The 110,439-nt window shown below is 72.0% G+C and carries 118 protein-coding genes, 4 tRNA genes, 2 pseudogenes and 1 riboswitch (1 of these 125 only partly in view); of the genes and pseudogenes, 102 read left to right on the plus strand and 22 right to left on the minus strand.

The annotated features are described in order from the left end of the window. The 6 genes and pseudogenes from C8054_RS14745 to C8054_RS14770 form a co-directional block, all read left to right on the plus strand. Positions 1-1,541: pseudogene (locus C8054_RS14745) on the plus strand (hypothetical protein); the annotation flags it as partial. A 42-nt stretch (positions 1,542-1,583) separates the two neighbouring features. Continuing rightward, entirely contained in the window at positions 1,584-2,639 is a 1,056-nt protein-coding gene (locus C8054_RS14750) for an alpha/beta fold hydrolase (protein WP_107157386.1), read from the plus strand. 5 nt (positions 2,640-2,644) lie between these two features. Beyond that, on the plus strand, positions 2,645-3,505 hold the full coding sequence (locus C8054_RS14755) for a DUF3152 domain-containing protein (protein ID WP_107157387.1): 861 nt from the start codon (positions 2,645-2,647) through the stop codon (positions 3,503-3,505). Positions 3,506-3,580: 75 nt separating this feature from the next. Then, positions 3,581-4,378 (plus strand): DUF3152 domain-containing protein, encoded by a 798-nt coding sequence (locus C8054_RS14760; protein ID WP_107157388.1) that lies wholly within the window; start codon positions 3,581-3,583, stop codon positions 4,376-4,378. 41 nt (positions 4,379-4,419) lie between these two features. Further along, on the plus strand, positions 4,420-5,667 hold the full coding sequence (moeZ, locus tag C8054_RS14765) for an adenylyltransferase/sulfurtransferase MoeZ (RefSeq protein ID WP_199199759.1): 1,248 nt from the start codon (positions 4,420-4,422) through the stop codon (positions 5,665-5,667). Positions 5,668-5,777: 110 nt separating this feature from the next. Then, complete coding sequence (locus C8054_RS14770) at positions 5,778-6,947, plus strand: hypothetical protein (RefSeq protein ID WP_233219649.1); 1,170 nt, start codon at positions 5,778-5,780, stop codon at positions 6,945-6,947. A 40-nt stretch (positions 6,948-6,987) separates the two neighbouring features. Here C8054_RS14770 and C8054_RS14780 read toward each other — a convergent pair whose 3' ends face one another. Together C8054_RS14780 and proB are read right to left on the minus strand one after the other, a co-directional pair. After that, a complete protein-coding gene (locus tag C8054_RS14780) occupies positions 6,988-8,229 on the minus strand; it encodes a glutamate-5-semialdehyde dehydrogenase (protein WP_107157390.1) in 1,242 nt (413 codons plus the stop codon). Between the two features lie 73 nt (positions 8,230-8,302). Further along, the gene (gene proB / locus C8054_RS14785; protein WP_199199761.1) at positions 8,303-9,412 is read right to left on the minus strand and encodes a glutamate 5-kinase; all 1,110 of its coding nucleotides are present in this window, start codon (positions 9,410-9,412) and stop codon (positions 8,303-8,305) included. Positions 9,413-9,473: 61 nt separating this feature from the next. Between proB and C8054_RS14790 the strand changes: the two genes are divergently transcribed. From C8054_RS14790 to C8054_RS14800, 3 genes are read left to right on the plus strand one after another with little or no spacing between them, the layout of a single operon-like run. Beyond that, positions 9,474-9,788 carry an MGMT family protein gene (locus C8054_RS14790; protein WP_107157392.1) on the plus strand — a complete coding sequence of 105 codons (315 nt, stop codon included), beginning with the start codon at positions 9,474-9,476 and terminating at the stop codon, positions 9,786-9,788. 32 nt (positions 9,789-9,820) lie between these two features. Continuing rightward, positions 9,821-11,206: an MFS transporter gene (locus tag C8054_RS14795; protein ID WP_107157393.1), complete on the plus strand. Its 1,386-nt coding sequence runs from the start codon at positions 9,821-9,823 to the stop codon at positions 11,204-11,206. A 52-nt stretch (positions 11,207-11,258) separates the two neighbouring features. Beyond that, entirely contained in the window at positions 11,259-12,731 is a 1,473-nt protein-coding gene (locus C8054_RS14800; RefSeq protein ID WP_107157394.1) for an aminotransferase class V-fold PLP-dependent enzyme, read from the plus strand. Positions 12,732-12,791: 60 nt separating this feature from the next. Here C8054_RS14800 and C8054_RS14805 read toward each other — a convergent pair whose 3' ends face one another. The 3 genes from C8054_RS14805 to C8054_RS14820 all read right to left on the minus strand — a co-directional run bounded on the left by C8054_RS14805 (position 12,792) and on the right by C8054_RS14820 (position 15,611). Then, positions 12,792-13,742, minus strand: a complete 951-nt coding sequence (locus C8054_RS14805) for a hypothetical protein (RefSeq protein WP_107157395.1) — start codon at positions 13,740-13,742, stop codon at positions 12,792-12,794. A 116-nt stretch (positions 13,743-13,858) separates the two neighbouring features. Next, positions 13,859-15,058 carry a hypothetical protein gene (locus C8054_RS32035; RefSeq protein ID WP_158273852.1) on the minus strand — a complete coding sequence of 400 codons (1,200 nt, stop codon included), beginning with the start codon at positions 15,056-15,058 and terminating at the stop codon, positions 13,859-13,861. Beyond that, positions 15,051-15,611 (minus strand): SigE family RNA polymerase sigma factor, encoded by a 561-nt coding sequence (locus tag C8054_RS14820; protein WP_107157398.1) that lies wholly within the window; start codon positions 15,609-15,611, stop codon positions 15,051-15,053. Before C8054_RS14820 ends, C8054_RS32035 begins: the two co-directional genes overlap by 8 nt. Before the next feature lie 194 nt (positions 15,612-15,805). On the opposite strand from C8054_RS14820, the gene C8054_RS14825 reads away from it, so the two are divergent. Next, a complete protein-coding gene (locus C8054_RS14825) occupies positions 15,806-16,366 on the plus strand; it encodes an NADH-quinone oxidoreductase subunit B (RefSeq protein ID WP_107157399.1) in 561 nt (186 codons plus the stop codon). 37 nt (positions 16,367-16,403) lie between these two features. Beyond that, on the plus strand, positions 16,404-17,720 hold the full coding sequence (locus tag C8054_RS14830) for a DUF2252 domain-containing protein (RefSeq protein WP_107157400.1): 1,317 nt from the start codon (positions 16,404-16,406) through the stop codon (positions 17,718-17,720). Positions 17,721-17,733: 13 nt separating this feature from the next. Here C8054_RS14830 and C8054_RS14835 read toward each other — a convergent pair whose 3' ends face one another. Next, positions 17,734-18,780, minus strand: coding sequence for a glucose 1-dehydrogenase (locus tag C8054_RS14835; protein ID WP_199199763.1), 1,047 nt, complete (start codon positions 18,778-18,780; stop codon positions 17,734-17,736). Between the two features lie 103 nt (positions 18,781-18,883). Here C8054_RS14835 and C8054_RS14840 point away from each other — a divergent pair, with 103 nt between their 5' ends. Together C8054_RS14840 and nuoH are read left to right on the plus strand one after the other, a co-directional pair. Further along, positions 18,884-19,726 carry an NADH-quinone oxidoreductase subunit C gene (locus C8054_RS14840; protein ID WP_233219650.1) on the plus strand — a complete coding sequence of 281 codons (843 nt, stop codon included), beginning with the start codon at positions 18,884-18,886 and terminating at the stop codon, positions 19,724-19,726. Beyond that, complete coding sequence (gene nuoH / locus C8054_RS14845) at positions 19,726-20,688, plus strand: NADH-quinone oxidoreductase subunit NuoH (protein WP_107157402.1); 963 nt, start codon at positions 19,726-19,728, stop codon at positions 20,686-20,688. The genes C8054_RS14840 and nuoH overlap by 1 nt, the downstream gene beginning before the upstream one ends. A gap of 135 nt (positions 20,689-20,823) precedes the next feature. Here the strand turns inward: nuoH and C8054_RS14850 are convergent, their stop codons facing one another. Next, positions 20,824-21,876 (minus strand): glutathione S-transferase family protein, encoded by a 1,053-nt coding sequence (locus C8054_RS14850; RefSeq protein ID WP_107157403.1) that lies wholly within the window; start codon positions 21,874-21,876, stop codon positions 20,824-20,826. A 187-nt stretch (positions 21,877-22,063) separates the two neighbouring features. On the opposite strand from C8054_RS14850, the gene C8054_RS14855 reads away from it, so the two are divergent. Continuing rightward, positions 22,064-22,486, plus strand: coding sequence for an ester cyclase (locus C8054_RS14855; protein WP_107157404.1), 423 nt, complete (start codon positions 22,064-22,066; stop codon positions 22,484-22,486). Here the strand turns inward: C8054_RS14855 and C8054_RS14860 are convergent. Then, a complete protein-coding gene (locus tag C8054_RS14860) occupies positions 22,467-23,042 on the minus strand; it encodes a Uma2 family endonuclease (RefSeq protein WP_107157405.1) in 576 nt (191 codons plus the stop codon). The two genes, C8054_RS14855 and C8054_RS14860, sit on opposite strands and share 20 nt — an antisense overlap. A 104-nt stretch (positions 23,043-23,146) precedes the next feature. On the opposite strand from C8054_RS14860, the gene C8054_RS14865 reads away from it, so the two are divergent. The 7 genes from C8054_RS14865 (at position 23,147) to htpX (ending at position 30,527) form a co-directional block, all read left to right on the plus strand. Next, positions 23,147-23,737, plus strand: a complete 591-nt coding sequence (locus tag C8054_RS14865) for an NADH-quinone oxidoreductase subunit I (RefSeq protein ID WP_107157406.1) — start codon at positions 23,147-23,149, stop codon at positions 23,735-23,737. Then, a complete protein-coding gene (locus C8054_RS14870; RefSeq protein ID WP_107157407.1) occupies positions 23,734-24,285 on the plus strand; it encodes an NADH-quinone oxidoreductase subunit J in 552 nt (183 codons plus the stop codon). Before C8054_RS14865 ends, C8054_RS14870 begins: the two co-directional genes overlap by 4 nt. Continuing rightward, the gene (gene nuoK / locus C8054_RS14875; RefSeq protein WP_107157408.1) at positions 24,282-24,611 is read left to right on the plus strand and encodes an NADH-quinone oxidoreductase subunit NuoK; all 330 of its coding nucleotides are present in this window, start codon (positions 24,282-24,284) and stop codon (positions 24,609-24,611) included. Before C8054_RS14870 ends, nuoK begins: the two co-directional genes overlap by 4 nt. Next, positions 24,608-26,533 carry an NADH-quinone oxidoreductase subunit L gene (locus C8054_RS14880; RefSeq protein ID WP_107157409.1) on the plus strand — a complete coding sequence of 642 codons (1,926 nt, stop codon included), beginning with the start codon at positions 24,608-24,610 and terminating at the stop codon, positions 26,531-26,533. Before nuoK ends, C8054_RS14880 begins: the two co-directional genes overlap by 4 nt. Then, positions 26,530-28,035: a NuoM family protein gene (locus C8054_RS14885; protein ID WP_107157410.1), complete on the plus strand. Its 1,506-nt coding sequence runs from the start codon at positions 26,530-26,532 to the stop codon at positions 28,033-28,035. Before C8054_RS14880 ends, C8054_RS14885 begins: the two co-directional genes overlap by 4 nt. Next, positions 28,032-29,498, plus strand: coding sequence for an NADH-quinone oxidoreductase subunit N (locus C8054_RS14890; RefSeq protein WP_107157411.1), 1,467 nt, complete (start codon positions 28,032-28,034; stop codon positions 29,496-29,498). Before C8054_RS14885 ends, C8054_RS14890 begins: the two co-directional genes overlap by 4 nt. Before the next feature lie 150 nt (positions 29,499-29,648). Next, a complete protein-coding gene (gene htpX / locus C8054_RS14895) occupies positions 29,649-30,527 on the plus strand; it encodes a zinc metalloprotease HtpX (protein ID WP_107157412.1) in 879 nt (292 codons plus the stop codon). An 85-nt stretch (positions 30,528-30,612) separates the two neighbouring features. On the opposite strand, the gene C8054_RS14900 is transcribed toward htpX, so the two are convergent. After that, complete coding sequence (locus C8054_RS14900; protein ID WP_107157413.1) at positions 30,613-31,791, minus strand: hypothetical protein; 1,179 nt, start codon at positions 31,789-31,791, stop codon at positions 30,613-30,615. Positions 31,792-31,985: 194 nt separating this feature from the next. Continuing rightward, positions 31,986-33,626: a hypothetical protein gene (locus tag C8054_RS14905; RefSeq protein WP_107157414.1), complete on the minus strand. Its 1,641-nt coding sequence runs from the start codon at positions 33,624-33,626 to the stop codon at positions 31,986-31,988. 191 nt (positions 33,627-33,817) lie between these two features. Here C8054_RS14905 and C8054_RS14910 point away from each other — a divergent pair, with 191 nt between their 5' ends. After that, a complete protein-coding gene (locus C8054_RS14910; RefSeq protein ID WP_107157415.1) occupies positions 33,818-35,077 on the plus strand; it encodes an MFS transporter in 1,260 nt (419 codons plus the stop codon). A 226-nt stretch (positions 35,078-35,303) separates the two neighbouring features. On the opposite strand, the gene C8054_RS14915 is transcribed toward C8054_RS14910, so the two are convergent. Together C8054_RS14915 and C8054_RS14920 are read right to left on the minus strand one after the other, a co-directional pair. Beyond that, entirely contained in the window at positions 35,304-36,641 is a 1,338-nt protein-coding gene (locus C8054_RS14915; protein WP_107157416.1) for an MFS transporter, read from the minus strand. An 88-nt stretch (positions 36,642-36,729) separates the two neighbouring features. Then, positions 36,730-37,554, minus strand: coding sequence for a MarR family transcriptional regulator (locus C8054_RS14920; protein WP_107157417.1), 825 nt, complete (start codon positions 37,552-37,554; stop codon positions 36,730-36,732). A 143-nt stretch (positions 37,555-37,697) separates the two neighbouring features. Here C8054_RS14920 and C8054_RS14925 point away from each other — a divergent pair, with 143 nt between their 5' ends. Genes C8054_RS14925 through C8054_RS14935 form a run of 3 tightly spaced genes read left to right on the plus strand, consistent with a single transcriptional unit; the run spans position 37,698 to position 39,747 of the window. Continuing rightward, on the plus strand, positions 37,698-38,360 hold the full coding sequence (locus C8054_RS14925; RefSeq protein ID WP_158273853.1) for a TMEM175 family protein: 663 nt from the start codon (positions 37,698-37,700) through the stop codon (positions 38,358-38,360). Then, positions 38,357-38,956: an NADPH-dependent F420 reductase gene (locus C8054_RS32040; protein ID WP_158273854.1), complete on the plus strand. Its 600-nt coding sequence runs from the start codon at positions 38,357-38,359 to the stop codon at positions 38,954-38,956. The genes C8054_RS14925 and C8054_RS32040 overlap by 4 nt, the downstream gene beginning before the upstream one ends. Before the next feature lie 20 nt (positions 38,957-38,976). After that, positions 38,977-39,747 carry a type 1 glutamine amidotransferase domain-containing protein gene (locus tag C8054_RS14935; protein WP_107157419.1) on the plus strand — a complete coding sequence of 257 codons (771 nt, stop codon included), beginning with the start codon at positions 38,977-38,979 and terminating at the stop codon, positions 39,745-39,747. A gap of 57 nt (positions 39,748-39,804) precedes the next feature. Here C8054_RS14935 and C8054_RS14940 read toward each other — a convergent pair whose 3' ends face one another. Further along, positions 39,805-40,299 carry a YajQ family cyclic di-GMP-binding protein gene (locus tag C8054_RS14940; RefSeq protein ID WP_107157492.1) on the minus strand — a complete coding sequence of 165 codons (495 nt, stop codon included), beginning with the start codon at positions 40,297-40,299 and terminating at the stop codon, positions 39,805-39,807. A gap of 146 nt (positions 40,300-40,445) precedes the next feature. Here C8054_RS14940 and C8054_RS14945 point away from each other — a divergent pair. Then, positions 40,446-40,529, plus strand: a tRNA-Tyr gene (locus tag C8054_RS14945). A gap of 184 nt (positions 40,530-40,713) precedes the next feature. Beyond that, a complete protein-coding gene (locus tag C8054_RS14950; RefSeq protein ID WP_107157420.1) occupies positions 40,714-41,097 on the plus strand; it encodes a hypothetical protein in 384 nt (127 codons plus the stop codon). Here the strand turns inward: C8054_RS14950 and C8054_RS14955 are convergent. Next, positions 41,094-41,972, minus strand: a complete 879-nt coding sequence (locus C8054_RS14955) for a tyrosine-type recombinase/integrase (protein WP_233219651.1) — start codon at positions 41,970-41,972, stop codon at positions 41,094-41,096. The genes C8054_RS14950 and C8054_RS14955 overlap by 4 nt on opposite strands. Between C8054_RS14955 and C8054_RS14960 the strand changes: the two are divergent. Continuing rightward, positions 41,917-42,348, plus strand: a pseudogene (locus C8054_RS14960) (HAD family hydrolase); the annotation flags it as partial. The gene C8054_RS14955 and the pseudogene C8054_RS14960 overlap by 56 nt on opposite strands. Positions 42,349-42,378: 30 nt before the next feature. Next, on the plus strand, positions 42,379-43,779 hold the full coding sequence (locus C8054_RS14965; RefSeq protein ID WP_146179918.1) for a pentapeptide repeat-containing protein: 1,401 nt from the start codon (positions 42,379-42,381) through the stop codon (positions 43,777-43,779). A gap of 209 nt (positions 43,780-43,988) precedes the next feature. On the opposite strand, the gene C8054_RS14970 is transcribed toward C8054_RS14965, so the two are convergent. Both C8054_RS14970 and C8054_RS14975 read right to left on the minus strand, forming a co-directional pair. Continuing rightward, on the minus strand, positions 43,989-44,186 hold the full coding sequence (locus C8054_RS14970) for a DUF397 domain-containing protein (protein WP_107157422.1): 198 nt from the start codon (positions 44,184-44,186) through the stop codon (positions 43,989-43,991). After that, positions 44,179-45,057: a helix-turn-helix transcriptional regulator gene (locus C8054_RS14975; RefSeq protein WP_107157423.1), complete on the minus strand. Its 879-nt coding sequence runs from the start codon at positions 45,055-45,057 to the stop codon at positions 44,179-44,181. Before C8054_RS14975 ends, C8054_RS14970 begins: the two co-directional genes overlap by 8 nt. A 403-nt stretch (positions 45,058-45,460) precedes the next feature. On the opposite strand from C8054_RS14975, the gene C8054_RS33100 reads away from it, so the two are divergent. The 60 genes from C8054_RS33100 to truA all read left to right on the plus strand — a co-directional run bounded on the left by C8054_RS33100 (position 45,461) and on the right by truA (position 90,547). Continuing rightward, positions 45,461-45,595: a hypothetical protein gene (locus tag C8054_RS33100; protein ID WP_255563037.1), complete on the plus strand. Its 135-nt coding sequence runs from the start codon at positions 45,461-45,463 to the stop codon at positions 45,593-45,595. Then, positions 45,592-45,945: a hypothetical protein gene (locus tag C8054_RS32760; protein ID WP_233219652.1), complete on the plus strand. Its 354-nt coding sequence runs from the start codon at positions 45,592-45,594 to the stop codon at positions 45,943-45,945. The genes C8054_RS33100 and C8054_RS32760 overlap by 4 nt, the downstream gene beginning before the upstream one ends. A 233-nt stretch (positions 45,946-46,178) precedes the next feature. Further along, complete coding sequence (locus tag C8054_RS32295; RefSeq protein ID WP_199199764.1) at positions 46,179-46,352, plus strand: hypothetical protein; 174 nt, start codon at positions 46,179-46,181, stop codon at positions 46,350-46,352. A 44-nt stretch (positions 46,353-46,396) separates the two neighbouring features. Continuing rightward, positions 46,397-46,633 (plus strand): hypothetical protein, encoded by a 237-nt coding sequence (locus tag C8054_RS14990; RefSeq protein WP_107157425.1) that lies wholly within the window; start codon positions 46,397-46,399, stop codon positions 46,631-46,633. A 591-nt stretch (positions 46,634-47,224) separates the two neighbouring features. Beyond that, complete coding sequence (locus C8054_RS14995) at positions 47,225-49,753, plus strand: bifunctional diguanylate cyclase/phosphodiesterase (RefSeq protein WP_107157426.1); 2,529 nt, start codon at positions 47,225-47,227, stop codon at positions 49,751-49,753. A gap of 95 nt (positions 49,754-49,848) precedes the next feature. After that, positions 49,849-49,921: transfer RNA gene (locus tag C8054_RS15000), tRNA-Thr, on the plus strand. Between the two features lie 25 nt (positions 49,922-49,946). Next, positions 49,947-50,019 (plus strand) — tRNA-Met (locus C8054_RS15005). A 131-nt stretch (positions 50,020-50,150) separates the two neighbouring features. Continuing rightward, positions 50,151-50,318 carry a 50S ribosomal protein L33 gene (rpmG, locus tag C8054_RS15010; RefSeq protein WP_013288652.1) on the plus strand — a complete coding sequence of 56 codons (168 nt, stop codon included), beginning with the start codon at positions 50,151-50,153 and terminating at the stop codon, positions 50,316-50,318. A gap of 119 nt (positions 50,319-50,437) precedes the next feature. Continuing rightward, the gene (locus C8054_RS15015) at positions 50,438-50,887 is read left to right on the plus strand and encodes a MaoC family dehydratase N-terminal domain-containing protein (RefSeq protein ID WP_107157427.1); all 450 of its coding nucleotides are present in this window, start codon (positions 50,438-50,440) and stop codon (positions 50,885-50,887) included. Positions 50,888-50,889: 2 nt separating this feature from the next. Further along, a complete protein-coding gene (locus tag C8054_RS15020; RefSeq protein ID WP_107157428.1) occupies positions 50,890-51,282 on the plus strand; it encodes a MaoC family dehydratase in 393 nt (130 codons plus the stop codon). A gap of 127 nt (positions 51,283-51,409) precedes the next feature. Then, a tRNA-Trp gene (locus C8054_RS15025) sits at positions 51,410-51,482 on the plus strand. A 215-nt stretch (positions 51,483-51,697) separates the two neighbouring features. After that, entirely contained in the window at positions 51,698-52,102 is a 405-nt protein-coding gene (secE, locus tag C8054_RS15030) for a preprotein translocase subunit SecE (RefSeq protein ID WP_107157494.1), read from the plus strand. 35 nt (positions 52,103-52,137) lie between these two features. Continuing rightward, complete coding sequence (gene nusG / locus C8054_RS15035; RefSeq protein ID WP_089155269.1) at positions 52,138-52,860, plus strand: transcription termination/antitermination protein NusG; 723 nt, start codon at positions 52,138-52,140, stop codon at positions 52,858-52,860. Between the two features lie 186 nt (positions 52,861-53,046). Further along, entirely contained in the window at positions 53,047-53,478 is a 432-nt protein-coding gene (gene rplK, locus C8054_RS15040; RefSeq protein WP_107157429.1) for a 50S ribosomal protein L11, read from the plus strand. An 85-nt stretch (positions 53,479-53,563) separates the two neighbouring features. Next, on the plus strand, positions 53,564-54,280 hold the full coding sequence (gene rplA, locus C8054_RS15045) for a 50S ribosomal protein L1 (protein WP_107157430.1): 717 nt from the start codon (positions 53,564-53,566) through the stop codon (positions 54,278-54,280). Between the two features lie 79 nt (positions 54,281-54,359). Next, positions 54,360-55,445, plus strand: coding sequence for an ATP-binding cassette domain-containing protein (locus tag C8054_RS15050; protein WP_233219653.1), 1,086 nt, complete (start codon positions 54,360-54,362; stop codon positions 55,443-55,445). After that, positions 55,442-56,134: a hypothetical protein gene (locus C8054_RS15055; protein ID WP_107157431.1), complete on the plus strand. Its 693-nt coding sequence runs from the start codon at positions 55,442-55,444 to the stop codon at positions 56,132-56,134. Before C8054_RS15050 ends, C8054_RS15055 begins: the two co-directional genes overlap by 4 nt. A gap of 314 nt (positions 56,135-56,448) precedes the next feature. Then, a complete protein-coding gene (rplJ, locus tag C8054_RS15060; RefSeq protein WP_107157432.1) occupies positions 56,449-56,997 on the plus strand; it encodes a 50S ribosomal protein L10 in 549 nt (182 codons plus the stop codon). Between the two features lie 53 nt (positions 56,998-57,050). Then, entirely contained in the window at positions 57,051-57,440 is a 390-nt protein-coding gene (gene rplL, locus C8054_RS15065; RefSeq protein ID WP_089155263.1) for a 50S ribosomal protein L7/L12, read from the plus strand. 575 nt (positions 57,441-58,015) lie between these two features. Further along, on the plus strand, positions 58,016-61,447 hold the full coding sequence (locus C8054_RS15070; RefSeq protein WP_107157433.1) for a DNA-directed RNA polymerase subunit beta: 3,432 nt from the start codon (positions 58,016-58,018) through the stop codon (positions 61,445-61,447). Between the two features lie 80 nt (positions 61,448-61,527). Next, a complete protein-coding gene (locus C8054_RS15075) occupies positions 61,528-65,415 on the plus strand; it encodes a DNA-directed RNA polymerase subunit beta' (protein WP_107157434.1) in 3,888 nt (1,295 codons plus the stop codon). A gap of 90 nt (positions 65,416-65,505) precedes the next feature. Then, on the plus strand, positions 65,506-65,874 hold the full coding sequence (locus C8054_RS15080) for a hypothetical protein (protein ID WP_107157435.1): 369 nt from the start codon (positions 65,506-65,508) through the stop codon (positions 65,872-65,874). Between the two features lie 621 nt (positions 65,875-66,495). Next, complete coding sequence (locus C8054_RS15085) at positions 66,496-66,867, plus strand: hypothetical protein (RefSeq protein ID WP_107157495.1); 372 nt, start codon at positions 66,496-66,498, stop codon at positions 66,865-66,867. A 489-nt stretch (positions 66,868-67,356) separates the two neighbouring features. Further along, positions 67,357-67,731 carry a 30S ribosomal protein S12 gene (gene rpsL, locus C8054_RS15090; protein ID WP_007465318.1) on the plus strand — a complete coding sequence of 125 codons (375 nt, stop codon included), beginning with the start codon at positions 67,357-67,359 and terminating at the stop codon, positions 67,729-67,731. Between the two features lies 1 nt (position 67,732). Next, on the plus strand, positions 67,733-68,203 hold the full coding sequence (gene rpsG / locus C8054_RS15095) for a 30S ribosomal protein S7 (protein ID WP_077938296.1): 471 nt from the start codon (positions 67,733-67,735) through the stop codon (positions 68,201-68,203). A gap of 78 nt (positions 68,204-68,281) precedes the next feature. After that, positions 68,282-70,378: an elongation factor G gene (gene fusA / locus C8054_RS15100; protein ID WP_107157436.1), complete on the plus strand. Its 2,097-nt coding sequence runs from the start codon at positions 68,282-68,284 to the stop codon at positions 70,376-70,378. Positions 70,379-70,602: 224 nt separating this feature from the next. After that, complete coding sequence (tuf, locus tag C8054_RS15105; protein ID WP_089155259.1) at positions 70,603-71,796, plus strand: elongation factor Tu; 1,194 nt, start codon at positions 70,603-70,605, stop codon at positions 71,794-71,796. A gap of 355 nt (positions 71,797-72,151) precedes the next feature. Continuing rightward, on the plus strand, positions 72,152-72,460 hold the full coding sequence (rpsJ, locus tag C8054_RS15110) for a 30S ribosomal protein S10 (RefSeq protein ID WP_007073037.1): 309 nt from the start codon (positions 72,152-72,154) through the stop codon (positions 72,458-72,460). Positions 72,461-72,471: 11 nt separating this feature from the next. Next, the gene (rplC, locus tag C8054_RS15115; RefSeq protein WP_107157437.1) at positions 72,472-73,137 is read left to right on the plus strand and encodes a 50S ribosomal protein L3; all 666 of its coding nucleotides are present in this window, start codon (positions 72,472-72,474) and stop codon (positions 73,135-73,137) included. After that, positions 73,134-73,799 (plus strand): 50S ribosomal protein L4, encoded by a 666-nt coding sequence (gene rplD / locus C8054_RS15120; protein WP_107157438.1) that lies wholly within the window; start codon positions 73,134-73,136, stop codon positions 73,797-73,799. Before rplC ends, rplD begins: the two co-directional genes overlap by 4 nt. After that, positions 73,796-74,098: a 50S ribosomal protein L23 gene (rplW, locus tag C8054_RS15125; protein WP_107157439.1), complete on the plus strand. Its 303-nt coding sequence runs from the start codon at positions 73,796-73,798 to the stop codon at positions 74,096-74,098. The genes rplD and rplW overlap by 4 nt, the downstream gene beginning before the upstream one ends. Positions 74,099-74,110: 12 nt before the next feature. Beyond that, the gene (gene rplB, locus C8054_RS15130) at positions 74,111-74,950 is read left to right on the plus strand and encodes a 50S ribosomal protein L2 (RefSeq protein WP_091065788.1); all 840 of its coding nucleotides are present in this window, start codon (positions 74,111-74,113) and stop codon (positions 74,948-74,950) included. Positions 74,951-74,962: 12 nt separating this feature from the next. Continuing rightward, a complete protein-coding gene (gene rpsS / locus C8054_RS15135) occupies positions 74,963-75,244 on the plus strand; it encodes a 30S ribosomal protein S19 (protein WP_007073032.1) in 282 nt (93 codons plus the stop codon). A 40-nt stretch (positions 75,245-75,284) separates the two neighbouring features. After that, positions 75,285-75,740, plus strand: a complete 456-nt coding sequence (gene rplV / locus C8054_RS15140) for a 50S ribosomal protein L22 (protein ID WP_107157440.1) — start codon at positions 75,285-75,287, stop codon at positions 75,738-75,740. Beyond that, positions 75,740-76,621 carry a 30S ribosomal protein S3 gene (gene rpsC / locus C8054_RS15145; RefSeq protein ID WP_107157441.1) on the plus strand — a complete coding sequence of 294 codons (882 nt, stop codon included), beginning with the start codon at positions 75,740-75,742 and terminating at the stop codon, positions 76,619-76,621. The genes rplV and rpsC overlap by 1 nt, the downstream gene beginning before the upstream one ends. Before the next feature lie 3 nt (positions 76,622-76,624). Next, positions 76,625-77,050, plus strand: coding sequence for a 50S ribosomal protein L16 (rplP, locus tag C8054_RS15150; RefSeq protein WP_007465292.1), 426 nt, complete (start codon positions 76,625-76,627; stop codon positions 77,048-77,050). Then, positions 77,050-77,286, plus strand: a complete 237-nt coding sequence (rpmC, locus tag C8054_RS15155) for a 50S ribosomal protein L29 (protein WP_107157442.1) — start codon at positions 77,050-77,052, stop codon at positions 77,284-77,286. Before rplP ends, rpmC begins: the two co-directional genes overlap by 1 nt. Beyond that, entirely contained in the window at positions 77,283-77,564 is a 282-nt protein-coding gene (gene rpsQ, locus C8054_RS15160) for a 30S ribosomal protein S17 (protein WP_091570077.1), read from the plus strand. The genes rpmC and rpsQ overlap by 4 nt, the downstream gene beginning before the upstream one ends. A 97-nt stretch (positions 77,565-77,661) precedes the next feature. Then, positions 77,662-78,030 carry a 50S ribosomal protein L14 gene (gene rplN, locus C8054_RS15165; protein WP_007465279.1) on the plus strand — a complete coding sequence of 123 codons (369 nt, stop codon included), beginning with the start codon at positions 77,662-77,664 and terminating at the stop codon, positions 78,028-78,030. After that, positions 78,027-78,347 carry a 50S ribosomal protein L24 gene (gene rplX, locus C8054_RS15170; protein WP_018217055.1) on the plus strand — a complete coding sequence of 107 codons (321 nt, stop codon included), beginning with the start codon at positions 78,027-78,029 and terminating at the stop codon, positions 78,345-78,347. The genes rplN and rplX overlap by 4 nt, the downstream gene beginning before the upstream one ends. Then, complete coding sequence (gene rplE / locus C8054_RS15175; RefSeq protein WP_107157443.1) at positions 78,347-78,916, plus strand: 50S ribosomal protein L5; 570 nt, start codon at positions 78,347-78,349, stop codon at positions 78,914-78,916. The genes rplX and rplE overlap by 1 nt, the downstream gene beginning before the upstream one ends. 1 nt (position 78,917) lies before the next feature. Further along, positions 78,918-79,103: a type Z 30S ribosomal protein S14 gene (locus C8054_RS15180; protein ID WP_007073023.1), complete on the plus strand. Its 186-nt coding sequence runs from the start codon at positions 78,918-78,920 to the stop codon at positions 79,101-79,103. A gap of 98 nt (positions 79,104-79,201) precedes the next feature. After that, positions 79,202-79,609, plus strand: coding sequence for a 30S ribosomal protein S8 (rpsH, locus tag C8054_RS15185; protein ID WP_107157444.1), 408 nt, complete (start codon positions 79,202-79,204; stop codon positions 79,607-79,609). A gap of 16 nt (positions 79,610-79,625) precedes the next feature. After that, a complete protein-coding gene (gene rplF, locus C8054_RS15190) occupies positions 79,626-80,168 on the plus strand; it encodes a 50S ribosomal protein L6 (RefSeq protein WP_107157445.1) in 543 nt (180 codons plus the stop codon). Continuing rightward, entirely contained in the window at positions 80,165-80,554 is a 390-nt protein-coding gene (gene rplR, locus C8054_RS15195) for a 50S ribosomal protein L18 (RefSeq protein WP_107157446.1), read from the plus strand. The genes rplF and rplR overlap by 4 nt, the downstream gene beginning before the upstream one ends. 33 nt (positions 80,555-80,587) lie before the next feature. Further along, on the plus strand, positions 80,588-81,202 hold the full coding sequence (rpsE, locus tag C8054_RS15200) for a 30S ribosomal protein S5 (RefSeq protein WP_013288621.1): 615 nt from the start codon (positions 80,588-80,590) through the stop codon (positions 81,200-81,202). Continuing rightward, on the plus strand, positions 81,202-81,384 hold the full coding sequence (rpmD, locus tag C8054_RS15205) for a 50S ribosomal protein L30 (RefSeq protein WP_107157447.1): 183 nt from the start codon (positions 81,202-81,204) through the stop codon (positions 81,382-81,384). Before rpsE ends, rpmD begins: the two co-directional genes overlap by 1 nt. Continuing rightward, a complete protein-coding gene (gene rplO, locus C8054_RS15210; protein ID WP_018784561.1) occupies positions 81,384-81,827 on the plus strand; it encodes a 50S ribosomal protein L15 in 444 nt (147 codons plus the stop codon). The genes rpmD and rplO overlap by 1 nt, the downstream gene beginning before the upstream one ends. A gap of 236 nt (positions 81,828-82,063) precedes the next feature. Continuing rightward, positions 82,064-83,392 (plus strand): preprotein translocase subunit SecY, encoded by a 1,329-nt coding sequence (secY, locus tag C8054_RS15215; protein ID WP_107157448.1) that lies wholly within the window; start codon positions 82,064-82,066, stop codon positions 83,390-83,392. After that, complete coding sequence (locus C8054_RS15220; protein WP_107157449.1) at positions 83,393-84,046, plus strand: adenylate kinase; 654 nt, start codon at positions 83,393-83,395, stop codon at positions 84,044-84,046. A gap of 90 nt (positions 84,047-84,136) precedes the next feature. Beyond that, on the plus strand, positions 84,137-84,988 hold the full coding sequence (map, locus tag C8054_RS15225) for a type I methionyl aminopeptidase (protein WP_107157496.1): 852 nt from the start codon (positions 84,137-84,139) through the stop codon (positions 84,986-84,988). Positions 84,989-85,117: 129 nt separating this feature from the next. After that, entirely contained in the window at positions 85,118-85,651 is a 534-nt protein-coding gene (locus tag C8054_RS15230) for a DUF1707 domain-containing protein (RefSeq protein WP_233219654.1), read from the plus strand. A 249-nt stretch (positions 85,652-85,900) separates the two neighbouring features. Continuing rightward, a complete protein-coding gene (infA, locus tag C8054_RS15235) occupies positions 85,901-86,122 on the plus strand; it encodes a translation initiation factor IF-1 (RefSeq protein ID WP_007073013.1) in 222 nt (73 codons plus the stop codon). A gap of 91 nt (positions 86,123-86,213) precedes the next feature. Next, positions 86,214-86,327 (plus strand): 50S ribosomal protein L36, encoded by a 114-nt coding sequence (gene rpmJ, locus C8054_RS15240; RefSeq protein ID WP_043965539.1) that lies wholly within the window; start codon positions 86,214-86,216, stop codon positions 86,325-86,327. A gap of 155 nt (positions 86,328-86,482) precedes the next feature. Continuing rightward, the gene (gene rpsM / locus C8054_RS15245) at positions 86,483-86,863 is read left to right on the plus strand and encodes a 30S ribosomal protein S13 (RefSeq protein WP_013288614.1); all 381 of its coding nucleotides are present in this window, start codon (positions 86,483-86,485) and stop codon (positions 86,861-86,863) included. Between the two features lie 18 nt (positions 86,864-86,881). Next, positions 86,882-87,289, plus strand: coding sequence for a 30S ribosomal protein S11 (gene rpsK / locus C8054_RS15250; RefSeq protein ID WP_014440747.1), 408 nt, complete (start codon positions 86,882-86,884; stop codon positions 87,287-87,289). 14 nt (positions 87,290-87,303) lie between these two features. Further along, on the plus strand, positions 87,304-87,930 hold the full coding sequence (gene rpsD, locus C8054_RS15255; protein WP_089155247.1) for a 30S ribosomal protein S4: 627 nt from the start codon (positions 87,304-87,306) through the stop codon (positions 87,928-87,930). Between the two features lie 95 nt (positions 87,931-88,025). Next, positions 88,026-89,048: a DNA-directed RNA polymerase subunit alpha gene (locus C8054_RS15260; protein WP_107157450.1), complete on the plus strand. Its 1,023-nt coding sequence runs from the start codon at positions 88,026-88,028 to the stop codon at positions 89,046-89,048. Positions 89,049-89,082: 34 nt separating this feature from the next. Beyond that, complete coding sequence (gene rplQ / locus C8054_RS15265; protein WP_107157451.1) at positions 89,083-89,643, plus strand: 50S ribosomal protein L17; 561 nt, start codon at positions 89,083-89,085, stop codon at positions 89,641-89,643. 70 nt (positions 89,644-89,713) lie between these two features. Next, a complete protein-coding gene (truA, locus tag C8054_RS15270; RefSeq protein ID WP_107157452.1) occupies positions 89,714-90,547 on the plus strand; it encodes a tRNA pseudouridine(38-40) synthase TruA in 834 nt (277 codons plus the stop codon). 89 nt (positions 90,548-90,636) lie between these two features. Here the strand turns inward: truA and C8054_RS15275 are convergent, their stop codons facing one another. Then, on the minus strand, positions 90,637-91,794 hold the full coding sequence (locus tag C8054_RS15275) for a hypothetical protein (protein WP_233219655.1): 1,158 nt from the start codon (positions 91,792-91,794) through the stop codon (positions 90,637-90,639). A gap of 125 nt (positions 91,795-91,919) precedes the next feature. Here C8054_RS15275 and C8054_RS15280 point away from each other — a divergent pair, with 125 nt between their 5' ends. The 11 genes from C8054_RS15280 (at position 91,920) to thiC (ending at position 102,240) form a co-directional block, all read left to right on the plus strand. Beyond that, positions 91,920-92,525 carry a class I SAM-dependent methyltransferase gene (locus C8054_RS15280; RefSeq protein WP_107157453.1) on the plus strand — a complete coding sequence of 202 codons (606 nt, stop codon included), beginning with the start codon at positions 91,920-91,922 and terminating at the stop codon, positions 92,523-92,525. A 41-nt stretch (positions 92,526-92,566) separates the two neighbouring features. Beyond that, a complete protein-coding gene (locus C8054_RS15285) occupies positions 92,567-94,246 on the plus strand; it encodes an ABC-F family ATP-binding cassette domain-containing protein (protein WP_107157454.1) in 1,680 nt (559 codons plus the stop codon). Further along, on the plus strand, positions 94,243-95,040 hold the full coding sequence (locus tag C8054_RS15290; protein ID WP_107157455.1) for a nucleotidyltransferase family protein: 798 nt from the start codon (positions 94,243-94,245) through the stop codon (positions 95,038-95,040). Before C8054_RS15285 ends, C8054_RS15290 begins: the two co-directional genes overlap by 4 nt. A gap of 93 nt (positions 95,041-95,133) precedes the next feature. After that, positions 95,134-96,078, plus strand: coding sequence for an aldo/keto reductase (locus tag C8054_RS15295; protein ID WP_107157456.1), 945 nt, complete (start codon positions 95,134-95,136; stop codon positions 96,076-96,078). 143 nt (positions 96,079-96,221) lie between these two features. Further along, positions 96,222-96,333: riboswitch (TPP riboswitch) on the plus strand. Beyond that, positions 96,328-96,954: a thiamine phosphate synthase gene (gene thiE, locus C8054_RS15300; protein ID WP_107157457.1), complete on the plus strand. Its 627-nt coding sequence runs from the start codon at positions 96,328-96,330 to the stop codon at positions 96,952-96,954. (Overlaps the previous riboswitch by 6 nt.) Then, positions 96,948-98,078, plus strand: coding sequence for a glycine oxidase ThiO (gene thiO, locus C8054_RS15305; RefSeq protein ID WP_199199765.1), 1,131 nt, complete (start codon positions 96,948-96,950; stop codon positions 98,076-98,078). Before thiE ends, thiO begins: the two co-directional genes overlap by 7 nt. After that, complete coding sequence (thiS, locus tag C8054_RS15310; RefSeq protein WP_107157459.1) at positions 98,069-98,269, plus strand: sulfur carrier protein ThiS; 201 nt, start codon at positions 98,069-98,071, stop codon at positions 98,267-98,269. Before thiO ends, thiS begins: the two co-directional genes overlap by 10 nt. After that, positions 98,266-99,045 (plus strand): thiazole synthase, encoded by a 780-nt coding sequence (locus C8054_RS15315; protein WP_306766819.1) that lies wholly within the window; start codon positions 98,266-98,268, stop codon positions 99,043-99,045. Before thiS ends, C8054_RS15315 begins: the two co-directional genes overlap by 4 nt. A 65-nt stretch (positions 99,046-99,110) precedes the next feature. After that, positions 99,111-99,854 carry a thiamine phosphate synthase gene (locus C8054_RS15320; protein WP_107157500.1) on the plus strand — a complete coding sequence of 248 codons (744 nt, stop codon included), beginning with the start codon at positions 99,111-99,113 and terminating at the stop codon, positions 99,852-99,854. Beyond that, positions 99,851-100,639: a bifunctional hydroxymethylpyrimidine kinase/phosphomethylpyrimidine kinase gene (thiD, locus tag C8054_RS15325; RefSeq protein WP_107157460.1), complete on the plus strand. Its 789-nt coding sequence runs from the start codon at positions 99,851-99,853 to the stop codon at positions 100,637-100,639. The genes C8054_RS15320 and thiD overlap by 4 nt, the downstream gene beginning before the upstream one ends. A 17-nt stretch (positions 100,640-100,656) precedes the next feature. After that, positions 100,657-102,240: a phosphomethylpyrimidine synthase ThiC gene (thiC, locus tag C8054_RS15330; protein WP_107157461.1), complete on the plus strand. Its 1,584-nt coding sequence runs from the start codon at positions 100,657-100,659 to the stop codon at positions 102,238-102,240. A gap of 39 nt (positions 102,241-102,279) precedes the next feature. On the opposite strand, the gene C8054_RS15335 is transcribed toward thiC, so the two are convergent. The 4 genes from C8054_RS15335 to C8054_RS15350 form a co-directional block, all read right to left on the minus strand. After that, complete coding sequence (locus tag C8054_RS15335; RefSeq protein ID WP_107157462.1) at positions 102,280-105,045, minus strand: hypothetical protein; 2,766 nt, start codon at positions 105,043-105,045, stop codon at positions 102,280-102,282. Positions 105,046-105,121: 76 nt separating this feature from the next. Continuing rightward, on the minus strand, positions 105,122-105,430 hold the full coding sequence (locus C8054_RS15340) for a cupin (protein ID WP_107157463.1): 309 nt from the start codon (positions 105,428-105,430) through the stop codon (positions 105,122-105,124). Continuing rightward, positions 105,427-106,377 carry an LLM class F420-dependent oxidoreductase gene (locus C8054_RS15345; protein ID WP_107157464.1) on the minus strand — a complete coding sequence of 317 codons (951 nt, stop codon included), beginning with the start codon at positions 106,375-106,377 and terminating at the stop codon, positions 105,427-105,429. Before C8054_RS15345 ends, C8054_RS15340 begins: the two co-directional genes overlap by 4 nt. Before the next feature lie 2 nt (positions 106,378-106,379). Beyond that, on the minus strand, positions 106,380-107,225 hold the full coding sequence (locus tag C8054_RS15350) for an ABC transporter ATP-binding protein (RefSeq protein ID WP_107157465.1): 846 nt from the start codon (positions 107,223-107,225) through the stop codon (positions 106,380-106,382). Between the two features lie 282 nt (positions 107,226-107,507). On the opposite strand from C8054_RS15350, the gene C8054_RS15355 reads away from it, so the two are divergent. Beyond that, a complete protein-coding gene (locus C8054_RS15355; protein ID WP_107157466.1) occupies positions 107,508-108,536 on the plus strand; it encodes an ABC transporter substrate-binding protein in 1,029 nt (342 codons plus the stop codon). A 101-nt stretch (positions 108,537-108,637) separates the two neighbouring features. Beyond that, the gene (locus tag C8054_RS15360; RefSeq protein WP_107157467.1) at positions 108,638-109,471 is read left to right on the plus strand and encodes an ABC transporter permease; all 834 of its coding nucleotides are present in this window, start codon (positions 108,638-108,640) and stop codon (positions 109,469-109,471) included. A 160-nt stretch (positions 109,472-109,631) separates the two neighbouring features. Here the strand turns inward: C8054_RS15360 and C8054_RS15365 are convergent, their stop codons facing one another. Next, a protein-coding gene (locus C8054_RS15365; protein WP_107157468.1) for an ABC transporter substrate-binding protein crosses the window boundary here: on the minus strand, positions 109,632-110,439 show its 3' portion. 374 nt of this gene lie beyond the right edge of the window; the window shows 808 of its 1,182 coding nt (coding positions 375-1,182); the start codon falls outside the window, past its right edge; the stop codon is at positions 109,632-109,634.

The following is a 110,439-nucleotide window of genomic DNA, read 5'->3' on the forward strand; positions in this document are numbered from 1 at the left end:
GATACCCCGCACCGGACCCGTCGCACGGCGAGCCGGCCGGCGTCCCCGCGCCGGGCGGGACGGCGCGGTTCGACCCGCCGCCCGCGCCCCGCCCGACGAGCGCCCCGCCCTACGCGGCCCGCCGGTCCGCCCCGGAGCCGAGGCCGGCCGCCGAGGCGGCTGCCGGGCCGGAGCCGACCGAGTCGGCCCCGGCGGTGCTGCCGCAACGCGTCCCCGCCGAGCCGGACGTGCCGGTGGTGCCGGAGCCGCCGGCCGTGGAACCGTCCGCCGAGACCCCGGAGCTGGCCCGCATCGCCACCCACCTGCGTCGGGACGACGAACCGGCGCCGCTGCGCGAGCGGCCGGAGGGCTTCGACGTCAACGCGATCCTGGACGCCGTGCGCGAGGTGGCCGGCGTCCGGGACGCCGCGCTCCGCCGCACCCCGGCCGGTGCGCACAGCCTCCGGCTGGACCTGGCCGACGGCGCGGATCCGGCCGAGGTGAGCCGGCTGGTGGCCCGACTGCTCCAGGATCGGATGGGTCTGGCCGCAGCCCCGCAGAACCTCCCCGGCGCGCCGCCCGTGCCGCCGCCGCCGGTCCGTCGCCGGTCCGCCACCGCGCGCACGGACCGCCTGGCCGAGGCCGCGGCCGGCCGGGACCGGCCGGTGGAGGTCCCACCGGGCCTCGCCGAGGTCCCGCCGGTCGCGGAGGTCCCGCCGGGCCGCGCTGCCGACCGCCGCGCCGAGGCCGCGTCGGCCGAGTCCCGGTCCGGTCCGCCGCGCGCCGACGACGAGCCGGGCGCTCTGGCGCGGGGCGGGGTCTCGGCCGAGGCGGACGTGCCGGCGCGGGTCGGCGTGGTGCGGCCGGCGTCGAACCGGCCGGCCGAGAACCGCTCCGGCGAGGGCCGGTTCGGCGGCGTGGAGTCGCGTGCCGGCCGGCTGGTCGACGTGCCGGGGGAGGACGCCGACGAGCCGCCGCGCCGCCGCCGGCAGGCCACCCACCGGGGCCGGGCCACCGTCGACGAGACGTCACTGGCCGCCGCGCCCACCGGCATGTCCACCGGCAGTCCGGTCACGCTCGGCACCTCGTACTCCGGTGGGCAGATGACCACGACGGAGACCGCGCCGTCGCGACCGCTGGATCCGGGCGGCGTGCCCGGGCCCCGGGTGGTGATCGACCACGTCCTGGTGAGCACGTTGGGGCTGGACGCCACCACCGAGGTCCGCCTGCTCGCCGGGGACCGGATGGCCGAGGGGCACGCGACCGGGCCGGCCGTCGACGGGTACGTGCTGCGGCTCTGCGCGGTGGCCGCGGCCGCCGCGGTGGACGAACTGCTCGGCCCGGCCCTGCCGGCGGGCGAGCGGGGCCGGTGCTTCGTCGAGCACGCCGCCGTGGTGCCGTTCGGCAACTGCGAGGTGGCGACCGTGGTGGTGCTGCTGGTCTGCGACGGATGGGTGGAGCAGTTGGCCGGTTCCGCCCTGGTCGCGGGCGATCCGCGGCAGGCTGTGGTGCGCGCCACGCTGGCCGCGGTGAACCGGCGTCTGGAGGCGCTGCTCGCCTAGGGGACTGTGCGGACGGGGCCGGCGCGGGGAAGACTGGACGCCATGAAGCGTGCCGCGCTCGGGCCCGAGCATCTCCTCCCCGCGCATCATCTCCCGCCGCCCTGGCCGGGCCGGCACGTGCGGCTCGACGGCACGCTCGTGCACGTCCGGGACACGCCGGCCACCGGGCCCGACGCCGAGCCGGCGCTGTACGTGCACGGGCTCGGCGGCTCCGCGCAGAACTGGACCGACCTGGCCGGCCTGTTGGCGCCCCGGCTCGACGGCCAGGCGATCGACCTGCCCGGCTTCGGGCGCAGCGAGCCCGGCCGGCGGTACACGATCCCGGCGTTCGCGGACCGGGTGGTCCGCTGGATCGAGCACAGTGACCGGGGCCCGGTGCACCTGTTCGGCAACTCGCTGGGCGGGGCGGTCGCGGTCCGGGTGGCGGCGCTGCGGCCGGATCTGGTCCGCACGCTCACGCTGATCTCCCCGGCCCTGCCGTTCCTGGACTTCCGGCGCTCGTTGCAGGGGCGGATGCTGCCGGTGCTGGTGATCCCCCGGGGCGAGCGGCTGGCCGCCTGGCGGTTGGCCCAGCTCGCTCCGGAGGCGATGGCGCAGCAGGTGATGGAGTCGTGCGTGGCGGACCTGACCCGGATCAGCGAGCAGCGCCGGCAGGAGGCGATCGAGGAGATCCGGATCCGGTACGAGGCGGCGCACTACGCCGCCGCGTACGTCCGGACGTTCCGGGGCCTGGTCGGCAGTTTCCTGCGGTCGTACCTGCCGGGGGAGGGCGCGCTCTGGCGGCAGGCCGCGGCGGTGCGGGTCCCGACGCTGGTGGTGGGCGGGCGGCAGGACCGGCTGGTCGACGTGCGGGTCGCTCCGCAGACCGCCCGGGTGATCCCGGACAGCCGGCTGCTGATGCTGGACGGCGTCGGGCACGTGGCCCAGTTGGAGGTGCCCCGGACGGTGGCCCGGGCGGTGCTGGCACTGCTCGACGAGGCGACGTCGGCCGGGTCGCCGGAAGCCGCCACGCCGGGGCCGGACGGTCGGAAGGCGCAGGTCACGGCGCTGGTGAGCGGAACGGGGGAGAGCGGCGGCGTCCGCGACATGGCAGGCTGAGCGGGATGCCCAGCTCCCGCCGTCCGCGTTTGCCGCGGTCCCCGTCCGCTGCCCGTCGTTGGCGCTCCGTCGTCGTGGTCTGCGCGTTCCTGGCCACCGCCGGGGCCGGCGTGGGCGTGGCGCTGCACCTGCCGCCGGCCGGCGCGCGGGAGGTGGTCGCCGACGGGTTCGCGGCCCAGCCGCCCGCACCGAGCGCCCCGTCGCCGCCGCCGTCGCCCGCGCCAACGCTGCCCGCGCCGCCTCGCTCGCCGGTCCCCGTGCTGAGTCTGCCCGGTCCGGTGCCCGCGCGGGGCACGGGCGGTTTCGGGTACGACGACCGGGCCGGCGGCGTGCTGGGCCGGGGCGGTGAGCTGCGTCGCTTCCGGGTGGCGGTGGAGCGGGGCGTCGGTGAGGACGTCCGGGCGTTCGGGGACGCGGTGCAGCGGGCCCTGGCCGGGCCGGGGAGCTGGGTGGACAGCGGCCGGCTGCGGTTGCAGCGGGTCACGCCGGGCAGCCGGTACGACTTCACGATCTATCTGGCGAGTCGGGACACCGCCGGCCGGCTGTGTGGGGCGGGCGGGATCGACATCCGCAAGGGCGGCGTGCCGTACACGTCCTGCCGGGTGCCGGGCAAGGTCGTGCTCAACCTGGACCGGTGGCGGATGTCCGCGCCGCACCTGGTGGCCGCCGGGATGCCGCTGGACTCGTACCGGCTCTACGTGGTCAACCACGAGGTGGGGCACCAGCTCGGGCACCACCACGAGGCGTGTCCGGGGGCCGGGCGGGCCGCGCCGGTGATGCAGCAGCAGACGCTCTTCCTCGACGGTTGCCGGCCGAACCCGTGGCCGTACCTGGGCGGGAAGCGGTACACCGGGCCGGCATTGTGACCGAGTTGTGAGCAATTCTCAGGACTTGCGCCGCAAAAGCAGCTAAATGCCCGAATTGCGTGGCACGCTGTCCGCATGACGTCGTACTCGCCCGAACGCCCCGGGCTGCGCCGGATGCGCCGCCGACGCCGACGCGCGGTGCTGCTGCTGACGATGCTGCTCGCGGCCGTCGGTGGCGCGGCGGGCATTACCCGGCTGAGCGAGCCGCCGCGTCCCGTGCGGGTCCCGCTCGCCGCCGAGCCGACGCTGATGCCGGACGCCGACACCGACACCGCCGCGTCGGCGTCGCCGACCGGCTACCCCACCGCCGGCCCCGGCACCTTCGCGGTGGCCGACGGGCGGTCACCGGTACGCGGTCAAGCCGGCCCGCTGCGTCGCTACCGGATCGAGGTCGAGCACGGTACGGGGCAGGACGCCGACGCGTTCGCCGCGACCGTGGACGCGGTGCTCGGCGACCCGCGTAGCTGGATCGCCTCCGGGGAGCTGCGGGTGCAGCGGGTGCCCGAGGCCGCCGCCGCCGACTTCACCGTCTACCTGGCCACGCCGGCCACCTCCGAGCGGATGTGCGCCGAGGGCGGTCTGCACACCGAGCGCTACACGTCCTGCCGGCTGCCCGGCCGGGTGGTGCTCAACCTGGCGCGCTGGATGACCGCGGTGCCCGACTACGGCGCCCCGCTCGACGTCTACCGGACGTACGTCATCAACCACGAGGTCGGGCACGAGTTCGGTGAGCTGCACCAGGCGTGCCCGCGCCCCGGCGCCCCGGCCCCGGTGATGCAGCAGCAGACGTACGGGCTGGACGGCTGCCTGCCGAACGCGTGGCCGTACGTCGATGGGGCGCGGTACTCCGGCGAGCCCACCGACGGCGTCTGAGATATTCCCGGTCCCGCAGTTCGGGCCGGGTGTCCCTCGTCATGGCCGATCCGCACTCCGGCGAGCGACAATGGCGCTTTCCCACAGCCGATTCCGGGGAGTCCACCGTGTCGTTGCCCCCGCTCGTCGAGCCCGCCGCCGAGCTGACCGTTGACGAGATCCGTCGCTACTCGCGCCACCTGATCATCCCGGACGTCGGGGTCGAGGGGCAGAAGCGGCTGAAGAACGCCCGGGTGCTCTGCGTGGGCGCCGGCGGTCTCGGCTCGCCGGCCCTGCTGTACCTCGCCGCCGCCGGCGTCGGCACGCTCGGCATCATCGACTTCGACACCGTCGACGAGTCGAACCTCCAGCGGCAGATCATCCACGGCGTCTCCGACGTCGGCCGATCCAAGGCCGAGTCCGCCGCCGCCTCGATCCGCGAGATCAACCCGCTGGTCAACGTGGAGATCCACGACACCGCGCTGGACCGGGAGAACGTCCGGGACATCTTCTCCCGGTACGACCTGATCGTCGACGGCACCGACAACTTCGCCACCCGCTACATGGTCAACGACGCGGCCGTGCTGCTCGGCAAGCCGTACGTCTGGGGTTCGATCTACCGCTTCGACGGCCAGGCGTCGGTGTTCTGGGCCGAGCACGGCCCCTGCTACCGCTGCCTCTACCCGGAGCCCCCGCCGCCCGGCATGGTCCCCTCCTGCGCCGAGGGCGGCGTGCTCGGCGTGCTCTGCGCGTCCATCGGGTCGATCCAGGTCAACGAGGCGATCAAGCTGCTCGCCGGCATCGGCGAGCCGCTCGTCGGCCGGCTGATGGTCTACGACGCCCTGGAGATGAGCTACCGCAAGATCAAGGTGCGCAAGGACCCGAACTGCGCGCTCTGCGGCGAGAACCCCACGGTCACCGACCTGCTGGAGGACTACGAGGACTTCTGCGGCGCGGTCTCCGAGGAGGCGCAGGAGGCGGTGGTCGACTCCACCATCACCGCGCGGGAACTGAAGGAGTGGCAGGACGCCGGCAAGGACATCTTCCTGGTCGACGTGCGCGAGCCCGCCGAGTACGAGATCGTCCGCATCCCCGGCTCCACGCTGATCCCGAAGGGGGAGATCCTCTCCGGCGAGGCGCTGGCGAAGTTCCCGCAGGACCGGCAGATCGTGCTGCACTGCAAGTCCGGCGTCCGGTCCGCCGAGGCGCTGGCCGCGCTCAAGGCGGCCGGGTTCAAGGACTCCGTCCACGTGCAGGGTGGCGTGCTCTCCTGGGTCAAGCAGGTCGACCCGTCGCTGCCCGCGTACTGACGTCGATGTGGTGAGGGCCTTTCCGGTGCGCCGGGAGGGCCCTCGGCGTCTGCCGCTTTCTGGCCGAGCTACCGAGGCGTGACCGCGTCCGCGCAGGTAGCGTCACGACCGTGGTCGATCTGGAAGCGGCGATCGGGTTCGTCGTGGCACACGGGGACGCGGTGGACCGCGCCCGCCTGTCCCGGCTGCGTTCCGGCACGCCGGTGCCGCCGGCGGTGCTCGACGCGGCGGAGTCCGGTCAGGCTCCCGGCGGTGGCTGGCCCGCCGTGCTCGGCGGCGACGTCGCCTCCGTCGACGCGACCTGCTTCCGCCTCGCCGAGCTGGACGACCTCGGCGCGCTGGGCCGCCCCGCCGCCCGGCACGCGCTGGACTGGCTGGCCGCCGGCCAGCTCGCTGACGGTGGCTGGGACGAGCACCGGTCGCTGGCCGGGTTCGCGCCGGAGTGGGCCACCCCCGGCGACCCGGAGGCGCGGTTCTACCTGACCGCCGGCGCCGGGTTCTGGCTCACCGTGGCCGGGCTGGACGCCCGTGCCGCCGGCCCGCTCGACCACCGCGTCGGCGGGGCGTACGCCGGGGTGGTGCAGGCGGCGGCCCACACGCTCGCCGCGCAGCTCGCCCCGGACGGGAGCTGGCCGTCGTTCCTGCCCGCCGGCTGGCTCGCCGCGGCGGTGCTGCACCGCCAGCGGATGTACCACGAGTCGGCCCGGATCCAGGCGGTGCTCGCCGACCGGATCCCGGAGATGTCCCCGGCCGACGTGGCGTGGCTCGCCGCCACGCTGCGCCGGGTGGAGGTGGGCGAGGAGCAGTGGCTGCTGGTCTCGGCGCGGCGTCGGCTGGCCGGGACGCAACGCAGCGACGGCGGCTGGGACAGCGACGACGGTCACCAGTTCGACGTGCACACCACGCTGCGCGCGATCCGGGCCTGCCGGCCGACCGAGCCCGAGGTCGCGGCGTCCGGGGCTCCGTTCGTGGCGCCGCGCGCCGCCGCGCTGCCCGAGCCGCCGTCCCGCCGCCGCGCGCCCGAGCCGCCGCCCGCACCGCCCGCACCGGCCGCACCGCCCGCTCCGGCCGCGTCGCTCGCGCAGCCCGCGCCGGCCGTTCCCGACCCGGCCGCGCCCCCGGCCCTGCTCCCGGCCCCGGCCGCACCCCCGAACCGGCTTCCGGCCGCCTCCCCGGCTCCGGTGGTGGTCCCGGCTCCGGTGGTGGTCCCGGCTCCGGCCGTGGTCCCGGTCGGGACGCCGGGTCCGGCTCCGGCCCCGAATCCGCTCCGGGTGGCGTAGCCCGCCGCCGCGAGGGGCGCGAGCCGGGGCCGGGTGCGGCTCAGCGCAGGTGGCCGTCGCCGGTGACCACGTACTTCGTGCTGGTCAGCTCCGGCAGGCCCATCGGGCCGCGGGCGTGCAGCTTCTGGGTGGAGATGCCGATCTCGGCGCCGAACCCGAACTCGCCGCCGTCGGTGAACCGGGTGGACGCGTTCACCATCACGGCGGCGGCGTCCACCCGGGCCACGAACTCCCGCGCCGCCCGCTGCGAGTCGGTGACGATCGCCTCGGTGTGGCCGGTGCCGTAGCGCCGGATGTGCGCGACCGCCGCGTCGAGCGAGTCGACCACGGCGACCGAGATGTCGGCGGACAGATATTCGGTGGCGAAGTCCTCCTCGGTCGCCGCGACCACCGCGTCGGAGTGGGCGGCCACCTCCGGGCTGCCGTGCACTGTCACCCCGGCCTCGGCGAACGCGGCCAGCACGGCCGGCAGGAACGCGTCCGCGACGGCCCGGTGGACCAGCAGCGACTCGGCGGTGTTACAGGTGGACAGCCGCTGCGTCTTGGCGTTCAGCGTGATCGCCACCGCCTTGTCGAGGTCGGCGGCGGCGTCCACGTACACGTGGCAGTTGCCCACCCCGGTCTCGATCACCGGCACTGTCGACTCCTCGACCACGGCGCGGATCAGCGACGCGCCGCCGCGGGGGATCAGCACGTCGACCAGGCCCCGGGCGCGCATCAGCTCCTTGACCGAGTCGCGCGTGCTGGCGTCGAGCAGTTGCACCGCGTCCGCCGGCAGGCCGGCGCCCGCGACCGCGTCGCGCAGCACCGTGACCAGGGCGGCGTTGGAGTACGCCGCCGACGAGGAGCCGCGCAGCAGCGCCGCGTTGCCCGACTTCAGGCAGATGCCGGCCGCGTCGACCGTCACGTTCGGCCGGCCCTCGTAGACGATGCCGACCACCCCGAACGGCACCCGCACCTGGCGCAGCTCCAGACCGTTCGGCAGCGTGGACCCGCGGACCACCTCGCCGACCGGGTCGGGCAGCGCGGCCATCTCGCGCAACGCGTCCGCGATGGCGGCGACCCGGCCCTCGTCGAGCGCGAGCCGGTCCAGCACGGCCGCGGTCAGTCCGGCGTCGCGCCCGGCCGCCAGGTCCGTCGCGTTCGCGGTCAGGATCTCTGGCGTACGCGCCACCAGCGCGTCGGCCATCGCGTGCAGCGCGGCGTCCTTGGTCGTACGGGTGGCCGCCGCCAGGGCCTCCGCCGCGTCCCGGGCCCGGCGGGCCTGCTCGACGACGCTCATGGTGCGCTCTCCTTCACAGAGGTGTTAGGCGGGGGCCCTTCTTATGCAGAATGCGTTAAGAAGGGCCCCCTCCTTACAACAGGACGAGGTCGTCTCGGTGGACGACCTCGCGTTCGTAGGCCGGGCCCAGGGCCGCGGCGAGTTCCGCGGTGGAGCGGCCGAGCAGGCCGGGCAGCTCCACCGCGTCGTAGTTGACCAGGCCACGGGCCACCGGCGCGCCGGCGGTGTCGACCAGGTCCACCGGGTCCCCGGCGGTGAACGCGCCGTCGACGGCGGTGATGCCGGCCGGCAGCAGCGACTTGCGCCGACCCACCACGGCCTGCACCGCGCCCGGGTCGAGGTGCAGCCGGCCGCGCGGCGCGGTGGCGTGCGCCAGCCAGAACAGCCGGGCGGCCGGGCGTCGGCTGCTGGCGTGGAAGAACGTGCCGGCCGGCTCGCCGGCCAGCGCCGGGCCGGCCAGCGGCGCGGCGGTGAGCACCACCGGGATGCCGAAGCCGGTGGCGATGCGCGCCGCCTCCACCTTGGTGACCATGCCGCCGGTGCCCACCCCGGCCCGGCCGGCCCCGCCGACGTCGATGCCGGCCAGGTCGCCCTCGCCGTGCACCTCGGTGACCCGGGTGCTGCCCGGACGGGTCGGGTCGCCCGTCCAGAGCGCGTCCACGTCGGAGAGCAGCACCAGCAGGTCGGCGTCGACGAGCGCGGCGACGAGCGCGGCGAGCCGGTCGTTGTCGCCGAACCGGATCTCGTCGGTGGCCACCGTGTCGTTCTCGTTGACGATCGGCACGGCCCGCAGGTCGAGCAGCTTGCGCAGCGTGCGGTACGCGTTGCGGTAGTGCGCCCGCCGGGTCACGTCGTCGACCGTGAGCAGCACCTGCCCGACGGGGTGACCGTGCCGGGCGAACGCGCTCGCGTACCGGCCGATGAGCAGCCCTTGGCCGACGCTGGCGGCGGCCTGCTGGGTGGCCAGGCCGCGCGGGCGTCGGGGCAGCCGGAGCGGGGCGAGGCCGGCGGCGATCGCACCGGAGGAGACCAGCACCACCTCGCGTCCCGCGCCGATCAGGGCGGCGAGCGTGTCGACGAGCGCGTCGACCCGGGCGTCGTCGAGGCCGCCCGTCGCGGTGGTCAACGAGGACGATCCGATCTTGACCACGATCCGGCGGGCCGAGGCGACTGCTTCACGCACCCGACCATTCTGCGGGTCGCGGTCCGCGCGATCGTGGCGCGTTCCCATATCGTGGCAGCTCGTGACACCTGACGAGTACGTCGAGGCGGTGCTGACGCTGGTCGAGCGCATCCCGCCCGGGCGGGCGATGTCGTACGGGGCGGTGGCCGACGCGCTGGCCGAGCGGTCGGGGCGGGCGTCGGCGCGGCTGGTCGGCTCGATCATGGCGCGGCACGGGGGCGGGGTGCCGTGGCACCGGGTGGTGAACGCGGCCGGCCGGCTGCCGCCGGGGCACGAGCTTCAGGCGCGGGCCCGGCTGCGCGCCGAGGGCTGCCCGCTGCGCGGGGATCGGGTCGACCTGGCGGTGGCCGCCTGGTCGCCGGAGGAGGGGATGTGACCGCGACCATAACGTGAGTAGCATTCGGCTCCATGACAGCTTCGGGCCTGCCCCGCCGGGTGCACCTCGGGTACGCGTCGGGCTCGCTCGTCACCGGCGCGTTCGGGACCGTGCCCGGGCTGCTCCTGCTGCCGTACCTGACCGACACGCTGGGCGTCGCGGCCGGGCTCGCCGCGCTGCTGGTGCTCCTGCCGAAGGCGTGGGACGTGCTGGTCAACCCGGTCGCCGGCCGCGTCTCGGACCGGACCCGCTCGCGCTGGGGCGCCCGCCGGCCCTACCTGCTCGGCGGCGGGCTGGCGCTGGCCGTGCTGTTCGCCGCGATCTTCGCCGCCCCGTTCGGGCGCGGCCCGGCCGCCGCCGGATACGTGGCGCTGGCGTTCCTCGCCACCGCGACCGCGTTCGCGTTCTTCCAGGTGCCCTACGTGGCCATGCCGGCCGAGCTGACCGCCGACCCGGCGGAGCGTACCCGGCTGATGACCTGGCGGATCGCGGTGCTGGCGCTGGCCATCCTGGTCTCCGGCGCGGTGGCCCCGGCGGTGGTGGCCGCCGGCGGCGACGGCGTGCCCGGTCACCGCTGGATGGGCCTGTTCGTCGCCGCGCTGATCGTGGTGGGTGCGGTCGGCGCGTTCCTCGGCACCCGCTCCGCGCCGGCCGGGACGGTCGGGGAGAGCGAGCCGAGCCTGCGCGCCCAGCTCGCGGTCGCCGGCCGCAACCGGCCGTTCCGGGTGCTGCTGGTCTGTTTCGTGCTCCAGTCCGCCGGGGTGGCGACCGTGCTGGCCGGCGTGAAGTACTTCGCCGACCAGGTGCTGCGCGCGCCGGACAGCGGGCCCACCCTGCTCTTCGCCTGCTTCGTCGCGCCCGCGCTGCTGGTCATGCCGCTCTGGCGCCGCGCCGGCGACCGGCTCGGCAAGCGCACCTCGCTGGTCGCCGCGTCGCTGCTCTTCGCGGCCGGCGCGCTGGCCCTGGTCGCCGCGCCCGCGCTGCCGGCCGCCGGGGTGTACGCGGTGGTCGCGCTGATCGGCGTCGGCTACGCCGGCCAGCAGGTGTTCGCGCTGGCCATGCTGCCGGACTGCATCGCGTACGACACGGAGCGCACCGGCCGTCGGCAGGCCGGCGTGTTCACCGGCCTGTGGACCGCCGGGGAGACGTTCGGCCTGGCGCTCGGGCCCGGCATCTACGGCCTGGTGCTCCAGCTCTCCGGGTACGTCTCCTCGTCGACCGGCGCCGCCGCCGTCCAGCCGGACTCCGCCCGGCTCGGGGTGCTGCTCGGGTTCACCGTGCTGCCGGCCCTGCTGGTGGCCGCCCCGGTGGCGCTGCTGCGCGGCTACACGCTCACCCCGGCCGACCTGACCACCGCGTCCGGCGGCACCGCGTCCGGGTCCGGCGGCACCGCTGCCGCGCCGGTGGCCCGGGCGTGAGGCACCGCACCCGTCCGCCGCTCGACGCGGACCGTCACGAGAGGAACACCCGATGAGCGACACGGCGGGGACGGGCGCGCTGCCCACGCGAGGAGTGCCGGCGGCGCGGGTGCTCGACGAGATCCGGGCGCTGCGGTCGGCCGACCGCCCGACGCACGGCGGCCGGCTGTTCGCCTACGTCTACGACCCGGGCGTGGCCGGCCTGGACGAGCTGGCCCAGGCCGCGTACGCGGCGAGCGCACACGTCAACGGCCTCGACCCGACCGCCTTCCCGTCGCTGCTGGCGATGGAGAACGCGCTTGTCGCCGCCGCCGCCCGGCTGCTCGGCGGCGGCCCCGGCACCGCCGCGCCGGACGTGGTGGGCAGCGTCACCGGCGGCGGCACCGAGTCGCTCCTGCTCGCCGTCAAGGCCGCCCGGGACGCCCGCCCCGAGCTGACCGCACCGCGGCTCGTGGTGCCGGCCAGCGCGCACGCCGCGTTCGCCAAGGCCGCCCACTACCTGCGGGTCGAGCTGGACACGGTGCCGGTCGACCCGGTGACGTTGCGTCCGGCGGTGGCCGACGTGGCCGCCGCGATCCGGCCGGAGACCGTGCTGGTGGTCGCGTCCGCCCCGTCGTACGCGCACGGCGTGGTCGACCCGGTGGCCGGGATCGCCGAGGTGGCGGCCGGGGCCGGGGTGCGCTGCCACGTGGACGCCTGCTTCGGCGGTTGGGCGCTGCCCTGGCTGCGTCGGCTCGGCGCGCCGGTGCCGGCGTTCGACTTCGCCGTGCCCGGCGTCACCTCGATCTCGGTCGACCTGCACAAGTACGCGTACGCGCCGAAGGGCGTGTCGGTGCTGCTGCACCGCGATCGGGCGCTGCGCGCCCCGCAGTTCTTCGCGTACGCGGACTGGCCCGGCTACACGATGGTCAACCCGGTGATCGCTTCCACCCGGTCCGGCGGGCCGATCGCCGCCGCGTACGCCACGCTGCGGCACCTCGGTGAGGACGGCTACCTGCGGCTGGCCGCGTCCACCCGGGACGCGGTCGCCGGGCTGGCCGACGCGGTGCGGGCGTCGGACGGGCTGCGGCTGATGGCCGAGCCGGAGTCCACAGTGGTGTGCTTCACCGCCGACGACCCGAAGCTGGACCTGTTCGTGCTGGTCGACGAGTTGACCGCGCGTGGCTGGCACACCCAGCCCCAGCTCCGGTACGCCGACCTGCCGGCCAGTGTGCATCTCACGGTGACCGCCGCGGTGGCGTCCCGGGTGGCCGAGTTCGCACCGGCGCTGGCCGACGCGGTCGCCGCGGCGCGGGCCACCGGCCCGGTCGTGCTGCCACCGGAGCTGCGGGCGCTGGCCGCCGGCCTCGCCCCGGAGGAGCTCACGCCGGAGCTGGTGGCCGGGCTGGCCGAGGGGCTCGGCCTGGCCGGCGGCGTCCCGGACCGGATGGCGGTGGTCAACACGCTGCTCGACGCCGCCCCGGCGGCGGTCCGGGAACGCCTGCTGGCGGAGTTCGTCGGGCTGCTCCAGCGACCGGCCTGGTGAGCCCGGCCAGCCGCCGGAGCAGCCCGGCCGGCGCGTGGGCGCCGGCCGGGCGAAGGGGTGTCAGCCCGCGTCGGCCACCGTCACGGTGAACGAGGCGGTGTTGTCCGCCGGGGTGGCGTCCGGCACCGTGATGGCGTCCCACTGGGTGTTGAGCTGGAGCGTGGCGGCACCGAGGTCACCCGGCGCGGTGCCCGGCTCGGCGTAGAGCAGCACGTCGAAGCTCCGCTGCTCACCGGCCATGAAACGCCCGCCCGGCACCACGAAGCTGGTGAAGGAGGCCGGTGCGTCCTGCGGGTCGGTGCCCCAGATCTCCACGCCCGCCGGCAGCCCGGCCGCCTGGCCCCAGAGATAGTCGTGCCCGGCGTCGCCGGCCCACCCGACGGTCACCGGCAGTCGGCCCCGGTAGCTGCCGTCCTCCTGGCGGGTCAGCGTCGCCGCCCCGGCCGTGATGATCGAGGCGCGGGCCTGGGTGTCCTGCACGTAGGGCACCGGGTCGCGCAGCGACCCGGTGGTGGAGCGGAACCGCGCCGCGTAGCTGGCCCGGTCGGCGACCTCGTTCCGGCCGTCGCCGACGTTCACCGAGATCTTGCCGCCCTTCGCGATCATCGCGACGTCGCGGTTCGCCGTGAGCACCTCGAACGTGACGGTGAACTGCCGGCTCTCGCCCGGCTCGATGTCGCCGCCGGGCACGCCGCAGGTGGCGGTCCGCCGGTTGTCCTGGAGCGCCCCGAAGCCGCACGCCTCCTCCGGGTTCACGCCGCGGAACGAACCGGCCACCGGCTCCCGCAGGAAGACGCTGAAGTAGGTGGCGACCGGGCCGTTGTTGGTCACCGTGACCGGCAGGCTGCCGTGGTAGCCGCGCGCGCCCGGTTCGAGCACCAGCCGACCCACCGAGATGTCGGCTGCCGGGTCGGCGGTGGGCGCGGCGGCGGCCGGAGCGGTGAGCGCCAGCAACGCGGCGGCCGAGCCGAGCAGGACGCCGGCGAGCCGGCCTCCGATACGTGTCCTCATCTGGAAGGTCCTCCCAAGGTCCCCGTCACCGCGCGGCGGTCCGCGCGGCGTCACCGGTAGCACGCGACGGGCACCGATCCGGTTGCGATCTTTTCTGCAGGGAATCCGACAGCGGTTCAGCGGTACGTGTAGCGGTCCTCGTCGTTCTCGTGGTTCGGGTCCATCAGCGGGTCGGCGTCGGTGCCGACCGGGGTCACCTCGGCGATGCCGGTGCCGCTGGCGCTGTTCGTGTTGCGCAGGCCGAACCGGAAGGTCCGTTCCGCGCCGGGTCCGAGCGGGCCGAAACGGCAGATGATCGGTCCCTTCGGCGGTGCCCCGTCCCGGCAGGCCGACCAGGCGTCACCGTCCGCGACGGTGCCCACCTGCATCCGCAGGTGCAGTTGGACCAGGTCGGCCGGGACCGCGCTGAGGTTCCGGACCCGGACCGAGATCGTCCCGGTCCGCGTCCCGTCGGCGTCCGGCGCGCTCCACGTCACGTCGCCGGCGGACACCGTCAGGTCGGCCAGGTGCGGGTTCGGGCCGAACGAGGTGGGCCCGTCCACCTGGTCGAAGCGCTTCCCGGTCCACCGGTAGCCGCGCCACTGACGTTGCGACCAGTCCAGCGACCAGCCGCCGCCGGGCGCGATGTCCGCCATCTCCACCCGGATCGTGCCGTGGTCGGTGACCTGCGTGTCCAGCAACCACTCGGGAGCCGTCTTCGCGGACCGGGCGACCTGGCCGAGGACCACGATCCGGCCGTCGGCGTCCCGGTCGAGCGCCACCACCTGGGACGGGCCGTGCTGGAAGATCTGGCAGCGGAGCAGGGCGACCGTCTCCACCGTGCCGTCGCCGTCCACGTCGCCGTGGACGATCTCCTCCAGCAGCACGTCGCCCTCCTTCCGGTAGGTGGCGGCGATCCGGGTCGGACCCGCCGCGCAGTCCGGGTCGGGCGTCCACGCCGGCAGGTCGACCCGGGCAGCGAGCAGTTGGGACCGGCTGATCCGTCCGTCCGGTGCGGCCCGGCTCGGGCTCGCGGTGCTCGGCGCGGGCGTCGTCGGCGGTGGTGGTGGCGACGACGTGGTCTCGGACGGGCTCGGGGTGACGGTCTGGGCCGGCGTCGGGGGCGGCCCGGTGCGCCGGTGCAACGCCCCACTGGCACCCACCGGGACCGCCACCGCGAGCACCACCGCCGCAGCGGTCACCACCGTGGTCCGCCGGCGACGCCGGCGCACGGTCCGCCGGACCGCCGCCGTCCCGGCCGGGTGCACCACCGGCACGTACGCCGCGCGGAACTCGGCGAACTCGCCGCCGACCAGGATGTCGTCGGGCTCAGTCATGGTGGTTCACCTCGTTCGTGGTGGTGAGTTTCGCCGCCAGCGCGGCCCGCCCCCGGTGCAGCCAGGACTTGACGGTGCCCTCCGGCACGTCCTCCTGGGCCGCGATCTGCGCGACGCTGAGATCGGCCAGGTAGTGCAGAACCACCGCGCGACGCTGGTTGGCGGGCAGGTCGGCCAGCGCCGCGGTCAACGCGACGCGGTCCGGTCCGGGCCCCGGCACGTGCTCCTCACGCTGCCGGTGCAGCCACGCCTGGGCCGTCCGCACCCGCCGCCACCGGCTGGTCGCCAGGTTCCAGGCCACCCGACGTATCCAGGCCACCGGATCGTCGTAGCGGGACACCCGGGACCAGCGCGCGAACGCCCGGCAGAACGCCTCCTGCACCATGTCCTGCGCCTGGGCCAGGTCACCGCAGTAGGCGGTGAGCTGAACGGTCAGCGACCGGAAATGCGCATGGTAGAGACCGTCGAAGTCGACCGGCCCCGATCCGGCCGGGCGCCTCGTGGTCTCCCCGGGCGGCGGCTCGTCGAGCCGCGGCTCCCTCGTCACTGTCATCCGGTCCTCCCCGTGAGCATGCCGCCGGCGCGGTCACACCGGTCACACGTCCGGACGCCGGTACGGGTTGCGGCCGTTGCCGTACCGGCGGGTGGCCGACTGTCCGGTCGGGGACAGCGGCGGTGGCCGGCGGCCGGTCCGGGCCCCGGGCGCTGTGGTTGACTGTCGGTTCGGGGACGTGGAGGGAGAGTCAGGTGCAGGTGCCGGCCGTGCTCGGTGAGCCGATCCGGTTCGTGCTGAACTGGGGCCGTCGCTACTCGCTCTGGGTGTTCAACTTCGGCCTGGCCTGCTGCGCCATCGAGTTCATCGCGACCAGTATGGGCCGGCACGACTTCATGCGGCTCGGCGTGATCCCGTTCGCCCACGGCCCTCGGCAGGCCGACCTCATGGTGGTCAGTGGCACGGTCACCGACAAGATGGCCCCGGCGGTCAAGCGGCTCTACGACCAGATGCCCGAGCCGAAGTACGTGATCTCGTTCGGCGCCTGCTCCAACTGCGGCGGCCCGTACTGGGACTCCTACTCGGTGACCAAGGGCGTCGACCAGCTCATCCCGGTCGACGTCTACGTGCCCGGCTGCCCGCCCCGCCCGGAGGCGCTGCTGCACGGCATCCTCCGCCTTCAGGAGAAGATCGCCGCCGAGCAGTCCGGCCTCGGTGGCGTGCCCCGCCCGGACCGGCTCGCCTCCCCGGCGGACGTGGTCCCGCGTCCGGTCGAGGCGCTGACCGCGCCCCCGGTGCGTCCCCCGATCGGCTGACCCGCTCCGGTGGCGCGGCGGGGCTAGCCTGCGGACCATGACCGACTCTGCGGAGAAGCGTTCCGCCTACATCGTCGACGTGCTGACCGAGGAGTTCGGTGCGTCCATGGCGATCGACCCGGCGGCGTTCCGCCGGAAGTTCCGCAAGATGGCCGCCTCGCCGTTCGCGTTCTACCGCGGCAGCGCCTCGCTGTTCTACGCCGACCAGCGCGGCGACTTCGCCAGCGACCGGTTCCTCGACGACCGGACCAGCCGGGTGTGGATCCACGGCGACCTGCACGCCGAGAACTTCGGCACCTACATGAACGCCTCCGGCCGGCTCGTGTTCAACGTCAACGACTTCGACGAGGCGTACGTCGGGCCGTTCACCTGGGACCTGAAGCGGCTGGCCGCCAGCGTGGCCCTGCTCGGCTACGCCAAGGCGCTCTCCGACCGGGTGATCGGCGAGCTGGTGACCGGCTTCGCCCGGTCGTACCTGACCGAGCTGCGGGCGATCGCCACCGGTGGGGACGACGCGATCGGCTCGATCACGTTGGAGAACGCCGACGGCGTGCTGCGTCGGGTGCTCCAGCAGGCCCGACTGAGCACCCGGGTGGACCTGCTCGCCGCGCAGACCACCGTCGACAACTACGAGCGGCGGTTCTCGCTCGGCGACGGCGTGCACGAGATCGACGCCGCCACCCGGGAACGGGTCTGCGCCGCGTTCGGCGACTACCTGCACACGCTGCCGGAGTCGAGCGCCCGACTGCGCCCGGTGGCGACCACCATCAAGGACGTGGTGCTGCGCAAGGGCGTCGGCATCGGCTCGGCCGGGCTGCCGTCGTACAACCTGTTGCTGGAGGGGCACACCGAGGCGCTGGAGAACGACGTCGTCATCTACATGAAGCAGGCCCAGGTGCCGGCCGTGGCGCGGCACATCGACGACGAGCGGGTCCGGTCGTACTTCCGGCACCAGGGGCACCGCACCGCCGAGTCGCAGCGGGCGTTGCAGGCGCACGCCGACCCGTGGCTGGGCTTCACCGAGCTGGACGGCGTCGGCCAGCTCGTCGCCGAGGTCTCCCCGTACGCGGCGGACCTCGACTGGGCCGACGTCAACGAGCCCGAGGACCTGGCCGGGGTGCTCACCGACCTGGGCCGGGCGGTGGCCCGGATGCACTCGGTGGCCGACGACGAGTCCAGCCACGACCTGGTCGACTACTCCACCGAGGAGTCGATCGTCGCGGCCGTGGACGCCGACGCCGACGGCTTCGTCGACTACCTGGTCGACTTCGCCCACCGGTACGGCATCCGGGCCCGCGAGGACCACCAGCTCTTCGTGGACCTGTTCCGCAACGGCCGGCTGCCCGGCATCTGAGCCGGCGCCCGGCTCACTGCGCGAAGTCCAGCACCACCTTGATGTCGTCGCCGGTCGACGCGTACGCCTCCCGGTACGCGGAGACCGGCACCCGGCGGGTGATCAGCGCGTTCAGCCAGGACCGGTCGGCGCGGGCGAGCGCCTCGGCGGCCAGTTCCCAGTGCCGGCGACCCGCGTTGACCGACCCGAACACCACGTTGTTCTCCAGCACCAGCTCCCGGTTGAGCGCGCCGGCGTCGAAGTCGATGGTCCGGCCGCCGCTGGACACCCCGGTCAGGCAGACGATGCCGTTCGGCGCGGCCTTGCACATCGCGTCCAGCACCACCGGCGGCGCGCCGGTGCACTCGACCACCACGTCCGGTGCGAGGTCCAGCTCGGCCACCGTCGACGTGTGGTACGTCGCGCCGAGCGCGCGGACCAGGTCCGGCTTCGGGCCGGTGGTGTTGCGGTCCAGCACGTGCACGGCCAGCTCACGCTGGCTGGCCAGCAGCGCGGCCAGCAGACCGATCGGCCCGGCGCCGGTGATCAGCGCGGTCTTCGGCTTCCACTCGGCCCGGCGGCCGATCCGCTCGATGTGGTCCCACGCCTTCGCCACCACGCTCGTCGGCTCCAGCAGCATGCCCACCGACTCCAGCGCCGGGTCCAGCCCGACGGCGAACTTGGGCGGCAGCCGCCAGCGTTCCCGGGCGAAGCCGGGCAACCCCTTGATGCCGTGCTCGGTGTACCGCCCGTTGCGGCACATGTCCCACTCGTCCACCGCGCAGTTCGCGCAGGGCACCGGGTCGGGGCGGCGGACCACGCCGGCCACCAGGTCACCGGGGTGCAACGTGCCGGTCGGGTCCTCCAGCACCCGGCCCAGCGACTCGTGCCCGAGCACCAGGCGCTCCTGACCGGGCGGCGCCTCGCCGTACTCCCCGGCGATGATCTCCTGGTCGGTGCCGCAGACGCCCACGGCCAGCGCCTCGACCAGGATCGCGCCCTCCTCGGGCGCCGGCTCGGGCCAGTCCTCGGTGAGTCGCAGCGAGTCCGGGACACCGGGGGTCACAGTGACAGCGCGCACGGCCCTCATCTTTCCCCGTCGGCCGCCGACCCGCTCGGCAATGCGACGAACCGGGCCCGGACGGCCCGACCCGGCCGGGAGCTGCCGGCCATAGGATCAGCGCATGACTCCGGAAGAGGTCGGCCGCCGCGTGGTCGCGTTGCTCGCGCCCGTCGAGGCCGCCGCGTCGGTCTCCGGCGGTCAGGGGTACGCCCGCGCCACCGTCGACGTACCGCCGGCGAGCTGGGCGGACGCGGTGCGCGCGGCACGCGACGACGCCGAGCTGGGCTGCGACTTCCTCGACTGGCTGTCGGCGGTGGACGAGCTGGCTGACGGCTTCGACGTGGTGGCGCACCTCTGGTCGGTGCGGCACCGGCACGGGCTGCTGCTGCGCACCCGGGTCCCCCGGGACACCCCGGTCGTGGCCTCGGTGGTCGACATCTTCCCGGGCGCGGCCTGGCACGAGCGGGAGACCCACGAGATGTTCGGCATCGACTTCGCCGGGCACGGCGAACTGCGGCCACTGCTGCTGCCGCCGGAGTTCGAGGGGCACCCGCTGCGCAAGGAGTTCGTGCTGGCCTCCCGGGTGGCGAAGCCGTGGCCGGGCGCGAAGGAGCCGGGCGAGTCGGAGGCGGGCGGCGGTCGCCGGCCGGTCCGGCCGCCGGGGGTGCCGGCGCCGGGGGAGTGGGGGACGACGCCGACGCCGGCCGGCGCGGCCGGTGTCGGCGAGGGCCCCCGCGGCGGCACGCCGGCCCGCCCGGCCCGCGAGCGCCCCGCGCGCCCGGCCCCGGGTGAACGCCCGGCCCGGCGGGAACCCGCCCCGCCGCCGGCGGAACCCGGCCCGCTCGGGCGCCCGCTGCCGGGGGAGCGACCGACCGGCCCCGCACGGCAGGAACCGGCGGACGACCGGCCCGACGGCCCGGCCCGGCCCGACGCGGGCTCCGGCGTCGAGGCGGGGGAGGACTGATGCCGGACTGGTTGGAGCTGGTCCTGCGGGTGGCCGGCGTGCTGGTCGCGTTCCTCACCCTGCCGTTGATCGTCGGCCAGGCCGAACACAAGGTGATGGCGCACATGCAGGGCCGGCTCGGCCCGATGTACGCGGGCGGCTTCCACGGCTGGGCGCAGCTCGTCGCGGACGGCATCAAGTTCGTGCAGAAGGAGGACGTGACCCCGCGCGAGGCGGACCGGCCGGTGTTCCGGCTGGCGCCGGCGGTGGCACTGGTGCCGTACCTGCTGGTACTGCTGGTCATCCCGCTCGGCCCCGCGGGCCTGGTCGCCCAGCCGCTGGACATCGGCCTGTTCTTCGTGCTCGCCGTGGTGGGCATCGGAGTGCTGGCGGTGCTCATGTCGGCCTGGGCGTCGGCCAACAAGTACAGCCTGCTCGGCGGGCTGCGCGGCGCGGCCCAGTTGCTCGGCTACGAGCTGCCGCTGGTGTTGGCCGCCGCCTCGGTGGCGATGGCGGCCGGCACGCTGAGCCTGAGCGGCATCGTCGAGGCGTGGCGTCCCTGGTGGTTGCTCTGGCAGGCGCCGGCGATGGTGATCTTCTTCGTGGCCGGGCTGGCCGAGATCCGCCGCCCGCCGTTCGACATGCCGATCGCCGACTCGGAGCTGGTCTTCGGCTACATGACCGAGTACACCGGCCTGCGTTTCGCGTTCTTCCTGCTCGCCGAGTACGTCGGCATCGTGGTGATCGCGGCGCTGACCACGGTGCTGTTCCTCGGCGGCTGGCAGGGCCCGTTCGCCGACGCGCAGCTCGGCTGGCTGTGGACGCTGCTCAAGGTGTTCGCCGTGGCGTTCGTGATCATCTGGCTGCGGGTGAGCTACCCCCGGCTCCGCGAGGACCAGCTCCAACGCCTCTGCTGGCTGGTCCTGGTCCCCCTCGCGCTGGCCCAGCTCGTCCTCACCGTAGCCGTCCGCCTGGCGCTGTAGCCCCGCGCCCGCGCCCGCCGCGTCCCGCGCCCCGGGCGGGCCGCGCGCACTTTTACGGAAAGAGTGGCTAACGGGGCCCGAATAGCCACTCTTTCCGTGAAAGTGCAAGATCGCGGGGCGGGGCGGGCGAGGTGGTCAGCGGAGGGGGGTGTGGGCGGGGTCCACGCGCTCGGCCGGGGGCGGAGGCGGGGGTGGGGTGCCGTCGCCGAAGGGGCGGCCGCCCAGGTCCTCGCGGCCGTGCGGGGTCAGCCAGTTCGACAGGTCGGGGCCGAGCGGCACGATGCCGGTCGGGTTGATGTCCCGGTGGACCTCGTAGTAGTGCCGCTTGATGTGGTCGAAGTCGATCGTGTCGCCGAAGCCAGGCGTCTGGAACAGGTCCCGGGCGTACGCCCACAGCACCGGCATCTCGGCGAGCTTCTGCCGGTTGCACTTGAAGTGCCCGTGGTAGACCGGGTCGAACCGGACCAGCGTGGTGAACAGCCGCACGTCCGCCTCGGTGATCGTGTCGCCGACCAGGTAACGCTGGCCGGTCAGCCGCTCGCTCAGCCAGTCCAGCCGGTCGAAGAGCCGGTGGTACGCCTTGTCGTACGCCTCCTGGCTGCCGGCGAAGCCGCACCGGTAGACACCGTTGTTGACGTCGGCGAAGACGACCTTGTTGACCTCGTCGATCTCGGCGCGCAGCGGCTCCGGGTACAGCTCGGGCGCGCCCGGCCGGTGGTACGCGGTCCACTCGGTGGACAGGTCCAGGCTCATCTGCGCGTAGTCGTTTGTCACCACCTGGCCGGTGGCCACGTCGACCAGCGCCGGCACGGTGATGCCCCGCTCGTAGCCGGGGAAGCGGGCGAAGTAGGCGTCGGCGAGCCGCTCGATGCCGAGCACCGGGTCCTTGCCGCCGGGGTCGAGGTCGAACGTCCAGCTCCGCTTGTCGTGCGTGGGGCCGGCCACGGCCTGCGAGATGGCGTCCTCCAGCCCGAGCAGCCGGCGCACGATGATCAGCCGGTTCGCCCACGGGCAGGCCCGGCTGACCGCCAGCCGGTAGCGGCCCGGTTCCGCCGGCCAGCCGTCCCGCCCGTCGGCGGTGATCCGGGTGGCGATGTACCGCTGGTCACGGGTGAACTCGCCGCCCGGTTCCACGTACTTGCCGCCGGTCCGGTCGAGGATCTCGTCGTCGCTGCCGCCCACGCCCACCTCCCAGGTTGTCGTCACCTCCCATCATGGTCGCTCGCACCGGTCCCGGCAGTTCGAGCGGCGGAGACGGCCGCCACGACCGTGCGAGCGGCGGAGACGGCTGCCACGACCGTGCGAGCGGCGGAGACCGTCGCGCCGGCCCGTCCCGGCGGGCCGGGTGCCGCCGGGCCGGCATAGGCTGCCGGCCGTGACCGATCTGGAGGCGGCGGCCCGACGCTTCATCGCCGACGTGTGGAACGCCGGCCGCGAGGAGAGCGCGTACGAGCTGGTGGCCCCGGAGTGCCCCGGGCTGGGCGGCGCCGGGCCGGCGGCGGTGCTGGCCGGGCACCGGGACCGGCGGGCGTCCTTCCCGGACCTGCGCTACAAGATCGTCGAGCTGGTGGCCGGCGACGGGCGGGTCGCGGTGCACTGGCGGGCGGCCGGCACCCAGGCCGGGCAGTTCGGCCCGGTGCCGCCGACCGGGCGGGTGGTCAGCTACTCCGGGGCGTCGTTCCTGCGTTTCGACGACGCCGGGCGGATCGTGGACGTGTGGAGCGTCAACGAGTTGTTCCAGGTGCTCCAGCAGCTCGGCGTGGAGATGTTGCCGCCGCTCACACCCGGCGGGGCGTGATCCGGCTGATCGGCAGGTTCACCGGGAACGGCTCGCCGGTGTCGACGAACTTGGTCCACCGACCGGTCTCCGTGTAGACCTCGTGCACCGGATCGATCTTGTAGGTGTGGACGACGAGGCCCTCGTCCTCGATCTCGATCCGCCAGTAGAACGGGATGCCGGCCTGCGCGTAGAGCGCCGGCTTGAGCACCCGGTCGATGGACCGCGTGCTGGGCGAGACGATCTCCACGGCGAGCACCACCTCGTGCGGCTCGTACCGGGACGGCTCGCGGGCGGCGGCTGCCGCGGTGGTGACCAGCACGTCCGGGATGAAGGAGCGGGTGCGGTTGATCCGCACGCCGACCGCCTGGGTCACGTCGTACCCGTCGGGGCAGTCCTCGTCTAGGGCCACCATGAGCAGGGCAGCGATGCTCTGGTGCATCCGGGTGGGGGAGGGGGACATGAGCAGCACTCCATCGAGCAGTTCACGGCGGCGACCGTCATCCGGCAGCGCGTCCAGATCGTCGGTCGTCCACTCGCGCTCCTGCGGGTGGTCGCTCTCCAGCGCGGCGGTCATCGGTAGGCCCTTCCCGGTGTGTCGTTCTCCCCGCGCTCACGATACCGCCGCCAAGAGTCGGGTGGTGGTCGCGCGCGCCGGGGGCACAGGGCAGGATGGGCGGCATGAGCGAGCACGGTGGAGTGCCCGGCGGCGGGCTGGTGAAGGGCCTGGCGGTCACGTTGAAGACGATGACCCGCCGGTCGACCACCCAGCAGTACCCGGACGTGGCGCCCGAGCTGCCGCCCCGCTCCCGTGGCGTGATCGCGCTGCTGGAGGAGAACTGCACCGTCTGCATGCTGTGCGCCCGCGAGTGCCCGGACTGGTGCATCTACATCGACTCGCACAAGGAGGAGGTGGCGGTGCCCGGCGCCGCCCGCCCCCGGCAGCGCAATGTGCTCGACAAGTTCGACATCGACTTCTCGCTCTGCATGTACTGCGGCATCTGCATCGAGGTCTGCCCGTTCGACGCGCTCTACTGGTCGCCCGAGTTCGAGTACGCCGAGTACGACATCAAGGACCTGCTGCACGACAAGGACCACCTGGGCGAGTGGATGGGCACCGTACCGCCGCCGCCGGCCCACGACCCGCTCGGCGACCCCTCGAAGGAGGAGACCACCGCCGCCCGCAAGGCCGCCGCGCCCGCCGCCCGTCCGGCCCCGACCCGGGTACGCTCCGACGACGCCGACTCCCCGGGCGGAGGCGCGGCCTCATGACCGGTGCGGACGTGCTGCTGCTCGCGCTCGGCGCGGTGGCGGTGGGCGCGGGCGCGCTGGTGGTGGGCACCCGCCACCTGGTCCGGGCCGGGCTGTGGCTGGTGGTGTGCCTGGGCGCCCTGGCCGGCGACTACCTGGTGCTCACGGCCGAGTTGGTGGCCTGGGTGCAGGTGCTGATCTACGTGGGCGCGGTGGTGGTGCTGCTGTTGTTCGCGGTGATGCTGACCCGGGCCCCGATCGGCCCCTCGGACGACCTGGACCGGCCCGGCTGGCCGGCCGCGTTGGTCGGCGCCGGCAGCGGCCTCGGCCTGGCCGTGCTGCTTGTCGACGCGTTCCGGTGGTCGCGGGTGGAGCTGCCGGCGGCGGGGACCGCGGAGCGCCTCGGCGAGCAGGTGTTCCGCTCCTGGGTGCTGCCGTTCGAGGTGCTCTCGGTGCTGCTGCTGGCGGCGCTGGTCGGCGCGATCGTGCTCTCCCGCCCGGACATCGGCCGCCTGACCGAGCGGACCGAGCCGGCCGCCGCAGCCGGCGACGAGGGCGGACGCCGGTGAGGCCGGTCATCCCGTACGTCACCGCCGCGCTGCTGTTCGGCCTCGGTGGGTACGGCGTGCTGCGTCGCCGCAACGCGGTGCTGGTGCTGATGGCGGTGGAGCTGATGCTGAACGCGGTCAACCTGGTGCTGGTCACCGCGGACACCACGGTCCGGGCCGTGTTGCCGCACTCCGGGCAGGTGTTCGCGCTGTTCGTGATCGTGCTGGCCGCCGCCGAGATCGGGGTCGGGCTGGCCATCGTGCTCCAGCTCTACCGGCTGCGGGCCAGCGTCACGGTCGACGACGTCCCGCTGGCCGAGCGGTCCTCGGAAGGCGCGGCCCGATGAGCGCGTCGACGGTCTGGCTGGCGGCGGTGCTGCCGGCCGCGCCGCTGGTCGCCGGCCTGCTCGGGCTGCTGTTGCCGCCCGCGTCGCACGGGGACCGGGCGCCGGCCCGGAAGCTGGCGGTCGGGCTGGGTGTGACCGGCGCGGCGGTGGCGTTGCTGGCCGCGCTGGCGTTGCTGGTCCGCGTGGACGGGCCGGTGGAGGCGGCCACCACCTGGGTCGAGGTGGGCGGGCTGCGGGTCACGCTGGGCCTGCGGCTGGACGGCGTGGCCGTGCTGGTCGCCACCGCGGTCACCGTGGTGGCGCTGGCCGTGCAGGTCTACTCGACCGGTTACCTGCGTCGCGGGCCGCACGACGACGTGGACGTGGACCACCGCTACCCGCCGTACGCGGCGCAGCTCAGCCTCTTCACCGCCGCCATGCTGACCGTGGTGGTCTCCGGCGACCTGATCATGCTGCTGGTCGGCTGGGAGGTGATGGGCATCTGCTCGTACCTGCTCATCGCCCACGACCGGCGGCTGCCGGAGGCGCCCGGCGCGGCGGTGAAGGCGTTCCTGGTCACCCGCGTGGGTGATGTGGGCTTCCTGCTCGGCATCGCGCTGCTCGGCGTGGGCGCGGGCAGTTTCCGGATCGCCGACGTGCTGGCGCACGACTACGGCACCGGCACGCTGACCGCGGCCTGTCTGCTGCTGCTGGCCGGCGTGGCCGGCAAGAGCGCCCAGTTCCCGCTGCACACCTGGCTGCCGGACGCGATGGCCGGCCCGACGCCGGTCTCCGCGCTGATCCACGCCGCGACCATGGTGGCCGCCGGCGTCTACGCGGTGGCCCGGCTGTTCCCGCTGTTCGAACGGGCCCCGGCCGCGCTCGCCGTACTGGGCGTGATGGCGGCGGTCACGATGCTGCTGGGCGCGTTCGCGGCCACCGCCCAGGACGACCTCAAGCGGGTGCTGGCCTGGTCGACGGTCTCCCAGATCGGGTACATGACCGGCGCGCTGGCGGTCGGCGCGCCGGCCGCCGCGCTGTTCCACCTGCTCACCCACGCCGCGTTCAAGGCGCTGCTGTTCCTCGCCGCCGGTGCGGTGATCCACGCGGTGGGCACCACGCTGATGTCCCGGATGGGTGGCCTGCGCGCCGGCATGCCGGTGACGTTCTGGTGCATGGTGGTGGGGCTCGGCGCGTTGGCCGGGGTGCCGCCGCTGTCCGGTTTCTGGAGCAAGGACGGCGTGCTGGCCGCCGCCGAGGCCGCCGCGCTCGACGACGCCGGCCCGACCGCGCCGTGGGTGGGCTGGCTGGTCTGGCTGGCCGGGCTGCTGGGGGTGGCGGTCACCGCCTGGTACGCGACCCGCCTGCTGCTGCGCGTGTTCTTCGGCGCGACCCGTACGCCGCTGCTCCGACCGCACGATCCACCGGTGTCGCTGCGCTTGCCGGTGCTGCTGCTGGCGGTGCCGGCGGCGCTGCTCGGGCTGGCCGCGTTCGCGCCCTGGTTCGCCGACCGCCTGCGGGTGCCGGGTGACACCTCCGGCGAGGCGGTCGAGCTGGTGCACCTGGCGCCGAACCTGATCCTGCCGTTCCTGCTGCTGGTGGTCGGCGCGGGCGGGGCCTGGGCCGGCTGGCGTCGGGACCCGGCCGCCGACCCGGCCCGCTTCCTGGGTCCGCTGCGGCCGGTGTTCGCCCGGGCGTTCCGGCTCGACGACGTCCAGCACGCCCTGGTCGTACGCCCGACCGGCGCGTTGGCGCGCGCCGTGCGGGCCGGCGACGAGCTGGGCGTGGACGGCCTGGTCGAGGGCACCGGCCGGGCGGCGCTGGAGGCGGGCGGCGGGCTGGCCGCGCTGCACCGGGCGGCGCTGCCCCGCGCGGCGGCCGGGGTGCTGGCCGGCGCGTTGCTGATCGGCCTGGCGGTCGCCCTGATCGGAGTCACCTCATGACGTTCGGGCAGGTCTTGCTGGTGGCCGTGGTCGCGGTCCCGGCGCTGGGCGCGGTGGCGACCGCGACCGTGCCGGGTGACCGGGCCGGCCGGCTGGTCGGCACCGCCGCCGCCGCGTTGACGCTGCTGGCGACGTTGCCGCTGGTCGGCGGCGAGCACGGCTGGTTCGGGTACGGTCCGCGCCCGGCGGTGCAGCCGTGGCACCGGCTCGACGTGCCCTGGGTGCCGGGCCTCGACCTGCGCTTCCATCTGGGCGTGGACGGCATCTCCTGGCCGCTGGTGGGGCTGACCGCGCTGCTCACGTTGCTGTGCTGCGGCTACACGGTGTGGCGGGTGCCGGCCGGTGGCGGCAGCGGGCGGGCGCTGGTGGCGTTGCTGCTGGTGGTCGAGGTGGGCATCCTCGGCACGTTCCTGGCGCTGGACCTGGTGCTGTTCTTCCTCTTCTTCGAGGTCGTGCTGCTGCCGATGTACGCGATCATCGCCGGCTGGGGTGGTGACGACCGGCGGCGGGCGGCCCGCAAGTTCGCGCTCTACACGCTGTTCGGCTCGGTGCTGCTGCTGGTCGGCGTCTACGTCGTGGTGGCCGCCGCGGGCACCGCCGACCTGGTCACGTTGACCGGCGGCGCCGGCCTGTCGCGGAGCACCCAGCTCGCCGCGTTCACGCTGCTGGCGTTGGCGTTCGCGGTGAAGAGCCCGCTGTGGCCGCTGCACTCGTGGCTGCCCGACGCGCACACCCAGGCGCCGACCGTGGGCAGCGTGATCCTGGCCGGGGTGCTGCTGAAGATGGGCACGTACGGGTTGATCCGGGTAGCGGTGGGGGTGGCCCCGGAGGGGGCCCGCTGGGCGTCGCCGGTGCTCGGCGCGCTCGCCGTCGCGGCCATTCTGATCGGTGGCCTGGTCTGCCTGGCGCAGGACGAGCTGAAGCGGCTGATCGCGTATTCGAGCGTGGGCCACATGGGCTTCGTGCTGCTGGGGGTGGCCACGCTCACCGCGACCGGTCTCCAGGCGGCGCTGATCGGCAACATCGCCCACGGGGTCATCACCGGCCTGCTGTTCTTCCTGGCCGGGGCGGTCAAGGACCGGACGCACACCGGTTCGTTGGCCGAGCTGTCCGGGTTGCGGGAGACCGCGCCCCGGCTGGCCGGGCTGCTGGGCTTCGCCGCGGTCGCCTCGCTGGGGCTGCCCGGCCTGGCCGGCTTCTGGGGTGAGGCGTTCGCGGTGGTGGCGGCCGTGCGGCGGGGCGGGCCGCTGTGGCTGACGCTGGCGGTGCTGGCCGCGCTGGGCGGCGCGCTGGCCGCCGCGTACCTGTTGCGGTTGTTGCGCCGGGTCACCCACGGCCGGCCCTCCCCGGCGGTGGCCCCGCTCGGGCCGGGGCTGGCCGGCGCGGAGGTGACCGCGTGGGCGCCGCTGGTGCTGCTGGCGCTGGCGGTCGGCCTGGCCCCGGCGTTGGTCCTGTCCTACGCTTCCGGCCCGGTGGAGGCGCTGCTGGGGGTCGTGCCATGAGTCTGGTGCAGAGCGTGGACAACGTGGCGTTGCTGCCGGGTTACCTGGCCGCCGGCACCGCGATCCTGGTGCTCCTGGTGGACCTGCTGGTGGCCCGTCCGACGATCACCACGGTCGTGGCGGCGCTCGGCGCGGTCGGCACCGCGGCCGGTGCGGCGCTGGTGGGCGCGACCGGCACCCGGCGCACGTTCTGCGTCGGCGCCGACTGCTCCTGGGTGTGGAACGGTCGGGCCGCGGTGGCGGCGGTGGTGATCGCGCTGCTCACGCTCGGCGTGCTGGCGATCTCCGGTCCGCTGCTGCGCGCCGGGCGTACGCCGGCCGGGGAATACTGCTTCCTGCTCGCCTGCGCGATGACCGGCGGCGTGGTGCTCGGCGCGGCCGGGGACCTGATCACGCTGATCGTGGCGTTGGAGACGTTGACGCTGCCGTTGTACGTGCTGGTCGGGCTGCGCCGGGCCAGCCTGGCCGGGGCCGAGGCGGCGGTGACGTTCTTCGTGGTCAGCGTGGTCGCCACCACGGTGACGCTGCTCGGCGCCGCGTTGCTCTACGCGGTCACCGGCAGCCTGCACCTGGACCGGCTCGGCGCGACCCTGGCCGCCCGGGACGACCTGACCGACCTGCCGCTGACCACTGTCGCGGTGGCGCTGGTGGTGGCCGGGCTGGCGTTCAAGGTGGCCGCGGTGCCATTCCACGCCTGGGCGCCGGCCACCTACGACGGGGCGCCGCTGCCGGTGGCCGCGTACCTGTCGACCGCGTCGAAGCTGGGCGGCGTGGTGGCGTTGCTGGCGGTGGTGCAGCGGGCGCTGCCGGGCGGGGTGACCGGTCCGGTGCTGGCGTTGCTGGCGGTGCTGACGATGACGGTGGGCAATCTGGTGGCGCTGCGCCAGCGGCGTACCGTGCGGTTGTTGGCCTGGTCGTCGGTGGCCCAGGCGGGCTACGTTCTGGCCCCGCTGGGCGCGTTGGCGCTGGCCGCCGGGCGCACCCCGGACGCCCGCGCCGGGGCGTACGCGGCGGCGGTCGCGTACGCCGTGTTCTTCGTGCTGCTGGAGTTGGCCGCGTTCGCCGCGGTGGTGGCGTTGCGGCCGGCGGACGGTGACGGCGGCACGCTCGCCGACCTGCGCGGCGCGGCGCGGCGGCACCCGTGGGTGGGTGGCGCGTTCGCGTTGGCGTTGATCGGGTTGGCCGGGCTGCCGCCGGGGCTGGCCGGGCTGTTCGCCAAGGTGACGGTGGTGCGGTCGCTGCTGGCCGGGCACGCCGGCTGGTTGGCCCTGGTGGTGGCGTTGAACGCGGTGCTGGGCCTGGCGTACTACCTGCGGGTGACGGCGTCGCTCTACGCGGTGCCCAGCGGCGCCGCCGCGGCCCGACCGGCCCGCGCGGTGGCGGTCGCGCTCGGGGTGGCCACCGTGGCGGCCGTGGTGATCGGGCTCGCACCGCAGCTCGTGCTGGACGTGGCGGCCCGCTGACCGGTTCCTGCCCGGGTGGGCGGTCGGTTCAGCGGTCGCACAGGAATCCCCAGTCAACTTTCAGCCATGAGCCGGATGGTTGACGGGTACCGGTGTGTTGGACCGGTCAGCGGGTTCCCCGCGTGGGCCCGCGGCACCGAAGGAGCGATCGTGCATCACAACCGTCTCAAGACCGCAGCGCTGCTCGGCCTGTTGACCTCGCTGATCCTCGCGGTCGGCTACTGGTTCGGTGGGAGCGGCGGTCTCGTCATCGCCGTGCTCGTCTCGTTGGTGATGAACGGCGTGACCTACTTCTACTCCGACAAGCTGGCCCTGCGCTCGATGAAGGCGCAGCCGGTCAGCGAGGCCCAGTTCCCCGAGCTCTACCGCATGGTGCGGGAGTTGTCCACGCAGGCCGGCAAGCCGATGCCCCGGCTCTACGTGAGCCCGACGTCGCAGCCGAACGCGTTCGCCACCGGCCGTAACCCGGAGCACGCGGCGGTCTGCGTCACCCAGGGCATCGTGGAGGTCCTGGACTACCGGGAGTTGCGCGGCGTGATCGGGCACGAGCTGTCGCACGTCTACAACCGCGACATCCTGATCTCCAGCGTGGCGGCCGGTCTGGCCGGCATCATCACCATGCTGGCGAACATCGCCTGGTTCATCCCGTTGGGCTCCTCGGACGACGAGGACGGCCCGAACCCGGCGGTGCTGCTGCTCACCCTGATCCTCGGCCCGATCGCGGCCACCGTGATCCAGTTGGCGATCAGCCGCAGCCGGGAGTACCAGGCCGACCAGTCCGGCGCGGAGCTGAGCCGCGACCCGCTGGCCCTGGCCAGCGCGCTGAAGAAGATCCACATGGGTACGCAGGCCCGCCCGCTCGCACCGCAGGGCCAGCTCGCCAGCACCGCGCACCTGATGATCGACAACCCGTTCAAGCGGGGCGGCGGCATCGCCGCGATGTTCGCCACCCACCCGCCGATGGAACAGCGGGTGGCCCGGCTGGAACAGATGGCCCGCAACTCCGGGCCGGTGCAGTTCCAGCGCTGACCCGTCCGTCCGCCACCCTCTGCCCGCGTCCGACCCCGGACGCGGGCGGAGTCGTGTTCCGGCCGCCGTCCGAGGGGGGCCGGTCTCAGACCGGTTCGGGAATCCGGTCCAGCCGGGTGAACAGCCCCACGACGAGCAGCAGCAGCCCCGCCGCCAGGTAGGCCGCGGCCGGGCCGAACAGCGCAGCGGTGCCGCCGAGCAGGAAGATCCCGACGCCGGAGAGCATGATGTTGCCGGCCACCATGGTCGCCTCCACCTGCCCCATCCGTTCCCGGGGCGCCAACCGCGCGAACGTCGCCTGCGCGCCGATCAGCCAGCCGCCACCGGCGCCGACCAGCGCGTTCGCCACGGCCAGCGCCCAGAGCGGGGCACCGGTCACCACCAGCAGGGCGGCCAGCAGGAACGCGGTGCCGAGCGCGCGGGTGGCCAGGACCTGCCCGGCGATCCGGGCCAGCCAGCTCCGACGCCCGACCACAAGCACGAACACGGCCCCACCGAACGACGAGGCGGCCAGCAGCACCGGTCGCCAGGCCCCGCCGGTCAGGTCCGGGGCGAGCGTCTCCGGCAGCGCCCCGGACAGCGCGGTGGTCACTGTCAGCAGGGCCACCCCGCGCAGGACCGGATGGCCGGCGATGATCCGCAGGCCGGCGGTGGCGGGCGGTCGGGGACCCCGGTGCTCCTGCCGACCGACCGGCAGGCCGGCGAGCACCACGGCCGCGAGCAGGAACGACACCAGGTCGATCACCAGTGCCGTCCGGGGGCCGAGCGCCACCGTCATGCTCGCGCCGGCGAGCAGGCCGACGACCTGGCCGCTCTGGTTCGCGAACGCGGAGAGCCCGAACAGCGGCAACCGCAGCGGCGCCGCCACCGCCTCGGCGGCGACCGCCACGTGCACGCTCGAATACCCGGCCCGGACCGCGCCGAGCAGCCCGGCGGCCACGATCGCCGGCAGCGGTTCGGGCACCACCACCGGCACGGCGATGAGCACCGCGCCGGCCAGCGACAGCCCGACCAGCATGGTGCGTCGGCCCGGCACGTCCAGCCAGCCGCTGAACACGGTCGCGACCAGCAGCGCGGGCAGCGTCCGGGCGGCGTAGACGGCGGCCGGCCCGAGCACCGAGTCGGTCTGGTCGTAGGCGAGCAGCAGCAGCGCGGCGAGCCCGACGAAGTCACCCAGCTCGGAGATGCCCCGGGCGATCAGCAGCCGGGACGCCACCGAATGCCGGAAGAGCGCCCGGTAGCCGGGCGTCGCGGGGTCGGTCATCGGGCTGACGGGTCCGCTGCCTCGACCCGCGACGGCGCACCCGCCGTGCCGCTCATCCGACCTCCGTAGACGCCGGCGGCGACCCTGCCGCCGTTGGCATGGACTCAATTCGATGAGGAACCTACCCCGTACCGATCGGTACGGCAGCCCCTGTCCTCCGGCCGGATGTGCGGTGGCGGGGCCCGGCCCGGGCGTCAGCGCTGCTGCCCGCAGAGCCGGGCGGTGGAGAACGGCGGGCCCGGCGTCACCTGACCCCGCCAGACCGGGTTGATGGTGACCGCCAGCGCCGGGGCCTGCCAGGCCGCGCCGAGCAGTTGCAGCGTGGGGTACTCGGACCGCCGCTGCTGGACGTCCCGGCCCGCCAGGAAGTCGATCGCCCGCTCGGTGACGTCCGGCTGGCCCAGCAGCCCGCCGTGCAGGGCGGGCACCTCGTAGACCGGGATCTGGGTGAACGGGCCGGGCGGGAGTTCCGTCGCGCTGACCGTCGGCAGGAAGGCGATCATCCGTACGCCGGGGACCGGGCACATGGTCTGGAAGCGGTAGAACGGCGCGTTCGCCAGCAGCGAGCGGATGAACGGCTCGTCCGGGCTGTCCCCGCCCCCGCTGACGCGGGCCACCAGCGCGAAGATCCCGCGCAACTGCCAGCCCGGGGCGATCCCCCAGCCCGCCGCCGCGTCCTCCGGCGGATAGTAGACGCGGGCGGCGCGGACCAGTGGGCTGAACATCAGCAGCGCCTTGACCGGCGAATCCGGGTGGTCGCGCAGGTAGGTCCGTCCCACCATCGCACCCTCGCTCTCGCCGAGCAGCGCCACCGGCCGGCCGGTCCGCGCGTGCAACGCGTCCACCTGCCGGGCGAGCAGGGCCGCGCTCGAATCCAGCGAGCGGTGCGTGTCCTGCGGGCCGTACGGCAGCGGCCGTCCGGCGGCGTCCTGGCCGGCGTAGGAGAACGTCTCCGCCGCCGGGTCGGCGGCGGGCCGACCGTCGTACCGCGAATCGTGCGTGCCGAGCACGATCACCGCGTACCGGACCGAGGCGGGCAGCGGCCGGTCGAGCAGCGGCGGCCGGAACGTCCTCACCTGGTGGGCCGGACGCGACGTCACCACCTGGGCCGCCAGCGGGATGGCCAGCGCGAGCACCACCACGATCGGGGCCACCGGGACCCGGGGCCAGTGGACCCGGGTCGGCAGCAGCGCCGCGCGGACCGACCGGTTCCACAGCAGCCCGTTGGCGGCTCCGGCGAGCGCCGCCACCAGCAGCGTCCACCAGCCGGGCACCCGCCAGACGACCGCCCCGGCCACGGTGATCACCACGAAGTCGAGCAGCGACCAGCCGACCAGCGCCGCTGACGGCAGCCCACGCCACCCGTGGACGTTGACCGCCGCCCGTTGCAGGAACGGCGCGAGCAGCAGCATCGGCCCCACCGCGGCGAACACGAACCAGGAGAGCGACACCACGCCGGCGGCGACGGCGAGCGCGGCGAACGGGGTGACGATCACCGCGGTCAACGCCGCGATCCCCAGATTGCGCCGCAGGATCCGCCGCCGGTCCGGCCGGGGCGCCTCGGCCGGCCAGGCGAGGCTCACCAGGCCGGCACAGAGCAGCCCGCGCAGCCCGATGGCGACCACCAGCCCGAGCGCGTACTCCTGCCAGGAGTCGTGGTAGACCAGCAGCCACCGCATGTCGTTGTACGAGTCGTACGGCCAGACCGCCGAGCCCTGCGGGGAGAGGCCCTCCGCGCTGCGGAAGTCAAGCGCCAGGAACAGCACGTTCTGCAGCACCGGGACGGCCGCGGCGAGCGCGGCGAGCCCGAGCAGCCTGCCCCTCGGGTGGCTCACCGTTCCTCCTCGACCCCGGTCTCCCTCCCCGACTCTCCGACGCCGGGTGGTCGCGGCGGGACGGAATGCCGGAAATCGTTGGCGCGATCCGGGTGGGCCGGGCCACTGTGAGGCAGCCGACCGTTCCGCCCATCCTCGGTCGGCGTTAGGGTCGAAGCGCTTCTGACTCGTTACATCCCTGGAGGTGGACAGTGGCCGCGCTGCGCCAGTACCTGGGTGTCTGGCGGATCCCCGGCGCGCCGATGCTGTTGATCCTCGGCATCATCGGGCGGCTCGGGATCGGCATGACCCCGCTGGCGCTGCTGCTGGTGGTCGAGCAGGTCACCGGCCGCTACTCGCTCGCCGCCGTCGCCGGCGGCATCTACGCGCTCTCCGGTGCCGCGCTCAGCCCGATCGCCGGCCGGATCGCCGACCGGGTCGGCCCCACCCCGGTGCTGCTGGCCACCGCGCTGGCCCACCCGCTGGCGCTGCTCGGGCTGCTCGGCGCCAGCCGCTCCGACGCCGGCAACCTCGCCCTGATCTACCTCGCGGCGGGCGTCGCCGGCGGCACGTATCCGCCGCTGACCGCCGCCATCCGGGGCGCCTGGAACGACCTGACCACGCCGGCCAGCGGGCGCGGGCACCTGCGCAACACCGCGCTCGCGGCCGAGACCTCCCTGTTCGAGGTCGTCTTCGTGCTCGGCCCGCTGCTGGTGGCCGGCTTCGTGCTGTTCGCCGACGCGTCCACCGCGCTGCTCGGCGCCGCCGTGGTCACCCTGGTCGGCACCGGATCGGTCGCGCTCGGCCGGGTGATGCGCGCTTGGCGCCCGCACCCGCGTGAACACCACGCCCGGGGGCTCGGCCCGCTGCGCGTCGGTGGCTTCCCCGCGTTGCTGCTCTGCGTGGCCAGCCTCGGCATCGCGTTCGGCGCGTCCGGCGTGATCGTCCCGGCCTTCGCCGGCAGCAGCGGCGCCGCCGACCCGGAGAGCCTGGCCGGCGTGCTGCTCGCCGTCTGGGGCATCGGCAGCGCCGCCGGTGGCTTCACCTTCGGGGTACGCAAGCCGGCCGCCAACATGACCCGCCAGTTCGCCTGGCTGCTCGGCGCGGTGGCGGCCAGCTTCGCCGTCTTCGCGGTCATGCCCGGCCCGGTCGCGCTCGGCGTCGCGTTGATGCTCGGCGGCGCCGCCATCGCGCCCGCGCTCACGCTGGAGAACACGCTCGTCGGGCGGATCGCCCCGGCCGGCATGCTCAACGAGGCGTACACCTGGGTGGTGACCATGTCGGTCGCGGCGAGCGCGGCCGGCGGCGCGGTCGCCGGCCTGATCGTCGACCACGCCGGCGGCGTGCCGTGGGCGTTCCTCTTCGCCGGCGCGGCCGTCGCCGTCGGGGCCGTGGTCGCCGCGCTGCCCACCGGCCCGATCGCCCGCGCCGAGGCGTCCGCGGTCCGCGCCGAGCAGTCGCTCGCCGCCTGAGCCCCTCCCACCCTCTCCCGCGCGCCGCTCCCGCGCGCCGCTCCCGCGCGCCGCTCCCGCGCGCCTCTCCCGCGCGCCGCTCCCGCGCTGCTTCCTCGCGTTGATCATTAAGGTGGCGGCCGCGAGAGGGCTCCGGCAGCGGTGTGGGTGCACTTGTGGTCGCCTGAGCGACAACAAGTGCACCCACACCGGACGGCGCCGTGGCCGCGGCGGGTGCGCGATGGGCTCACGCGGGATGAACCGTGACACGGTCTGACCCACCCGAGTCGACCAAGGAGGTCGCGTCCGCGGCCGTCCGGCAGGGTTGTCGCGGTCCGGGCGGCGGCTCCGGCTCGGCCGGCGGACCGGCACCGGGGCGGCGCAGCGCGCCCGTCCCGGCCGCCAGCAGACCCAGCGTTACGGTCCCGACCGCGCACACCAGCAGCGTGGGCCGCGCCCCCAGCGCTGCCGTCGCCGGGCCGCCCACCATCGTGCCCAGCGGCACCGCCAGCACCGTCACCGCGCCGTTGGCGGCCAGCACCCGGGACAGCTCCGCCGCGCCGGCCCGCCGCTGGAACAACGCGGTCGCGGTCGGCAGGTAGGGCGCCCAGACCAGGCCGGCCACGGCGAACGCCGGCAACGACACCACGACCGGCGCGCCCAGACCCAGGGGCAGCAACGCGGCCCCGAACGCCATCACGATGCCGAGCAGCACGGGTCGCAGCGGCCGGTCCCGCAGCCGACCGGTGAGCAGCCCACCGACCAGCGACCCGACGCCGAACGCGGTGTAGTAGCCGCCCAGCGTCGCGGCCGACGCGTGCAGGTCTTCGGTCACGTGCACCGGCATGGCCACGTAGAACGGCCCGAACAGGAAGAAGAACCCGCAGCTCACCGCCAGCAGGCCGCGCAGCGACCGGTCCCGGCCGATGACCCGGAAACCGGAGGTACGCGACGGGCCGGCGCCCGCCGCCCGACCCGCGCGCCGACGCCCGGCCGGGACCACGAGCCGGTAGCTGACCGCCAGCACCGCGAAACTGGCCGCGTCGATCGCGATCACCCACACCGCGCCCGCCCCGGCGATGAGCAGCCCGGCCAGCGGCGGGCCGACGATGGTGGCCGCCTGCCCGAACAGCCCGAGCAGCGCGTTGCCGGCCAGGTGGTCCCGCTCCGGCAGCAGCTCGGCCACCAGCGTGAACCGACCGGCCGACCCCCACGGGTGCAGCAGCGAGGAGGCGGCGAGCAGCGCCATGTACAGCCCGACGTCCAGCACCCCGGCGAGGTGCGCGACCGGGATCGCCCCCAACGCCAGCGCCCGCAGCGTCGCGTCCCAGCCGGCGAGCTGCGCCCCGCTGCGCCCGCCCAGCACGCGCCCCAACAGCACCGCGCCGGCCGCGCCCGGCAACGTGTACGCGGCCACCGCGAACGCCGTCCAGGTGCCGCGCTGCCCGGCCGGCGCGAGTTCCAGCGCCAGCCACGTCACCGCGACCAGGGCCAGGCCGTCGCCGAGCGCGGAGGCCGCGAGCCCGGGGAGCAGCCGGCGCAGCACGGGTTGGGCGAGGACCGGGCGGTAGGGGAGGAGCGGCATGGCTCCCACCCGACCGCATCCGGGGGTCTCCGCTCAACGAAGTTGCCTCAGGGCAGAAGAACCGCCGTCGGGTGGAGCGTCCTCCGGGTCAGCCCGGCGCGAGGTGCGCCTGGTGCTGGTCCGTGCCGCGCAGGTAGCTGATGGTGACGTCGGACGTGCCGTCCAGCGCCTCGGCGAGGGTGACGCAGGAGCGCAGTTCCGTGCCGTCCACGCTGGTGAGCAGGTCGCCCGGTCGTAGCCCGGCAGTGTCGGCGCGGCTCTGCGGGGTGACGTCGGTGATCAGCAGGCCGGGGGTGTCGGGCAATCCGACGGCGCTGCGCATCCGCCGGGCGAGATGGGCCGGGGCGAGCGTCATGCCGAGCGGGCTGGTCGAACTCTGGTGCTCGAAGCCGACGAGCAGCTTGCGCAACAGGTCGGCCAGTTGCTGCTGCTCGGGCGCGGTGAGCGCGGAGAGCAGCACCTCCTCGTTGGTGAGGTGGACCGGGGCGATGTCGTCGAACAACGCCACGCCCCGTTCGGTGAGGGTCACGACGGTGCCCCGGGCGTCCTCCGGGCTGGGCCGGCGGTCGACGATGCCCTTCTTGACGAGGCGCGTGAGCCGGACGCTGACCGTGCCACTGGTCAGGCCGAGCCGGTTCATGAGCACGCTCTGCGGAAGCGTGTAGGGGACGCCGGCGCGGCGCAGGGCGGCGATGACGGTGAAGTCGGCGGCCGACAGGTCGTAGCGGGCGAACACTGTCGACAGTTCCTCGTCGAAGCGGGTCCGGAGCCGGTTGAGCCGGGTGACGACCCCGATCGGTGTGACCGGGAGGTCGGGGCGCTCGGTGGCCCACTCGGCGAGGATCCGGTCGACGGAGTCCGGCACGGCCGGGCGGGGTGGCGTCCGGTCGGTGGGCGGGCTCTTGCGGGGCACCCGGTCAGCCTAGTAAACCGCTCGAACTCAAGCAATTGCGATAAGTAGATCGGATGCATTGCTTGCATTCAAGCAATGCACTCATGCATAGTGGCCGAGGTGAGTGGCGGCGTGCGGAGCGTCGCAGCCAGGGAGGAACGACCGTGAGAGACGGAGTTGTCGGCACCGACGGTGCCGGCCATCAGGTGTCCGGGGAGCCGGCCGGGCCGGGCGGCGCGCGGGTCGAGGCGTTCAGCGACGCCATCATCGCCATCGCCGCCACGCTGCTCGTCATCGAGTTGGCCGTGCCCGCGGCCGGAGCCGACGTGGGGCACGCGCTGCGCGAGGAGGTGCCGGCGTTCCTCACCTACGCCGTCAGCTTCCTCACCATCCTGATCTTCTGGGTCAACCACCACGCGCTGTTCGGGCTGATCCGGCAGGTGGACCGACCGCTGCTGTTCCTCAACGGCCTCGTGCTGCTGGGCATCAGCTTCATCAGCTATCCGACGGCGACGCTGGGACGGGCGCTGCAGGGAGGCGTGCACGACCGGGCCGCCGCCGTCTTCTACGCGGCGGCGCTGTGCGGCACCGCGTCGGCGTTCACCGGCATCTGGTGCTACCTGCGGGCCCGGCCCCACCTCCTGCGCGAGGCGGCCCGTGGCGGCGTCCGGGGAGCGCTGCGGCGCAGCCTCGCCGGCCCGACGGCGTACGCGATCGCGATCGTGGTGGGTGCGGTCCACGCCGCCGCCGGCCTCGCGGTCTGCGCGCTGGTCGCGGTCTACTTCACGCTGGCGCCGCGCGGGCTCGGTCGGGGAGGCGCGGCGTGAGGCTCGCGGTGCTCGGCGCCGGTGGGGTCGGCCGCGCCGTCGGCGCGGCGTGGCGGGCGGCCGGGCACGACGTCACCTTCGGGGTACGCGACAGCGACCGGCACCGCGACCTGCCCGGTGTCGCGCCGATCGAGGCGGCCGTGGACGGGGCGGCGGCCGTGCTCGTCGCCGTGCCCGGCGCGGCCCTGGCGGACCTGCTCGACGCCCACGCCGGCAGCCTCGACGGCCACCTGATCGTCGACGCGACGAACGTCCTCGGCGGGACGACGATGCACCAGCTCCCGCTCCTGCTGGCCCGGGTGCCACGCGCCCGCGTCTTCCGTGCCTTCTGCACGGTCGGCGTCGAGGTCATGGCCGAGCCGGTCATCGACGGGGCCCGCGCCGACCTGGTGTTCTGCGGCCCCGACGGGCCGGACCGGGTCCGGGTGGCGGACCTGATCACCGATGTCGGTCTCCGACCGATCCACCTGGGCGGGCTCGACGCGGCCGACCTGGTCGACGGCGTCACCCGACTCTGGTTCGCCCTGGCCTTCCGCCAGGGCCTCGGCCGACACCACGGCATCCGGGTGTTGGCCGATCCCGGACGCCCCTCGTGAGAAAGACGGAAAGGAACAGCATGAGCCACAAGGATCTCAACCCAGTCAGCGCCGAGCGGCCGAAGCGCGTCGCGATCGTCATCTCGAACCCGGCCGTGTCCACCACGACCGGATGGCCGGTCGGCTTCTGGTGGAGCGAACTCACCCACCCCTACTTCCAGATGACCGAGCTGGGTTACCGGGTGGACATCTTCAGCCCGGACGGCGGCCCGTGCGTGGCCGACGCGATGAGCGACCCCGAGGACGCCAGCCGGTGGCAGGCCGAGGACGTGATCAGCCGCGGCTACCGGCACGACCCGGAGTTCGTCAAGCTCGTCGAGAACACCCGGCCGGTCGGCGACATCTCGGTGGACGACTACGACGCGCTCGTCGTCGCCGGCGGCCAGGGGCCGATGTTCACGTTCGACACGGCCGAGGGCCTGCACCGCACGTTCGCCGAGTTCTACGAGGCCGGCAAGGTCACGGCCGCGCTGTGCCACGGCACGGCGATCCTGCGGTACGCCCGGTTGTCCAACGGGGAGCCGCTGGTGAAGGGCCGGACGGTGACCGGGTTCGCCAACGTCGAGGAGGACTTCGCGGACCGGGCGGTGTGGGACGCCGGCGGATTGCCTCGGGGCACGCACGTCATGCCGTGGCGGATCGAGGACGAGCTGCGCCGGCTCGGGGCGAACTTCATCCAGGCCGGGCTGTGGAAGGGCTTCGCGATCCGGGACGGCAACCTCGTCACCGGTCAGCAGAACTTCAGCGGCACCGAGACCGCAAAGGTGATCATCGAGGCGCTGGGTCGGTGATCCGTCCGTCGTCCCGCGCGGTGCGACCACGCGCGGGACGACGGCGACCGCGGCTCACTACCGGTAGTTGGTGAACTGGAGCGCCACCCCGAAGTCCTCGCCCTTGAGCAGCGAGATGACGGCCTGAAGGTCGTCCTTCTTCTTGCCGGTGACGCGGAGCTGATCGCCCTGGATCTGCGCCTGCACGCCCTTCGGGCCCTCGTCGCGGATCTTCTTGCTGATCGCCTTCGCCTTCTCCGTGTCGATGCCCTGGATCACCTTGGCGTCGATCTTGAAGATCTTGCCGGACGACCGCGGGTCGCCCGCGTCCAGCGACTTCATGGAGATGTTCCGCTTGATCAGCTTCTCCTTGAAGACGTCCAGCGCGGCACGCACCCGCTCCTCGGTCTCCGCCTGGAGGCTGATCGCCTCCTCGCCCGACCAGGAGATCTCGGCGCCGGTGCCACGGAAGTCGAACCGCGTCGCGAGCTCCTTCTCCGCCTGGCGGAGGGCGTTGTCGACCTCCTGCCGGTCAACCTTGCTCACGATGTCGAACGACGGGTTCGCTGCCATGATCATGCTCCTGCTGTCCGGCGGTGTGTCCTGATCCGTCCCGCGCTGACCAGCGTGGGACCCCCTGACGGTACCCCGTTGCGCAGGGGCCGGGGGCAACCGCTATCCTTGCTTCCGCTGCCGCGTCACGACGCGGTGGGTGCCCTGGCGGGTTGCCCGAGCGGCCAATGGGAGCGGACTGTAAATCCGTCGCGAAAGCTTCAGAGGTTCGAATCCTCTACCCGCCACCAGGCTCACAGAAGAGGCCCCTGACCAGCGAGAACGCTGGTCAGGGGCCTCTTCTGTGAGTCTCACTCAGTCCCGCTCCGGCCCGCTCGATCTCGCTGGCTGTGTCGTATACGTGTCGCCGATGCCGGGCAGGATGCCGGGCGGCCTAGCCTTTGCTGGTCATGGCGGCAGTCCAAGGAGCAGTAGATGTCGGACGTGTTGATCATTCGTCTCCAGCAGCCCGTCTGGGATCCGACGTGGGGAGAGCTGCAAGTCTCTCCCGCCTACTACGACGAACTCCGGGCGGCGCTCGACGCGGCCAACGTCCCCAACTCGCGGGTCATTAAGGCGAGTGCCGGGGAGGTCTTGGCTTGCATCGGGCTATCTGCGGCTGCGACTGCACCCCTCTGGAGGGCGTTGACTCCTGCCCTTGAAGCATTTCTGAGCAGGCACGATAACAAGCGCATCGAAATCACATCGGGTGATAAATCCATCGTTATGGATGGTTACTCGGCAAATCAAGTGAAGGCCTTGCTAGCGGAGACTGACGCATTGCGTGACGAGCGGCGTGAGGTTGGCGGGTCAAGCTAGGCCTTCCAGTCGTGCAGGGCCGCCTCGATCCTCCGACGTGACGCTTCCTGTTGACCGTATATGCACTTCGCGTAGACCCGCATGAGGACGTGCACGCTGTGTCCGGCCCACTCGGCGACCTGGGTAGCCGGCACTCCCGCGTTAAGCCAGAGCGACACGGCGGCGTGCCGCAGGTCGTACGGTCGCCGGGCTAGCGGGGAGCGCTGCTGCGCCGGGGTGAGCACCTTTGCCCGCGCGTCGCGCCACGCCTTCCCGTAGGTGTTGTTCGGGATCGGTTGGCCAGCGGTGGGCACGTACCGCCCGCCGGGGCCGCGCCGGGTGACGAACAGCTTGCCGTTCGATCCCGGCGGATACTCCTTGACGTGGTGGTCGAGCAGCCGCACAAGCGGCGGCGGCACTGGCACATCCCGAGTGGCGGCCTTCGCTCGGTGCTTCAACTCCCGATCCTCGGCCGTGTCGTCCCCGTCGCCCCAGCCCCGACCCACGGCCACCGTCGAGCCGGTCAGGTGCAGTACGCCCCACCCGTCAGGCTGGGCGGGCCGTTCGTACTCGTCTTCGCGCAGGTGAAGCACCTCTTCGGGGCGTAGGGCGGCGTAGTACATGCATCCGAAGAATGCTTCCAACTCGGGCACCGTTCGGCCGACCTCGGCGAGCAGCGCTCGCGCTTGATCGGGGTTGACCACCGCTCCCCGGTCGATCTCGTCGGCCGTCTTCGGGGCGGTCCAGCTCACCAGGGTCATCGGGTGCGTGTCGAGTAGTCGCAGCTCAACGGCGTACTTGAGAGCGCCGGAGAAGACTGCCCGCTTACGGGCGATCGAGGCCGAGCGCCGAGCCGTCGAGACTGCGGCGCCGACGCCGTACGGCCGGGAAGTCATCGTGGCTGCGCGGCAGGCCGGAATGCCGGTGGCGGCGGTCAGCAACAACTCGGCCGGCGCGGTGACGGCCTACCTCGCGGCGCACCGGCTCGCCGAGCACGTCTCGCCGGTCATCGGCCGGGCGTACGCCGAGCCGGGCCGCATGAAACCCAACCCGGAACCGATCCTGCAAGCCGTGCGCTCGCTCGGTGAGTTGCCGCCCCGCTGCGTGCTGGTGGGCGACTCTCTCTCGGACATCGAAGGGGGCCAGGCCGCAGGGGTGCGAGTCATTGGCTATGCCAATCGGCGACCGAAGGTCGAGGCCTTCCGCGCCGCTGGCGCAGACTTCGTGATCACGAGCATGGGGGAGCTTGCTCGCGTCTTGCTCGGGCAGTGAAGGTGGACAAGATGCGCTAGAAGGTAGGGGGTGGAGTTGCCCGTAGTCCAGCCCTCGCACGGTCCCGATGTTGTCGTTGCCGTGGATGCCCTTCCTGCTGCCGATAATCCAGTGCCAGCACTGCGCCTTTGGGGTATCCGCCGGTCAATCGCATTAGTGGTGGCAGCGTCGCTGCTGCTGGTCGTACTTATGGTGGCGGTCGCTCTCTGGTATGCAGGATGGCCTAGTATTAGGCGAGACGCGACCGTCACGGCGGCCACATACTTCGACCTCCTTAAGCTTGTCTTCGCTGTTGTGGCAGGAGTTGGCGGGGTCGCGGCTCTGGTGGTTGCGTATCGCCGTCAGCGGGTCGCAGAGCATACAAGTAAATTGGCTGAGTTTGCTCATCGTTTAGCGCATGCTGCGGATCTGCGGGCCGAAGTCACAAAAGCGCTTGCTGAGGCGGCCGACCAGCGGGCAAATATTGAAACCGACCGTAACGGCGTGCGGTTGTTAAACGAGCGCTTCGCTAAAGCGGCTGAGCAATTAGGATCAGACAAGGCGGCAGTACGGCTTGCCGGCGTTTATGCGATGGCTGGCCTTGCGGACGACTGGACCGATGGTCGCCAGACGTGTGTGGATGTCCTCTGTGCTTACCTGCGGATGCCATATGTTCCACCGAAAGCACCCACTGCAGATGCGGAGCCACTTGATGCAGATGCTGGTGCGCAAGACAGCGTTGAGGGTGACTCCGTGGCGCGTGAGGAGCGCGAGGTCCGGCACACTGTGCTCCGGTCGATTACTCGCCACTTGCGCCTTCCGTCCGAAGACCCTACATCGTGGCAAGGGCTAGACTTCGACTTCACCGGCGCAGTGCTTGATGGCGGCGACTTCTCCGGCGCAATTTTTAGCGATGGAACCGTTTCCTTCAGTGGCGCGAATTTCTGCGGCTCCGTGTATTTCATGGGGGCAAAGTTTACTGGCGCGCATATTACCTTCTCCGGGGCAACCTTTAGTAGTGGAAGGGTCTATCTTCTGGAATCAGAATTTATCAAGGGTCACGTTTCCTTTGATAGGGCAAAAATTCGAGGCGGCGAAGTTTTTCTAGCCGCATCGGATTTCAAGGGTGCGGGCGTCTCGTTCGATGATGCGCATATCAACGGAGGGGGCCTCTATTTCAACCTCTCAAGGTTTACCGAGGGTAAAGTCACCTTCGCTGGCGCGACAATCTCGGATGGAAAAGTCGAATTCAAGGCAGCGAAGTTCAACGGCGGAACAGTAGCCTTTGACTGGACGGTCTTTGCGGGCGGCGAGGTCAGCTTTCGTGACGCAGTCTTCGATGGCGGGGAGGTGGATCTTCGAAAAGCGCGGATCGTCGTGGGGGCTGATCCCGTCTTTGACTCCTGGCCGGGAGAGGGGCCTCCGGGCGGGTTGCACCTCCCGGCGGCATGACGCTGAGTCGCATACGTGTCGCCGCTGGGGAGGAGATGGCCGAATTCCCTGGTCAGCGCTTTGTCTGTGGCTCACTGTAAATCCGTCGCGAAAGCTTCAGAGGTTCGAATCCTCTACCCGCCACCAGGTGCAGATGCGGCCCCTGAACAGCAGAGATGCTGATCGGGGGCCGCTTTCGTGATTCGCAGGCCCCTTTCGGATGCCGAAGCTCAGCTAGGGGAGCTGTCCTTAACGAACTCGACGAAGGAAACCCAGTGGGCCGCGCTGAACATCAGCGACGGACCGGCGACGTCCTTGCTGTCCCGCACGCCCACGACGCCCGGAAGGTTGTCGGCGACCTCGACGCATGCGCCCTCGTTGCCGCTGTGGGTGCTCTTGCGCCAGCGGGCCGTGGTCAGCTCAGTCATCGTAAGTCTCCTTGATCAGGGCGCCCACCAGATCCTCGGAGGCGCGTTCTTCCAGGGCAAGGTTCCACAGAGTCTGCCAAGCCGAAGCGTATGTCTCTACCTCCCCGGGGCGATCGAGGTAGAGACTGCCGGTCAGGGACTCGCTGTAGACGGTGCTGGGCTCTGCGGGACGAGTGCCCTTCGCGGGAAAGTCGAGGATCATGAACGCCCCAGCGAAAGACGCCCGGTGTGGGCCGACGCTCGCGGGTAGCACCCGAACCTTGATGTTGCCTGCCTGGGCCCCGTTGACCAGGTGGGCCAACTGAGCCCGCCACGCCTCTATGTCGTTGATGGGGCGACGAAGAACTGCCTCGTCGATGATCGCTTCAAAGAGCGGTGCTGCGGGGCTCCGACGCGCCAGAAGCTTCTGTCGCTCCATCCGGAGGGCGACTTTCTGGGCCACCTCCTGCGACGTGCGACCGGGTTTCGTCTCGAAGACGGCTGACATGTACTCCGGGGTCTGAAGCAGCCCCGGGATCAGGTTCGGCTCGTAGTGCCGGATGTGGCGGGCCGCCGCTTCCAGACCCACGTACAACTCGAACCACGCCGGGATGACGTCGCCGTAGGAGTGCCACCAACCCCGGCTCTTGCTCTCCCGGGCGAGCGAGACGAGGACTTCGGTCAGGTCGGTCGAGGTGCCGTAGAGCTGGCACATGAGGTTCACGTCGTGGGTGCGCAGTGAGGTGTGGCCGGCCTCCAGCCGGTACATCTTCGCCCGTGACCACTCCAGAGTCTTCGCGGCGGCTTCCAGGTTGATGCCGGCTTCCTCGCGCGCCTGCCGCAGCAGCCGGCCGAGTTGCCGACGCGGGACGGAAGATCCCGTCTCGGCCATCTGATCCCCAATCTCACCTCAACCGCCCTGTGTGTCTCACTTCAGCCACCCTGCCCGCCCGGATGGCACGACGTCAATCTCGATGTCTGAAACCCGCGATGAGATGTTGCAGTGACGGTGCCACTACGCCACGTTGGCTGCGAGAAGGGGTCGATCGACGGAGGTGCGCGATGCCCCGCTGGAAGTGGTTCCAACGCAGCAACGAGCCGGTCGATGTGGTGCAGCGGCCGACCAGCAACGAGCGCCCTGGCGAAACCGGGAAGCGGAACGACGGCGTCAAGGCCCTGCCGTTGGTCCGCCCTCCAGCGAGCCGGACCGCGCAGTCGCGGACGGGGCACAGCGAGAAGCGTCGTAACGGCGGCGAGACGTGACACCGGAGCGGAGACCCGACACGCCCCTCCTGGTGGCGGTGTCCTGGGCCGTCATCGACTACCACGTGGCGTACACCTGCTCGCGGTGCCGCCCGTACGGATGGTGTCCCCGCGTGGTCGTCGCCCGCGCCCGCATCCGCGCCTGGCGCAAGGTCTGTGAACAGTGACGGAGCTGAAGCCCGGCGTGCTGCTCCTCGTCGGCAGGGCGGCCGGCGTGCAGTTCGCGAGGCCGTTCCACTTCCGGCTGATCCGCGTCCTCGACTGGAGCACCTACGACGGCTGGACGTGGCTGGACGGCTACCAGCTCGACGAGCAGGGCGATGCCGTGGCGCGGCGGTCGATCTTCGTCAAGCGGTGCGGGTTGAGCGCGGGCTCCGATTCTTCACAACGAATGCTGGGGATGAGGCCGGCTCCGGATGGCGGGCGCCGGAGCAACGGCGCGCGGGTGCCGGCCAGTCGCCCCTCTCCCCGCTTGGCGCGGCAATGGACAGGACGGGGACGGACTGATGGTGCGTAGTTGGCGGGACACCCGTTCCCGGATGAATCTCGACGAGGCAAAAGTGGCCGCGCACAGGGAGCGGATGCTCGCCGAGGTCAGGGCATCGCGGCCCGAGCCTCCATCCCGTCCGATCGACCGCACCCACGAGGCGGGCCGGAAGGAGCCTCGATGACCACTCGCCGCGCGCCGGCGGCCCGGGTGGTCGACGTGGCCGCAGATCGTCCGCACCGCCGATTCCTGGGTTGGGCGCGGTGAGCATCCTCCGGGCCGGCGACGAGAAGTTCCACTACAGCGATGGCTCCCACCGGTGGATCCCGCCGGACCCGGACTACGACCAGGAGGTCTGGGACGAGCAGGTGCGCCAGCACAAGCAGGGCCACCTGCGGAACGAGCGTCCGACGGTCCGCATCCAGCGCCTGGTCTGAGTGCCGCCGCCCCGCGTACGAGAAAAAGGTCGTACCGTGCGGTCATGCTCTATGTCGGCCTGCTCGGCTGGGTGCTGATCCCCGTGCTGGGTCTCGCCGCGGTCGTCGCCGCCGTCCGCCTCGCGCGGTGGTCGTGGCGGTCGACGCGACGCGGCGTGGTGGCGTTGCCGGGCCGGCTCCGGGCGGTGCCGGGTCGGCTGCGGGCGCTCACGGTGGAGCCGCCGCCGGGGCCGGCGTTCAACGACGCTCGGGACGTGTGGCCGATGCCGGCGGACGACTGAGGCCGAACCGGCAGGTGAGGGGAGGTGTCGGTGATTCGCCAGCGATTGACCCGTATCGCCCTCTGGTGCTGCGGCGAGTTATAGGTATGGTGGTCTATGCCCAGGGTCGTCCGAGCCACGGGGATGGGGAGTGCGGCCGGGCGCAGCGGCCCGATCGCTCCGAGGCCGCCTAGATCAGTTCGCGTTGAAGGTCGGAATACGCAATGGACGGACGACCGCGGGGCCCCTGAGCCCGCTGATCTGGCTACGCGTCCCTCTGGCACCGGGCCGATCGGCGAAACCTTTTCGACGGTCGGATCGGGCCTGTTCTCACCGCTTTCCTGCGTGCGGGCCCTGTGGCACGATCGTGGAACCTCCACCATCCCCGGTGTCCCATCCCCGACAGGAGAGCGAACATGTCTGGTCGAAGACTGGGCCGGCTGCTTGGCTCAATGCTGGTTTTTGCCGCTGTCATGAGTGGCGTCCTGGTCGGCGTAGGGCCGGAGCTCGGCGACATGCAGACCGCGGATGTCATCTGGAACATGCCTGCGACTCGCTGACGCTCACCGTCCCGTCCGAGCCAGGCGAAAGTCGATCGACGGAAGGGGCGGCATGTCCGCACAGCCCGTCAAGGGCTCGCGGTCCAATGATCACGCTTGGCTGATCACCGGGCCACTCGTCCTTTTCGCTGTCGTCTGTTCGACGGTGACCGGTCTGATCAGTGACCATCCGTTCGGCGGCTGGCCGCTGGCGGCGGTGCTGCTGGTGGCCATGGTCGCTGCCGGGCTTCCGGTGCTGAACTTCACCGTCCGGCGCCAGTCGCTCGGTGTGACGATCACCGAGATCCCGTTGGTGCTCGCGTTCTACCTGACGCGTCCGCTGACGGTGGTCGCGATCTATACCGGGGCCGCGATCCTCACCCATCTGTGGCACCGGATGGGCGCGGCGAAGTTCTGGTTCAACGTCGCCCGCGCGGCGGCCGGCTCCTCGCTCGCCGTGCTGGTGCTGCAGGCGCTGCCCCCGGTCGAGGGCGTGGGCCCGCGCACCTGGCTGACGCTGTTCACCGCCGCCATCATGGTCAACCTGGTCAGCATCACGTCGGTGGCCGGCGTCTACACGCTGCTCCAGGGCTGGCAGACCGGCCGCGACGCGTTCCGCAGGGCGCCCTCCGCGCTGCTCTCCGCCGGCATCCAGATCGTCGCCGGCCTGATCGTCCTGATCCTGATCACGTCGAACTGGTGGTCGCTGGTCCTGCTCTCCGCGCTGATCACCGCGCTGACGTTGATCTACCGCGCGTACGCGCAGTTCTTCCGGCAGCACCGCACGCTCTCCGACATGTACGAGCTGAGCCGCGCGGTCAGCGGCAGCGGCCAGGACGGCACGCTCGCCGACGCCCTGCTGGGCCGCGTCCGGGCGATGCTCCAGGCGGAGTACGCGACGCTCTGGCTGCCGGCGCAGCGCCGCCACCCGGAGGTGCTGCTGACCTCCCGGATCGCCGACCCGGGGCTGCTGGACGTGGCGCCCACGCCCGCCGCCCTGCGCGAGCAGGTCCGCCAGGACGGGCAGACGCTGGTGCTCACCCGCGGCGCCGGCGCGGACGGCAAACTGCGGACCGCGCTCACCGAGCAGGGGGTCAAGGACGTCATCGTGGTGCCGTTGCGCTCCGGCCAGGCGGTCGTCGGCACCCTTGAGGTGGCCAACCGGCTCGGCGCCAGCAACTCGTTCAGCCGCACCGACGTGCCGCTGCTGGAGACCGTCGCCGCGCACGCCGCGGTCGCGTTGGAGAACGCCCGCCTGGTCGACCGGCTGCGGCACGACGCCGAGCACGACACGTTGACCAGGCTGCCGAACCGGCGGCGACTCATCGCGGCGGTGGGGGAAGCGGTCAAGATCCGCGCCCCCGGCGAGGTGGTGGCGCTGCTGCTCTTCGACGTCGACCGGCTGCGCCAGGTCAACGAGTCGTTGGGCCACGCGGCCGGCGACAAGGTGCTGGTCGAGGTGGCCGAGCGGCTGCGGGCCTGCGCGCCCTCCTCGGCGCTGGTGGGTCGCGCCGGCGGGGACGAGTTCCTGGTGACGCTCCGGCTGGAGGGCGTCGAGGCCGCGCTGGACCTGGCGACCCAGCTCCGGGAGCAGATCCGGGACGAGATGGTCTTCGACGCGCTCACCCTGGACGTGGACACCGCCGTCGGCGTGGCCGTCCACCCCGATCACGGCGGGGACGCTGTGGCGTTGCTCCAGCGGGTCGACCTGGCGGCCAACGCGGCGAAGTCGGTCCCGGGCAGCGTCCAGCTCTACAGCCCGGCGCTGGAGTCACGGTCGCTGCGCCGGCTCGGTCTCGCCGGCGACCTGAAGCGGGCGCTTGAGGACGGCGAGCTGGAGGTCTACTTCCAGCCCAAGGTCACGCTGCGGGACCGCCGCCTGGTGGGCGTGGAGTGTCTGGCGCGTTGGGAGCACCCGGCGCACGGCACGGTCTCGCCGGACGACTTCGTGGCGGTGGCCGAGCACACCGGCCAACTCGGCCGGCTCACCGAGTTCGTGCTGCGGGAGAGCCTGCGGCGCAGCCGCGACTGGAGCCACGGCGAGCAGCCGCTCTGCGTCTCGGTCAACCTGGCCGCCCGGACGGTGAACGACCCGCGCTTCCCGGGGCTGGTGCGGGAGCTGCTGACGGAGTACGGCGTGCCGCCGCAGCGGCTCACGCTGGAGATCACCGAGGCGGGCGTGCTGGACGGCACCGAACGGCCCGTGCCGATCCTGCGCTGTCTGCGCGACCTCGGGGTCCGGCTCTCGGTGGACGACTTCGGCACCGGCAACTCGTCGCTGGCCCAACTGCGCCGGCTGCCGGTGCACGAGGTGAAGGTGGACCGGTCGTTCGTGCAGGGCATGGCGACCGACCCGGGTGACCTGGCCATCGTCAACGCGGTGGTGACGCTCTCCCAGCAGTTCGGCCTGACGGTGGTGGCCGAGGGGGTGGAGAGTGAGCTGACGTTGGAACTGCTCCAGGACATCGGCTGCGAGATCGGCCAGGGCTTCCTGTTCAGCCGGCCGCTGCCGTACGAGCGACTGGAGGCGTGGTTCGGCGCCCAGGTCGACCCCGAGACGGTCGTCGCGGGGGAGCTGCCGCGCCTGCGTGTGGTGCCCTGAGCAGGGGTGGCACCTGTCGGGGGGATCCGATTTCACCTCCGCGACGCGGTCGTGTACTGTTTCCTCTGCGCGACACCCGAAGGGTGATCGAGCAGGCCCCCTTAGCTCAGTCGGCAGAGCGTCTCCATGGTAAGGAGAAGGTCTACGGTTCGATTCCGTAAGGGGGCTCAAAGGGTCCGGCTGGACCCGCCACGGCGGTGTAGCTCAGATGGTAGAGCAAGCGGCTCATAATCGCTGTGTCGCCGGTTCAAGTCCGGCCACCGCTACTCTCGTCCCCCGGGTCCGCCCGGTGGTCGGTGGGATGGGCGCCACAGGGCGCCCACTTTGCATGTCCGCGTGGTCAGCGCGTAGGCTGACACGCCGTAGTTGATGTCCTGAGCGAGGAAGGCACTCCGCCGTGGCGAAGGCGACCGATGTCCGGCCGAAGATCACTTTGGCGTGTGTGGAGTGCAAGGAGCGCAACTACATCACGCGCAAGAACCGCCGTAACGACCCGGACCGCATCGAGCTGAAGAAGTTCTGCCCCCGGGACGGCAAGCACACCGTCCACCGCGAGACCCGCTGACGCCCGGCCGGCACCGCCGGCCCGCCGCAGCACCCGTACGCCGATCCGCAGGGTCGACGGCCTGAGACGGCCGCCCGACCGCGCGGGTCGGCGTTCGTGTTCCCGTGTAGGTTCGCGGCATGTCCCTGGACCCGTCCTTCGTCGGCCGGACCTATCCGCCGACCGCCCCCTACCTGGTGGGCCGAGAAAAGATCCGCGAGTTCGCCACCGCCGTCGGCGCGACCGACCCGGCGCACCACGACCCGGAGGCGGCCCGGGCGCTCGGCCACCCCGACGTGGTCGCGCCGCCGACCTTCCCGGTGATCGTCACCATGGCGGCCAACCAGCAGATCGTCGATGACCCGGCGCTGGGCGTCGACTACAGCCGGGTGGTCCACGGCGACCAGCGCTTCGCGTACACCCGGCCGGTGGTGGCCGGTGACGAGCTGGTGTGCGTCAACGTCATCGAGGACGTCAGCAGCCGGGGCGGGCACGGTTTCCTGACCACCCGCACCGACGTGAGCACCGTGGCCGGTGAGCCGGTGGTCGCGGTCTGGTCGAAGATCGTCGTACGTCGGGAGGAGGCGTGAGCATGGAACTGCCTGTCCAGACGTTCCGGGTGACCCGGGCGGACCTGGTCCGCTACGCCGGCGCCTCGGGGGACTTCAACCCGATCCACTGGAGCGACCGGACCGCCACCGGGGTGGGCCTGCCCGGGGTCATCGCCCACGGCATGTTCACCATGGCCCTGGTCGGTCGCGCGGTCGCCGGCTGGGCCGGCGCGCCGGACGCGGTGGTCGATTTCGGGGTCCGCTTCACCCGGCCGGTGGTCGTGCCGGACACCGACGAGGGCACCGAGATCGAGGTCGCCGCCGTGGTCAAGGAGGTCACCGAGGCGGGCCTGACCAGGCTCGACATCACCGCCACCTGTCGGGGTGAGAAGGTGCTGTCGCAGGCCCGGGCACTGATCCGTACTCCTCGCTGAGGGACCACCCGACGCGCGAGGGGTAGACCGGTTGGGAAAGTCGCACGACTACCCGTACACTGGTCCGCCGTGGGGCAAGTGACCCCCGCTCGGCACAACGTGTCCGGGTGGAGGTGAGTTGCCGCACAGGGGTGTAGCTCAATTGGCAGAGCAGCGGTCTCCAAAACCGCAGGCTGCAGGTTCAAGTCCTGTCACCCCTGCGCCTCAGGCCTGACCGTTCCCGTGGGTCGTGCCGCCGTTCGCGGCGGCGTCCGGCCCGTGGTGGTGGCACCGGTGGGGTGGTTCCGAGGCGTTCGGGGCCCTCCCGTCCGGTCCGCCGGCCGCGGCCCGTCGCGGGACGGTTGGTCCGGCCGGCGTGACCAACACGCCGCGCACGCCGCCCGGCGTGCGACCCCATACCCGCACGGAGGGCGAAGTGGCCGAGAAGAAGCGGCGCGGCGAGGACGACGGCGACGAGCGTCTGAACGACGACGCGACTGTCGACGGCGTGGCCGACGACGACGTGGCCGACGACGCCGCCGACGCGGACGAGCCGGTCTCCCGGGGCGGCACTGCCACCCGCAAGCGGGCCCAGGCCGAGCCGGCCGAGGGCCGGAAGACCCGCAAGGACACCGAGCGGATCGGGCTGTTCGCCCGCATCGCGCGGTTCTTCCGCGAGGTCGTGGCCGAGCTGCGTAAGGTCATCTGGCCGACCCGCAAGGAGCTGCTGACCTACACCGCCGTGGTGGTCACCTTCGTGGCGGTGATGCTGGCGATCGTGGCCGGCCTGGACTACGGCTTCGCCAAGGCGGTGCTGTGGGTCTTCGGCAACCCCAGCTGACCTGCGCACAGTAATACTGACGGAAGTGAGCGAGCGTGCCTGAGTACGACGAGACCGCCGAGACCCCGGACGAGCAGTCCGCGGTGGCGACGGCGGCCAACAACGAGTCGGTCGAGGCCGCCAGCGAGCCGGAGTTCCCGACCACCGAGCCGGCCCCGGACGAGGATTTCGACCCGGTCGCCGAGCTGCGCCAGAAGCTGCGCTACGCGCCCGGTGACTGGTACGTGGTGCACTCGTACGCCGGCTACGAGAACAAGGTCAAGACCAACCTCGAGACCCGGATCACGTCCCTCGACATGGAGGACTACATCTACCAGGTCGAGGTGCCGACCCGGGAAGAGGTCGAGGTCAAGAACGGCAAGCGGTCGCAGATCCAGGCGAAGGTCTTCCCGGGCTACATCCTGGTCCGGATGGAGCTGACCGCGGAGTCCTACTCCTGCGTCCGGAACACCCCGGGGGTCACCGGCTTCGTCGGCGCGACCGACCGGGCCGATCGGCCGGCGCCGCTGAGCCTCGACGAGGTGCTCAAGTGGCTCGCCCCGGCGGTCGAGACCGAGCAGAAGAAGGCCAAGCCCGAGATCAAGGTCCTCGACTTCGAGGTCGGCGACTCGGTCACCGTCACCGACGGCGCGTTCGCGTCGCTGCCGGCGACGATCAGCGAGATCAACGCCGACCAGCAGAAGCTCAAGGTGCTGGTGTCGATCTTCGGCCGGGAGACCCCGGTCGAGCTGAACTTCAACCAGGTCGCCAAGATCTGACGGACGTCCGCACCGGCGGTCGGCCTTCGCGGGCCGGCCGCCGGTGTGCTGTTCCACCGCTCGCCGACCTCGGCGGCGAACCCGGTAGCGGGTTGCGCTACCCTTGAACGTCGGCCGTCCGCACCGCGCTGACCGTGCGCGCCCGCGGGCGGCGGAGAATCCCAGTTTCAAGCCCCAGGAAGAGACATGCCTCCGAAGAAGAAGCTCGTCAAGACGTTCACGCTTCAGCTGCCGGCGGGCCAGGCCACCCCGGCGCCGCCGGTCGGCCCCGCGCTCGGCCAGCACGGCGTGAACATCATGGAGTTCTGCAAGTCCTACAACGCGCAGACCGAGTCCCAGCGTGGCGACGTCGTCCCCGCCGAGATCAGCGTCTACGAGGACCGCACCTTCACCTTCGTGCTGAAGACCCCGCCCGCCGCCCGGCTGCTGATCAAGGCCGCCGGTGTGCAGAAGGGCTCGGGCGTCCCGCACAAGGAGAAGGTCGGCTCGGTCACCCGCGCCCAGCTGCGCGAGATCGCCGAGAAGAAGATGGCGGACCTCAACGCCAACGACATCGAGCAGGCCGAGAAGATCATCGCCGGCACCGCCCGGTCGATGGGCCTGACCGTCGCCGACTGATCTCGTCGTACCCGCTCCACCCGATCCGTTCGTGGGAGGGCCGCGAGTCCCGCGCGCCCGCCAGAGACCACAGGAGTCACCAGAAATGCAGCGCAGCAAGAGCTACCGCAAGGCCGCCGAGGTCATCGACCGGTCGAAGCTGTACGCCCCCGCCGAGGCCGTGAAGCTGGCCAAGGAGAACACCAACGTCAAGTTCGACGCCACGGTCGAGGTCGCGATGCGCCTCGGCGTCGACCCCCGCAAGGCGGACCAGATGGTCCGCGGCACGGTCAACCTGCCGCACGGCACCGGTAAGACCGCCCGCGTGATCGTCTTCGCCGCCGGCGCGAAGGCCGAGGAGGCCGCCGCCGCGGGTGCGGACGAGGTGGGCACCGACGAGCTGGTCGCCCGCATCCAGGGCGGTTGGCTGGACTTCGACGCGGCGATCGCCACGCCGGACCAGATGGCCAAGATCGGCCGGATCGCGCGGATCCTGGGCCCGCGCGGTCTCATGCCGAACCCGAAGACCGGCACCGTGACCATGGACGTCACCAAGGCGGTCGCGGACATCAAGGGCGGTAAGATCACCTTCCGGGTGGACAAGCACTCGAACCTGCACCTGATCATCGGCAAGGCCTCCTTCTCGGAGAACCAGCTGATCGACAACTACGCCGCGGTGCTGGACGAGGTCCTCCGTGCCAAGCCGTCCGCGGCCAAGGGCACGTACCTCAAGAAGGTCACGCTGACCACCACCATGGGCCCGGGCGTCCCGGTCGACCCGAAGCTGATCAAGAACCTGCAGGAGGGCTCGGCCGAGGCCTGAGCACGCACCTCCCGGACGGGGCCCCGCCACCACATGTGGCGGGGCCCCGTCCGTCTGTCCGTTGTGGCAGGCTCGGCGCATGCGGCTCGACGGCGTCTGGCTCCGGTACCACCGACACGGCCCGTGGGTGCTGCGACAGGTCGACGCGACGATCGGTCCGGGCGAGGTCGCGGTCGTGCTCGGCCGCAACGGCGCGGGCAAGTCCACGCTGCTCCAGCTCGCCGCCGGGGTGCTGCGGCCGAGCCGTGGCCGGGTGGTCGACCGGCCGGCGACCGTCGGTTGGGTGCCGGAGCGTTTCCCCGCCGACCAGCCGTTCACCGTCGGGGACTACCTGGCCGCCATGGGCCGCGTCGCCGGCCTGCCCGGTGCCGCCGCCGACCGGGCGGTGCGCGAGTGGGTGGAGCGGCTGGGCCTGACCCGCTTCTCCGACGTGCGCCTGCCGCAGCTCTCCAAGGGCACCGCGCAGAAGGTCGGCCTGGCCCAGGCGCTGCTGCGCCCGCCCGGCCTGCTGGTGCTCGACGAGCCCTGGGAGGGGCTCGACGCGGCGGCCCGCGAGCTGGTCCCCGAGATGATCGGCGAGGTGCTGGCCGGCGGCGGTGCGGTGCTGGTCAGCGACCACCGGGGCGAGACGGTCCGGCTGCCCGGCGCCCGCCGCTGGTCGGTCACCGACGGCACGCTGACCGAGGAGGCGTCGTCCGGGGGCTCGGCCGTCGCGGTGGTCGAGCTGGCGGTGCCGGCCGCGGGGCTCGCCGCCGCCGTCGCCCGCCTGCGCGCCGATGGCCACCAGATCCTTCGGGTACGCGAACCCGCCGTCCCGCCCGCCGCCGGGTCACCGGCACCGGCTCCCGCCGCCGGGCCGGGCGTCGAGGCCCCCGACGAGTCGCCGGCACCGGGCCGGTCCGGCGCGCCGGGGACGGAGCCCGATGGCGGGTGGCCGGCCCTCGCCGGCGGGTCGGTGGCCGAGCCCGATGGCGGGTCGCCGGCCCTCGCATGCGCGTCGGCTGTCGAGTCCGATGGCGGGTCGCCGGGCCTTCCCGGCGCGTCGCTGGCCGAGGTCGATGGCGGGGCACCGGATGTCCCCGGCCCACCGGGCGTCGAGGGCGGGGCCGGGTCGCCGGAGGCCGGTGCCGGCCGCGCCGGTGTGGCGTCGGAGGTGGGCCGGTGATCGCGCTGGTCCGGCTGCGGCTGGCCGGCTTCGTGCGTACCGGACGGGCGCTCGCGCCGGTGCTGACCGGCCTGCTCGCCCTGGGCGTCCTCTACGGCGGCGGTGGCGCGGGCCGACCGGCGGAGGTCTACGGCGTCTCCGCGGTGCTGATCTTCCCGGTGCTGGCCTGGCAGACCAAGATCCTGCTGGACGTCGAACCCGACGTGCAGCGCCGGTTGGCCCGGGTCGTGGTCGGGCCGGCCCGGGAACGGGCGGCCGGGCTGCTCGCGGCGCTCGTGGCCGGACTCGCCGTGGTGCTGGTCGCGCTGGCGATGCCGTGGCCGCTCGGCGCGGTGTCGCTGGCGGGCGGGCCGGCGGGCCGGCCGGCGCTCGTCGGGGTGGCGCTCGGCGTCTGGGCGCACCTGCTCGCGCTGCCGGCGGCGGTGGCGCTCGGCGCGCTGGCCAGCCGGCCGATCACCCGCAGTGCCGGCTACGGGGCGGCGGTGCTGGCGGTCGGCGTGGTCGGGGTGGTGGTGTGCGGGTTGTCCGACTCGGTGGTGCCGTGGCTGGTCCCGCCGGTGATGGCGACCGCGCGGGCGGTCACCGCGCCGGTGACGCCCGGCGCGGGGCTGCTGCTCACCGGCTGGGCGGCGCTGTGGGTGGCGGTGGCGCTGGCCGGCTACGCCTGGGGGCGGCGCACCCGGGCCTGACCGCCGGGTGACCCGGAGCACGCCGAGGCGATTTGGCGCTCCGCCGCACGTCGCGTAACCTGAACCGGTAGTTCCACCCAAAGACCGCTGGTCACCGTGCCCCGGCACGGTCGAAGGTCCCGCGACGACGGGCGACCCGCGCAGGGCGGCAAGCGAAACTCGGTGTCAGACACGGTCCGCCGACTGTGCTCCATGATCCCGGCCCTCGCCCCGTGCGCCCCGCGCCGGGGCTTTTTCGTTGTCGTGGTGCCTCCGCCGCCGTCGCGACGTCCCGTCGCCGGCGTGCCAGCTCCGAGTAACGAGAGAGGAGGGACATGGCGGACAAGCCGATCCGGGCCGACAAGGCCACGGCCGTCGCCGAGCTGACCGAGAGCTTCCGCACCTCGGGAGCCACCGTGCTCACCGAGTACCGCGGGCTCACGGTCTCGCAGCTCACCCAGCTGCGGCGCGCGCTCGGCAAGGAGACCAGCTACACGGTCGCGAAGAACACGCTGGCCAAGCGTGCCGCGACCGATGCGGGCATCTCCGGCCTCGACGAGCTGTTCACCGGTCCTACCGCGCTGACTTTCGTTTCGGGCGACGTCGTCGAGGCGGCGAAGGGGCTTCGCGACTTCGCGAAGGCCAACCCGAAGCTCGTCATCAAGGGCGGTGTCTTCGAGGGCAGGGCCATTTCCGCGGCCGAGGTCACGAAGCTCGCCGACCTGGAGTCCCGCGAGGTGCTGCTGGCCAAGCTGGCCGGCGCCATGAAGGGCAACCTGAGCAAGGCCGCGGCCCTGTTCCAGGCGCCGCTCTCCAAGGCCGCCCGCGCGGCGGCCGCCCTGGCGGACAAGAAGCGCGAGCAGGAGGGCGCCGAGGCGGCCTGAGGCCGCACGGCGCACCACATTCTTAGTTTTCACTTGTAGAAAGGACGCCAGACATGGCGAAGCTCAGCACCGACGAGCTGCTCGACGCGTTCAAGGAGATGACGCTGATCGAGCTCTCCGAGTTCGTGAAGCAGTTCGAGGAGACCTTCGAGGTCACCGCCGCCGCTCCGGTCGCGGTTGCCGCTGCCGGCGGTGCCGGTGGCGCTGCCGCCGCCCCGGCCGAGGAGGAGAAGGACGAGTTCGACGTCATCCTCGACGCCGACGGTGGCAAGAAGATCCAGGTCATCAAGGTCGTGCGTGAGCTGACCGGCCTGGGCCTCAAGGAGGCCAAGGACCTGGTCGAGGCCGCTCCGAAGGCCGTCCTGGAGAAGGCCAACAAGGAGACCGCCGAGAAGGCCAAGGCCAAGCTCGAGGGCGAGGGCGCCAAGGTCACCCTCAAGTGACGTTGGTCTGACCTGATGCGCGTCCGGCTCACGTGAGCCGGGGCACACCTTGTCGCAGCGGGCGGTGATCCGGGAGACCGGGTCACCGCCCGCTGTCGTGTTGTCACCCACTGGAAGCGCCGTGAGCTGGGCGTACAGGTTCCTCGGACCGGCCTCTCAGCGATGTGGAGCAGGTAGCCCGTCGGTGGGAAAGACACTCTGAGCGGTAACCGGCCCTTGACGCGGCACCGGCCGGCAGGCACGCTGGCATCAGCAAGACCTTCCGCGCTTGCAACGGCCGCCACTCGGGTAAGGGCAACGGCAGCACCAACGCCGCGGCTCCCGAGCGGACCGGCAGGAGCGTCGCGTTCAGAGCGGCCCGGTGGACCCGGTTTTTTCGAGGTCCCAGGGCTTGTTCCGCGACGACCTGCGGGGTGGGCTGGACAGCGGTTAGCCTCTCGGCTACACTGCTAGTTTGCGCTGCCTTCCGACTTGACCCCTGCTCGGAAATGTCCGATTGCGGATATTTCTGGTGGGGTCATTGGAGTGCACGCGTACCAGCCGTTCTGCAGCACCGGTCCTCGGAAGGACGCATCTTGGCAGCTTCCCGCCCTGCGAAGACCAGTCGTACGTCGAGCGCTTTCGCACCCCGCCGAGTTTCATTCGGCCGGATCACCGAACACCTCGAGGTCCCCAACCTCCTTGCCATTCAGAACGAGTCCTTCGACTGGCTCGTCGGCAACGAGGCTTGGCAGGGCCGGTCGGCGGACGACCCGCACGCACGCTCGGGTCTCGCGGAGATCCTCGACGAGATCAGTCCCATTGAGGACTTCTCCGGCACCATGTCGCTCTCCTTCTCCGCTCCGCGCTTCGACGAGGTCAAGGCCTCGATCGAGGAGTGCAAGGAGAAGGACCTGACCTACTGCGCGCCACTGTTCGTGACCGCGGAGTTCACCAACAACACCACCGGCGAGATCAAGAGCCAGACGGTGTTCATGGGTGACTTCCCGATGATGACGCCGAAGGGCACCTTCATCATCAACGGCACCGAGCGCGTCGTGGTCAGCCAGCTCGTCCGCTCGCCGGGCGTCTACTTCGACAAGCAGCCGGACAAGACCTCCGACCGCGACCTCTCCAGCGTCAAGGTCATCCCGAGCCGGGGTGCCTGGCTGGAGTTCGACATCGACAAGCGCGACACGGTCGGCGTACGCATCGACCGCAAGCGTCGGCAGGCCGTCACCGTCCTGCTCAAGGCCATCGGGTGGTCCGCGGAGCGCATCCGCGAGAAGTTCGGCTGGTCCGAGCTGATGATGACCACGCTCGAGAAGGACCACATCGCCGGCCAGGACGAGGCGCTGCTCGACATCTACCGGAAGCTCCGCCCTGGCGAGCCGCCGACCCGTGAGAACGCCCAGACCCTGCTCGACAACCTCTTCTTCAACCCGAAGCGGTACGACGTCGCCAAGGTCGGGCGCTACAAGTTCAACAAGAAGCTCGAAGTCGACGTGCCGATGAACACCGGCACGCTGACCGAGGACGACATCGTCGCCACCGTGGAGTACCTCTGCCGGCTGCACGCCGGTGAGGAGGGCTACGAGGCCGACGACATCGACCACTTCGGCAACCGTCGCCTGCGTACCGTGGGCGAGCTGATCCAGAACCAGGTCCGGGTGGGTCTCTCCCGGATGGAGCGGGTCGTCCGCGAGCGGATGACCACCCAGGACGTCGAGGCGATCACGCCGCAGACCCTGATCAACATCCGCCCGGTGGTGGCGGCGATCAAGGAGTTCTTCGGCACGTCGCAGCTGTCCCAGTTCATGGACCAGACCAACCCGCTGGCGGGTCTGACCCACCGGCGCCGGCTGAGCGCGCTCGGCCCGGGTGGTCTGTCCCGGGAGCGGGCCGGCTTCGAGGTCCGGGACGTGCACCCGTCCCACTACGGTCGGATGTGCCCGATCGAGACGCCGGAAGGCCCGAACATCGGCCTGATCGGCGCGCTCTCCACGTTCGCCCGGGTCAACCCGTTCGGCTTCATCGAGACGCCGTACCGGAAGGTCATCGACGGTCGGGTCACCGACCAGATCGACTACCTGACCGCGGACGAGGAGGACCGGTTCGTCAAGGCGCAGGCCAACGCCCCGCTGCGGGCGGACGGCACGTTCGCCGAGGACCGGGTGCTGTGTCGTCGTAAGGGTGGCGAGACCGAGGACGTGGTCCCCAGCGCCGTCGACTACATGGACGTCTCGCCGCGGCAGATGACCTCGGTCGCCACCGCGATGATCCCGTTCCTGGAGCACGACGACGCCAACCGCGCGCTCATGGGCGCGAACATGCAGCGTCAGGCGGTGCCGCTGGTCAAGGCCGAGGCCCCGCTGGTCGGCACCGGCATGGAGTACCGCGCGGCCGTGGACGCCGGCGACGTGGTCGTCGCCGAGGTCGGCGGTGTGGTCGAGGACCTGTGCGCGGACTACATCACCGTGCACCAGGACGACGGCCACCGCCGGACGTACCTGCTGCACAAGTTCCGCCGCTCCAACGCCGGCTCCTGCGTCAACCAGAAGCCGGTCGTCTTCGAGGGCGACCGCGTCGAGGCCGGTCAGGTCGTCGCCGACGGTCCGTGCACCGACGAGGGCGAGATGGCGCTCGGGCGCAACCTGCTCGTGGCGTTCATGTGCTGGGAGGGCCACAACTACGAGGACGCGATCATCCTGTCGCAGCGCCTCGTGCAGCAGGACGTGCTCACCTCGATCCACATCGAGGAGCACGAGGTCGACGCCCGGGACACCAAGCTCGGCCCGGAGGAGATCACCCGCGACATCCCGAACGTCAGCGAGGAGATGCTCGCCGACCTCGACGAGCGCGGCATCATCCGGATCGGCGCCGAGGTCGTCCCCGGCGACATCCTGGTCGGCAAGGTCACGCCGAAGGGCGAGACCGAGCTGACCCCGGAGGAGCGGCTGCTCCGCGCGATCTTCGGTGAGAAGGCGCGCGAGGTCCGGGACACCTCGCTGAAGGTGCCGCACGGCGAGACCGGCACGGTCATCGGTGTGCGTACCTTCTCCCGCGAGGACGGCGACGAGCTGCCCCCGGGCGTGAACGAGCTGGTGCGGGTCTACGTGGCCCAGAAGCGCAAGATCCAGGACGGTGACAAGCTCGCGGGCCGCCACGGCAACAAGGGCGTCATCTCCAAGATCCTGCCGGTCGAGGACATGCCGTTCCTGGAGGACGGCACCCCGGTCGACATCGTGCTGAACCCGCTCGGTGTGCCGTCCCGGATGAACATCGGCCAGGTCCTGGAGACCCACCTCGGGTGGGTGGCCAAGACCGGCTGGAGCGTGGACGGCGACGACGCGGAGTGGAAGCGCCAGCTCAAGTCGATCAACGCGCACGAGTCCGAGCCGGACACCAACGTGGCCACCCCGGTCTTCGACGGTGCCCGCGAGGAGGAGATCTCCGGCCTGCTGGCGTCGACCCTGCCCAACCGGGACGGCAACCAGCTCATCGGGCGCACCGGTAAGGCGCAGCTGTTCGACGGTCGTTCCGGCGAGCCGCTGCCCGACCCGATCGCGGTCGGCTACGTCTACATCCTGAAGCTCAACCACCTGGTCGACGACAAGATCCACGCCCGGTCGACCGGCCCGTACTCGATGATCACGCAGCAGCCGCTGGGTGGTAAGGCGCAGTTCGGTGGCCAGCGCTTCGGTGAGATGGAGTGCTGGGCCATGCAGGCGTACGGCGCCGCCTACGCCCTGCAGGAGCTGCTGACCATCAAGTCCGACGACGTCCTCGGCCGGGTCAAGGTCTACGAGGCGATCGTCAAGGGCGAGAACATCCCCGAGCCGGGCATCCCGGAGTCGTTCAAGGTGCTGCTCAAGGAGCTGCAGTCGCTGTGCCTCAACGTCGAGGTGCTCTCCAGCGACGGTGTGGCCCTGGAGATGCGCGAGACCGACGACGAGGTGTTCCGGGCCGCGGAGGAGCTGGGCATCGACCTGTCCCGGCGCGAGCCGAGCTCGGTCGAAGAGGTCTGAGGCGGTGATTCGGGGGCCGGCTCGCCGGCCCCCGATCCCGCCCGTTAGCTAGCAGTACAGACGACGACATAGGGGACACAGTGCTCGACGTCAACTTCTTCGACGAGCTGCGCATCGGTCTCGCCACCGCCGACGACATCCGTCAGTGGTCCCACGGCGAGGTCAAGAAGCCCGAGACCATCAACTACCGCACCCTCAAGCCGGAGAAGGACGGGCTCTTCTGCGAGAAGATCTTCGGCCCGCAGCGGGACTGGGAGTGCTACTGCGGTAAGTACAAGCGGGTCCGCTTCAAGGGCATCATCTGCGAGCGCTGCGGCGTCGAGGTGACCCGCTCCAAGGTTCGCCGGGAGCGGATGGGTCACATCGAGCTGGCCGCTCCGGTGACCCACATCTGGTACTTCAAGGGCGTGCCGAGCCGGCTGGGCTACCTGCTGGACCTCGCCCCGAAGGACCTCGAGAAGATCATCTACTTCGCCTCGTACGTCGTGACGAGCGTGGACGCCGAGTCGCGTCACCGCGACCTCTCGACCATCGAGAACGAGATCCTGGCCGAGAAGCGGCAGTCGGAGAACAGCCGCGACTCGGAGATCGAGAAGCGGGCCGCCAAGCTGGAGGCCGACCTGGCCGAGCTGGAGGCCGAGGGCGCGAAGGCGGACGTCCGGCGCAAGGTCAAGGAGGGCGGAGAGCGCGAGATGCGCCAGATCCGCGACCGGGCCCAGCGCGAGATCGACCGCCTCGACGAGGTCCTCGACACCTTCCGCAAGCTGGAGCCGAAGCAGCTCGTCACCGACGAGCTGCTCTACCGCGAGCTGCGCGACCGCTTCGGTGAGTACTTCACCGGCAGCATGGGCGCCGAGGCCATCAAGGCGCTGGTCCAGAACATGGACCTCACCGCCGAGGCGGAGAACCTCCGCGAGACCATCCGCTCCGGCAAGGGCCAGCGGAAGATCCGGGCGCTCAAGCGGCTGAAGGTCGTCGCGGCGTTCCAGAACACCCGCAACTCCCCGCTCGGCATGGTGCTGGACTGCGTCCCGGTCATCCCGCCGGACCTGCGCCCGATGGTGCAGCTCGACGGTGGCCGTTTCGCCACCTCCGACCTGAACGACCTGTACCGCCGGGTGATCAACCGGAACAACCGCCTCAAGCGACTGATCGACCTCGGCGCGCCCGAGATCATCGTCAACAACGAGAAGCGGATGCTCCAGGAGGCCGTCGACGCGCTGTTCGACAACGGCCGTCGTGGTCGCCCGGTCACCGGCCCGGGTAACCGGCCGCTGAAGTCGCTCTCCGACATGCTCAAGGGCAAGCAGGGCCGGTTCCGCCAGAACCTGCTGGGCAAGCGCGTCGACTACTCCGGCCGTTCGGTCATCGTGGTCGGCCCGAAGCTCAAGCTGCACCAGTGCGGCCTGCCCAAGCAGATGGCGCTGGAGCTGTTCAAGCCGTTCGTGATGAAGCGGCTGGTCGACCTCAACCACGCGCAGAACATCAAGTCCGCCAAGCGGATGGTCGAGCGGCAGCGGCCGGTCGTGTGGGACGTGCTGGAAGAGGTCATCGGCGAGCACCCGGTGCTGCTGAACCGCGCGCCGACCCTGCACCGCCTGGGCATCCAGGCCTTCGAGCCGCAGCTGGTCGAGGGCAAGGCCATCCAGATCCACCCGCTGGTCTGCACCGCGTTCAACGCCGACTTCGACGGTGACCAGATGGCGGTCCACGTGCCGCTGTCCGCCGAGGCCCAGGCCGAGGCGCGGATCCTGATGCTGTCGTCGAACAACATCCTCAAGCCGGCCGACGGCAAGCCCGTCACCATGCCCACCCAGGACATGGTGATCGGCCTCTACCACCTCACCCACCTCACCCCGGGCGGCACGGGCGAGGGCCGGGCGTTCAGCTCGGACGCCGAGGCGCGGATGGCGTACGACAACGGCGAGCTGCACCTGCAGACCCCGGTCAAGATCCGGCTGCACGACGTGGTCGGGGTCGACAACGGCGCCGGCGCCGAGCCGTGGACCGCGCCCGAGGGCTGGGTCGAGGGCGAGCCGGTGACGGTGGAGACCACGCTGGGCCGGGTCCTGTTCAACGAGACGCTGCCCCCGGGCTACCGCTTCGTGAACTACGAGATCCGCAAGGGCCAGCTCTCCGCGATCGTCAACGACCTCGCCGAGCGCTTCCCGAAGGTGGCCCTGGCGGCCACCCTGGACGGGCTCAAGGAGGCCGGTTTCCACTGGGCCACCTGGTCCGGCGTCACCATCGGCATGGAGGACGTCATCGCTCCGCCGCGCAAGCGGGAGATCCTGGAGCGGTACGAGAAGGAAGCCGACCGGATCGACAAGCAGTACCAGCGTGGTCTGATGACCGCCGAGGAGCGCCGCGGCGAGCTGATCGAGATCTGGACCAAGGCGACCAACGAGGTCGCCAAGGAGATGGACACCGCGCTGCCGCAGGAGAACCCGCTGTGGAAGATGATCAACTCGGGTGCCCGCGGTAACCTGCTCCAGCTCCGGCAGATCGCGGCGATCCGTGGTCTGGTGGCCAACCCGAAGGGCGAGATCATCCCGCGGCCGATCAAGGCCTCGTACCGGGAGGGTCTGTCCGTGCTGGAGTACTTCATCTCCACGCACGGTGCCCGTAAGGGCCTCGCGGACACCGCCCTGCGTACCGCCGACTCGGGTTACCTGACCCGGCGTCTGGTGGACGTCTCGCAGGACGTCATCATCCGCGAGGAGGACTGCGGCACCGACCGGGCCATCCCGATGCAGATCGGCGAGCGGGCCGACGGCAAGCTGGTCGTGCACGAGCACGCCGAGACCAGCGTGCACGCCCGGACGCTGGCCGACGACATCAAGGGGCCGGACGGCACCGTGGTGGCCCACCGCGGCCAGGACATCAACTCCATCGGCGTCGACGCGATCGTCGCCGCCGGCGTGGAGACGGTACGGGTGCGCAGCGTGCTCACCTGCGAGTCGAAGCTGGGCGTCTGCGGTGCGTGCTACGGCCGCTCGCTGCCGACCGGCAAGACCGTGGACGTCGGCGAGGCGGTCGGCATCATCGCCGCCCAGTCGATCGGTGAGCCGGGTACGCAGCTGACGATGCGTACCTTCCACACCGGTGGTGTCGCGGGTGAGGACATCACCCAGGGTCTGCCCCGTGTCCAGGAGATCTTCGAGGCCCGGGTGCCGAAGGGTAAGGCGCCCATCGCCGACACCCCCGGCCGCATCCGGATCGAGGACGGCGAGCGGTCCCGCAAGATCGTGGTCATCCCGGACGACGGCAGCGACGAGATCGTCTACGACAAGATCTCGAAGCGGGTCCGGCTCCGGGCGCACGACGGCGACCACGTCGAGGTCGGCGAGAAGCTCACCGAGGGCACCATCGACCCGCACGAGCTGCTGCGCATCCTCGGCCCGCGCGCGGTCCAGGTCCACCTGACCCAGGAGGTCCAGGAGGTCTACCGCTCGCAGGGTGTGCTCATCCACGACAAGCACATCGAGATCATCATCCGCCAGATGCTCAAGCGGGTGACGGTCATCGACTCCGGCTCGACCGAGTTCCTGCCGGGCGTGCTCGTCGACCGGGCGCTGTTCGAGTCGGAGAACCGCCGGCTCGTCGGCGAGGGTGGCGAGCCCGCCGCCGGTCGCCCGGTGCTGATGGGTATCACCAAGGCCTCGCTGGCCACGGATTCCTGGTTGTCGGCGGCCTCCTTCCAGGAGACCACCCGGGTGCTGACGGACGCGGCGATCCACGCCCGCAGCGATTCGCTGATCGGCCTCAAGGAGAACGTGATCATCGGTAAGCTCATCCCGGCCGGTACCGGCATCAGCAAGTACCGCAACGTCCGGGTCGAGCCGACCGAGGAGGCGAAGGCCAAGGTCTACTCGATGACCGGCTACCCGGAGACCGACTACGGCTTCGGGCCGGCCAGCGGCCAGGCGGTGCCGCTGGACGACTTCGACTTCGGGTCGTACCGCTAACCCGCACGGACGACGAGGCCCCCGGCACCCGCCGGGGGCCTCGTCGCGTCCGGGGCCCGGTCGCGTCCGGAGCGGAGGCATGATGGAGGCATGACGACCGTGCCCGGGCAGGTGCCCCTCGCGCCGCAGGCGCACCGCCATCCGCACGACCCGGATCCGGTCCGCTCCACGAAGGCCCGTGCGGTCTTCGCCCTCGGCCTGATCGGCGCGCTGACCGGCTTCTTCGTCGGCGGCGTGGTGCCGTCGACCATCGCGCTCACGCTGGCCCGGCAGGCCCGCCGGGAGGCGTACGCGTCGGGCGGTTACCTGACCGGTGCCGACTGGCTGCGGCGCGGTGAGCGGCTGGCCCGGATCGGCCTGCTGCTGACCGCGGTGGCGGTGGTGGCCGCGGTGGTGATCGGGGTGGTCCGGCACGCCGACGCGTCGTTCGGGCACGACTTCGCCCCGAACTTCGACTGACCGGGCGGGGGAGCGGCCCGCGCCGGCCCACCCGGTGGTGACCCGCGACGGTAGCCTGGCCGGTGTCCGCCGCGTGGCGGGTGAGTCAGGTGACAGGAGGACCCCGTGACGGAACCGGCCGCGCCGGGAGGCGACCCGATCCGCCCCGGTTCCGAGCCGGACGCCGCCGCGTCGCCGGGCCCCGACCCGGTCAGCCCGTGGGCCGCGCCGTCCGACCCCCCGCCGCCGCGTTCCGCCCCGCCGTCGCACCCGTCCACGCCGCCGTTCGACTCGGCCCGGACGCCGGACCCGGCCCCACCGCACTCCGCGCCGCCCGGTCCCTGGCCGCCGGCGGGACCGTATCCGCCGGGTGGGCACGGTCCGGTGTCCGCGCCGGCCCACCATCCGGGGTCGCCCGGGCCGGGGGCGGCACACCAGCCCGGCCCGTTCGGGTCGGCGTACCAGCCCGGACCGGCCGGCCCCGGGTCGGCGTACCAGCCGGGACAGCACGGGTACGGCGCTCCGGGAGCGGCGTTCGGGGCGTACCCGGGGAACGAGCCCGGCCACGGCGGCGGGTGGGGGGCGCCGGCGCTCCCGCCGCCCCCGCGCGAGGCGCCCCGGCCGCCGAAGCGGGTCGACGCGGTGCCGGGCACCCCGTTCGGGGTGGTGCACCTGGACGTGCCGCCGGTCACCTCCGGGCTGGCGATCGGCTCGCTGATCACCGGCGTCGCCTCGATCCTGGTGTCGCTGCTGGTCCTCTGCTTCGGCATCGCCGGGCCGGACTACGGCGGCGCGTGGGCGGCCGGCGCGTTCACGGTGCTCGGTGCGCTGGCCGGGGTCGGGGCGATCGTGGCCTGGCTGCTCGCCCGCCGGCAGATCCGGCGACCGGCGCCGCCGCCGGCGGTCCGGTTCACCGGTGGCGGCCTGGCCGTGGCGGGGCTGAGCTGCGGCGCGGTGGGGCTCCTGCTGAGCGTGGTCGGGCTCGGGATCGCCCTGGTGGTGCAGATCACGTGATCGTCGGCGCGTCGCTGACCGGTTGAGGAAGGTATGTCCGGGTCTTCGGCGCCCGTCCGGGTGTCGGGGCCGCCCGGCCGTGCGCCGGACGAGCCGGTACACTTGTGGTCGTAGGTGCCTGTCGGGGGCGCGCCGGTGATCCGGAACCGACCGTTCGGGGCTGCGATGCAGTCCTCCCGAGTCGATCCGTTTTGACCGGCGCGGCTGTGGTAGGTACTCTTTCCCCTTGCGCCCGGGCTCGCCCGGGCAATGCGTGCGTGCGCTGGAGCCGCTCAGTCGGTGATCGTGTGGTCGCACCACCAAAGACCAAATTCCGGTACGACGCGTCAGCGGCCGGCACCGGGACCGTGACTCGGGCGACACGCCCGACCGCGGGTGCTGGGGCCGCCTCAGGTGACCCCGGCTGGAATGTAGGAGAGCCGTCCATCAGGCCGGCTAGAGCAGACGGCGCGGTCGCCTCGCAGCGGCCGAAGGGAGCGGAGAAACCCGGTGCCCACCATTCAGCAGCTGGTCCGAAAGGGCCGACAGGCCAAGACGACCAAGACCAAGACCCCTGCGCTCAAGGGGTCTCCCCAGCGGCGCGGTGTGTGCACCCGCGTGTACACCACCACCCCGAAGAAGCCGAACTCGGCGCTGCGCAAGGTCGCTCGTGTCAAGCTCAGCAGCCAGATCGAGGTGACCGCCTACATCCCGGGCGTCGGCCACAACCTGCAGGAGCACTCGATCGTGCTCGTGCGTGGCGGCCGTGTGAAGGACCTCCCCGGCGTGCGGTACAAGATCGTTCGCGGCTCGCTGGACACCCAGGGTGTCCGCAACCGCAAGCAGGCTCGCAGCCGCTACGGCGCGAAGAAGGAGAAGAGCTGACATGCCGCGTAAGGGACCCGCTCCGCGGAAGCCGCTGGTCGCTGACCCGGTGTACAACTCGCCGCTGGTCACCCAGCTGGTGAACAAGATCCTGCTGCGCGGCAAGCGTCAGCTCGCCGAGCGCATCGTGTACGCCGCCCTGGAGGGCTGCCGCGAGAAGTCCGGCACCGACCCCGTCGTCACGCTCAAGCGGGCGATGGACAACGTGAAGCCGACCCTCGAGGTGCGCAGCCGTCGTGTCGGTGGCGCCACCTACCAGGTTCCGGTCGAGGTCCGGCCGGCCCGCGCGACCACGCTCGGTCTGCGCTGGCTGGTGACCTACTCCCGGGCCCGGCGCGAGAAGACCATGATCGAGCGGCTGATGAACGAGCTGCTCGACGCGAGCAACGGCCTCGGCGCCGCCGTCAAGCGGCGTGAGGACACGCACAAGATGGCCGAGTCCAACAAGGCCTTCGCGCACTACCGCTGGTAACACCTGTGGTTCCGGCGCCCGGGTGGGCGCCGGAACCAACCACCAGTTGTGTCGAGACGACGATAAGTAGGGATTGAAGTGGCCGCCGCAGACGCGCTCGCCAACGTACGCAACATCGGCATCATGGCGCACATCGATGCCGGTAAGACCACTACCACCGAGCGGATCCTGTTCTACACCGGCATCACGTACAAGATCGGTGAGGTCCACGAGGGCGCCGCCGTCATGGACTGGATGGAGCAGGAGCAGGAGCGCGGTATCACCATCACTTCCGCCGCCACGAAGTGCGAGTGGAAGGGCCACACGATCCAGATCATCGACACGCCCGGCCACGTCGACTTCACGGTCGAGGTGGAGCGGTCGCTGCGGGTTCTGGACGGTGCGGTCGCGGTGTACGACGGCGTGGCCGGTGTGGAGCCGCAGACGGAGAACGTCTGGCGGCAGGCGGACAAGTACAACGTCCCCCGCATGTGCTTCGTCAACAAGCTCGACCGGACCGGCGCCGACTTCTTCCGCTGCGTGCAGATGATGATCGACCGGCTCAACGCCACCCCGCTGGTCCTCCAGATCCCGATCGGCCTCGAGGGCGACCACATCGGCGTCGTCGACCTGATCGGCATGCGCGCCCTCACCTGGCGCGGGGAGACCCAGAAGGGTGAGGACTACGCGATCGAGGAGATCCCGGCCGAGCTGGCCGACTCCGCGGCCGAGTGGCGCGAGAAGCTGATGGAGACCCTCGCCGACGTCGACGACTCGGTGATGGAGAAGTACCTGGAGGGCGAGGAGATCTCCGCCGAGGAGACCAAGGCCGCCATCCGCCGGGCCACCATCGCCGGCAAGGCCAACCCCGTGCTCTGCGGTTCGGCGTTCAAGAACAAGGGCGTGCAGCCCATGCTCGACGCCGTCATCGACTTCCTGCCGTCGCCGCTGGACGTCCCGGCGATCGAGGGTACGGCCACCGACGGCGAGACGCCGATGCTGCGGAAGCCGTCCCCCTCCGAGCCGTTCTCCGGCCTGGCGTTCAAGATCCAGACCGACAAGCACCTCGGTAAGCTCACCTACGTCCGGGTCTACTCCGGCGTGGTCGAGTCCGGGTCCCAGGTGGTCAACTCCACCAAGGACCGCAAGGAGCGCATCGGCAAGATCTACCAGATGCACGCCAACAAGCGTGAGGAGCGCGGCTCCGCCAAGGCCGGCGACATCATCGCGGTCCAGGGCCTGAAGCAGACCACCACCGGTGACACCCTGTGTGACCCGGCGAACCCGGTCATCCTCGAGTCGATGACGTTCCCGGAGCCGGTCATCGAGGTGGCCATCGAGCCGAAGACCAAGGCCGACCAGGAGAAGCTCAGCACCGCCATCCAGCGGCTGGCCGAGGAGGACCCGACCTTCCGCGTCAAGCTGGACGACCAGACCGGTCAGACGGTCATCTCCGGCATGGGCGAGCTGCACCTGGACATCCTGGTCGACCGGATGCGCCGCGAGTTCAACGTCGAGGCGAACATCGGCAAGCCGCAGGTGGCGTACCGCGAGACCATCCGCCGCAAGGTGGACAAGGTCGAGTACACCCACAAGAAGCAGACCGGTGGTTCCGGCCAGTACGCCCGCGTGATCGTGAGCCTCGAGCCGCTGCCCATGGGCAACGACTCGCCGACCTACGAGTTCGCGAACGCCGTCACCGGTGGCCGCATCCCGCGGGAGTTCATCCCGTCGGTGGACGCCGGTGCCCAGGACGCCATGCAGTACGGCATCCTCGCCGGCTTCCCGCTGGTGGGTCTCAAGCTGACGCTGCTGGACGGCCAGTACCACGAGGTCGACTCGTCCGAGATGGCGTTCAAGATCGCCGGTTCGATGGTGATGAAGGAGGCGGCCCGCAAGGCCGACCCCGCACTGCTCGAGCCGATGATGGCCGTTGAAGTCACCACTCCGGAGGAGAACATGGGTGACGTCATCGGCGACCTCAACTCCCGGCGGGGCATCATCCAGGCGATGGAGGAGCGCAGCGGCGCTCGCGTCGTCCGGGCTCTGGTGCCGTTGTCGGAGATGTTCGGCTACGTCGGCGACCTGCGGTCGAAGACCCAGGGCCGGGCTAGCTACAGCATGCAGTTCGACTCCTACGCCGAAGTGCCGCAGAGCGTGGCGAAGGAGATCATCGCCAAGGCGACGGGTGAGTGACGCTCACCCCGAGCTGACCCGGTGATCCGGGGTTGGTCGCGGGAGGGATCTCCCGCCCGCGGCCACCTCGGTCGGGTTGTGTGAATCCGGGCCTGTAGGCTTCATCGCCGCAGAACCCACAAAGGCTAACCGGCCGTCAGGCCGGAAAGGCTGTCGACAGAGTCCTACGCGCCGACCGGCGCACCGGGGCGAACGAACCAAGAAAGTCCACCAGGAGGACACCAGTGGCGAAGGCGAAGTTCGAGCGGACTAAGCCGCACGTCAACATCGGCACCATTGGTCACATCGACCACGGTAAGACGACGCTGACGGCGGCCATCACGAAGGTCCTGCACGACCAGTACCCGGACCTGAACCCGTACACGCCGTTCGACGAGATCGACAAGGCGCCGGAGGAGAAGGCCCGCGGCATCACGATCTCGATCGCGCACGTCGAGTACCAGACCGAGGCGCGTCACTACGCGCACGTCGACTGCCCCGGTCACGCCGACTACATCAAGAACATGATCACCGGTGCCGCGCAGATGGACGGCGCGATCCTGGTGGTGGCGGCGACCGACGGCCCGATGCCGCAGACCCGCGAGCACGTGCTGCTGGCCCGTCAGGTCGGTGTGCCGTACATCGTCGTGGCGCTCAACAAGAGCGACATGGTCGACGACGAGGAGCTCCTGGAGCTCGTCGAGCTCGAGGTCCGCGAGCTGCTGTCGGCGCAGGAGTACCCGGGTGACGACCTGCCGGTCGTCCAGGTCTCCGCGCTGAAGGCGCTCGAGGGCGACCCGGTCTGGACCGAGAAGCTCCTCGAGCTGATGAGCGCGGTCGACACCGCGATCCCGCAGCCGGAGCGCGAGACCGAGAAGCCGTTCCTCATGCCCGTCGAGGACGTGTTCACGATCACCGGTCGTGGCACCGTCGTCACCGGTCGTGTCGAGCGTGGCGTGCTGCTCCCGAACGAGGACGTCGAGGTCGTCGGCATCCGCGAGAAGGGCTTCAAGACCAAGGTCACCGCGATCGAGATGTTCCGGAAGACCCTGGACGACGCCCGCGCAGGCGAGAACGTCGGTCTGCTGCTGCGTGGCACCAAGCGCGAGGACGTCGAGCGCGGCATGGTGGTCATCAAGCCGGGCAGCAACACCCCGCACACGGAGTTCGAGGCGACGGTCTACATCCTCTCCAAGGAGGAGGGCGGCCGGCACACCCCGTTCTTCCAGAACTACCGTCCGCAGTTCTACTTCCGCACCACGGACGTCACCGGCGTCGTCACGCTGCCCGAGGGCACCGAGATGGTCATGCCGGGCGACAACACCACGATGTCCGTGAAGCTCATCCAGCCCATCGCGATGGAGGACAACCTCAAGTTCGCGATCCGCGAGGGTGGTCGTACGGTTGGCGCGGGTCGCGTCACCAAGATCGTCAAGTGAGCTGGGTAACCCCGATTAGCGTCGCCGCCGGTCGTGCGGCATACTAGTCAGGTTGCGTAACGACGGTCGGTCACCTGCGTCCGGTTGAGGCTGGACCTCCGGGAGTCAGATCGTTTCGCGTGGGGTGGTTGATCGCCATCGGCGGTCAACCACCCTCGCGCGGCGTCCAGGTCGCGTTCAGCGCGATCGGCGCCATGACCCACCGCGCGGTCAGAGAATCGCTCCGGAGCCTCGGGGCGGAGCCTGGTCCACGGGCGCGACACGCCCGACCGCGGGGGTCGGCGGAAGTGGGCCTGTACCAGCCGGTACAGGTGCCCGCGACACAGCGGCATCGAGAGAAGGAACAGAAGCCACCATGGCGGGACAGAAGATCCGCATCCGGCTCAAGGCCTATGACCACGAGGTCGTCGACTCCTCGGCTCGGAAGATCGTCGAGACGGTGACGCGTACCGGGGCGCAGGTTGCTGGCCCGGTGCCGCTGCCCACGGAGATCAACCGTTTCTGCGTCATCCGCTCGCCGCACAAGTACAAGGACTCGCGCGAGCACTTCGAGATGCGCACGCACAAGCGTCTGATCGACATCATCGACCCGACCCCGAAGACGGTCGACTCGCTCATGCGCCTCGACCTGCCGGCTGGCGTCGACATCGAGATCAAGCTGTAGGGATCGATCAAATGGACAGGCAAGTCAAGGGGATCCTGGGCGCCAAGCTCGGCATGACCCAGGTCTGGGACAACAACAAGGTCGTCCCCGTGACCGTGGTCGAGGCCGGCCCGTGCGTCGTGAGCCAGGTTCGTAGCGCCGACAAGGACGGCTACACCGCCGTTCAGCTCGCCTACGGGGCCATCGACCCGCGCAAGGTCAAGAAGCCGGTCGCCGGGCACTACGCCAAGGCGGACGTCGCGCCGCGCCGGCACATCGTCGAGCTGCGCACCTCCGACGCCGCGGACTACGCGCCGGGCCAGGAGGTCACGGTCGAGGAGTTCCCGGTCGGCGCCGTGATCGACGTGACCGGCAAGACCAAGGGCAAGGGCTACGCCGGCCCGATGAAGCGGCACGGCTTCCACGGTCTGCGCGCCAGCCACGGTGTCGAGCGCAAGCACCGCTCGCCCGGCTCGATCGGCGCCTGCGCCACCCCGGGTCGCGTCTTCAAGGGCACCCGGATGGCGGGCCGGATGGGTGGCGTGCGCTACACCGTCCAGAACCTGACCGTCCAGGCGGTCGACACCGAGAACAACCTCCTGCTCGTCCGTGGCGCCATCCCGGGCCCGAAGGGCGCGCTCGTCCTGGTCCGCACCGCGGCCAAGGCGAAGGTGAAGAAGGGCGGTGTGGCCAAGTGACCACCGTTGACGTCCTCAACGTCGAAGGCGGCAAGAGCGGCTCCGTCGAGCTGCCGGCCGACATCTTCGACGTCCAGGCGAACGTCGCGCTGATGCACCAGGTCGTGGTGGCTCAGCTCGCCGCGGCCCGGCAGGGCACGCACAAGACCAAGACCCGCGGTGAGGTCTCCGGCGGTGGCCGGAAGCCTTACAAGCAGAAGGGCACCGGCCGGGCCCGTCAGGGCTCGACCCGCGCGCCGCAGTTCGCCGGTGGTGGCGTGGTCCACGGCCCGACGCCGCGTGACTACAGCCAGCGCACCCCGAAGAAGATGAAGGCCGCCGCCCTGCGTGGCGCCCTCTCCGACCGGGCCCGCGCCGGCCAGGTGCACGTCGTCGAGGCGTTCGTCTCGGGCGAGAAGCCGTCGACCAAGGCGGCCCTGGCCACGCTGACCAAGCTGACCGCCGCCCGCCGGGTCCTGGTCGTGCTGAGCAGCACCGACGAGCTGAACTGGGTGTCGCTGCGGAACCTGCGCAACACGCGGGACAGCCGGGTGCACCTGATCGAGGCCGGCCAGCTCAACACGTACGACGTGCTGGTGGCCGACGACGTGGTCTTCACCAAGGAGGCCCTGGACGAGTTCCTGGGCGTGCCCGCCGAGACCACCGAGGAGGATGGCAAGTGAGCACGATCGCCGATCCGCGTGACGTCATCGTCGCGCCGGTCGTCTCGGAGAAGAGCTACAGCGAGCTGAACCGGAACTGGTACACCTTCCTGGTGCACCCGGACGCGAACAAGACCGAGATCAAGATCGCTATCCAGCAGATCTTCAACGTCCGCGTCCTGACGGTCAACACGCTCAACCGCCAGGGTAAGCGCAAGCGGACCAAGACCGGGTTCGGCAAGCGCAAGGACACCAAGCGGGCGATCGTGAAGCTGGCTGACGGTGACCGTATCGAGGCCTTCGGCGGCCCGGTCAGCTGAGGGGTGTAGACAATGGCTATCCGTAAGTACAAGCCGACGACGCCGGGCCGGCGAGGCTCCAGCGTCGCCGACTTCGCCGAGATCACCCGGTCCACGCCGGAGAAGTCGCTGCTGGCTCCGCTGCCGAAGAAGGGCGGGCGTAACGCCCACGGCCGGATCACCACGCGGCACCACGGTGGCGGCCACAAGCGCCAGTACCGTCTGATCGACTTCAAGCGGGTCGACAAGGACGGCGTGCCGGCGAAGGTCGCCCACATCGAGTACGACCCGAACCGCACCGCGCGCATCGCGCTGCTGCACTACGCCGACGGCGAGAAGCGCTACATCCTCGCGCCGAAGGACCTGAAGCAGGGCGACCGCGTCGAGTCCGGCCCGGGCGCCGACATCAAGCCGGGCAACAACCTGCCGCTGCGCAACATCCCGGTCGGTACCACCATCCACAACGTGGAGCTGCGTCCGGGCGGCGGCGCCAAGCTGGCCCGCTCGGCCGGCGTCGGCATCCAGCTGCTCGGCCGCGAGGGCGCGTACGCGACCCTGCGTATGCCGTCCGGTGAGATCCGGCGGGTCGACGTGCGCTGCCGCGCCAGCGTCGGCGAGATCGGCAACGCCGACCAGTCGAACATCAACTGGGGCAAGGCCGGCCGGATGCGGTGGAAGGGCAAGCGCCCGACCGTCCGTGGTGTCGCCATGAACCCGGTCGACCACCCGCACGGTGGTGGTGAGGGTAAGACCTCCGGTGGTCGCCACCCGGTCAACCCGCAGGGTAAGCCCGAGGGCCGTACCCGTCGTAAGGGCCAGCCGAGCGACCGGCTGATCGTCCGCCGCCGCTACGCCACGCGTAAGCGCGGCTGAGGGAGATAAGACATGCCTCGCAGCCTGAAGAAGGGCCCGTTCGTCGACGACCACCTGCTCAAGAAGGTGGAGACGCAGAACGACAAGGGCTCGAAGAACGTGATCAAGACCTGGTCGCGGCGCTCGACGATCATCCCGGAGATGCTGGGACACACGATCGCCGTGCACGACGGACGCAAGCACGTCCCGGTCTTCGTGACCGAGGCCATGGTCGGGCACAAGCTCGGCGAGTTCGCGCTGACCCGCACGTTCAAGGGTCACGAGAAGGACGACCGGAAGAGCCGCCGGCGCTGACGCCGCGGGCATACGGATAGAGGAACAAGGGGTTACAGCGATGCCAGGAAAGGGCGACGCTCCGGTGCTTCCGGGCGCGCGGGCGGTTGCGCGGCACGTGCGCATCTCGCCGATGAAGGCGCGCCGGGTGGTCAACCTCGTCCGCGGCCTGCCCGCGAAGGAGGCGCTCACGGTGCTGCAGTTCGCGCCGCAGGCTGCGAGCGAGCAGGTGTACAAGGTGCTCGCGAGCGCGATCGCCAACGCGGAGAACAACGAGCGGCTGGACCCCGACGCGCTGCTCGTCAGCGAGGCGTTCGTCGACGAGGGCCCGACGATGAAGCGGTTCCGGCCGCGGGCGCAGGGCCGGGCGTACCGGATCCGCAAGCGGACCTGCCACATCACGGTGGCGGTCGAGGCCGTGGCGCCGGCCGCGCCGAAGAAGTCGGCGAAGAAGGCCGCTCCGGCCAAGCAGGCCGAGCCGGCGCAGGCGCAGAGCACGACGGAGGGTGCCGAGTAATGGGTCAGAAGGTTCACCCCACTGGGTTCCGGCTCGGCATCTCGACCGACTGGAAGTCCCGCTGGTTCGCGGACAAGCTCTACAAGGACTACATCGGCGAGGACGTCAAGATCCGCCGGATGATGTCCAAGGGCCTCGAGCGTGCCGGCATCTCCAAGGTCGACATCGAGCGCACCCGGGACCGGGTCCGCGTGGACATCCACACCGCCCGGCCGGGCATCGTCATCGGCCGTAAGGGTGCGGAGGCCGACCGGATCCGCGGCGAGCTGGAGAAGCTCACCGGCAAGCAGGTCCAGCTGAACATCATCGAGGTGAAGAACCCCGAGTCGGACGCGCAGCTGGTCGCCCAGGGCGTCGCCGAGCAGCTGTCCAGCCGGGTCAGCTTCCGTCGGGCCATGCGTAAGGCGATGCAGTCCGCGATGAAGAACCCGGCCTGCAAGGGCATCCGGGTTCAGGTCTCGGGCCGTCTCGGCGGCGCCGAGATGAGCCGGACCGAGTTCTACCGCGAGGGTCGTGTCCCGCTGCACACGCTGCGGGCCAACATCGAGTACGGCTTCTTCGAGGCCCGTACCACCTTCGGCCGGATCGGCGTGAAGGTCTGGATCTACAAGGGCGACGCCGTGCCGGGCCGCGAGGCCCCGGCCGAGGCGGCCCCGTCGCGCGGCCCGCGCCGTGACCGTGGCGACCGGCCGGACCGGCCGCGTCGTGGCCGGTCGGGCTCGTCGGGTACGACCGCCGGCGGCACCGAGGCCGGCCGCGCTGCCGCGACCACCATCGCGCAGCAGGCGGAGACCCCGGCCGGCGAGCCGGTCGACAGCAGCGCTGTCGCCGCCGCCGCCTCGGCTCCGAACCAGCCGGCAGAACAGCAGCAGGAGGGCTGACAGATGCTGATGCCGCGCAAGCCCCCGAAGGGCTTCCGCAAGCCGCACCACCCGGACCGCAGTGGCGCGTCCAAGGGTGGTAACCGGGTGGTGTTCGGCGAGTTCGGGATCCAGGCTCTCGAGCCGGCGTACGTGACCAACCGTCAGATCGAGTCGGCACGTATCGCGATGACCCGCCACATCAAGCGTGGCGGCAAGGTCTGGATCACGATCTTCCCGGACCAGGCCCTCACCAAGAAGCCGGCCGAGACCCGGATGGGTTCCGGTAAGGGTTCGCCCGAGTGGTGGGTCGCCAACGTCAAGCCGGGGCGGGTTCTCTTCGAGATGTCCTTCCCCAACGAGCAGATCGCGCGAGAGGCGATGCGTCGCGCGATCCACAAGCTCCCGATGAAGTGCCGCATTGTTACGCGCGAAGTGGGTGAATCCTGATGGCAGCCGGCGTCAAGCCCTCCGAGCTGCGTGAGCTCTCCGACGAGGAGCTGGTCACGAAGCTGCGCGAGGCTAAGGCGGAGCTGTTCAACCTCCGCGTGCAGGGCGCGACCGGGCAGCTCGACAACAACCGGCGGCTGCAGGTCATCCGTCGGGAGATCGCCCGGATCTACACGATCATGCGTGAGCGTGAGCTGGGTCTCTCGGCCGCGCCGACTGAGGTGACTGCATCATGAGTGAGAACACCACTACCACCGCCGCCGCGCGGTCCCGCCGTAAGGTGCGCGAGGGCCTCGTGGTCAGCGACAAGATGGACAAGACCGTCGTGGTCGAGGTCGAGGACCGGGTCAAGCACGCGCTGTACGGCAAGATCATGCGTCGTACCAGCAAGCTGAAGGTGCACGACGAGCAGAACTCGGCCGGTATCGGCGACCGGGTCCTGATCATGGAGACCCGGCCGCTCTCCGCCACCAAGCGGTGGCGGCTCGTGGAAATCCTCGAGAAGGCCAAGTAGCGAAGGCTCGAGCTCGGCCGGGATCGGTCGGGCGCAGGTTCCGCCAGGCTCCGGCCGCCCCCGGCGGCCGGAGAACCGGCAGACATAGGAGATAGACGTGATTCAGCAGGAGTCGCGACTGCGCGTCGCTGACAACACGGGTGCCCGGGAGATCCTGTGCATCCGGGTTCTCGGTGGCTCCGGTCGGCGCTACGCGAGCATCGGCGACGTCATCGTGGCCACGGTCAAGGACGCGATCCCCGGTGCCGGTGTGAAGAAGGGCGACGTCGTCAAGGCCGTCGTCGTTCGGACCGCCAAGGAGAGGCGGCGGCCGGACGGGTCGTACATCCGCTTCGACGAGAACGCCGCCGTCATCATCAAGGACGGTGGGGACCCGCGCGGTACCCGTATCTTCGGCCCGGTGGGTCGTGAGCTGCGGGACAAGCGGTTCATGAAGATCATCTCTCTCGCGCCGGAGGTGTTGTGACCGTGAAGGTCAAGAAGGGCGACACGGTCGTCGTCATCGCCGGCAAGGACAAGGGTGCCAAGGGCAAGGTCATCGCGGCCTACCCGCGGCAGGACAAGGTCCTGGTCGAGGGCGTGAACCGGGTCAAGAAGCACACTCGCATCAGCACCACCCAGCGTGGCGCCAAGACCGGCGGCATCGTCACCCAGGAAGCCCCGATCCACGTCTCGAACGTGATGGTCGTGGACTCCGACGGCAAGCCGACCCGCGTCGGCTACCGGATCGACGACAATGGCCAGAAGGTCCGCATCGCGCGTAGCACCGGTAAGGACCTGTGATGACCACGGCTACCGAAACCAAGACCCAGCCGCGCCTCAAGGAGCGGTACCGCAACGAGATCGTGGCCGAGCTGCAGAAGCAGTACAGCTACGGCAACCCGATGCAGGTGCCGCGGATGGTCAAGATCGTCGTCAACATGGGTGTCGGCGAGGCCGCTCGCGACGCCAAGCTGATCGACGGTGCCGTCCGCGACCTGGCCACCATCACCGGCCAGAAGCCGCTGGTCCGGCGGGCCACCAAGTCCATCGCGCAGTTCAAGCTCCGCGAGGGCATGCCGATCGGCGCGAAGGTCACCCTCCGGGGCGACCGGATGTGGGAGTTCCTGGACCGGCTGCTCTCCATCGCGCTGCCGCGTATCCGTGACTTCCGCGGTCTGGACGGGCGCAAGCTCGACGGGCACGGCAACTACACGTTCGGTCTGACCGAGCAGTCGGTGTTCCACGAGATCGACCAGGACAAGATCGATCGCCAGCGGGGCATGGACATCACGGTGGTCACGACCGCCACGACCGACGACGAGGGCCGGGCGCTGCTCAAGCTCCTGGGCTTCCCGTTCAAGGAGAACTGAGATGGCCAAGAAGGCGCTGATCCTCAAGGCGGCCGCGAAGCCGAAGTTCTCGGTTCGCGCGTACACCCGCTGCCAGCGGTGCGGGCGTCCGAAGGCGGTCTACCGCAAGTTCGGTCTCTGCCGGGTGTGCATCCGGGAGATGGCCCACCGCGGTGAGCTGCCCGGCGTGTCCAAGGCTTCCTGGTAATAGCCCGGCGCGCTCCGGCGCGTCAGCTGAACTGTCTCTTCGCCGTAGGCCCCGGGCCCGGCCCGGGGAACCCCGGCGAGAAAGGTTGACGAGTTTTCATGACGATGACCGACCCGATCGCAGACATGCTCACGCGTCTGCGTAACGCCAACCAGGCGTACCACGACCGGGTGACGATGCCCTACTCGAAGATCAAGGCGAACATCGCCGAGGTCCTCAAGGCTGAGGGTTACATCGCCACCTGGTCGGTCGAGGACCCCGAGGAGGGTGCCGTCGGCAAGCGACTGGTCGTCGAGCTGAAGTACGGCCAGAACCGCGAGCGGAGCCTGGCCGGCATCAAGCGCGTGTCCAAGCCCGGTCTCCGGGTGTACGCCAAGTCGGAGGGGCTCCCGCGGGTGCTCGGCGGGCTTGGTGTGGCGATCATTTCGACGTCCCAGGGGCTGCTCACCGACCGGCAGGCCCGCAAGCGGAGCGTTGGCGGGGAAGTCCTCGCCTTCGTCTGGTAACGGGAGACAGGTAGAAATGTCGCGTATTGGACGTAAGTCGATCCCGGTGCCATCCGGCGTCGACATCACGATCGACGGCCAGACCGTCAAGGTCAAGGGCCCCAAGGGCGAGCTGAGCCACGTGCTGGCCGAGCCGATCACGGCGGAGCGGGACGAGAGCGGCGAGCTGCACGTCAACCGGCCCAACGACGAGCGCAAGGCCAAGGAGCTGCACGGCCTGAGCCGTACGCTGGTGGCCAACATGATCGTCGGGGTGACCGAGGGCTACCGCAAGAGCCTGGAGATCGCCGGCACCGGTTACCGGGTGACCGCCAAGGGCAAGGACCTGGAGTTCGCGCTCGGGTTCTCGCACCCGGTCGTGGTGCAGGCGCCGGACGGCATCACCTTCACGGTCGAGCGGCCGACGTTGTTCCACGTGGCCGGCATCGACAAGCAGCAGGTCGGCGAGGTCGCCGCCAACATCCGGAAGATCCGCCCGCCGGAGCCCTACAAGGGCAAGGGCGTGAAGTACCAGGGCGAGGTCATCCGCCGTAAGGCTGGAAAGGCAGGTAAGAAGTGAGCGCCACGCTGCTCAAGCGCCGCCGCGGCGTTGCCGCCAAGCGTGCCGTCGGGCGTGCGCGTCGGCACTTCCGGGTCCGCAAGAACGTCAGCGGCACCGCCGAGCGTCCTCGCCTCGTCGTCACCCGTTCCCTGCGGCACATGGTCGCCCAGGTCGTCGACGACACCAAGGGTCACACCCTGGCGTCCGCGTCGACCATGGACGCCTCGCTGCGCGGCGCCGAGGGCGACAAGAGCGCCCTGGCCGGCAAGGTCGGCGCGCTGCTCGCCGAGCGGGCCAAGGCCGCCGGCGTCTCGAAGGTCGTCTTCGACCGCGGTGGCAACCGGTACGCGGGGCGGGTCGCCGCGCTTGCCAAGGCCGCCCGCGAAGCCGGGCTCGAGTTCTAGAAACCCCGTCACGAGAGAGAAGGAAGGCTGCTGATGCCAGGTCAACAGCGCCGTGGCGGCGGGTCCGGTGGCAACGAGGGTGGTCGCCGCGACAACCGCCGTGAGGGCGGCCGCGGAAACGCGCCCGTCGAGAAGACCCCGCACCTCGAGCGGGTCGTCGCGATCAACCGCGTCGCCAAGGTCGTGAAGGGTGGTCGTCGCTTCAGCTTCACCGCCCTCGTGATCGTGGGCGACGGCGACGGCACCGTCGGCGTGGGCTACGGAAAGGCCAAGGAGGTGCCCGCGGCGATCGCCAAGGGCGTCGAGGAGGCCAAGAAGCACTTCTTCAAGGTGCCGCGGATCGGTCAGTCGATCCCGCACCCGGTCACGGGCGAGGACGCCGCCGGTGTGGTGCTGCTCAAGCCGGCCTCCGCCGGTACGGGTGTCATCGCCGGTGGTCCGGTGCGTGCCGTGCTGGAGTGCGCGGGCATCCACGACGTGCTCTCCAAGAGCCTCGGCTCGTCCAACCCGATCAACATCGTGCACGCCACCGTGGCGGCCCTGAAGGGGCTCGAGTCCCCCGAGCAGGTCGCGGCGCGTCGTGGCCTGCCGGTGGAGGACGTCGCGCCGGCCGCCATGCTGGCGTCGCGTGCGGGGGTGGCGTCCTGATGGCACGTCTGAAGGTCACCCAGGTCCGGTCCGAGATCGGGCGCAAGCAGAACCAGCGTGACTCGCTGCGTTCGCTCGGGCTCAAGCGGATCAACGACGTGGTGGTCAAGGAGGACCGGCCGGAGATCCGCGGCATGATCTTCACGGTCAGCCACCTCGTGAAGGTCGAGGAGGTCGAGTAATGACGATCAAGGTGCACCACCTGCGTCCCGCCCCGGGAGCCAAGACCGACAAGACCCGTGTGGGTCGCGGTGAGGGTTCCAAGGGCAAGACCGCTGGACGCGGTACCAAGGGTTCGAAGGCCCGGAAGAACATCTCGCCGGCGTTCGAGGGTGGGCAGATGCCCATCCACATGCGCCTGCCGAAGATGAAGGGCTTCAAGAACAAGTTCAAGGTCGTGTTCCAGGTGGTCAACCTGGACCGGCTGGCGGAGCTCTTCCCGAACGGCGGCCAGGTCGGCCCGGTCGAGCTGGTCGAGGCCGGCGCGGTCCGCAAGGGTCACCCGGTCAAGGTGCTCGGCACCGGCGACCTCGGCGGTGTGTCCCTCCAGGTGTCGGCGCACGCGTTCAGCGCGTCGGCCAAGGAGAAGATCACCGCGGCCGGCGGCTCGGTCACCGAGCTCTAAGGGCATTTTCGTGGCGCCCGCTCAGTTGTTCGCGACTGGGCGGGCGTCATGGTCTACCGGTCGCGTGTGCGCCGGGTAACATCGGATTCGTTTTATGTAGCCGGGCACATCTGCCCGGACCGGGATCGGGCTGTTAGAGTCCGTTGCCAGCCATGGATACCGGGCACTCCGCCCGGCACCCACCCCGCCCCGCCAGGGATCGTCACCGGCGGCCCGCGTCGCGCAGGAGGAAGAAGTTGCTGTCCGCCTTTCTCAGTGCGTTCCGTACGCCTGACCTGCGCAAGAAGCTGCTGTTCACAGTAGGCATCATCGCGGTCTACCGGTTGGGCGCCACGCTGCCCAGCCCGGGCGTCTCGTACGGCAACGTGCAGAAGTGCCTCGACACCATCCAGGGCGGCGGCACGAGCCCGCTGAACCTGCTGGACCTCTTCTCCGGCGGGGCGCTGCTCCAGCTCTCGGTCTTCGCGCTGGGCATCATGCCCTACATCACCGCGTCGATCATCCTGCAGCTGCTGACGGTGGTGATCCCGCGCCTGGAGCAGCTCCGCAAGGAGGGCCAGGCCGGTCAGGCGAAGATCACCCAGTACACCCGCTACCTGACGCTGGGCCTGGGCATCCTCCAGTCCTCGGCGTTCGTGGCGCTGGCCCGCTCCGGGCAGCTGTTCAACAACCAGTGCGACCAGTTCCCGATCGTGCCCAAGGGCACCGGCATCCCGGACTGGCTGACCCTGGTCATCCTGGTCATGACGATGACCGCCGGCACCGGCGTGGTGATGTGGCTCGGCGAGCTGATCACCGACCGGGGCGTCGGCAACGGCATGTCGGTGCTGATCTTCACCTCGATCGCGGCCCGGCTCCCCAGCGAGGGCTGGAAGATCAAGACCACCAAGGGCTGGGGGATGTTCCTCCTCGTCATCGCCCTGGTGCTGCTGGTCATCACCGCGGTCACGTTCATCGAGCAGGCCCAGCGCCGGATCCCGGTGCAGTACGCGAAGCGCATGATCGGCCGGCGGATGTACGGCGGCACCTCGACCTACATCCCGCTCAAGGTGAACCAGGCCGGCGTCATCCCGGTCATCTTCGCCTCGTCGCTGCTCTACCTGCCGACGCTCGCGCTCCAGTTCTTCGACCAGAACGACCCGGGCAAGGTCCAGGCCTGGATCCAGAACCACATCGTGAAGGCGAGCGCGCCGGAGCACATCGCGATCTACTTCCTGCTGATCATCTTCTTCACGTACTTCTACGTGTCGATCACGTTCAACCCGACCGAGGTCGCGGACAACATGAAGAAGTACGGCGGCTTCGTGCCGGGCATCCGTCCCGGCAAGCCGACCGCCGAGTACCTCGACTTCATCCTCAGCCGGATCACCCTGCCGGGCGCGCTCTACCTCGGGGTCGTCGCGATCCTGCCGAACTTCTTCTTCATCTGGCTGGACAACCAGCAGTTCCAGAACTTCCCGTTCGGCGGCACCGCTGTGCTCATCATGGTCGGCGTCGGTCTGGAGACCGTGAAGCAGATCGAGAGCCAACTCATGCAGCGGAACTACGAAGGGTTCCTGCGGTAGATGCGACTCGTTCTGGTTGGCCCGCCGGGCGCGGGCAAGGGCACACAGGCGGAGTTCATCGCCGCGCACCTCTCGGTGCCGAAGATCTCGACCGGTGACATCTTCCGGGCCAACGTCACCCAGGGCACCCCGCTGGGCGTCGAGGCGAAGCGGTACATGGACGCCGGCAAGCTGGTCCCGGACGACGTCACCATCAACATGGTCCGGGACCGGCTCGCCGAGCCGGACGCCGGCGAGGGTTTCCTGCTCGACGGCTTCCCGCGCACCACGCCGCAGGCCGCCGAGCTGGACAAGCTCCTCGCCGACCTGGGCTCCATGCTGGACCTGGTGCTGGAGTTGGTGGTCGACGACGACGAGGTGATCCGGCGGCTCTCCGGCCGGCGCACCTGCCGGGGCTGCGGCAAGATCTGGCACGTCGAGTTCGACGCGACCACCCGGGACGACATCTGCGACAGGTGCGGCGCGGAGCTGTTCCAGCGCGACGACGACAAGCCGGAGACGATCGCGGCGCGGCTGCGGGAATACTCCGAGAAGACCGCGCCGCTGGTCGACTACTACGGCGCCCAGGGCAAGCTGGTGGGCATCGACGCGACGGGGCCGGTGGAGGACGTCACGGTCCGCGCCATCGACGCCCTGCGGTCGTACGGCGGCTGACCTCCCACCGCCGCCCGGCGGATAGACTGTGAACAGCGGGGTACGCGCGACGTGCCCCGCTGTTCCGTGTAACGAAAGGTGAACGCCGTCATGCGCCGTCCCCAGCTGGACATCCAGCTGAAGACCCCCGAGCAGATCGAGCTGATGCGGGCCGCCGGTCTGGTGGTCGCCCGTGCCCTGGCCCGGATGCGGGAGGCGGTCGCGCCCGGTGTGTCGACCGCCGATCTCGACGCGATCGCCGAGGCGACCATCCGGGAGGCCGGCGCGGTTCCGTCGTTCAAGGGCTACCACGGCTTCCCGGCTTCGATCTGTTCCTCGGTCAACGAGCAGGTGGTGCACGCCATCCCGTCGCCCGAGCAGGTGCTGCGCGAGGGCGACCTGATCTCGATCGACTGCGGGGCGGTGCTCGACGGCTGGCACGGCGACGCGGCGATCACGGTGGCGGTGGGAGAGGTCGACCCGGCGCTGCTGCGGATGGCCGAGGTGGCCGAGGACGCCATGTGGGCCGGGATCGCCGCCGCGGCCCGGGGCGCGGCCTCCGGCAAGGGCCGGCTGACCGACATCTCGCACGCGGTGGAGACCGCGGTCCGCAGGGGCGGCCGGTACGGCATCGTCGACGGCTACGGCGGCCACGGCATCGGCACGGAGATGCACCAGGACCCGCACGTGCTCAACCACGGTCGCCCCGGCAAGGGGCCACGACTGGTGCCCGGTCTGGCGCTCGCCATCGAGCCGATGATCACGGCGGGTTCCCCGCGTACCGTCGAGCTGGCCGACGGCTGGACGGTGGTGACGCGGGACCGCTCGATGGCGGTGCACGTGGAGCATTCGATGGCGCTGTTGGCGGACGGGGTGTGGGTGCTCACCGCTCCCGACGGCGGCCGGGCCCGCCTCGGCGATCTGGTGACCGCCCGCCAGCCGGCGGACTCCCCGGCCCACTGATCCACCCGCCCCCTCTCCCGTCCCCCTGTTTCACGGAAAGAGGGGGTATGCGGGCCCGGATGGCAACTCTTTCCGGGAAACAGGGCGCGGGGCGGAGTGCGGTGGCGGGGTGGTGGCATCCTTGCCGGCATGGACGGGCAGCGGGAGATGCGGGCGGCCGACCGCGACCGGGAGGCCGTCGCGGAGCGGCTCCGGGTGGCGCTGGAGGAGGGCCGGCTCGGCCTGCACGAGTACGACGAGCGGCTGGCCCGCGCGTACGGCGCCCGGACCTACGGCGAGCTGGACGAGGTGGTGGCCGACCTGCCGGGCCCGGCGCCCGCCGAGCGGTCCGCGCTGGCGCCCGCCGCGCCGAACCCACCTCCTGCGCCGGTCGTCCCGTCCGACTCCGGCACCTCCAGCGCGGCGACGCCGGTCAGGTCCCCGGTGGCCGGTGGATCCGGGGTGCCGGAGGCCCGGTCCCGGCTGCTCGGGCTCTGGCTGCCCTGGCTGCGGGTGGCCGCGATCCTGGTGCCGATCTGGCTGATCGGCGCGGTGGCGTCCGGGCATGCCGCCGGCGTCTGGCCGCTCTGGGTGCTGGGGCCGTGGGGCGGCCTGGTGCTGATGCAGTCGGTCGGGCTGATCGGCGCGGACCACGGCCGGAAGCGGCGCGACCGCCGCCGATAGCTGTGCCGCTGGTCACAACCGGGCCGGAAATCCGCCGTTCGAGGGATCTGCCGGCCGGCCGGTTTGGCGACGGCGCGCGGGCGGGCGTACACTTTCAGATCGGCGCACAGCGTCCACTCCGCCATGCCCACCCTGCGCTTCGGTGGGAGTCGGAGCCGCGGCTGGCGCGGGTTCACTGATCTTGGTCAGTTCGCCCGTGTAAGACGTTGTGGGCCGTCCGGAGCAACCGACGTCAGGACAGCGGAGTACATGCCGAAAAAAGACGGAGCCATCGAGATCGAGGGTCGGGTCATCGAGCCCCTGCCGAACGCCATGTTCCGGGTGGAGCTCGCGAACGGCCACAAGGTGCTGGCTCACATCAGCGGCAAGATGCGGCAGCACTACATCCGCATCCTGCCGGAGGACCGGGTCGTCGTCGAACTGTCGCCGTACGACCTGACCCGCGGGCGCATCGTCTACCGCTACAAGTAAGCCTGACGACGGCCGGGACGTCCCCGTGTCCGTCTTCGACGTCCGGGTCGCGATCCGTCGCGCTCCGGGCCAGATGGGAAGTAAGGCAACCGTGAAGGTCAAGCCGAGCGTCAAGAGGATCTGCAACAAGTGCCGGGTGATCCGTCGGCACGGCCGGGTCATGGTCATCTGCAGCGACCCGCGTCACAAGCAGCGCCAGGGCTGACGCCCCACACATCACCAGCTCGTCCCAGCCGCGGACGGTGCGCCACGCGCGTACCCCCTCGTGGTTGACCCCCGGTCGGAGGCCGGGGCCCGCTCGGGCAGCGGGGTGGGACGGGTCCACACCTCCGCCACAAACCATGAGGAGTACGCCCGCACATGGCACGTCTAGTCGGCGTGGATCTCCCCCGCGAGAAGCGGATGGAGATCGCGCTCACCTACATCTTCGGGGTCGGCCGTACCCGCGCCCTGGAGACGCTCGCCGCGACCGGCATCTCGCCGGACAAGCGCGTTCGGGACCTCACGGACGAGGAGCTCGTCGAGCTCCGGAACCACATCGAGGGCAACTACAAGGTTGAAGGCGACCTGCGCCGCGAGGTCGCCGCTGACATCCGCCGCAAGGTCGAGATCGGCTGCTACGCCGGCATCCGGCACCGCCGCGGTCTGCCCGTGCGTGGTCAGCGCACCAAGACCAACGCGCGGACCCGGAAGGGCCCGAAGCGGACCGTGGCCGGCAAGAAGAAGCCCGGCAAGAAGTAACTAGGAGCGCACAGACTTATGCCACCGAAGGCTCGTGCCGGAGCCGCCGTCAAGAAGGTCCGGCGCAAGGAACGCAAGAACGTCGCCCACGGGCAGGCGCACATCAAGAGCACCTTCAACAACACCATCGTGTCCATCACGGACCCGACCGGTGCGGTCATCTCCTGGGCCTCCTCCGGCCAGGTGGGCTTCAAGGGCTCCCGCAAGTCGACCCCGTTCGCCGCGCAGCTGGCCGCCGAGGCCGCCGCGCGTCGGGCCATGGAGCACGGCATGCGCAAGGTCGACGTGTTCGTCAAGGGCCCCGGCTCCGGCCGGGAGACCGCCATCCGTTCGCTGCAGGCCGCCGGTCTCGAGGTCGGGCAGATTTCCGACGTCACGCCGCAGCCGCACAACGGGTGCCGTCCGCCGAAGCGTCGCCGGGTCTGAGAGGTTAGAGAGAGATGGCTCGTTACACCGGTGCTGACTGCCGCCGTTGCCGGCGGGAGAAGATGAAGCTGTTCCTCAAGGGCAGCAAGTGCGATGGTCCGAAGTGCCCGTTCGAGTCCCGGCCGTTCCCGCCCGGGCAGCACGGCCGCGGCCGCACGAAGGAGACGGAGTACCTGCTCCAGCTCCGTGAGAAGCAGAAGGCCCGTCGTGTCTACGGCGTGCTGGAGAAGCAGTTCCGCGGCTACTACGAAGAGGCCGTGGGCAAGAAGGCCAAGACCGGTGAGGTTCTGCTCCAGATCCTCGAGTCGCGGCTGGACAACGTGGTCTACCGGGCCGGCTACGCCAAGTCCCGGGACATGGCCCGTCAGCTGGTAAAGCACGGTCACTTCACGGTGAACGGCAAGAAGGTCGACATCCCGTCGTTCCGCGTCAAGGAGCACGACATCATCGAGGTCCGGGGCAAGAGCAAGGAGCTCACCCCGTTCATCGTCGCGCAGGCCGAGGCCGGCTCCAAGACCGTTCCGGCGTGGCTCGAGGCCATCCCCAGCCAGATGAAGGTCCTCGTGCACTCGCTCCCGGCCCGTCAGGTGATCGACACCCAGGTCCAGGAGCAGCTGATCGTCGAGCTCTACTCCAAGTAAGGGCTCGTTGCGGTGGCCCGTCCTGCGGGGCGGGCCACCGGAACAGTTGTGTCGTGGGCGTCAAATAGCGGGCGCCCCGGAAGAGAAGAGAAAAGATGCTCATCAGCCAGCGACCGTCTCTCTCCGAAGAGTCGATCAACGAGACCCGGTCCAAGTTCACCATCGAGCCGCTGGAGCCCGGTTTCGGCTACACGCTCGGCAACTCGCTCCGGCGTACGCTGCTGTCGTCCATCCCGGGCGCGGCGGTCACCTCGATCAAGATCGACGGTGTGCTGCACGAGTTCACCACCATCCCCGGTGTCAAGGAGGACGTGGTCGAGCTCGTCATGAACATCAAGGAGCTGTGCGTCAGCTCCGAGCACGACGAGCCGGTCAGCATGTACCTGCGCAAGCAGGGCCCGGGCGACGTGACCGCCGGTGACATCCAGCCCCCGGCCGGTGTCTCCGTGCACAACCCGGACCTGAAGCTCGCCACCCTCAACGGCAAGGGCCGGCTCGACATGGAGCTGACCGTCGAGCGGGGTCGGGGCTACGTCACCGCCGCGCAGAACAAGCAGGCGGGCGCCGAGATCGGCCGGATCCCGGTCGACTCGATCTACTCGCCGGTGCTGAAGGTGACGTACCGCGTCGAGGCGACCCGGGTCGAGCAGCGGACCGACTTCGACCGGCTGATCATCGACGTCGAGACCAAGCCGTCGATGGGCCCGCGTACCGCGCTGGCCTCCGCCGGCTCGACGCTGGTGGAGCTGTTCGGGCTCGCCCGCGAGCTGGACGAGACCGCCGAGGGCATCGACATCGGGCCGTCCCCGCAGGACGCCCAGCTGGCGGCGGACCTGGCTCTGCCGATCGAGGAGCTGGACCTCACCGTCCGTTCCTACAACTGCCTCAAGCGCGAGGGCATCAACTCCGTTGGTGAGCTGATCGGGCGTACCGAGGCCGACCTTCTCGACATCCGCAACTTCGGTCAGAAGTCGATCGACGAGGTCAAGATGAAGCTCGCCGGGATGGGCCTGGGGCTGAAGGACTCGGCTCCGAACTTCGACCCGGCGCACGTCGTGGACGCCTTCGGCGAGGCCGACTACGACACCGACGACTACCGCGAGACCGAGCAGCTCTAGTCCGCGCTGCCGCCACACCTGAGGAGCACCAAGCATGCCCACGCCCACCAAGGGCCCCCGCCTCGGCGGCAGCCCCGCGCACGAGCGGCTGATGCTGGCCAACCTGGCCACCGCGCTGTTCCAGCACGGCAAGATCCAGACCACCGAGACGAAGGCCCGGCGGCTCCGTCCGCTGGCCGAGCAGCTCATCACCAAGGCCAAGCGCGGCGACCTCGCCTCGCGTCGGCGGGTGGCGGGCGTCGTCAAGGACAAGGACGTGGTCTACTCCCTGTTCGACCAGATCGCGCCCCGGTACGCCAACCGCAACGGTGGCTACACCCGGATCGTGAAGACCGGTCCGCGCAAGGGTGACGCCGCTCCGATGGCGATCATCGAGCTGGTCGAGGAGCTTCAGGTCGCCGAGCCCAAGGCGAACAAGAAGACCGCCGCCCGCAAGGCCGCCCAGCAGGACAAGGTCGAGGCCCTGGCCCCGGCCGAGGAGGCCCCCAAGGCCAGCACCGGCGACCAGGACGCCGAGGCTCCGGTCTCCGCCTCGGGTGACACCGCCGCCGCCCGCGAGGACAGCGACGAGGCCACCGAGAACGACAAGGCCTGAGTTCAGGCTCGACCGGGCCCGGCATCCCCACGGGGGTGCCGGGCCCGTCGCCGTCAACGGGAGGTACGAGGTGGACGAGCGGACCCGGCTGCGGCTGGACGTCTCGTACGACGGCACCGACTTCTCCGGGTGGGCGCCCCAGCCCACCCGGCGCACGGTCGCCGGCGTGCTCATGGCGACGCTGGACCTGGTGCTCGGCGCCGGCACGGTCACCGGGCTCACCGTGGCCGGGCGGACCGACGCCGGGGTGCACGCCACCGGGCAGGTCTGCCACCTGGACCTGCCGACCGAGGTGTGGCGGGCGCACGAGGGGCGGCTGCTGCGCCGGCTGGCCCGGCTGCTCCCGCCGGACGCCCGGGTACGCGCGATGACCGAGGTGCCGGCCGACTTCGACGCCCGGTTCTCGGCCACCTTCCGGCGTTACGAGTACCGGGTCACCGACGCGCCGTGGGGCGCCGAGCCGCTGCGTCGGCGGGACACGCTGGCCTGGCCGAAGCCGCTGGACCGGGCCGCGTTGAACGAGGCCGCGGCCGGTCTGGTGGGCGAGCACGACTTCGCCGCGTACTGCCGGCGCAAGGAGAACGCCACCACGCTGCGCGAGGTGACCCGGCTGGACTGGCGGCGCGACCCGGACGGGATCCTGGTCGCCACCGTGCAGGCCGACGCGTTCTGCCAGAACATGGTGCGCAGTCTGGTCGGCGCCATGCTGGTCGCCGGTGACGGCCGGCGGCCGGTCGAGTGGCCGGCCGGGCTGCTGACCCGCCGGGAGCGGTCCAGCGAGGTCACCGTGGCGCCCGCGCACGGCCTCGCGCTGGTCGAGGTCGGCTACCCGGCCGACCCGGCGGAGTACGCCCGCCGCGCCGAGCGGACCCGCCGGCTGCGGGTCCCGGTCGCCGAGGGCTGAGCCCGCCGGTCGCCGAGGCGGTGCCGGCCGGTCGGGAGACGGCGAACGGCCCGCCACCCGAGTGGATGGCGGGCCGGGGAAGTGCCGCTTCAGTCGTCGGTGCCGCGCTGGCCGGCGCTGTCCTCGGTCGGACCGTCGGTGGGCTGGCCGGCGGTGCCGCCGGCGGCCCGGTGGTCCAGCACGTTCCGGTTCAGGTGCAGCTCGATCAGGTCGAACATGATCTCGCGGGCGACCGCGTCGTCGGTCGGGATCCGTTCCCCATCCGCGCGGGTGACCAGGCAGAAGGCCAGGTAGTGGCCGCGTACCTGCCAGCCGACCCGGGCGGCGGCCTTCTCCACCGCCTCGGTGCCCTCACCCGCCGGCAGGCCCCGGAGCCGTCCCTGGCGGTCGTCCAGCAGCGGCCGGATCCGGTCCCGTACCCGCTGGGCGCTGGCCAGGTCGGTCAGGTTGAACAGGCCGGCGGTGAGCAGGTGGTCGCCGTCGGGGGAGCGGAGCGTGCCCCGGACGACCTGGTTGCACCCGAGCCGGACCAGCAGGTCGGCGATCTCGCCGGTGGCCGATACCGCGCAGTCGGTGCTGGCCTGCGTCTTGAGCACCCGGTACGCCGGCTTGCCGTCGGTGACCACGAGTTGCTTGCCCGGGAACAGTTCCTTGGCGGTGAGCGTCGCCTGGTCGGTGTCCCGGGAGTCCAGGTCGGACCGGCCGGGCACGCTCGACTCGGTCGCCTGCGGCGGTGGGGTCTGCTCGCTCGTCGGCGGCGTGTCGGCCCGCTCGTCGAGCAGCGCCGCGACGGCCAGGCCGGTGAGGGAGAGCAGGAGCAGCACGGCGGCGCCGCCGACCAGCGCCTGCCAGAACCGGCCACCGCCGCGGCGGCCGGCTCGCCGGTTCCGTGACTGGTCGGGCAGGCTCGCGGTGCGGAACGTCGGGCTGGCCGGGATCGGCACGGTCGGGCGTGCCGTCGCGGCCGGCACCGGCTGCGGCACCGGCGGGGCGGGCTGGGGCACCGGCGCGGGCTCCCGGGGCGGCGTGGGCACCGGTGCGGGCGGTGCGGGTGGCGCGGGGGCGGGTGCCCGGGCGTCGTCGAGGGCCGGGCGGGCGGCCCGGGCCGGTGGCAGCGACGGCGTGGGGAAGCGGGACGGCGACGGGCCCGCCGGTGGCGGCGTCGCGACCACGGGCCCGACCGGGGCCGGCCCGGGCTCCGGATATTCGAGGAAGGCGTCCTCATCGGACTCGTACCGGTACACCATGTGGGATAGAGTAGGGCCGATTATCCCTTTCAGGGGGAATATCGGGAAATTCCGACGGGGTGGCGTCGCTCCCTGCCCGCCGTACCGTCGCCCGGCCCGCCACCCGCCGGTGCGAGAATGCCCGCGTGACCGGCGACCACTACTTCACCGCTGAGCCCACGACCCCGGCCCGCCCACGCGAGGTCGAGTTCTCCGTCGCCGGGCGCGACTACACGCTCACCTCGGCCGGCGGGGTCTTCTCCGCCGACCGGCTCGACCCCGGCACCGCCGTGCTGCTGCGCAAGGCCGACCTGCCGGCCGCCGACGCCGCCGGCCCGCTGCTCGACATCGGCTGCGGGTTCGGCCCGATCACCTGCGTCCTCGCCACGGTCGCGCCGGCCGCCACGGTCTGGGCGGTGGACGTCAACGAACGGGCCCGCGCGCTCACCACGGCCAACGCCGCCCGCGTCGACGCGGCCGACCGGGTCCACGCCGTCGCCCCGGACGACCTGCCGGCGGACGTCACGTTCGCGCAGATCTGGTCGAACCCGCCGATCCACATCGGCAAGGCCGAACTGCACGACCTGCTGCTGCGCTGGCTGCCCCGGCTCACCCCGGACGGCGTGGCCTGGCTGGTCGTGGCCCGGCACCTCGGCGGCGACTCGCTGCACCGCTGGCTGGTCGAGCAGGGGTGGCAGGTGCAGCGGCACGCCAGCCAGAAGGGCTACCGGGTGCTCCGCGTCACCCGGTAATCCGGTGTCGGCCGGGCCGTCGGCTCGGGCAGGATGCCCGCGTGGGATACGTGGACGTGGCAGGGGTCGGGCACATCCTCCCGGACGGGCGGGAGTTGTTCCGCGACGTGTCGTTCCGGGTCGGTGAGGGCGCCAAGGTGGCGCTCGTCGGCCCCAACGGCGCCGGCAAGACGACGCTGCTCCGGATGGTCGCCGGCGACCTGCCGGTGCCCACCGGCGCGATCGCCCGCGCCGGCGGGCTCGGCGTGATGCGGCAGTTCATCGGCATGATCGGTGACGAGTCGACGCTCGCCGACCTGGCCCTGTCACTCGCGCCGCCCGCGCTGCGCGACGCCGGGCGCCGGCTGGTCGAGACCGAGGCGGCCATGCGGACGGCCGAGGTCCGCGGCAAGTTCAGCTCCGCCGCCGGCAAGGCCCAGCTCGCGTACGCCGACGCGCTGGCCGCCTGGGGCGAAGTCGGCGGGTACGACGCCGAGGTGCTCTTCGACACCGTCACCACCATCGTGCTGGACCTGCCGTGGGACGCCGCCCGCGACCGACCGGTCCGGACGCTCTCCGGCGGCCAGCAGAAACGCTTCGCGCTGGAGCTGCTGCTGCGCGGCCCGGACGAGGTGCTGCTGCTCGACGAGCCGGACAACTTCCTCGACGTGCCCGGCAAACGGTGGCTGGAGGCGCGGCTGCGGGAGTCCGCCAAGTCGGTGCTCTACGTCTCGCACGACCGGGAGCTGCTGGCGCAGACCGCCGACCGGGTGGTCGCAGTGGAGGGCGGCAGCGCCTGGGTGCACCCGGGCGGCTTCGCGAGCTGGCACGACGCGCGGGTGGCCCGGCACGCCCGCCTCGACGAGCTGCGCCGGCGCTGGGACGAGGAACACCAGAAGCTGCGCGAACTGATGCTGATGTACAAGCAGAAGGCCGCGTACAACGACGGGCTGGCCTCCCGCTACCAGGCCGCGCAGACCCGGCTGCGCAAGTTCGAGGAGGCCGGGCCGCCGCCCGTACCCCCGAAGGACCAGGACATCCGGATGCGGCTGACCGGCGGGCGGACCGGCAAGCGCGCGGTGATCGCCGAGCAGCTGGAGCTGGACGGCCTGACCTACCCGTTCGACCTGGAACTCTGGTACGGCGACCGGGTCGCGGTGCTCGGCGCGAACGGGACCGGCAAGTCGCACTTCCTGCGTCTGCTGGCGCGTGGCGGCACCGACCCCGAGCCGGGCAACACGCCCGTCGACGGCGCCGCCGCGCTCGCGCCGGTCGCGCACGGCGGCGTGGTGCGGCTCGGCGCCCGGGTCCGGCCGGGGCACTTCTCGCAGACCCACGACCGCCCGGAGCTGATGGCGAAGACGCTTGTCGAGGTGCTGTGGCGCGGCGACGAGCACCGGGCCGGCATGGACCGGCACGCGGCCATGGCGGCGCTGTCCCGCTACGAGCTGGCCGGCCAGGGCGACCAGCGCTTCGGCACGCTCTCCGGCGGCCAGCAGGCCCGTTTCCTGGTGCTGCTGCTGGAGCTGTCCGGGGCCACGCTGCTGCTGCTCGACGAGCCGACCGACAACCTCGACCTGGCCTCCGCCGAGGCGCTGGAGGCCGGGCTGACCGCGTTCGACGGCACGGTGGTCGCGGTGACGCACGACAGGTGGTTCACCCGCACCTTCGACCGCTTCGTGCTGTTCCGCGGCGACGGGGACGTGGTGGAGACGCCGGAGCCGGTCTGGGACGTCGGATGATCGACCAGGAGCTGGTCGGCCGGCTCTGCGCGGTCGACGGCGTGGTCGCGGTGGCGCTCGGCGGCAGCCGGGCTCGCGGCGAACACCGGCCCGACTCCGACTGGGACGTCGGCCTCTACTACCGGGGTACGCCGGACGTGGCCGGGCTGCGCGCGGTCGCCGACTCGGTCGCCGACAGCCCGGTGGACCTCACCACGCCCGGCGGCTGGGGACCCTGGGTCGACGGCGGTGGTTGGCTGCGCGTCGGCGGGGTGGCGGTGGACTGGATCTACCGGGACCTGGACCGGGTGCACCGGGTCTGGACGGACTGCCGCGCCGGCCGCTACACGGTCGAGGTGCAGGCCGGGCACCCGCTCGGGTTCTACTCCCACGCGTACGCCGGGGAGGTGGCGCTGGGTCGGGTGCTGGGCGACCCGACCGGCGAGCTGGCCGCGCTGCGGGCCGAGACCGTCCACTACCCGCCCGCGCTCGGCGCGGCACTCGTGGCCGGCGGCTGGGAGACCGGCCTGCTGCTCGACGGCGCGGCCAAGGGCGCGGCCGGTGGCGACGGCGGGTACGTGGCCGGGTGCCTGTTCCGGGTGGTCGGCGTGCTGGCGCAGGCGCTGCACGGCCGGGCCGGGCGATGGCTGGTCAACGAGAAGGGCATGCTCGCCTCGGCCGGGCGGCTGCCGGGCGCGCCACCGGACTTCACCGCCCGGGCGCAGGCGCTGCTCGGCGCGCTGGGGCGGACCCCCGCCGAGCTGGCGGCGACTGTCGGTGCCGCCCGGGCGCTCGCCGCCGACACGCTGGGCTGAGACGCCCGGCCGGCGGGTCCGGTCCGGTGGCGGCCGGCCGGGCTCGTCCCGGTGCGCGGGCGGCGGCGGGCATAGGGTGGACTCGTGAGTGAGATGACCTACCGTCGGCTGGGCGACTCCGGGCTCGTGGTGTCCGTGGTCGGCATCGGCTGCAACAACTTCGGCCGCAAACTCGACAGCGACGGCACCCGGGCGGTGGTCGACGCCGCGCTCGACGCCGGGATCAACTTCTTCGACACCGCCGACATCTACGGCGAACCGCAGGGCGGCTCCGAGGAGCTGCTCGGTCAGGCGCTCAAGGGGCGCCGCGACGACGTGGTGGTCGCCACCAAGTTCGGCATGGACATGCACGGCGCGAACGGGCCGGATCACGGCGCCCGGGGCGCCCGGCGCTACGTCGCCCGCGCGGTCGAGGCGTCGCTGCGCCGGCTCGGCACCGACCACATCGACCTCTACCAGATGCACGAGCCGGACCCGGGCACGCCGATCGACGAGACGCTCGCCGCGCTGGACGACCTGGTGACCGCCGGCAAGGTGCGTTACCTCGGCAACTCCAACTTCGCCGGCTGGCAGATCGCCGACGCCGACTGGACCGCGTCGTCGCAGGGACGCACCCGGTTCATCTCCGCGCAGAACCACTACTCGCTGCTGGAGCGGGGGGTGGAGGACGAGGTCATCCCGGCCTGCGAGCGGTTCGGCCTCGGCATGCTGCCGTTCTTCCCGCTGGCCAACGGGCTGCTCACCGGCAAGTACAAGCGGGGCGAGGCACCCCCGACGGGCAGCCGGCTGGCCGGCGGCGGCCGGTACGCCGAGCGGCTGGCGGCGGCGCGCTGGGACACCATCGAGGCCATCGAGGCGTACGCCGCCGAGCGTGGGATCACCATGCTCCAGGTGGCCATCGGCGGGCTGGCCGCCCGGCCGGCGGTGACCTCGGTGATCGCCGGCGCGACCACCCCGGACCAGGTACGCGCCAACGCCGACGCGGGCACCTGGCAGCCCACCGACGAGGACCTGGACGCCCTCGACGCCCTGCTCTGACGTCCCGCCCGCCGGTTGGGCGGGCAACTCGGTGGGTGGAACGCTCGACGGTCACCCGCCGTCCCGGTCCGCCGGGCGGTACGGTCCTGGGAAAAAACTCACCCGGTCTTCCGTACGGCGGGGAGGCGTCGTACGGTAGGCCGCAAGTGACCCACGGGAGCCCGGTGTGGACCGGGCTGAGAGGGGGGCTGACAGCCCCCGACCGTCGAACCTGATCCGGGTAATGCCGGCGCAGGGAGGAGCGTTGCCGTGCCGTCCCTGGGACGACTGCATCTCATCACCGACACCCGACCGGGGCGGGATCCGCTCGGCGTGCTGCGTGCCGCCCTGCCGGTGGGCCGCGCCGAACTCGTCGTGCAGGTCCGCGTGACGGACGACGCCACCGACCGGGAGGCGTACGAGCTGGCCCGCCGGGTGGTCGAGGCGTGCCGGCCGTACGGCACGTGCTGCCTGGTCAACGACCGGTTGCACGTGGCGCTCGCGGTGGGCGCGGCCGGTGGCCACGTCGGGGCGGACGACCTGCCGGTGGCCGCCGCCCGCCGGGTGCTCGGCGTCGACGCGCTGCTCGGCGCGACCGTCCGGGAGCCGGGCGCCGCCCGGGCCGCGGTCGCCGCCGGAGCGAGCTACCTGGGCGTGGGCCCCTGCCACGCCACCACCACCAAGCCGGGGCTGCCCGCGCCGATCGGCCCGGCCGGGGTACGCGCGGTCACCGACGCGGTGACCGTGCCGGTGATCGCCATCGGTGGGGTGACCGCCACGGCGGTGCCGGCGCTGCGGGCGGCCGGGGCGTACGGGGTGGCGGTGGTCGGCGCGCTGTCCGAGGCGGCCGACCCCGCGCACGCCACCGCCGAGCTGCTCGGTGCGCTGACGTGTTAAGCGGGGGCCCCTCCTCTACCGGAAGCGTTAACAGGGGGCCCCTCCTTTCCGAGGTGGGGGTGGTGGGGGCGGGGCCGGTGGGGCTCGCGATCGCGTGGCGGTGCGCGCAGCGCGGGCTGCGGGTGAGCGTGTACGACGACCGGCCCGGGTCGGGCGCGTCGCGGGTGGCCGCCGGCATGCTCGCCCCGGTCGCCGAGGCGTACTTCGGCGAGCGGGAGCTGACCGGGCTGCTCGTCGAGTCCGCGGGCCGGTGGCCGGCGTTCGCCGCCGAGCTGGCCGAGGCGAGCGGCGTCGACCTGGGCCACCGCACCGAGGGCACGTTGGTGGTCGGGCTCACCGCCGACGACCTGGCCGAGGCGGAGCGGCTGTGGTCGTACCAGCAGGGGTTGGGATTGCCGATCACGCCGCTGCGCCCGTCGGCGCTGCGTGACCGCGAGCCGGCGCTGGCCACCCGGGTACGCGGCGGCGCGGTCGCGCCCGGCGACCACCAGGTCGACCCGCGCCGCCTGGTCGCCGCGCTGCGGGTCGCGGCGGAGCGGGCCGGCGTGACGTTCCGGCCGACGCGGGTCGGCGCGCTGTCCGAGGTGGACGCGCGGGTCATCGTGGTCGCGGCCGGCTGCGGCGCGGCGGCGCTGACCGGGCTGCCGGTCCGGCCGGTGAAGGGCCAGGTGCTGCGGCTCCGCGCGCCCGCCGGCGGTCCGCCGGGCTTCCGGCACGTGATCCGGGGGTACGCCGACGGCGAGCCGGTCTACCTGGTGCCCCGGGCCGGCGGTGAGGTGGTGGTCGGCGCCACCGTGGAGGAACGCGCGGACGTCGAGGTGACCGCCGGCGGTGTGCTGCGGCTGCTCCGCGCCGCCGCCGAGCTGGTCCCCGAGCTGACCGAGTACGCGCTGGTGGAGGCCGTCGCCGGGCGGCGTCCGGGCACGCCGGACAACGCGCCGGTGATCGGGGCGCTGCCCGGCCGGCCCGGCGTGCTCGCCGCCACCGGGCACCACCGGCACGGCATCGTGCTCACCCCGGTCACCGCCGACCTGGTCACCGAACTGATCGTCAACGGCGAGCCGGATCCGGCGCTCGCCCCCTTCAGCGCGGCACGGTTTTCGAAGGAGCGCCTGTGGAACTGATCGTCAACGGCACCGGGCGGACGCTGCCCGACGGCGTCTCGCTCGCCGAGGTGGTCCGCGCGGTCACCGGTCAGCAGCGCGGCCTCGCGGTCGCGGTCAACGGCGAGGTGGTGCCGCGCGGCGGTTGGCCGGCGAGCGTGCTGCGCGACGGCGACCGCGTCGAGGTGCTCAGCGCCGCGCAGGGCGGGTGACCGGGATGTCCCTGGAGATCGGCGGTGTGCCGGTCGGCTCCCGGCTGGTGCTCGGCACCGGCGGCGCGGCCAGCCTGGACGTGCTGGAGGCGGCGGTCCGGGCGTCCGGCACGGAGGTGGTGACGCTGGCGCTGCGCCGGGTCGACACCACGCCGGGTGGCGCGGGCGGGCTGCTCGACCTGGTGGAGCGGTGCGGGCTACGGCTGCTGCCGAACACGGCCGGCTGCCGGACCGCGGTGGAGGCGGTGAAGACGGCGCACCTGGCCCGGGAGGCGTTCGACACCGACTGGGTGAAACTGGAGGTGATCGGCGACGAGCGCACGCTGCTGCCCGACGGGGTGGAGCTGCTGCGCGCCGCCGAGGAGCTGGTCGCCGACGGGTTCACCGTGCTGCCGTACACCTCGGACGATCCGGTGCTGGCCCGGCGGCTGGCCGACGTCGGCTGCGCCGCGGTGATGCCGGCCGGGTCGCCGATCGGCTCCGGTCTGGGCATCGGCAACCCGCATCACATCCGGCTGATCCGGCAGGCCGTCGACGTGCCGGTGATCCTCGACGCCGGTATCGGCACCGCCTCCGACGCCGCGCTCGCCATGGAGCTGGGCTGCGACGGGGTGCTGCTGGCCAGCGCCGTCACCCGCGCCGCCGACCCGGTGGCGATGGCCACCGCCATGCGCCACGCGGTCGAGGCCGGCCGCCTCGCGTACGGCGCCGGCCGCATCCCACGCCGCTCCCACGCGCTCCCGTCCACCCCCGACGACGGCCGGCCCGACCTGTGACCCCCGGTCCCGCTGCCGGCGATCCTGGTACGCGCGCGCCCTTCCGGGGGCGGATCAGTACCAAGATCAGCCGCGGTCCGGGAGGCGTGGTGCTGCTGACCGATCGGCGGGTCGCGCGGGGGGCGCTCGTCGAGGTGGTGGCGGCGGCCGTCGGTGGGGGAGTGCGGTGGGTGGTGCTGCGGGAGAAGGACCTGCCGCGCGCCGAGCGACTGGCGTTCGCCGTCGCGCTGCGCGCGGTCCTGGCCGACGTCGGCGGCACGCTGATCGTGGCCGGACCGGACCCGCTCGACGGCGACGCCGTGCACCTGCCGGCCGCCGGCCCGTACCCGCCGCCGCGCCTCGGGCTGGTCGGCCGCTCCTGCCACGACGCCGCCGAACTGGCGCGACTGACCACCGAGGACTACGCCACGCTGTCCCCGGTCCTCCCCACCCGCACCAAACCCGGCTACGGCCCACCCCTGGGGCCGGCCGAACTCAGCCGACTAGTGACCGCAAGCCCGGTGCCGGTGCTCGCACTCGGCGGCATCGAGACCCCGGACCAGGTGCGGGCGTGCGCCGACGCGGGCGCGGCCGGCGTCGCCGTGCTCGGCGCGCTCATGCGGGCACCCGACCCGGCGGCGACCGCCGCCACGCTGGGCAGCGCCTTCGAGGAGGCGGCCACCCCGGTGCCGCGCGCCCCCCACCCGACGGCGGAGATCCACCCGAGAGGGCTGCGGCCGACCGTGCCCACGCAGGGATCAAGCCTGACCGCCCGGAGTGGGCACGGTCGGCCGCAGCCCCCCACCGCGAACCATAAGGAAACACAGTGACGCCGCAGGTAGTACTCACCATCGCCGGCTCCGACTCCGGCGGCGGCGCCGGCATCCAGGCGGACCTGAAGACGTTCGCCGCGCTCGGCGCGTACGGGACGAGCGTGCTCACGGCCGTCACCGCGCAGAACACGCGCGGCGTGGACGCCGTCCTGCCGCTGCCCCCGCAGACCGTCCGCGACCAGCTCGACAGCGTGCTCCGCGACTTCGACGTCCGGGCCGTGAAGACCGGCATGCTCGGCACGCCGGCGGTCGCCGAGGCGGTCGCCGGGGCGGCCCGGGACGGGCGACTGCCCCGGCTCGTCGTCGACCCGGTGCTGGTCGCCACCAGCGGGCACCGGCTCGGCGTGACGGAGGCGGTCGAGCGGCTGCTGCCGTACGCCGAAGTGACGACGCCGAACTGCGCGGAGGCCGCCGCCCTCACCGGACGCCCGGTCGGCACGGTCGAGGAGATGGTCGCCGCCGCCGAGGCGCTGGCCGCGCGCGGGCCGACGTTCGTGGTGGTGACCGGCGGCGACATCGACGCGGCCGGCGAGTCGGTGGACGTGCTGGCCGGCGGCGGCACCACGCGGCTGCTGCGCGCGCCCCGGGTGGACACCCGGCACAACCACGGCACCGGCTGTTCGTTCGCCGCCGCCGTCGCGGTCCGGCTGGCGGCCGGCGACGCGGTGCCGGTCGCGGTGGCCGCCGCCAAGGAGTACGTGACCCGCGCGCTGACCGGCGCGCGGGGCTGGGAGCTGGGCGCGGGACGCGGCCCGCTGGACCACTTCGGCTGGTCCGCTTGAGCGACAGGGAGGCTGTCATGCAGGCACGTCGCAAGGTGTACGTGGAAGGGTCGCGGCCGGACATCCGGGTGCCGTTCGCGGAGGTGACGCTGGCCGGGGACAACCCGCCGGTGCGGCTCTACGACACCTCGGGCCCGGGATCGGACCCGGAGGTGGGGCTGCCCGCGCTGCGCGGGCCGTGGATCGCCGAGCGGGGCGACGTCGCGCCGGTGCGGGGCGCGGGCAGCCCGCTGGCCGGAGCCCGGCCGACCCAGCTCGCGTACGCCCGGGCCGGGACCGTTACGCCGGAGATGGAGTTCGTGGCGATCCGGGAGGGCGTCACGCCGGAGTTCGTCCGGGACGAGATCGCCGCCGGGCGGGCCGTGCTGCCGCTCAACGTCAACCACCCGGAGTGCGAGCCGGCGATCATCGGCAAGGCGTTCCTGGTGAAGGTGAACGCCAACATCGGCACCTCGGCGGTCACTTCGTCGGTGGCCGAGGAGGTGGAGAAGCTCACCTGGGCCACCCGGTGGGGCGCGGACACCGTGATGGACCTCTCCACCGGCAAGCGGATCCACCAGACCCGCGAGGCGATCGTGCGCAACGCGCCGGTGCCGATCGGCACCGTGCCGATCTACCAGGCGCTGGAGAAGGTCGGCGGGGACCCGGTGAAGCTGAGCTGGGAGGTGTTCCGGGAGACCGTGATCGAGCAGGCCGAGCAGGGCGTCGACTACATGACCGTGCACGCCGGCGTGCTGCTGCCGTACGTGCCGCTGGCCGTGGACCGGGTCACCGGCATCGTCTCCCGGGGCGGTTCGATCATGGCGGCCTGGTGCCTGGCGCACCACGAGGAGAACTTCCTCTACACGAACTTCCCGGAGCTGTGCGCGCTGCTGGCGAAGTACGACGTGACGTTCTCGCTCGGTGACGGGCTGCGCCCCGGGTCCATCGCGGACGCCAACGACGAGGCGCAGTTCGCCGAGCTGCGTACGCTCGGCGAGCTGACCACGGTGGCCTGGGAGCACGACGTCCAGGTGATGATCGAGGGCCCGGGGCACGTGCCGATGCACAAGATCAAGGAGAATGTGGACCTCCAGCAGGAGTGGTGCCACGAGGCGCCGTTCTACACGCTGGGCCCGCTGACCACCGACATCGCGCCCGCGTACGACCACATCACGTCCGCGATCGGCGCTGCCATGATCGGCATGTTCGGCACCGCGATGCTCTGCTACGTGACGCCGAAGGAGCACCTCGGGCTGCCGGACCGGGACGACGTGAAGGCCGGCGTGATCGCGTACAAGATCGCGGCGCACGCGGCCGACCTGGCCAAGGGGCACGCCGGTGCGCAGGCGTGGGACGACGCGCTCTCCAAGGCGCGGTTCGAGTTCCGCTGGGAGGACCAGTTCAACCTGGCGCTCGACCCGGAGACGGCCCGGGCGTACCACGACGCGACGCTGCCGGCCGAGCCGGCCAAGACCGCGCACTTCTGCTCGATGTGCGGACCGAAGTTCTGCTCCATGAAGATCACCCAGGAGCTGAAGGACTATGCGGCGCGGGGTATGCGCGGCAAGTCCGAGGAGTTCGTCGCCGCCGGCTCGCAGGTCTACCTGCCGCTGGCCTGAGCGTGACCGGGGCCGGGCTCGGCCCGGCCCCGGGTCGGCTCAGTCGCGGTGGTGCCGGCCGGTACGCAGGGAGCGGGCGTCGTCGGCGTTGTCGTCCGAGGCGAGTCCGGCGACCCAGTCGACGTACTCGTCGTCGGTCGTGGCGCCCGGCTCGGCGGTCTCGTCGGCCGGCTCCGGGCCGCCCTTGTCCCGGTTGCGCCGGAACAGTCCGCGCCGGGTCTTCGACTTCCCGCCGGCCGCCTCGGCGTCGTCCGCCCCGGCGTGCCGTGCCCGGGACGCCTCCCGGTCGACGTTCCCGGAGCCCGAGCCGGAGCCCGAGTCCGAGCCGGAGCCGGAGCCCGAGTTCGAGCCGGAGCCGGAGCCGGAGCCGGGGCCCGAGCCCGAGCCGGTGGGCTGCTCCGGCACGGTCGTGCCGGTCCTCGCGTCGTCGGTCCGCGCCGGCGCGGACTCCTCGGCAGCGGTCCGGCCGGCCGGGCGGGCGTTGGTGGCGAGCGCGTCCCACCCGGTGCTCCGGCCCGGCTCCGGCAGGCCCTGATGGTGGGGACGGGACGCCGCTTCGGCCCGGTTGGTCGCGTCGTCACCGTCCCGGCCGGTGGCCGGCGTGGTGGCGGCGGCCGAACGGGCCGGCCGGCCGGCCGACGGGGTGATCGGCCAGGCGGGGCGCACGTCCCCTGCTCGTTCGGTGGTGTCCTCGAAGATCGGGAACCGTGGCCGGGGTGACGTGGTCACGGGTCGCTCGGCCGGCTCGGGGTCGAAGAAGAAGCTGCGTGGCCGCCGGGTCGGTTGCGGCGGGGCCGTCGGCTCCCCGGTTCGCGTTCCGCCCGGCATGTCGGCGCCACGCGCGTCGGTGCCGTCCGGGACCGGCCCGGCTGCCGTGGTGGCCGCGTCGGCAGCTCCGGCGCCGTCGGCGGCTCCGATCGCATCGGCAGCCCTGGCGGGTCGGGTGGCTCCCACCGTGCCGGCGGCCCGGAGCGGGCCGGCGGTGTCGACGGCGTCGGTGGCACCGACCGCCGTGACCGGTGTGGCTGGGGACGGCGTGGCTGGGGACGGTGTGGCTGGGGACGGGCCGGCTTCCTCACCGGTGGGACGCGTCGGTCGGGTGCGGCCCGAGCGCCCGGTCCGGGGGGCATCGGCCGGGTCGCCTGCCGCATCGTCCGCGAGCGGTGTGGGCCGGGTGGTGGCGCGGCTCCGGCGGGCCCGGGTGGCGCGCGGCACGGCCTCCGCCCGTCCCGCCGTGACGTCGGCCGTCTGCCCCGCCGTGCCGTCGGACTTCTCCGCCGCGGTGCCGTCGGACTTCTCCGCCGTGGTGCCGTCGGACTTCTGCCTCGCCGACGCGGTGGGCTCACCGGTGGTCGGGATCGTGGCCGTCGTGCGTGCCGGGACGGTGGTCGTCGGCGTGACCGCGACGGACGGCGTGCCGGCCGTCCGGTCGGTGCCGGTCGCCTCCGGTGCGGAAACCGGCCGGATGGTCCCCCGCCCGTCGGCCCCCGGCTCGTCGGCCCCCCGCGCGTCGGTGCGCAGCTCGTCGGCCCCGGTCCCTTCGGTGCCCGGTCCGGTGGTGCCCATTCCGGGCGTGTCGGAGCCGGCCGGAAGCGGCCCGGTCGACGGCTGCGGCTCGGGGCGGCCGGCAGCGAGGACGTCGATGGCCGAGGTGCGCCGGCCCGGCGGCAGCAGGCCGGGCATCGGGGACGTGCGGGCCGGATCCTCGTCGTGCCGGGCGCCGGCCGGCGTGAGCGACCGGGCCGGTCGCTCGTCGTCGGACGACGCCGGACCGGCGTGTCGGGGCGTCGATGACGGCGGCGTGACGGACCCGCCGGCCTCCGGCCAGTCCCAGTGCGCGGGAGCCGGCGCGCCAGCCGTGGCCGGCACCGGTGCGGCGACGGCCGGCGTGGTCGGAACGGGCGCGCTGGCCGGCAGCGGCGCGAGGATGTCGGTCGGGTGGACGGCGTCGGAATTGCCCGGCCGGGGCAGCACCGAGGTGGCGGTCGCGCCGAGCGCCCCGGCCGCGACCGCGATCAGCGCGCCGTAGTAGGGCGCGAGCTGGTAACGGTCGGCCGCCGTGCCGGGACCGGCGGTCAGGTACGCGAACGCCACCAGCACCGGCCCGGCCGCGCCGGCCGCGCCGCCGACCAGTGGCGGATGCCCGGCCCGGCGGGCCAGCACACCGATCGCGCCGCCCGCGAGCAGGGCCAGCGTGGGCAGCAGCAGCATGGCCAGGCGTTGCGCCGCCGGGGCGCCCAGCCAGGACGGTTCGAGCACCCCGAGGCGTACGGTGGCCAGCGGCCGGTTGGCGACGATCGTGGGGGCGACGGAGAGCAGGGCCAGCAGCCAGACGATTCCGGTGGTGATCGCGACGCCCCAGCCGAACGGCGGCTTGAGCAGCACGGCGATCGCCGCGCCGGCGCCCACCACCGCACCAAGGACGGCGCAGATGCCGGCCGCCCAGACCGGGTCGACGGAGCCGCCCAGCTCGGCGGCGCGGGCCGGTTGCATGCAGAGCGGGGCGACCACGATCGCGCCGAGCGCGCTGACCCCGGCGATCGAGAGCAGCTCGGTGGTGCCACCGGGGAGGTCGTCGCGGCGGGCGAGGCGCTCGGTGAGGACGGCCCCGGCGACGGTGGCGACGGCGGCGAACCAGGCGACCCAGACGAGCTGGGCGGGCCAGCGGTTGACCGAGACGTCGACGAACGCGCCGTCGAGGCGGACGACGCCGAAACCGTACGCGACACCGAGCTGGCCGGCAGCGGCCAGCACACTCACCCCGAGCGCCGTGAGCAGCAGCCTGCCCCACGTCCGAAAGGCCATGTCGGGCACGTTACGGCCCGGTGGGGTGGTTCGCCACCTTGCCACCGCGCGGCGCGGCGAACCGCCGCCGGCGTGGCTACTTCAGCTCGACCAGCCGGGCGAGGTAGGTGGTGTCGCCGACATTGGTCAGCATGTGCACCGCCCCGGGGTCGCGGTAGACCACCCCGCCGGTGGGCTCGTCGGCGTCGATCGTGGTGCCGTCGATCGTCTGCACCACGTTCTTCGCGCCCTCGACCGCCACCACCAGATACGGGTGGTCGTGGCGGTGCAGCGGCTGGCGCTCGCCCGGCTCCAGCCGGATGTGCCAGACCCGGACCCGGTCGTTCTCGTAGACGATCTCCTGGCCCACCGGGCCGAGTTCGAGGTCGGCGTGCGCGTGGGTCATCGGGCTCCGTCCAGTTGGGGGAGCACCTCGGCGGCGATCAGCTCCACGTGGTCGAGGTCGTCGAAGTCGATCAGCCGCAGGTGCACCCGGGTGGTCCCGACCGCGGCGAACTCGCCGAGCCGGTCGACGAGCTGGGCGGGGGAGCCGACCACCGGGTCCTCCGGCGGGAGCGCGCTGGCGACGTGCAGTGGCGCGGCCCGCCGCCGCGCCTCGGCGTCGGTGCGCCCGATCGCCACCACGATCCCGGCGGAGAGCGTCAGCGGCGCACGCCCGGACGCGTCGCGCCCGGTGTGGTCGCACGCCTCCCGGACCCGCTCGTAGGCGGCGGCCGTCTCGGCGACGTTCTTGAACGGCATGTTGAACTCGTCGGCGTAGCGGGCGGCCAGCTCGGGAGTGCGCTTGGGGCCCTTGCCGCCGACGATCACCGGTGGGCCGGGCTGCTGCACCGGCTTGGGCAGCGCGGGCGCGTCGACCAGCCGGTAGTGCTCGCCGGTGAAGCTGTACGTCTCGTCGGACGGGGTGCGCCACAGCCCGGTGACGATCTCCAACTGCTCGGCCAGCCGATCGAACCGCTCGTTGACCGGCGGAAACGGAATGCCGTACGCGGTGTGTTCGCGCTCGTACCAGCCGGCGCCGATGCCCAGCTCGACCCGGCCGCCGCTCATCCGGTCGACCTGGGCGACCATCACGGCCAGCGGCCCGGGGAGCCGGAAGGTGGCGGAGGTGACGAGCGTGCCGAGCCGGATCCGGGACGTCTCCCGGGCCAGCGCGGCGAGCGTCAGCCAGGCGTCGGTGGGGCCGGGCGGCGCCGGCTCGTTCCCCATCGACCGGTAGTGGTCGGCCCGGAAGAAGCCCTCGAAGCCGGTCTCCTCGACCAGCCGGGCGAACCGGAGCTGGTCGTCGTAGTCCGCGCCGCGGTGGGGTTCGGTGAAGACCGTGACCCGCATGCTCACCGTCCTCCCGCCGCCGCGGCCCGCGGCGGCGTCTCGACCGGCGTGGCCGGCGGTCCCACCGGACCGGCCGGCGTGGGTACGCCGGCTGCGTCCCGTTCCATCAGCAGTTCGTGCAGCTCGGCGCTGATCCGGGCGACGTCGGCCAGGTGCGCGTGCCGGCCCAGGGTGCGGGGCCGGGGCACGGCCACCTCGACCACCTCGCGGATCCGGCCGGGACGCGGGCTGAGCACGACCACGCGGTCGGCCAGCAGCACCGCCTCGTCGATCGAGTGGGTGACGAAGACGATCGTCGCCTTCGTGTCCATGTGGACCCGTTGCAGCTCGCCGGAGAGTTCCTCCCGGGTGAGCGCGTCGAGCGCGGAGAACGGCTCGTCCATCAGCATCACGCGGGGTGAGCCGATCAGCGACCGGCAGAGTGAGACCCGCTGCTGCATGCCGCCGGACAGCTCGTGCGGGAGGCGCTTCTCGAAGCCGCCCAGCCCGGCCATCTCCAGCAGCGCCCGGGCCCGGTCGCGGTGCTTCGCCCGGCTCCAGCCGAAGATCTCCACCGGCAGCAGCACGTTGTCGAGCACCGTGCGCCAGGGCAGCAGCGCCGGCCGTTGGAACAGCATGGCGACGTCCTGGCGCGGCTTCGTGATCGGCGTGCCGGCGACGGTGATCTCTCCGGCGGTGGCCGGCAGCAGGCCGGCGATCATTCGCAGCAGAGTGGACTTTCCGCAGCCGGACCGGCCGAGGACGGCGACGAACTCACCCTCGGCGACGTCGAGGTCGATGCCGCGCAGCGCCTCCACCCGCCCTGAGCGGCCGTCGAAGGTGCGGGACACCCCGGACAGTCGGATCATCTGCCGGCTCCCTTCCCACGTCGTCCGAATGCGAATCGGGCTAGCGTAGCGGGGCTCGTCCGATCGTTCTGTCGGGGGTGGACGTCAGCTCACCCCCCTTATGCACGTTCGTTTCCGTTCCGCAACCCGGACGGTTGCTGCGCGTCATCTGGCTTCTCGTACGCTGTTGCGCGCGAAGAGTCCCCTCGCGACGGTCCAGTCGGCCCATCCCCCCTGCCGACCCCGTCGGACCCACGACCCGACCGGCGAAGATGCCCAGGTCGGAAAGGACATGGTGCACTGATGAGAAGGTTGACCCGCACAGTCGCCGCGGCGGCGCTGGCGACCGCCCTCGCCCTCGTCGGCGGCTGCAGCAGCGACTCGGACAAGTCCGAGAGCAGCGGTGGTACCGGCGGGGCGCTGGAAAAGGTGACCTACCTCACCTCGTTCGGCAACTTCGGCCGTGACTCCTACGCCTGGGTGGCGAAGGACAAGGGCTTCTTCAAGGAGGCCGGCTTCGACGTCGACATCAAGCCGGGCCAGGGCACCGGCTCGGTCATCCAGACCATCACCGGCGGTCAGGCCGACTTCGGCCCGATCGACCTGACCGGTGGCATCCTCCAGCTCGGCAACGGCCAGGCGAAGGACTTCGTGGCGGTGGCCGCGATCCAGCAGCGCACCATGGCCGCCATCGTCACGGTCGAGGGCAAGAACATCGCCACGCCGAAGGACCTGGAGGGCAAGAAGCTCGCCGACACCCCGACCTCCGTCGTGCGCAACCTCTTCCCCACGTACGCGCGGCTGGCCGGCATCGACAACAGCAAGGTGACCTGGGTCAACGGTGAGGCGCAGGGCCTGATCGGCATGCTCGGCTCCGGCTCGGTGGACGGCATCGGCCAGTTCGTCGTCGGCCAGCCCACCGTCGAGGTGGTGACCAAGAAGAAGCCGGTCGTGCTGCCGTACAGCAACGTGATGCAGGACCTCTACGGCAACGCGCTGATCACCTCGACCAAGATCGCCAAGGAGAAGCCGGAGATGGTGAAGAAGTTCACCGCCGCGCTGCTCAAGGGCCTGGAGTACTCGCTGGAGCACCCGGACGAGGCGGGCGAGATCCTGAAGAAGAACGTGCCGGCCGCCGTCCCGGCCGCGTCCGCCGCCGAGCTTCGGCTGATGGCCGCGTACGTCCGGTCGAGCAACTCCGGCACCGCGATCGGCACGCTGGACAGCGGCCGGGTGGCCAAGAGCATCGCGCTGCTCCAGGGCGCGGGCGCGCTGAAGCAGAACCTCACCCCCGACCAGATCATCAACTTCGACCTCGCGCCGAAGGCCTGACCGGTCGCTCGGACCAACGGGGGTGCGACCCGCCGGGACACCCGGTGGGCGCACCCCCTTCGCGTGCCGGTCGTGCCGACCGGCCGGACAAGGAGGACACGTTGACGCAGTTGACCGAGGCCCGGCCGGGAGCGCCGGCGGGGCCGGCGCGCGCCCGGCGCGGTCGGGGCGTACCCCCGGCGGCGGTCGGCCTGCCGGTGCTCGGGCTGGTCATCGCGGTGGCCGCCTGGTGGCTGGTCACGTCCGTGCTGCACCTGGTGCACCCGGTCGCGCTGCCGCCGCCGCAGGCGGTGGCCCGTTCGCTCGCCGCCACCACCGACGTGCTGCTGCCCGCCCTGGGGATCACCACCTGGATGACGCTCTCGGGCTTCCTGCTGTCGTCGGTCGTCGGCGTGCTGATCGGGATGGCGCTGGCCGCGTCCCGCCGGGTGGAGCGGATGTTCGCGCCGCTGCTGGTGGCGGTGAACGCGGTCCCGAAGATCGCCTTCGGCCCGCTGCTCGTGGTGGCCGTGGGCTTCGGTCAGAAGCCCATCCTGACCATGGTGTTCCTGCTCTGCTTCTTCCCGATCGTGCTCTCCACCGCCACCGGGTTGACCACCACCCCGGCCGACCTGGCGGAGCTGGGCCGGTCGCTGAACGCCTCCTGGTGGCAGTCGTTCCGCAAGGTGCGCCTGCCGGCCGCGCTGCCGCAGATCTTCGTCGGCCTCAAGGTGGCCATGCCGCTGGCCGCGATCGGCGCCGTGATCGGGGAGTTCTACTCGGACCGTCCCGGCCTCGGCTACCAGATCCTCCAGTACAACGGCGTGGGCGACACGGCGACCGCGTGGGCGGCCATCATGCTGGTGGCGCTGATGAGCATCGTGCTCTACGCGGCCCTGAGCGCGATCGAGCGGTTCGCCCTCCCGTGGGTGCGCGCCACCACCTCCGCCCGCTGACCATCGACCGAGAACGTCACGTCGACGGGGGACACGCAAGCTCAACCCACGGTCGGCGGCGGCCGACCACGACAGGTGTGGGCCCCGGCGCAACCGGCGCAGGGATCAAGCCTGACCGCCCGGAGCCGGTTGTGCCGGGGCCCACACCCACGGTGACCCCCTAGCCGGCGAGCCGCCACCGACCCCCACGCGCCACCAGCGTCGTCAGCGCCTGCGGCATCAACCCGGAGTGGTTGTCCGGCGTCATCCGGATCGGGCCGGACAGGCCGTCGAGCTGCGAGGTCTCCAGCACGTCGCGCAGCGCGTCCCGGTCCACCTTCCCCCGCTCGCCGCCGGCGCGCTGCTCGGCGTCCGCGATGAGCTGGACCGCGTCGGCGGCGAACGAGGAGAACCCGTTGTAGCCGCCGAACCGGGCGGTGTAGTCCTGGAACCACTGCCGCCGGGCGGCCTTGGCCGGGGTGGTGGCGATCACGTCGTCGATCACCATCGTCTGGGTGAAGATCAGCGTGGCCAGCTCGGTGGAGCGGGCCGACGGGCCGAGGAACAGCTCGCCCGCGGCCGAGGCGTCGAAGAAGAGCGACCCGCGGTAGTTGCGCTGCCGGGCGGTGGTGGCGGCCAGCGTCGCCTGCTCCGGGGGCGTCCAGAGGATCAGGGCCTGCGGCTTCTTGTCGACCAGGTCGTCGATCTGCGCGCTCACCTCGGTGTCGGTGGTCCGTACCGCCTCGGCGGCGACCAGCTTCACCGACGTCTTGCCGAACTCGCGGCGCAGCGCGGCGAGCCCTTCCTGGCCGTACCCGTCTGCGCTGTGCAGCACCGCCACCTTGCGGATGGTGCGCCGGGTCAGCTCGGTGGTGAGCGCTGCCGCGCTGTCCACCGCGTTCGGGGCCAGCTTGAAGACGTAGCGGCGCTGGTCGATCGGCTCGGTGACCGCGCCGGCGGAAGCGAGCGCGATGGTCGGAATGCGCTTG

This window comes from Micromonospora sp. RP3T, assembly GCF_003027925.1.
In the GTDB taxonomy this organism is placed as follows: Bacteria; Actinomycetota; Actinomycetes; order Mycobacteriales; family Micromonosporaceae; genus Micromonospora.

What these genes read in the sequence shown, in the direction of transcription:
- rpsG (WP_077938296.1), top strand. Translation starts at nt 67,733, where the DNA reads ATGCCGCGTAAGGGACCCGCTCCGCGGAAGCCGCTGGTCGCTGACCCG.
- rpsS (WP_007073032.1), top strand. Translation starts at nt 74,963, where the DNA reads ATGCCTCGCAGCCTGAAGAAGGGCCCGTTCGTCGACGACCACCTGCTC.
- C8054_RS14800 (WP_107157394.1), top strand. Translation starts at nt 11,259, where the DNA reads ATGAGCGACACGGCGGGGACGGGCGCGCTGCCCACGCGAGGAGTGCCG.
- C8054_RS14865 (WP_107157406.1), top strand. Translation starts at nt 23,147, where the DNA reads ATGAGCGAGCACGGTGGAGTGCCCGGCGGCGGGCTGGTGAAGGGCCTG.
- C8054_RS14805 (WP_107157395.1), bottom strand. Translation starts at nt 13,742, where the DNA reads ATGAGGACACGTATCGGAGGCCGGCTCGCCGGCGTCCTGCTCGGCTCG.
- C8054_RS14955 (WP_233219651.1), bottom strand. Translation starts at nt 41,972, where the DNA reads ATGACTTCCCGGCCGTACGGCGTCGGCGCCGCAGTCTCGACGGCTCGG.
- rplJ (WP_107157432.1), top strand. Translation starts at nt 56,449, where the DNA reads ATGGCGGACAAGCCGATCCGGGCCGACAAGGCCACGGCCGTCGCCGAG.
- C8054_RS15220 (WP_107157449.1), top strand. Translation starts at nt 83,393, where the DNA reads ATGCGACTCGTTCTGGTTGGCCCGCCGGGCGCGGGCAAGGGCACACAG.
- rplC (WP_107157437.1), top strand. Translation starts at nt 72,472, where the DNA reads ATGGACAGGCAAGTCAAGGGGATCCTGGGCGCCAAGCTCGGCATGACC.
- thiC (WP_107157461.1), top strand. Translation starts at nt 100,657, where the DNA reads ATGCAGGCACGTCGCAAGGTGTACGTGGAAGGGTCGCGGCCGGACATC.
- C8054_RS14760 (WP_107157388.1), top strand. Translation starts at nt 3,581, where the DNA reads ATGACGTCGTACTCGCCCGAACGCCCCGGGCTGCGCCGGATGCGCCGC.
- C8054_RS14750 (WP_107157386.1), top strand. Translation starts at nt 1,584, where the DNA reads ATGAAGCGTGCCGCGCTCGGGCCCGAGCATCTCCTCCCCGCGCATCAT.
- C8054_RS15020 (WP_107157428.1), top strand. Translation starts at nt 50,890, where the DNA reads ATGGAACTGCCTGTCCAGACGTTCCGGGTGACCCGGGCGGACCTGGTC.
- rplV (WP_107157440.1), top strand. Translation starts at nt 75,285, where the DNA reads ATGCCAGGAAAGGGCGACGCTCCGGTGCTTCCGGGCGCGCGGGCGGTT.
- C8054_RS15015 (WP_107157427.1), top strand. Translation starts at nt 50,438, where the DNA reads ATGTCCCTGGACCCGTCCTTCGTCGGCCGGACCTATCCGCCGACCGCC.
- C8054_RS14780 (WP_107157390.1), bottom strand. Translation starts at nt 8,229, where the DNA reads ATGAGCGTCGTCGAGCAGGCCCGCCGGGCCCGGGACGCGGCGGAGGCC.
- C8054_RS15350 (WP_107157465.1), bottom strand. Translation starts at nt 107,225, where the DNA reads ATGATCCGACTGTCCGGGGTGTCCCGCACCTTCGACGGCCGCTCAGGG.
- C8054_RS15180 (WP_007073023.1), top strand. Translation starts at nt 78,918, where the DNA reads ATGGCCAAGAAGGCGCTGATCCTCAAGGCGGCCGCGAAGCCGAAGTTC.
- C8054_RS15290 (WP_107157455.1), top strand. Translation starts at nt 94,243, where the DNA reads ATGATCGACCAGGAGCTGGTCGGCCGGCTCTGCGCGGTCGACGGCGTG.
- C8054_RS15260 (WP_107157450.1), top strand. Translation starts at nt 88,026, where the DNA reads ATGCTCATCAGCCAGCGACCGTCTCTCTCCGAAGAGTCGATCAACGAG.
- C8054_RS15080 (WP_107157435.1), top strand. Translation starts at nt 65,506, where the DNA reads ATGACGACCGTGCCCGGGCAGGTGCCCCTCGCGCCGCAGGCGCACCGC.
- rplB (WP_091065788.1), top strand. Translation starts at nt 74,111, where the DNA reads ATGGCTATCCGTAAGTACAAGCCGACGACGCCGGGCCGGCGAGGCTCC.
- C8054_RS14840 (WP_233219650.1), top strand. Translation starts at nt 18,884, where the DNA reads ATGACTCCGGAAGAGGTCGGCCGCCGCGTGGTCGCGTTGCTCGCGCCC.
- C8054_RS14975 (WP_107157423.1), bottom strand. Translation starts at nt 45,057, where the DNA reads ATGGCCGAGACGGGATCTTCCGTCCCGCGTCGGCAACTCGGCCGGCTG.
- C8054_RS15345 (WP_107157464.1), bottom strand. Translation starts at nt 106,377, where the DNA reads ATGCGGGTCACGGTCTTCACCGAACCCCACCGCGGCGCGGACTACGAC.
- C8054_RS15340 (WP_107157463.1), bottom strand. Translation starts at nt 105,430, where the DNA reads ATGACCCACGCGCACGCCGACCTCGAACTCGGCCCGGTGGGCCAGGAG.
- C8054_RS14820 (WP_107157398.1), bottom strand. Translation starts at nt 15,611, where the DNA reads ATGACAGTGACGAGGGAGCCGCGGCTCGACGAGCCGCCGCCCGGGGAG.
- rpsJ (WP_007073037.1), top strand. Translation starts at nt 72,152, where the DNA reads ATGGCGGGACAGAAGATCCGCATCCGGCTCAAGGCCTATGACCACGAG.
- C8054_RS14755 (WP_107157387.1), top strand. Translation starts at nt 2,645, where the DNA reads ATGCCCAGCTCCCGCCGTCCGCGTTTGCCGCGGTCCCCGTCCGCTGCC.
- C8054_RS32035 (WP_158273852.1), bottom strand. Translation starts at nt 15,058, where the DNA reads ATGACTGAGCCCGACGACATCCTGGTCGGCGGCGAGTTCGCCGAGTTC.
- C8054_RS15050 (WP_233219653.1), top strand. Translation starts at nt 54,360, where the DNA reads ATGCGGCTCGACGGCGTCTGGCTCCGGTACCACCGACACGGCCCGTGG.
- moeZ (WP_199199759.1), top strand. Translation starts at nt 4,420, where the DNA reads ATGGCCGATCCGCACTCCGGCGAGCGACAATGGCGCTTTCCCACAGCC.
- C8054_RS15335 (WP_107157462.1), bottom strand. Translation starts at nt 105,045, where the DNA reads ATGGCCTTTCGGACGTGGGGCAGGCTGCTGCTCACGGCGCTCGGGGTG.
- C8054_RS14870 (WP_107157407.1), top strand. Translation starts at nt 23,734, where the DNA reads ATGACCGGTGCGGACGTGCTGCTGCTCGCGCTCGGCGCGGTGGCGGTG.
- rpmD (WP_107157447.1), top strand. Translation starts at nt 81,202, where the DNA reads ATGGCACGTCTGAAGGTCACCCAGGTCCGGTCCGAGATCGGGCGCAAG.
- C8054_RS14915 (WP_107157416.1), bottom strand. Translation starts at nt 36,641, where the DNA reads ATGCCGCTCCTCCCCTACCGCCCGGTCCTCGCCCAACCCGTGCTGCGC.
- C8054_RS14830 (WP_107157400.1), top strand. Translation starts at nt 16,404, where the DNA reads ATGACCGACTCTGCGGAGAAGCGTTCCGCCTACATCGTCGACGTGCTG.
- C8054_RS14950 (WP_107157420.1), top strand. Translation starts at nt 40,714, where the DNA reads ATGTCGGACGTGTTGATCATTCGTCTCCAGCAGCCCGTCTGGGATCCG.
- rpmC (WP_107157442.1), top strand. Translation starts at nt 77,050, where the DNA reads ATGGCAGCCGGCGTCAAGCCCTCCGAGCTGCGTGAGCTCTCCGACGAG.
- rplF (WP_107157445.1), top strand. Translation starts at nt 79,626, where the DNA reads ATGTCGCGTATTGGACGTAAGTCGATCCCGGTGCCATCCGGCGTCGAC.
- rpsE (WP_013288621.1), top strand. Translation starts at nt 80,588, where the DNA reads ATGCCAGGTCAACAGCGCCGTGGCGGCGGGTCCGGTGGCAACGAGGGT.
- rpsH (WP_107157444.1), top strand. Translation starts at nt 79,202, where the DNA reads ATGACGATGACCGACCCGATCGCAGACATGCTCACGCGTCTGCGTAAC.
- C8054_RS14880 (WP_107157409.1), top strand. Translation starts at nt 24,608, where the DNA reads ATGAGCGCGTCGACGGTCTGGCTGGCGGCGGTGCTGCCGGCCGCGCCG.
- rplK (WP_107157429.1), top strand. Translation starts at nt 53,047, where the DNA reads ATGCCTCCGAAGAAGAAGCTCGTCAAGACGTTCACGCTTCAGCTGCCG.
- C8054_RS14890 (WP_107157411.1), top strand. Translation starts at nt 28,032, where the DNA reads ATGAGTCTGGTGCAGAGCGTGGACAACGTGGCGTTGCTGCCGGGTTAC.
- C8054_RS14995 (WP_107157426.1), top strand. Translation starts at nt 47,225, where the DNA reads ATGTCCGCACAGCCCGTCAAGGGCTCGCGGTCCAATGATCACGCTTGG.
- C8054_RS15275 (WP_233219655.1), bottom strand. Translation starts at nt 91,794, where the DNA reads ATGGTGTACCGGTACGAGTCCGATGAGGACGCCTTCCTCGAATATCCG.
- rpsC (WP_107157441.1), top strand. Translation starts at nt 75,740, where the DNA reads ATGGGTCAGAAGGTTCACCCCACTGGGTTCCGGCTCGGCATCTCGACC.
- C8054_RS14940 (WP_107157492.1), bottom strand. Translation starts at nt 40,299, where the DNA reads ATGGCAGCGAACCCGTCGTTCGACATCGTGAGCAAGGTTGACCGGCAG.
- nuoH (WP_107157402.1), top strand. Translation starts at nt 19,726, where the DNA reads ATGCCGGACTGGTTGGAGCTGGTCCTGCGGGTGGCCGGCGTGCTGGTC.
- map (WP_107157496.1), top strand. Translation starts at nt 84,137, where the DNA reads ATGCGCCGTCCCCAGCTGGACATCCAGCTGAAGACCCCCGAGCAGATC.
- rplA (WP_107157430.1), top strand. Translation starts at nt 53,564, where the DNA reads ATGCAGCGCAGCAAGAGCTACCGCAAGGCCGCCGAGGTCATCGACCGG.
- rplE (WP_107157443.1), top strand. Translation starts at nt 78,347, where the DNA reads ATGACCACGGCTACCGAAACCAAGACCCAGCCGCGCCTCAAGGAGCGG.
- C8054_RS14860 (WP_107157405.1), bottom strand. Translation starts at nt 23,042, where the DNA reads ATGACCGCCGCGCTGGAGAGCGACCACCCGCAGGAGCGCGAGTGGACG.
- rpsM (WP_013288614.1), top strand. Translation starts at nt 86,483, where the DNA reads ATGGCACGTCTAGTCGGCGTGGATCTCCCCCGCGAGAAGCGGATGGAG.
- C8054_RS14990 (WP_107157425.1), top strand. Translation starts at nt 46,397, where the DNA reads ATGCTCTATGTCGGCCTGCTCGGCTGGGTGCTGATCCCCGTGCTGGGT.
- rpsD (WP_089155247.1), top strand. Translation starts at nt 87,304, where the DNA reads ATGGCTCGTTACACCGGTGCTGACTGCCGCCGTTGCCGGCGGGAGAAG.
- C8054_RS14935 (WP_107157419.1), top strand. Translation starts at nt 38,977, where the DNA reads ATGAGCCACAAGGATCTCAACCCAGTCAGCGCCGAGCGGCCGAAGCGC.
- C8054_RS15355 (WP_107157466.1), top strand. Translation starts at nt 107,508, where the DNA reads ATGAGAAGGTTGACCCGCACAGTCGCCGCGGCGGCGCTGGCGACCGCC.
- rplL (WP_089155263.1), top strand. Translation starts at nt 57,051, where the DNA reads ATGGCGAAGCTCAGCACCGACGAGCTGCTCGACGCGTTCAAGGAGATG.
- rplO (WP_018784561.1), top strand. Translation starts at nt 81,384, where the DNA reads ATGACGATCAAGGTGCACCACCTGCGTCCCGCCCCGGGAGCCAAGACC.
- C8054_RS14970 (WP_107157422.1), bottom strand. Translation starts at nt 44,186, where the DNA reads ATGACTGAGCTGACCACGGCCCGCTGGCGCAAGAGCACCCACAGCGGC.
- C8054_RS15295 (WP_107157456.1), top strand. Translation starts at nt 95,134, where the DNA reads ATGACCTACCGTCGGCTGGGCGACTCCGGGCTCGTGGTGTCCGTGGTC.
- rpsQ (WP_091570077.1), top strand. Translation starts at nt 77,283, where the DNA reads ATGAGTGAGAACACCACTACCACCGCCGCCGCGCGGTCCCGCCGTAAG.
- C8054_RS14900 (WP_107157413.1), bottom strand. Translation starts at nt 31,791, where the DNA reads ATGACCGACCCCGCGACGCCCGGCTACCGGGCGCTCTTCCGGCATTCG.
- rplP (WP_007465292.1), top strand. Translation starts at nt 76,625, where the DNA reads ATGCTGATGCCGCGCAAGCCCCCGAAGGGCTTCCGCAAGCCGCACCAC.
- C8054_RS14885 (WP_107157410.1), top strand. Translation starts at nt 26,530, where the DNA reads ATGACGTTCGGGCAGGTCTTGCTGGTGGCCGTGGTCGCGGTCCCGGCG.
- C8054_RS14795 (WP_107157393.1), top strand. Translation starts at nt 9,821, where the DNA reads ATGACAGCTTCGGGCCTGCCCCGCCGGGTGCACCTCGGGTACGCGTCG.
- C8054_RS15230 (WP_233219654.1), top strand. Translation starts at nt 85,118, where the DNA reads ATGGACGGGCAGCGGGAGATGCGGGCGGCCGACCGCGACCGGGAGGCC.
- rplQ (WP_107157451.1), top strand. Translation starts at nt 89,083, where the DNA reads ATGCCCACGCCCACCAAGGGCCCCCGCCTCGGCGGCAGCCCCGCGCAC.
- infA (WP_007073013.1), top strand. Translation starts at nt 85,901, where the DNA reads ATGCCGAAAAAAGACGGAGCCATCGAGATCGAGGGTCGGGTCATCGAG.
- rpsK (WP_014440747.1), top strand. Translation starts at nt 86,882, where the DNA reads ATGCCACCGAAGGCTCGTGCCGGAGCCGCCGTCAAGAAGGTCCGGCGC.